We start from the raw sequence: 82,697 nt of genomic DNA, 5'->3' as shown, positions 1-82,697 counted from the left end.
TTGAATCAGCTCGTGAAAAACTTGAGAGGGCTTATGGTGCCCTCAACTAGTCAGAACTTGTGTGATGAAGTACTAGTACCTTAGCGCAAACCAGTGCTGGGTATTATGAATTAGGTAATTGCCCTAATTAATAGATGTGTGTCGCCCAAACGGGCGACACTTTTTTCTAAGCAGGGTTTAGAACTTATAGGTCAGAGTGAGGCTACCGTTTGTTGGCGCGCCATAATAACCCACGGTTTGTAAGCTATTGATGTACTGCTCATCAGTAATATTATTAACGTTTGCCTGTACTGCAACTTGGTCATTAATATTCCAACGTGCGAAGGCGTTTAGTAGGGCGTAGCTACCTTGTTTAACATTGTAATCAGTGCTTTCGATTTTAGATTGCCAACGGCCATTTAAACCAACCACCACTGCATCTGTTAGTGCATAATCCACTGTTACACCGACAACATCGCGAGGTGCCCATTTATTAGTGTCATCACCATTTTCATCAGTTACATCAATATGTGTATAAGATGCAACGATATTCATAGCGTCGGTGATTTTACCAGTGACTTCAAATTCATAGCCTTCTGACTCAATAGACACGCCTTCATAGTAATAAATACCATCTTCAGTGAGGCCCGCGTATTGCGCAAAGTTATCTTGCTCAGCAGTAAAGTAGGCAAATGTTGTCATAAGGGCATCATCAAACCAAGAAGCCTTAACACCGGTTTCAAAGTTAGTGCCTTTGGTCGGTGCTAAATATTGGCCGTTGTAATCAGCTTGTTCTTGTGGCTGATAAATATCTGAGTAGCTGGCATATAAGTTTAAATCGTCGTTTAACTTATAGGTAAAACCGATATATGGGCTTGTCTCGCTCTCATCATTATCGATAGATGCACCAGCATTCATGCCTGAGCGTTCAAACTCAATAGCGTTAAAACCAACCACGGTAAATAATTTATCAGTAATATTTAACTGAGCCGAGCCAAAGTAACGGGTTAGCTTTTGTTCAATATCTGAATACAGAACCGGTGTTAACCAATCAGGTTCTGGGATCGCATCTAAATCGTATGGGAACGCAGGCGTTGGTCCATAAGCCGGTGTATTTGCAAAATCAAACGGGTGTTGATACATCACATCATCACTTTTAGCGTGGCTTACCCCAAAGCTTGCTTGGTGCTCTTTTCCAAACAATTCAAAGGCACCAAATGCTTTGATTTCAAATAAATCAGCATCCACTTCGCTATCATAACGACCCGGCCAACCACTTAGGCCAAGATTGGTGTCTTTATCAATGCTGCCACTGGCATAAAATAGTTTGTCTTGCTCTTCAAAACCACGGAAGTTGTAGCTCGCTTGAAGCTGCCATGCGTTTGCAAAAACATAGTTGTATTCAACAAATGCAGAGGTGTTAATGGTGTCCCACATTGTCCACTCTTGGGTGGTTGTGTCGCTGACATCCCATTTAGCTTGCGTACCATCTGTGTAGTTATAAACAAGGCCGCCCCAAGTATTGCCATCGGTATCTGCGTCTTGATATGAGTAACCTAAAGTAACCGTTGAGTTATCAGTAAGCTGACCATCTACCACTGCAGAGAAAAACTCGCGATTGTTCTCAAGGCCATCCAGATATGATTCTTTACCTTCTGCGGCAGCAACAAAACGAGCAGCCCAACTACCTGATTCGGTTAATAAAAGTGAGTAGTCGGCTTGTAAACGTTTAAAATCCCATGAGCCAACAGAGACACCGATTTCGCCGCCGTTTTCGTTTTTAGGGCGTTTGCGTACATAGTTAAGCGTACCCGATGCATTACCTACACCAGTGAGTAAGCCATTGGCACCACGAATAACTTCAATTTTTTCGTAGCCATATGCTTCCATTGCGCCGGTAACGATCCCCCAGTCATTCGGTAAGCCAACTCCATCGATTTGTGTATTCTTAATTTCAAAACCACGCGATGTATAGTTGGTACGGTTCGTTTCCCATTCTTCAACATTGATACCCGGGGCTAAGCGTAAAGCATCATTAATGTTAAAAGCGGAATAATTTTTTAGCTGCTCAGCAGAGATCACACTGATTGATTGCGGCGTTTCATCAATTTCTAATGCTAAGCCTGTTGCGCCTTCACTAATACGGTTTTGACGTATGCCAACAATTTCGATTTTTTCGAGCTTTGCCTCTACGTCAGCTGTTTGCTCCGCAAAACTGATTTGAGGGTAAAGTGCACAAAGAATAGCGGTTGCAACAGGCAACTGAGTGAATTTCATTTTTATCTCCGCGTGTTATTTAGCTGGTTTTTAGGGTTTTTGTGTTTGATAAGGAAACTATTTGTGGGTAAGTTATCACAAATGATAATAACTATCATCACCATTTATCGCAAATGGTGATATGTTAATACAAATAAGTTTAAAAATTAGTTTTTTGAAATGCTTTTGAGGTGCTTATATTAATTCGGCTAATTAAGAGAAAGGTTTTTAGGTAATTAAACCTGAGTGATATTAGGCAAAAATTTGTTGCTTAGTTGCTCTTCTGCAATTGAACCTCGATTGCTTTAGCTGGGACGCCTATAAAGCTATAAATAAGCTAATTTTAAAGCTAGTAGTGAAAGGTGTTATTTTTAAAAATAATTAAGCTTTAATGCCAATTAATGAAATTCAAATGAAGTAAACACAAAAAAGGCGCCAGTTGGCGCCTTAAATTCGGGGTATTTTACTTTCTTCGCAGAGAATACGTATCATGACCTATTAGCGTTACAGTTTGGGCAAGACTTACCTCTTCAATATCCATTACAACCACACGCTCTCTAGAGTGAAGGACTTCTGAATCAAGAGATTGCTCTTCTTGAAGCATATAGAAGTGATTACCAATCTGGCCACCACTATGATCGATATTAGCTTCGTGAAGACTGTATTCTTTGTAGCCTGCAACAGTCTCTAACGTTCCAGATGTACCAGAGCCAGGTAAAATAGCAAGGTACGAAACACGCTCAGCAAAGTGTCCTTCATTCAAGCTTTCTTGCTCGTAAAATGCTGCATCAAATCCAGTGCTCGTTAGGTTAGCAGCGCGCGTATAAACGGTATGGCTTCCATTGAAAGTCTGTACTTGTAAAAACAAATATGGCTGTTTTGCAAATGAGTCTTTGAACTCAACAGCTTTATATTCTCTCGTGCCACTTAACATAAAGCTGCCAACCTCAACAATAGTGCCATCATTCATAGTGTAACGGCCTTCATCCATTGCTAGAAAGTCAAACGACTCAACATCTTTATGCGCATCTTTGATGTATTGCCATTTTTGAAATGAGACAGCATAGCTATTGTCGCTTACATTGGTTAATCTTAGCGCTCCACCATTAGGATCATTATTAGTAGGCGCCGATGTGAAGATAGCCGGTGCTGTAAAATATTGGTCAGCAAAGTCGAATGACTTCCATTTGGCACCCAGTTGGTCCATCACTTTTTCTGAATAATAAGCGATACCTTCGTTCTCGATTAAACAAGGCGCTTGGGTGTAACATTCCGTCGTATTTTGCGTATTAGTCGTTAAATCATTGATACGTACAGGCAAACTTGCAACAAAACATGATTTACCCGTGTATGGGCTTAATTTATAAAGTTTTGATTCGTTTTTGTCACCATGGTCATTGATAACTGAGCGACTGATGATAATGTCACCTTTTTGACTCAGTGTTGCACCACCAACATTTACTAAGTTGTGTTCAGCAAGCTTTGTGTATTGATAATTGCTTTGATCAACACTGTAAACCGATGTCGCAGTGATCAGGAAAAGTTCGCCATTTTTGATAACTAAATCAGCTCGGCTTAAGCCTTCAACATCACTAAAGTCTGCAAGCTCAGTTGTACTACCTGTATTTTTATCAATTTTTAGTAGCTTAGAATAACTAACTGCAATTAATGAGTCAGTTTGAGGATCATAGGTTAAACCAATAACAGAACTCGTTCTGCCAACAGAAACATGCTCACCTGTAGCATGGTCTAAATACGCTAAACGACTATATTTAAACTTTTCGCCTTGGATTGGCAACTGTGATGATTGCTCTTCACTAATATTAAGGTGAGAGGTATCAACTTTGTACTCTAGTGGAATAGGTGATGAAACATAATAAGTTCGGTTTGTTGTTTCATCATAAGCAATAGCCGATGAACTAAATTTAGCGATTGAATCGGCTTTAGCTGTTTTATTTTGTTCGTCTAGGCTAAACATAATGCCAAGTTCGCCTCGGCCTGAATTCATCGCAAACAACTCGCCCTGACAGCTATTTGCAGTTGCATTGCTTGCTGTCATAACACCAGCAACAACAAGGGTCGATAATAACAAGTTATTTTTCTTAGACATTCGTATATTCCACTAGTTAGTACATTAGGATACAAAGCAAAAAGGTGAGCCTTGTATTAATAATGAGCATTATAGTGAGAACAGTAACTTTACGAATGCCGAGAAAAGCTGTTTTTAAGTCTTGAAATTAATCCTTTACTATTAAAAACAGGCTCTTTTAGAGTCAATCAATCACATTTCTGACTTTTCTGATCCTGCTCCGATGAGTGAGACATTGAGCTGCCAACAGAAGCCGTGATAACCAATAAAATCGCTAACCACTGCCATACACTAAGCAACTCAGCTAAAATAATAAATCCAGCAAGTGCAGCAATGGCAGGTTCTAGGCTCATCATGATGCTAAAGCCTTGTGCTGGCATATTGCGCAGCGCAACCATCTCTAAAGTGTATGGCAGCGCACTTGACATGATGGCGACTAAAATACCAAGCGGCAGAACTTCCCAGCTCAAGAGTGCTGCGCCTTGTGAAGCTGCGCCATAAGGCACAAGTACAATCGCAGCAACGCTCATCCCCATAGCAACCGTCATCCCGCCAGAGCCTTGGTTACCTGTTTTTTTGCCGAACAAAATATAAAACGCCCAACAGGCACCAGCCGCAAGGGCTAGAATCACACCCACGGGGTCGAGGCTGTCTTCGCCTTTCATATCAGGTAATAATAAAATAATGCCTGCAATGGCACAGGCTACCCAGAATAAATCGCGCTTTTTACGTGACGAAAGTAAAGCAACTGCAAGGGGACCAGTAAACTCCAGCGCAACACCTATTCCTAAAGGGATACGCTCAATTGCGTAATAAAATAGAATGTTCATACCACCTAAGCTCAGGCCATAGATGATTATTGGCATGCGTTGACCCATTGGCGGAAGAGCGCGCCAAGGTTTAAACACAAGGCACAAAATGGCAGCTGAAAAACCCAAGCGTAGGGCAGTGGTTCCCTCAGGGCCTATTACAGGAAATAATTGCTTTGCAACAGAGGCTCCCGATTGAATGGTAACCATTGCAAGAAGTACGCAAATAACAGCAACAAAAAACGGTGGGATGGTGCGTTGCATCACTGTCCTTATGAATTATTAAGAGCTTAAGTTTGCGGCGATTTTACTGATGTTTTGTGGGATAAGAAATGTTTTTCGTTAAATGGACATGGATTATCGATAAAGCTGTTGTGTGCGTAACGGAACACGTCAAGTTGCGGAAAATGTAGTCTAAATTAGATTGGATTATGCTGCCTTTAAGTTAATTAAAGCCAGCATAATTTATCTTTTAATTAGCTCAATTTAAAACGATTTATCTGCTTGTTTAAATTATTTGCCAAGCTAGCCAGTTTACTCGATGAATCCGATATGCTTTGCGTTTGTTGCTGTGATTTTCGGCTGGTGTCTTGTACTTCGTTTAAGCGTTGGGCTATTTCTTCGGTCACTTGAGATTGCTGCTCAGATGCAGAAGCAATGGTCATATTAGCATCCGAAATAGCTTTTGCTTGCACGCTAATTTCATCTAGCATATGGCCCACTTTTTCTGAATTTACCACCGCCTCTTTTATTTGCGTATCACTTGCGCGGATCCTTTGCGTCACAGCATTGGTTGCCGTTTGTAACGAGTTAATTTTATCTTGGATCTCAAGAGTGGAGCTTTGCGTACGACTAGCCAAAGTTCTTACTTCGTCAGCAACAACTGCAAACCCTCGCCCTTGTTCACCGGCTCTTGCAGCTTCGATTGCGGCATTAAGTGCCAGTAAATTAGTTTGTTCAGCAATGTTACTTATAACACTTAAAATAGCAGTTACTTCATTCACTGAGACTTCCAGTTGGTTAAGGTCTGTTAGTGATTTGGTTAAGGTATCGGCCACTGATTCAACAGAGCTCACTCCTTGTTGTACAACTTGCAAACCTTCTTTGGTTTTTTGATTGGCAGAGGTCGCACTGTTTGCTGCTTCTGCACAGTTTTGTGAAACTTCTTTAACGGCCGTTGAGTTTTCATAGACAGAGCTTGAAATCACTTCAATTGCTTGGCTTTGAATATCATTCAACGTTTTGGCCTGTCGTGAAATTTCATCGAGGCTTTTTGCTGCTACTTGGGCCTGCTCTGAATGATCATGAATTTCTTTAAGAAGCTGGGAAAGCTTATCAACCATAACGTTAAAGGTGCTCGCAAGCTGACCTATTTCGTCATCAGCTTTATGGTCAATATAACAAGATAAATCACCTTCAGATATACGCTTAGCTTCATCAATTAAGGCATGGGTTGCTTTAATCACTTTTTTCTCTAATTGCCAGTAACACACTATCAAGGTAGCTATAATGGTCAGCACTAAAACGGTGCTAGTTAAACTTAAGGTGACCACACGGTCATGATTACTTTTTACTTCTGTGGCACTTTTTTTCTCAATTGAACTTAAAAATGCTTTCACGGGTTGCTGAATTTTCTCAACTTCTGCCATGTAAGCCGCGTTGGTTAAAAGCTCGATAGCTTGCACCCATCTTTCATGTTCGCTTACGGTTAAGTTATTTGTATCACGACCAAGCAAATCACTGACTAAGCTAAATGCTTGTTCTTCTGTTTCGACTAGTTTGAGTGATAAATCGTTGGATTTTTGCAAGAGAGCTAAATCATCAGCAGCCACATTAAAAGCTCTTAAGCGCTGTACATAACTTTTCTTTTCGCCATTAAGCCAAGCAGCTTTTCCTTGAATTTGATCAACAAGATTTTGGTATTCCACTTTATAGCGAGGGTCTAAGGTTACAACATGTTGACGAGCAAGTTCTGTAAGGTGAATCGAATTTGAAGATGAAAACTTAGCAAGGTGGCTTAGCTCATAACGCTGTTGCGCCGACTCCATACTTTCTTCTTGTCCTGATTGTAGAAATAAAATTATGAGGAGTAGGCCGGTTGCAAGGGTAATGGTAGCCGCAAAAACCGCTCTTAATAAAAATCGTATAGACAAGGCTAATTCTCACAAATTAAATAATGCATGATTTAAACATAGTGCAATAACCTTCAACCGCAAAAAATATTGTTACAAATGATTATTTATTAAAAAGGTTAATTTAAGGAAAGTTAAAAGTCTTAATTATTAATAAAATGGTATGAGTTTTGCTGTGTCTAGCCTTTTTGCCAAGGAAGACAAAATGTTGACGATCAATTCGCCACGACTACGAACGCCAAATTTACTGCAAAATACGCAATCTATCACCTCAACCTATGAGAAGTTAGCTTCTGGAAAGCGTATAAACTCTGCTAAAGATGACGCTGCAGGCCTACAAATAAGCCATAGATTAACAACGCAAATAGCAGTAAAGCAGCAAACGCTTAGAAATTTACAAGATGGGATCAGCTATGGGCAAGTGGCAGATGCTGGGTTATCCGAGCTAACAGACTCGCTTCAACGCATGCGAACTTTAGCCCTTCAAGCCGCAAATGGCTCAAATACAGATATCGATAGGGAAGCGTTAAATGAAGAGTTTTCACAGTTACGAGATCATATAAACAGCGTTGTAGCCAATACAGAAATTTTTGGTAAAAAACCATTAATGTCTAAGCCTGAGCAAGAGACGAATTTAGATAATGTACCTGTATTGAATGAGGTGTTTTCTAATAATGTTCAGCAAGGAATGAGATCAGGGGATGTTTCTTTAGGCCTAATACCTGCAGGTTCAACGAACGTTAGAATTCAAATAAATGATAATGGTGCGAATGATGATTTAAATCTATTTACCCAAACTGGCGAGCATTTAGTGGGGCAAGATTTATCGTCTGTGCAATCTAGAATTGAAGCAAATCTATTTACTCCAGCAAATGGTTACCAAGGAACAGAAACATATAGCAATGGCAATTTATTTACGGGGGGAGGTTTTAATTTCCCAGCTGTAAATAGTCAAACAATTAACGGAATGAACTTTACCTACTCGGGGAATGGTAACCCAAGCTCAGGAAGTTCAAATGAAGAAATATTCATTGATAATGTAACCGAGCCGCTGCTTCTTACTGTGATTGGCTCGGGGATGTTTCGAATTACTGCCAGTTGGGATTCTTTGGGGAGTTTAAATTCATCATCTGCTGAATCAAGTGATGGTCCAATGATGGTAACATCAACAGACCAAGCGGTCGGTGAAGATGGTTATATTATATTTGAAGATATCGATGCCAGTGCTGGCTCTTTAACGATTGACGGCATTACTATAAGCAGCGAAGACTTGGCTCAAAATGCAATTGCCAGAATTGACACTGCATTGTCGCGTATCGGTGGATTTAGAGCTGAAATCGGTGCAAAAATGAACGCTATTGAGTCAACTATGCGCAATCAATCTAATCAATCGTCGATGCTAAGCTCAGCAAATCAGCGAATTGAAGATACTGATTTTGCAAAAGTAATGGCAGAAAAAGTATCTCTAGATATTGTTCAGCAAGCGAGTGTTAGTGTTGCTATGCATGCAAGGGATATTACTAAGAATGGAATTTTGAGTTTGTTAGGGCAACTAGAATAGTTGCCCTTAAACGCTATTAGCTTTTATCTGCAGGATAGACAACACCAAGCTGACTTCGCGCTTCATCAAGCACTGCCATGACTTGCTTTGAAAGTGCATGGGTATTAACTGATGACTCAATTTGTCCTGCATTGGCCGCTTGAATAAAGTGGCTTACTTCATGGCGCATAAAGTGTTCATCAAATGGCTCAGAGAGTTCTTCGACCGTGCCATCGTTACCAATATATTGCATACGCTTTAATAAAGAGACAGCTTCGATACGAATACGGCCTTTTTCACCTTGAATTTCAGTAAAATTATCGCCTTGTGAGATTTTAGAGTAGCTTATTACTGCTTGTTTATCGGCATAATTTAATAATACATCGCCGGCGCCATCAACACCGGTTTCAAGTAACACACCACTGGCTTTCACACTCTGAGGCGCGCCCCATAAAGCGAGTAAAATATACAGCGGATAAATACCTAAATCGACTAATGCTCCGTTAGCAAGCTCCGGTAAAAAGGTATTTGGGCGCTCACCATTTTTATACTTATCGTAACGTGATGAGTACTGACTATATTGACCAATATATTTGCGAGGTACGCCAATTTTAGTAAGAGCATTTTTTAAGCGCGCAAAGTTTGGTAAATGCGTGGTCATCATCGCTTCCATGTATAAGCGTTGATTTTCTTTAGCTGCTTCGATAATCAGCTCAAGCTCTACGCTGTTTGCTGCCGAAGGCTTTTCACCTAAAACGTGTTTACCCGCTTTTAAACACATAACAGCATAGTCTTTGTGTAAGCTATTTGGTGCCGCAATGTAGACGGCATCGACCAGAGGGTCTTGGCATACTTGTTCAATATTGGTAAACACTTTAGCGTCTGTCATGTCGTGCTTTGCAAGGAAAGACTCACCTGTTTGCTGCTCTCGAGAGCAAACGCCATACAAGGAGAATTGTTCAATTTGTTTGGCTGCGCTCAAAAGCGTGTCGCTTATAAAATTGGTACCTACAATCACAAAGTTCATGGTTACTCCTCGTTGTTTTGTGCAAGCCATGCTTGCCAATCCTGTTCAAATTTTTCCATCTGTTTGTGCTTTTTGCTTAACAAATGTTTGTCTTCGTCTTCTTGAGCCATATAAGGGCCAACGCGACATAATGCACAGTGCTTATCACCTAAATAAGCGGGTAAAGTCAGCTTAGTAGTAATGTTGTTGTCAGTTTTTTCGCTAAATACATAGGTAATGCCACTGGTGTCTTTTACATGTTTATCACGGTCAACATTGCGAATTTTATAGCCTGGGAATAAATTAATATCGAATGGCATTTGGCCTAAATAATGGCAGTTTAGCCCCTTATTTAAGCTGCCTTCAATATTCCATTCGCGATACGGTTTTACATCTTTAGAGGTGATGTAACACAGCATCGGGCCGTTTTTATCTAATGCAAATTGGCTTGCGTAGTCTAGATAGCGATGCAACAAGGCACGGTTTAAAACATTCATACCACCTTGTTGGGTATTTGCTTTAAATGCTGCCTCACCTTTAAATGCGGGTATAAGTGGAAATTGAAAAATAACTACATCGAAACGTGCATCGACTAAGTGCAGCCACGAGTCTGGCTTTGTTACATCAAATTCAGTGAGTGTAGTTACATTTAGTTGTTGCAATGCGGTTAGTGCATTGTCGGCATATTTTTGCTCAATAGTGTTTGCATCATCATAAGTCGAAGCAACAAGCTTGGTTGGTTTTATATGACGAGCTATGGCGTGCGAAAATGACAAATCACCATCGCCTACCGTCAAAATGCGCCAACTTGGGTCTAAAAACATGTCGTTATTTGCCTTGTTCTGGCGCTGTTTCAACTGCATTTTTTGGGCAAAGCGCTAAACGAGTTTTTAGCCCTTCAATGGCAATTTGTTTAAAGATCAAGTTAAAGCTAATCAAAACGGCAATAACGATATGAATAGGACCGTGCGTAAACCCTGCGTCGGTGTCAAAGAGCATTAAACCGAAAAGCAAAAACATGGTGGCTAAAAATATTTCAATCAACTGATTAGAATATATCTTTAAAGTACCTTGGTTTTTGTGATCTTTTTTAATGTGGATAGCACAAAAAAAGGGAATCACTTTAATTTTAAAGTGAGCGCCTTTTTCAACGTAATTTTCGCCGAGTAGGTCTAGTTTGGCGCGCAATTGATCTATCATAGCAAGTCCTTAAGAAACTGAGCCGCGGATGTTACCGCAAACCGGGCTAAAGGGCTACTCAGGATAGATGCTGATGCCAATTACAAAGATGTGACAAACAAAAACGACTGAGGTTAAAACAAATCGCATTTTCTGGTAATCAACATGGTAATTTTGCCACTGCGGTGAAGTTTTCTCGAATAATAATACAAGCCAAAAACTTGCTGCTAACCAACCTAAAGCCCATGGTGTTGGCAGAAAACTTAAAAACCCAATAGGTAAGATAGGAATAATCGCTTTTATAGCATCAGCATGCGTTTGCTGGCCTGCATGCCATAAGTTACCAGCCATAAAGGCTAAAATAGCGATGCTATAAAAAGTGAAAAAGTCTAAGTTGACGGCATTACTTCCTGCAATAAGTGGCCAGCCTACGCAGCCTAAAAACGGTAGTAAACCTAAGTAACCAAGTTGAATGTGATTAATAAACTTTTCCATAATGACCTTAAAGCCGCCTAACTGGTATAAAATAACTCGTAGTTATTTTATACCAGTTAGGCGGCTAAAACGATCGCTTTATTATTGGCGTAATTCTCGACGTAGAATTTTGCCAACCGTCGATTTAGGCAATTGTTCCATAAAAATGATTGATTTAGGTACTTTATAAGCACTTAAGTTTTCGCGGCAATAGTCACTCACCTGTTGCTCATCAATCTGCTCTTTTAAAGTAATGTAGGCACAGACACGCTCACCGGTTTTTTCATCTTTTGCACCAATAACGGCCGCTTCGCAGATAGCAGGGTGCTGACAAAGTACATTTTCAACTTCGTTAGGGTAAACATTAAAGCCAGAGACAATAATCATGTCTTTTAAACGATCTACAATTTTGTAGTTACCGCTTGGCAGTTTTAGGCCTACATCTCCGGTTTTGAAAAAGCCGCGTTTCATGCATTTATCGGTTTCATCTTGGCGTTGCCAGTAACCCATCATCACCTGTGGGCCTTTAACAACTATCTCGCCAGACTCACCGTCAGCAACAGGTTCATCATTTTCATCCCAAATCTCAACTGTGGTGTTTGATAATGGGCGGCCAATACTGCCAATCTCTTCTTTTTTAAAGTCGTTTAACGTCGCAACTGGCGAGGTTTCTGATAAGCCATAGCCTTCTGTGATTGTGCAACCTGTGGTGCTCATCCATGCATCAGCAGCTGCGTGTGTTAGAGCTGCGCCCCCTGAGACTGTCATTTTTAGGTTTGAAAAATTCAGGGCTTTAAAACCAGGATGCATACACAAGCCAATAAATAAGGTGTTAATGCCTGAAAAGTAATTAATTTCAAATGGTTCTATTTGCTTTACTAAGGCATCTAAATCACGAGGATTTGGTATAAGCACATTAAATTGTCCCATTGCGAATAGGCCAACCATATTCACCGTAAAGGCGTAAATATGATAAAGCGGAAGTGGACAAATACCCGTTTCTTGGCCAGGGGTTAAAATTTCGTCAAAGCGTTCATTCATTTGCTCGGCATTAGCTAAGATATTGCCATGACTAAGCATTGCAGCTTTAGCAACTCCTGTTGTTCCCCCCGTATATTGCAAAACGGCAATATCATCACGGCTTGCTTGGTGTGGTTTAAGTGGAGCGAGTTTTTCCCCTTGGTGAATGAGTTCAGGTAATGACAATTGGCCCGGTTGCAGTGAAGGTTCACCCACCGCTGAAGTAACAATCACTTTTTCTATGGAGGTTTGACTAATGATAGTGGCTAGTTTATCGGTTAGTGCGTCCAGTATTACGATGGCATTTACGCCTGCGTCATTGAACTGATGAAGCATTTCACGAGCAGTATAAAGCGGATTGGTATTAACAACGATTAATCCGGCACGAAATGCAGCATAAGTAACGACAGGGTAGTCAACTATATTAGGCAATTGGATCGCGATTCGGTCGCCAACCTTAAGGTTACTTTGCTGTTGAAACCACTGAGCTAAGTAACGAGATTGCTGTTCGATTTGTGAATAAGTAAGTGTTTTACCCGCACTATTATAGGCTGGGAGTTCTGCATAGGTTTGACATGTTTGGTCTATCAATTGCGTGAGGTTATCATGTGTGTTCATGGTTGTTCCTTAGCGTGTTGTTCTTATTAGTTGTTGTTTGATGAGGCGATCCATTACAGAGTCCATAACCCAATTAGGTAAATAATGGCTCATGACATAAGTTAGTTTAGATTGTAAGCCAAGGATCACCATTCGTTTTTGTTTATCTAAGCTTTTTACTATTTGCTTAGCTGTGTCTGCAGCATTTTCTGAGGCGTTATGTGCTTTGTTGAAACACATCAAGCTGAGTTTAATTTTGTTTGGCTTAAACGTTTGGCGTAGTTCCTTTGCAAGTATCAATACACTTGGTTCTGGTGAAACTTGAGCTTTATTTGTAACAGGAATCATTAATGCAAGGTGGCTATTCATCGCTAGTTCTGGGCTTATAACTGTGGCAATGTTTCGTAGTGCAAGAGCGTGATCACAGTTGGTTACTTCATCCGAACGGTCACAATAAATTGCCAATTCAGGTTTACCAATAGCGGCAATTGCATTATTTACTTGGATTTGTAACCCTTCAATATCGCAGATATGGGTGGCAAAAAATTCTATATATTGATTGCTGTGTGCAAGGCTACACAAGGTTTGCTTTGTTATATCGCTAAATTGCTTGTCGAATAACGCAACATCATCACCACGACGAATATATTGCTTTGCTAATTCGAACCCAATACCACTATTACTACCGGTAATAAACACTCTTCTTAACATTACACGACCACTGATTAGCGAAACTAGCTAGTCAATATATATAAATTGTTAACCAATTAATTAACTTTATACGACCTGTTTTTAGCTTTTTGCGCCATTATAATCAATGTGACTTACGATAGTCTTTTGGTGGCATGCCATACCAGCGTTTGAATGCTCGGGTAAATTCGCTGTAATTAGAAAAGCTTAAGATATCTGAAATGTTTGATAAGCTTAGGCTTGATTCAGTTAAATATTGGTGAGCTAAATTGCAACGAACCTCATCAACGAGTTCGCGAAATGTTGTGTCATACTGGGCTAAATGTCGCTGTAGACTTCGCGCACTCATTGACAACTTTTCAGCGATTAAATTAACACCAAATTGTTCATGAAGTAGATATTGTTTTATAAGCACTTCAACATGTTCACAAATATTTTCGCGTTTAGACTCGTTCGGGTGTCCAAGTTGTTGACTAAGAATAGAAAACAACTGCTTATCTGAGTTCTTAATGGCCAACTTTAGGTATTTTTTCTCAAACACTAATGCGGTATGAGCACAGTTAAATACTGGTATTTGACCAAGGGCTTGGCGGTATACACTGGTGTTTGCATCACAGCTGTGAGGCAGTTCTAGGCGGTGAAGTTTTATTTGGTCATCGGTTAATTGTTTTAAAAGATTAACCCCAACACTCAGAGCTAGGTCTGCTCCGTGATATACACCGACTTTTAAACTACTGCGCACTAAAAAAGACAGTTTTACAAAGTCTTGGCCACTTTCGAGCAACAGATCAGCACTATTTTGATGAATATGATAGTACTTGGTTAAGTTTTTTAACGCCATTTCAAGAGTCTCGCAGTTACCCATCAAATAACCAACCGAACCTAAGATGTTGAGACTTTGCCAACGACCTAGCTCTAGGCCGAAATAGGGCAGGTTTAATTCTTTCGCTGTGATTTCTAGTAACTCAATGAGCTGCTGATATTGCACAAAATTATTGGGCTCAATGAGCTGTTTTCTGTCTAAGCCTACGCGCTCTAATAGTGCATCTGGGTTTACTAATTTACTTTCAATCAGTTCGACATAGCCATGTAAAGCAGATGCTCTAATTAGGTCGGGTGTGTGTGTTTTGCGAGGCATAGTTTGCTCTTTTTTAGTGCGCTGGCGTAAAAAGTAAAAAATTTTGCGTAAAAAGTAAAGTAATAAAGGTCATTAAAGTTTAACAATGTATTAACCAAATGGCCTGCTAAATGCAATTGAGGCTTTAACGTGCTTAGAGGAACACACAATGAACTACTCAAAAGTTTTTATAAGTGGTGGTAATGGCTTTATTGGCCGCACGCTGGCGCGCTACTTTGAAGCGAATGGAGTCGATGTATGCGGCGTTGATTTAACGCCCTCTAAAGAATTCAATATTGTTGCAGGTAACTTGAATGAGCCTGCTGGCTGGCGTTCATTATTGAATGACTGTGATTTGGTTATTCATACTGCGGCAATTGTTTCAAATGCGTTTAGTTACAAGCAAACATGGCAGGCGAATGTAGGCTGGACGAAAAACTTACTTGATGCAGCGGTCGCAGCAAACACAGTAAGGCGTTTTATTCATATTTCGTCGACTGCCATTTATGGCAGTAATTGGCAAACAGATATTAAAGAAGATGCGCCTTTGTTACCTGATGGGCGAGCCTATAACGACTCAAAAATGATGAGTGAACATTTAGCGCTAAGCTATCACGCCAGTAAAAAACTCAATGTAACAATAATTCGTCCTGGCGATGTTTATGGCCCTGGTTCAAAGCCTTGGATAGCTTACCCATTGCAAGAAATCGCCAAAGGCACGTTTATGGTGCCACAGGGCATGTTCGGCCCTGTTTATATTGATGATTTAGTGAGAGGCATTTATCAAAGTGCCATGAGCGAGGGGGCAAATGGTGAGATTTTTAATCTATCAGGCCCAGAGCAAGTAACTAATCAAACTTATTTTAATTATTTAGCGCAAGCACAAGGGAAAAAGCACGTCACAGTTGTGAACTTGTCCTTAGTGCTAAAACTAACGGGCTTTATAGAGTGGTGTTATCACCTTTTTGGTAAAACCACCGATATCAATCCATCAACTATGCGCATGCTAAGCCGAAAAAGTGCGGCATATAGTAGTGAAAAAGCGCACCGTGTTTTTGGCTATCAACCTGAATTTACCTTACAGCAAGGTATGCAACATGCGTTGCAGTGGGCGTATGAGCAAGGGCTTTGTAAAGAAGAGCTACGCACTAATACCGTAGAAGCAAATTAAAGACAACTAGTTAACTTATTGAAAGCAATTGAAAAGAGGGCACACATATGGCATTACCAGATATTATTAACCATCAAGATTTCTTACTGACAATTCATACCAATGATGAAAAGCTAATCAAAAACGCCTTACCGGGCGTGCATATCTACCCACTGATGCTGGATTCTGAAAATGGAGTATGGGTTTTGCGTGTTTTATTTGAACCAGGTACGGTTTTACCAAAACATTTTCATACTGGTGTTGTGCACTTATATACGTTAGCGGGAAGTTGGCACTACACTGAATATCCAGATGATTTACAAGTGGCGGGCAGCTATTTATTTGAGCCAGGCGGTTCGATTCATCAATTTCAAGTACCTGAAGACAACACTGAAGTGACAGATACCTTTATGGTGGTTATGGGTTCTAACATCAACTTTGACCCTGATGGCAACTATATGAACATTATGGATGCAGGTTGGATTGAGCAAGTGATGTTAGCAGCTGCAAAAGAGCAAGGAATTGAGCCTAACTACATTAAACCTAAGAGCTTATACGGCTTTAGTAAATAATTTTATTCCCTGAAGCAAAGCCCTTAATTGCAGTAAGCTATTGAGGGCTTTATATTTATTACGGGTTATTTGTAGTTCAATCTAAAAAACAAATCAATTTAATCTAAACAATCAATTTTATTTTAATCGCTCACACCTCTATTGTATTAATCAAGCAGACGCAAGGCTGCGTTAATTAAACTTTTTTAAATACATCAATGAGGAATACTATGAGCACTTCATTAATTAACACAAAACTACAACCATTCAATGCAACAGCTTACCACAATGGTGACTTTGTAGAACTAACAGAAAAAGACGTGCTAGGTAAGTGGTCAATCTTCTTCTTCTACCCAGCAGATTTTACTTTTGTATGTCCGACAGAGCTTGGTGATGTTGCAGACTACTACGAGCAACTACAAGAAATGGGTGTTGAAGTTTACTCAGTATCAACCGACACGCACTTCACTCACAAAGCATGGCACGATACGTCTGAGACAATTGGTAAAATCAAATTCCCAATGATTGGTGACCCAACAGGTCGTATTACACGTAACTTCGGTGTGATGATTGAAGATGAAGGTCTTGCACTTCGCGGTACATTCGTAATGAACCCTGAAGGCGAAATCAAAGTAATCGAAACTCACGACCTAGGTATCGGCCGTAGCGCGAAAGAGTTAGTTCGTAAAGTACAAGCTGCACAGTACATTGCTAACCACGACGGTGAAGTATGTCCTGCATCATGGCAGCCAGGTGAAGAGACACTTGCTCCTTCATTAGACCTAGTTGGCAAAATCTAATTTGCCACGGCATTAAATGATAGCAAAGCTTTGCTTTGCTGTCCCAATGCAACCTTAATTGCCCATCACAACTCACATTAAGCACATTAGCGGGTGGTGGGCAGTTATACCCAAAATTTTTCTAGATTATTTATTCTGAACTCAAGGGCTAAGCCATGTTAGATACGAATATCAAAAACCAATTAACAAGCCACTTTGCTTCTATTACCAGCCCTGTTGAGCTGCTTATCGCCTTGGATGACAGCAATAAATCAACAGAACTTAAAAACTTAGCAAACGATTTAGCATCGTTAAGCGACAAATTCTCGGTGCGAGATAACCCTAACCAAGACGTACGACGTCCGTCTATGGTGGTATCTTCACCTATTAACAACACGCAAATTACATTTGCGGGTGTGCCTATGGGCCACGAATTCACCAGCTTGATCCTTGCACTTCTTCACACAGGTGGTCATCCAAGTAAGGCATCACAGAGTGAAATTGAACAAATTAAATCATTACCTGGGCCACTTAACTTTGAAGTGTATATTTCATTAAGTTGTCAAACCTGTCCGCAAGTAGTGCAAGCACTCAACTTAATGGCAGCACACAACGAAAACATTACGGCCACTATGATTGATGGTGCTTTGTTCCAAGACGAAGTGAATGAGCGCAATATCCTAGCGGTGCCAGCGGTGTATTTAAATGGCGAGCTGTTTAGTCAAGGTGCAGTTAATCTGACTGATATCTTAAATAAAGTAGATACCAAAGCGGCTGCACGCCAAGCCGAAGCACTAAACGACAAAGAGTTATTTGACGTACTTGTTGTTGGTGGTGGTCCGGCAGGGGCTTCTGCGGCAATTTATTCAGCACGTAAAGGCTTAAATACAGGCGTGGTTGCAGAGCGTTTTGGTGGTCAGGTTTCAGACACGTTAGCAATTGAAAACTTTATATCAGTTAAAGCGACCGAAGGTCCTAAATTAGTTGCTCAACTAGAAGAGCACGTAAAAGAATACGACGTTGATGTTATGCAAAACCAACGTGCGGCATCACTTACTAAGCAAGGTAATTATCAAATCACGCTAGAAAATGGTGCGATTTTAAATGCTAAGTCAGTGGTATTAGCAACCGGTGCCCGCTGGCGCGAAATGAACGTACCGGGTGAGAAAGAGTATCGCGGTCATGGCGTTGCTTACTGTCCTCACTGTGATGGTCCGTTATTTAAAGGCAAAGCGGTAGCGGTTATCGGTGGTGGTAATTCAGGTATTGAAGCTGCAATCGACCTTGCTAACATTGTTGAGCATGTTACCGTGCTTGAGTTTGCTGATACCTTACGCGCTGATGAAGTCCTTATTCGTAAAGCAAATAGCTTAAACAACATTACGATTATCAAAAACGCGCAAACGACAGAAGTTGTTGGTGATGGTAAACGAGTAACAGGCTTAAACTATATTGATCGTATCTCTGGCGATGAAAAATCACTTGAGCTTGCAGGTATCTTTGTGCAAATCGGCTTGGTGCCAAACACTGAATGGTTAAAAGATTCTGGGTTATCACTAACTCGCTTTGGTGAAATCGAAATTGATAGCAAAGGTGCAACATCATTACCGGGTGTTTACGCGGCAGGTGATGCAACAACAACACCGTTCAAGCAAATCATTATTGCAATGGGCAGTGGTGCAACGGCCAGTTTAGGCGCATTTGATTACTTAATTCGCCACAGCGAAGAGGTACAAAGCACTGAAGATGCAGCTTAATTAGCGACTCTTGATTAGGCAGCTCACACCCATAGCTGCCGCTTTAAAGCCGCCCTCTCCAAAGGCGGCTTTGTTTTTATTAATCCAGCTATTGATACTGTGCTGCAGTAATAAATTCCTCAAAACTTTCACACCAAATAACCACTGTATTGTAATCGCTGACATCAATACCTTGTGGCACAACTAATTTAAAGCCATTGAATGAACGTACTCCTGCAACACGTTGCATGGTTCCTTTTTGTGCTAAAAAATCAGCTTCGTTATCAACAAAATTGCGCGATAAGTAAAGTTGATAGTCAGGTCCAGGTGATAAAGTACCTTGCATAGAAATAGCATCATTTGTTAGATAGACCATCCCATCACCATAATGAAGGCGATCTGAGCCTTTAAGGTCTGGCTTAAACGCGGCACTAAACTGAGCTCTATCTTGATGCTGCTTCAAAATAGCAACATCGGGCGCTGGTTGCTCCGTTAAAATAGGCAAACTGTAAACCCCTGCCATAAAACCCATGGCAAAAATAGCCAATGCCATGATGATAATTAGCACTGCTTTTAGCATGCTTACTCCTTGTTCTTTAGCGTTATGGTGTGGCGTTGATTTAAAGAGTATTGTTTTTCAACATCACCAAAATATTGCAAATAGAGCCGCTCAAGTTCACCTGATTGCTTTAGCTTTTGCATACCTTGTTCTAGCAAATCCCTAATGTGTTGATTCTCTTTGCTTAAGTAAAAGTAATAGTCGCTGGGATATTGCAGCATAATGTCTGGTGCAATGATAAAATTGAACTGTTTGAGTCTATTGAGTTCAGTGCCAATAGCCAGTACTGAGCGTGGAAAGTAATCGGCAAAACCTGTCTCTAGAGCTTTGATCATGCCAGGATAATCAAGCTCGCCATTAACAGTTAAGTCATTGTCTCTTAGCACCGTATAATCAGACCAACTTTGCTGCTGTAATGCAATTAATGGTTTTAATTGATCAAGGCTTTTTATTGCACTGAACTTTGCTTGGTCATCACCACGAATAATAAGCAAACGCTTACCGTGCAAACCCTTGTATAAAGGAATTGTGGTGTTAACTAATGAAGTGGGTTGCTTATAAGGGAAAGACAGCCAAGCTAAGGTAATTGTTTTATTATGACTAAGTTGTTCAATAATACGTTTATCATTCATTGGCTTGGCGTTGTACATTAATACAGCGTCTACGCCCATTGCGGCGAAGCTTTTAATGAGAATATCGTGGATGTATTGATTTTTTACCGCGTCGGTATAGCTCGGTTTTGCAAGTTGAATAACAATTTGCTCTTGACCAAAGCTCTGTTTAATGAATACCATCAATAAAATAAATATTGTTCTATTCATTTATTTGAGTCTCTGCATTTATACTTTGAAAACATGCACCTGCTGTTGTAAACGCGAAGCCAAAGAAGCCAATTCTTGGCTGGCTTGTGCATTTTGTTGTGAACTTTCGCTAACCAGTGAAATACTGCTACTAAATTCATTAATATTACAACTTAGCTCGTTTGCAACAGTCGTTTGCTCATCTGTTGCGGTGGATACTTGGTTGTTCATATCGGCAATAAGTGCCATTTCTTGAGTGATTTCAGTGAGTAATTGTGAAGAGCGCTCAGCGTACTCAACACTTTGTTTGGCACTGTCATCTGCATTACCCATGGCGGTGACTGCTTGCTGTGCCATTGCTTGTAGTTTAGTAATCATTTCATTGATATTAGCGGTCGCTTTTTGGGTGTTATGTGCAAGCTGTCTGACTTCATCAGCCACAACTGCAAAACCACGACCTGATTCTCCCGCACGAGCTGCTTCAATCGCCGCGTTAAGAGCTAATAAATTAGTTTGTTCAGCGACTCCTTGGATCATCATCACGACTTGGTTTATATCAGTTGTTTGTGTATTTAACTCATTGATAAGTTGTGTATTTGCATTAACTATTTGCGATAAGCGGTTTATTGCATCAATGTTTTCTTGTACTGATTGCTGGCCAAGTTTAGCTGTTTTATCTGTGTGGGTGGCTTTTTCTGAGGTTGAAAGCGCATTTGCGGCCACTTGCTCAATCGCGCTACTCATTTGCGTAATTGCGGTGGCAATCATTGCTGATTGATGCTCTTGCTCAGTGGCAGTGCTTGCTACTTGATCACTAATTGAGTTCATTTGCTCTGCTGCTGAAGATAAGGTTAATGTTGCATTAGTTACATCATTTACTAGGTCGTGTATTCGCTTCATCATCGCGTTGAAATGAGTGGCTGCTTGAGCTATTTCATCGTTGCCATAAGTTTCTGCTCTGAGCCGTAGGTCAGCACTTTTAGAGATAGAACCAATAGTTTTACTTAATGATAACAGAGGGTTATGAATAGAGCGATAAATGACAAATGCAATAAATAATAAGATGATTATCAAAATACTGATGGATGCGCTCATGGCTATAGTGACTTGTTTAAAATCTTTTTCAGATGCAAGTTTAAACTTATTAGCTTCATTGATTTGAAGGTTTATCAACCCTTGATAGCTTTCGCTGAGTGGGTCAAACACATCGTAAAGGCTTTTTACAAACACCTCATTAGGAATTGCTTTTAATTCATTGTTTTTAACTTGATTTAAAAGTTTGCTGAGTTCGCTTTCTACCACAGTGAGATTCTTTTCGACGATATTTACTAAGCGTTGCTCTTCATTGGTGAGCTTGGTGCCTAAATAGCTTTTCCATTTGTTGTCGGCAACACCCTTTGCGTTTTCAACCGCAGCAAGAAAATCATTTTTTGAAATTTGCTCAGCACGGTATTTATGAAATAAATCGACAATGCTAACGGCATAATTGTCCGATACTGTTTTTATTTGCTCAAGCGGGATGACTCTATCGTCGTAAAGACTGTCGATGCCTTTTACCATGCTCGACATAATGGACATCGTAAATATTGACGTAATCACAAAAACGCAGACCGGTAACAAAGCCAAAATGGCTAATCGCGTACGAACGGTATAGTTGTTTAACATGAGCATTAGAATGTTTGTAAGGACTTAGTATTAAAACTAATAGAGAATATTATTTAAGCAAGTTTTTGCAATAATTTGGGGTGTGTATTGCAAAAATTCGTTTCTATACGCGACTAGCTATTAAGCTAAATTGCTTAAAAACTGTTTTCCTGCCGCAATACCCATTTCATATCCTGCTGATAACTTAGCGTAAGACTTTGTTGTTCGACCTACAGCAAAATCAGGAGGAGGAGCGATGATGTTAACTTTACAGTCACTCGGTGGATTCATAACAAAGTCAATGCTTTGATTATAGTTTTCTGCTCGTAAGATGGATGCCTTAGCAAGCGCGGGTGTTTCTTTGTAAAGTCGTTTAACTAGCCAAGGTGCTTTCGATGGTTTTTTTCGATAGCCAATCGGCTGAGACAAAATAACTGTAATTTCCTTATTACCCATTTCGTAAGCTTTACGAATAGGAATAGAATCGGCTACACCACCATCTGTTAATTGCATACTGTTGATCTGTGGGTATTGGCGGTATGCAATTGGTAGTGCACATGAGGCTTTCAATTGCTCTTCTATAAGTTCAGCAGTTGCTTTTAAATACTCAGCATTACCTGTTTTAATATTGGTTGCAACGATATAAAACTCACTCGCTTGTTTTTCGAAGGTGTCTAAATCAAGGCGAATATCTCGAATGGTTTCTTGCCATAGCCAGTCTAAATCAAACAGGTGACCGCCTTTTAAAAAGCGAACATAATTAATGAACTCAGGTCGACACGAGTAATCTGTGATCACCGCATGGTTACGTTTATATTGAGCACATAAATAAGCTGCGATGTTGGTGGCTCCTGCTGAAACACCATAGCATTGCTTGAAAGGTTGGTAGCTTTCTTTAATAAACGTATCAAGCACACCTGTGGCGAAAATACCGCGCATAGCGCCGCCTTCTACAACGAGTGCCTTGTTATTATCCATTACTGCTACCTTGCTTATAACCGTGATTGCTACTAACCATAACAAACACGGTTACAAAATTAAATAGAGTTTTGACTCTAAGCGAGTTAAATAGCTTCAACCCAAAGTACACCGACTTGTTTGTCGGTGACTTTTACAGTGCTCCCAGCCGCAATGGGGGAGTGGCTTTTTAGTTGCCACTGAATGCCCGAATATTGGTGTGTGGTTAAACCTTGGTCATCAACATCTGCATTTACAACAAAGGTAAGTTCAGCAAAGTCACTGTGAACAGGCTGAGTCTCTGTTTTATCTTGCATGCGTTTTAGGGGACGCCACAGCACGACCGCAAAACCAAGAGTAAACACAATATTACTCCAAAGTGCCGTGGTGTAAGTACTTGCAAGTAGCTCTATATTCATAAGTAAGCCACTGGCAAATAAAGATAAGCCTAAAAACAATAATACGTAGGTGCTCATCCCCAGTACGGCAACCTCAACGATTAGCGCGATAACACCTAAAATCATTAATGCTTCGGCTAAATGGGTATCTAAAAACGCCATCGCTTCACCTAATTTTGTTGTTTCTTATTTAAAGAATTAATAATAGACATACCTTGAGCAACCAGTGAGCTTGCATCGGTACCGCTCTCAGGAAGTAATACCACAGATGATTCACGAGCAATCGCTTCTTTAGCGGCAATGGCTTTAGTGGCTAGGTCTAGTTGAATTGCTTTTTGGCCTTGTTCAGTGTCAGCGGCTTCACCGACTTTACGAAGTGCATCTGCCTGCGCTTCAGCAACGGCGATAATCGCTTTAGCTTCACCTTCAGCGCGTAAGATTTGCTCTGCTTTTTCAGCTTCTGCTGCAAGAACTTGCGCTTGCTTCTTACCTTCTGCCACGTTGATAGCAGACTGACGGTCGCCTTCAGACTCTAAAATTTGTGCACGTTTCACACGCTCAGCTTTCATTTGTGCTTCCATGGCTTCCATTACAGAATTAGGTGGCACAATGTCTTTAATCTCGTAACGTAAAACTTGAATACCCCATGGCTCAGAAGCTTGGTTAATAGCGCTAACTATGTTGGTGTTTAACATGTCACGTTCTTCAAAGGTTTTATCTAGCTCCATTTTACCAAGCTCTGAACGCATGGTTGTTTGCGATAGCTGAGTAACGGCAAATACATAATCATCAACACCATAGGTTGCTTTATAAGGATCAAGTACTCGGAAATACAGTACGCCATCGACGATAAGTGAGATATTATCTTTAGTGATAGCTGACTGAGAAGGCACATCTTGTGCTTGCTCTTTTAAACTTCGGTCTGCTGCAATACGGTCGATAAATGGCACAATAAAGTTTAAGCCCGCTTCTTTGGTTGAATGATATTTACCAAATCGCTCTATAAGCCAAGCGCGGTTTTGTGGCACGAATTTAACGCTGCTTTTTAGTAGCACTAATACAAAAATAAGAATAAAGGTTTCGACATTCAAAAGTAAGTCGAGAATTTGTGATACTGGATCCATGTACTTTCCTTAGATACGGTTAATGTTTTTACCAAATATTGAGATTATCACTACAGGATAAGTGCTGCCATCATTTTGCAATATAAAAAATACAGTTAATAGATCCCATTTTTTAAAAAGAAGTATGTAAAGCTTTGGTAAATTAACGTTTTTTCATTACAGCAAAATGCCGGTGTTGGCCTGGAGTCACAAACGGGTAAAAGCAAAACATGGCACTATGAAAAACTCTGTCATCTGGGCCTATAACTAGATAAAAATTAGCGAGTAACACCACCTTATTGTATTAATGAGGTGGTGTTTATGGTTTATGCTATTCATTACACATCTCTAGCTAAGCTCTTTTTGCTAATAGGCTAGCAATCAATCCGTTTGTTAAAAGAGTGTTTTATGAGATACATGCTTTGATCAGCTTGAGCAACGACTTCTTCAGCACTTTTGGTATTACCATAAAACATGGTAACCCCAACACTAGCCGAACCGTAATACGTAACATGAGGGTGTCTAAATTCGACCTCTATTGCTGATTGGATCTTATGGGCAACTCTACGCGCATTGTCTTTTGCATGTTGCTCTTCACGGCCAAGTCCTTCTAAAAGAATAACAAATTCATCTCCTCCTAGACGCGCTATACAGTCGTTATCACGCATAGTGGTTTTCATTCGCTTTGAAATTTCTATTAAGTAATCGTCGCCAACATTATGGCCATACATATCATTTAGCTTTTTAAATTTATTGAGGTCGATAAAGATAACAGCACCGTAAGTTTGCTTGCTTTTACTTAATTGTAGCGCGAGAGCGAGGCGAAGGAAGAAATAACGTCGGTTTAATAAATCGGTTAATGGGTCTGTGGAGGCATCGTATAGGAGTTGTTGTTCAAGTTCTTTTCGTTCGGTTATATCGGTTGAAATTCCCAATATGCCAATGACTTTATTAGGATCCGAATCGGAAAAGATGGGGGATTTTACCTCCCAGAAAATACTTTTCTCTCCTTTTGATAAAGTAAGTTCAATTTCTTCACGAGTGCGCTCTCCACTAAGAACACGCGCATCGATGTTTAATAGTTTTTCTGCAGTACTTTGCGGAAATAGATCCATATCGGTTTTAAAAAGCAGCTCTGATTCATTACATGCTAATAGGTTTAACGTTAATTTGTTTGCATAAACATATCGTGAGTAATCATCTTTGATGTACACATACGCAGGTAAGTTGTCGAGCGCTAGCTTTAACTCGGCGGTATGAATTGGTAATTGAGTATCGTTATATTTGGCCACACTATGTCCCTATAAAAACAGCCATACAGAGATATTGACCCAAAAAAAGCCGATGTACAAGAACGATTACAAATGTAAAAAGCGCCAAGTAAGTCCTTGGCATGCTTTAGTTTTAAGGTTGTTTTTTTTTGGTCGGAAATAGGTGTGATTGTTATGGCTTGTCTTTAATAAGTTGTAGCGCTTGTCTGTTATTTTGTAACTTGAATAGAGCACAAAAAGCATACCCCGTTACGAACATAAATAAGCTGTAAGTTGCCCCTGGAATAGCAATTGTAGGGTTATTCATTAAAGTGCTGGCAATTAAAATCGCCAGTGTGCCATTTTGCAAGCCAACCTCTACGGCAATACTCATTTGTTGTTTGTTTGATAACCCCGACATTTTAGCAATTAAGAGTCCAAGTAATAAGGTACTCACGTTTAGTGTGAATGTTGCGATACCGCTACTGGCGAAGAAGCCAATCATTTGCTCTGAATTTTTATGAATTATTGCAATGACAATAACGATTAAAAAAATACTAGAAAAACTGCGAGTAAGAGGCTCAAGTTTTTTACTTATGTGTGAGCGATAATGATTAAACAGCATTCCCAAACTCAATGGTAGTAGGGTGATGACTAACATTTGCACAATTGTTTTTACGATAGGTAACTGGAATTCGTGTCCTGGAACGCTAAACATTTCCATTGCAAAATGCATAATTATTGGCAGTGTAAATGGCGATATAAAGGTTGCTATTGTTGTTAAACTAATTGAAAGGGCAACATCACCCTTAAATAAGTATGTGTATAAATTAGAGGTCACTCCTCCAGGACAACAGGCTACTAAAATCAAGCCTATCGCCAGCTCTGCTGGTAAGTTAAAACTTACAGCTAGTAGAAACGCCACACAAGGCAGTAATAACAGTTGGCAGCTTAGACCGATACTGAGCGCTTTGGGGCTGATAAACAAAGCCCCAAAGTCTTTCTTTTTAAGCCCTAAGCCCATGCCAAACATGATGATAAATAGTGCTAAAGGCAGCACTACTTTAGTCATGATATCTACTTGCATAGGTAATCCTTATTGATCATATCCGGGGCTCTTATTGTCCAATAAACGCAGTAACGCAGGCCATGCGATTGCACCACCTAGCCCTTTAGTTGCTATTTCTGTTTGCCCTTTAATCCCATCAATGATAGCGCTTGGCACTTGCACGAGTTGCTCGGTGTTTTGTGACGTACGGGTTTGCACAGCACACGCTGCTTCAAATACGTACATAAATAAAAATGCATCAGCAACAGTTTTACCTACTGTTAATAGGCCATGATTGCGCAGCATTAAAAAGTTGTTACTACCTAAATCATTAACTAATCGGTCTTGCTCAGCGGGATTTAGCGCAATGCCTTCATAGTCGTGATAGCTTAACCCTGAATGCACCACGACAGCCTGTTGTGAAATTGGTAGTAAACCATCTTTATTAGCTGACACAGCTGTGCCATTCAGTGAATGAGTATGAATAACGCAATGGGCATCATTGCGCGCCATATGAATGCAACTGTGAATATTAAATCCCGCAGGATTGACCGGGTATTCACTGTCGTGCAGCTTATTACATTGTTGGTCTACCTTGATAAGACTAGATGCAGTGATTTCGTGAAACATCATGCCGTAAGGATTGATCAAAAATTCGTTTTCAGTGTCTGGTACACGCATAGAAATATGGGTAAAAATCAAATCATCCCAGCCATACAATGCAACCAATCGATATGCGGCAGCAAGCTCAACACGGGCTTGCCATTCTTGCTCTGATACTGTGTTTTTTATGGTCATGATAGCTTCCTAAAATGGCACTTTACGAATAATAATGTCTTTAAACATCACCCAATCGCCTATGAAGCTATAAAATGGGTGCGTAAAGGTCGCTGGGCGATTTTTCTCAAAAAAGAAATGCCCCACCCAAGCAAAGCCATAACCCACAAGTGGGCATAGAATTAGCCAGCTATATTGCTGTTGATAAATAGCGGCAAACAAAATTGCCAAAACTAACCAACTGCCAAAGAAATGTAAGCGACGACAGACTTTATTTTTGTGTTCTTGTAAGTAGTAGGGGTAAAACTCTTTAAAGCTCGCGAACTCGCGTTTACTTGCTACAGTGCCCATATTGTTGTCTCCTTTGTTAATTACAGGTAAACAATAGGCTTTTATTTATTATTTTACTTGATAATATGGGTCATTGAATTGTTTTTGCAGGACATGTATGCGCACCCTATCAAGCTGGTGGCTTAGGGCTATGGCTGAGTCATTTAAGTGGCAAGGTTTGCCGATTAATGAGTTATTTGCACAAGCTAATATTCCGTTAGCCGATTTGAGCAGTCAAACAGCACGGTATCCACAGGCTAATGTCAGTACACTATGGAAACAAGCACAGGCTTTATTGCCCGATACGCATTTGGGGTTGTATGTAGGCAGTAATATGAATGTGCGTGCTATTCCTGTCGTTGGTATGGCCATCATTCAAGCAACACATTTGCTGAGTGCATTTCGACTGATTTTACGCTATCAAAAACTGATGGGAGATACCCATAATGTGTCGTTAATTGATCATGGTAACGAGTATGAGTTGCGATTTAACTTTAACGATGGTGAACGCGATATGTCCTTACTTAGCTATGAAGCGCCAATGGCATTTTGTTTAAAAATAGCGCGAACAGTAAAGGGAAAGGACTGGTGTCCAAGTCGAGTTTATTTACAACGTAAAGAGCCTAATGCCGAAATTAATGAACATTTTAACTGCCCAATTGAATATGGCGCTAAAACCCATAGCTTATTTTTTAGTGAATTAGTAGAAAGCCAGTCAGTTGTGTCAGGTCAAATTAAAATCACAACACAAACCAATGTCACAGATATTTTGCGCATTTTACTGGAAGAGCATTTAACCCAAGGACAAGTTAGTTGCAGTGTAATGGCGCACGCACTAAATGTGAGCGAGAAAACGCTGCAAAGGCGCCTTGCAAAAGAAGGCACGACTTTTAGTCAAGAATTAACCAAACTTCGACAACAAAAAAGTACTTCGCTTATAAGCGAAACAGACTTATCACTAACAGAAATTGCTTTTTTGTGTGGCTATTCAGAGGTTAGTGCATTTCATCATGCATTTAATCGCTGGTACGGCATGTCACCTAAAGCATATAAACAAAAAATAACAATAATCACCGAACCTTAGAGTCAAAGTATTTACGACAATCAGCGTTAATTTAGTGAGACTTTTAGAGTAGGAGAGAAGCAGCGTGGAATCTGTTAATGGTGTGCTTGAGTTTGATAGTCATTTAACTTAAAACAATAATAAAAGCTTAAATTGCAATTGCTTAACATTGACTTGTTATCTAAAATTGCAAATAAGACGCAAGGATGGCCTCTAACCTAAAAATCCACCATTAAAGTATGAGGTTTGCCACATGCGAAATCTATCGCTGCGGACTATTTTTATTAGTTTTGTATTAATTGCACTATTTGTTGTCACTGTGGTTAGTGCTTTAATCAACACCAGCCAATTTTCAGGGCTTTATTATCAACAAACTGAACAACAGCTTCTGCCTGATGCTGTGGGTAAAGTTGCTGCTGAAATTGATGCACAGATGCGTTACCCCATCTCTGTTTCAAAATCATTGGCAGGAAACCAAATTCTGCATACGTGGATGACCGAAGGTGAGAAAAACTCGCCTATCCATCAACGCGTAATGGCTTACTTTGCTGATTTACAAAAAAAGAGTGGTGCATCATCGGTGTTTTGGGTGAGTAAAAACTCGATGAGTTATTACACACAAGATGGCTTTTTTAAATCAATCTCACAAAGTGAGCCAAGAGACAGTTGGTTTTTTGATTTCATCCGCTCAGATAAACGCCAAGCGCTCGCATTAGATGTCAGTGAACAAGGTGGACACCTGACTCTATATGTAAATACTTTGGTTGAAATAGCAGGGCAACGTCTTGGTGTTGCTGGGCTTGGATATGATATTTCAGATATTTCTAGTATTGTCACGTCGCGCAAAATAGGCGAGCAAGGTTACTTATTTTTAATTGACGATAGTAAGCGCATTATTGCCCATGCAAATGATGCCTACATTGGCAAACCAGTTTCAGATGTAAGTTCATTGAGCACATTGCAGCAGCTAATGAAAAACCAACATGATGGTTTTATATTATCGCAAGTAGAACTGAGTGGTGAAGATGTTTACGCTGGGGTTATGCCAATTGAGGGGACAGGTTTGACCTTAGTTGCGATACAGCCAAAGCAAGAGATTTCCAGTGCGATTAATAAGGTTGTTTGGATATCTATTGTTGTTAGCGTTGTGCTTGCTGTTATCTTTTTGGTACTGACTCTGTATTTTGCGAATTGGTTAAGTAAGAAAATACGCGGTGTGGGAGACGAACTGCTCGGTATGGCCGGCCACGGTGGTGACTTAACAAAGCGTTTGGACGATAGCGTTGATAACGAATTGGGTCATCTTGCTAAGGGATTTAACGCAATTATAGGCAAAGTCGCTGAGCTCGTTGATGAAATCAGTGTTACAGAGCAAGCCATGCGTGAAGGCATTGATGAGCTAGCAAGTTTTGCAAACAAGACATTTACCGCAACTGATGACCAACGAGCCCAGACCGATCAAGTTGCGACAGCTATCACAGAAATGGGACAAACGATCAATGAAGTGTCTGATATCGCCCATCGTACTGCTAACGACACCGAAGAGGCCGTAAAAGAAACCGTTGCAACGAATCAAAGCATGGCTGCGACCGCTCAAACTATGAATGAACTTAACGACATTCTGCTCACGGTTGATAAGAGTATCGGCGAATTTGCCAATCAGGCTGCAGAAATTAACTCAGTTGTTGAAGTGATCAATGCTATTTCGGAACAAACTAATCTGTTGGCGCTCAATGCTGCTATAGAAGCCGCCAGAGCAGGTGAACAGGGGCGTGGTTTTGCTGTTGTTGCAGATGAGGTGCGTTCACTTGCACAACGTACTCAAAAGTCGACATCAGAAATAAGAGAGCAGGTATCACGTTTACAAAGTTCTTCATTGCAATCACAAGAAGCGATAGCTGAAGGTACTCAAAGTAGTCAAAAGGTGACTGAGCTGACACATATTGCAGTGTCTGCGTTGCAATCTATTCAGCAAAAGTTTGAAGTTATTAGTCAAGGTAATCATCAAGTTGCTGCTGCGACTGAGGAGCAGGGCACAGTCGTTGAACATATCAATCAGTCGGCACATGATATTTCAGACAGTGCAACACAAATTCATGATAACGCAGAGCAACAACAACGTGGTACGCAAAGCTTATTATCGCGTGCACAGCACCTTAAAGATTTAGTGAGCCAATTTAAGGTGTGATTTGTCATTGTCATAAGTGTTAACCATTTCGTTGTTAACGCTTTACTCTCTTCTGTAGGTTGAACTCTTTTTAACTTATGAATTGCGCAAATAACTTTCAAAAAGGGCTAAGTACCTAAGTTTTTAGTGCGTTTAAGTGCTTCTCGTATTACAATTGCTACTTTATATCATTTCTTTATACAGCGAATAGGTTTTTCACTTCTTCATGACAGATATTACTACGCACCAAGCATCTAGACGCCGCTTGTTAATTGCCTTAGCAATAACATGCTCGTTTATGGTTATTCAAATCATCGGTGCCTACTTTTCAAACTCGCTTGCTGTACTTGCCGATGCTGGGCATTTATTTGTTCATAACAGCTCTTTATTTATTGCTTTGATCGCTTCAAGCATGGCGATTCATTTTGCAAAAAATTATAACGATGGTTACCAGCGTGCTGAACTGACAGGGGGCCTAATCAATGGCATTTTGTATCTGAGCATTAGTGTGATCATCTTATTTGAAGGGGGAGAGCGGTTTTTACACCATTCTGATGGACATGATTTACAGATTAATAGCTATTTAATGTCTGTGATTTCAGCGATTGGCTTCTTATTTCATGGTGCTGCTGCATGGGTTCTGTATAAAGGACGTAAAGCCAGTATTAATGTGTATGCGGTATTTTTGCACTCATTTTTTGACTTAATCTCTACAGTTTCTACTTTCTTTGCAGGTATTTTAATTCATTTAACTGGCTGGCCTGAAATCGATATCATCTCAAGTATGTTGATCGCTTCCTTTGTTTTGTTCACGGGAGTAAAAGTAATTACCCGCTGTATCAAAGGACTTATGGAAAACAAAAGTAAACTTCCAGATGTATCAGAGATAGAGCAAAGTATTGCCTCAGTTGAGCATGTACAAAATGTTCATAATGTTACAGTGGTACGCCATGACAAAGACATCGTGGTTGGTGCGCACGTGGTCTTAAAGCGCCATTGTACTGTTGAAAAGCATGATGAGGCGTGTCGCTTAAAAATTGAGACGCTCCTACGTGTGCGCTTTAATATCGAAAAAAGTGTTTTGCAGGTAGAAAGTCATGAATGTCACCATGTTAATTAAATTGGTAAAATGTTAATTTTTCTTTTAAGTTAAAGGTAGAACATATTAGTGGAATAGCGCCTTTGCTTAAAAATAAACCAGTATATTTTAACTTTATGACTGCGGTGCTTTTAGGATGCATCGCAGGTGTTGTTAATTTACTGCCTATTTGGTTTCTAGATAGCTCTGAATTTTTACTCGGTCAGCTTTTCGTTATCTTAAGCTTATTGCTTTTAGGCTGGCGATTTGCAGTTATCACCTTTATTTTGAGCACTGGATTTATCTTTTATCGATGGGGTCATGCATGGCCGTCCATTGTTTTTGCACTCGAATTAATTTATCTGCAGATAGTTTGTTTATCTAAAGCAAAGCCGGTTTTTCTCAGAGGGATGATGTTTTGGTTTGCTTTAGGGTTACCTGCATTGTGGGCCTTTGGGCACTTCTTCTTAGCTCTTCCTATTCTAACTATCGCAATTGCGTTGGCTAAATATTGCTTAAATGCCGCGATTTATCTTTCGGTTATCGACTTATTAAGTTTCTTTTTCAGCCGTTACTCTTGGCATAAACATTACTCGTCTCTTTATAAAATTTTAAATTACGTTGTTACCCTACTCGTTGTGTTAGTTGTTATTTTGACCTCAATAGTATTAACCAACAATCACTATGCACGGATTGAGTATGAGATAAATGCCCAATTAAAAGAAAAAGCTAAGGAGATCACACGTAATATTGATGCGCATCTTGATCATCACAAGAAGGGGGTTGTTCTAACTGCAAAAAGTATTGCTAGTGGTGTTCCTAAGCAAATTGCCCTCGAAAACATGGCGCATTTATACCCTGGTTTTAGGACACAAATCATCGTTGATGCGCTTGCTGATGTTACACATTTTTATCCTAAGTCATTAGCTGTCAGCCTACAGCAATCTAATATTCGCGCCAATGTTGCAGATAGAGACTATTTCATTAACGCCCCTAACAATCACAACGGCTACATATCAACAATCTTTAAAGGCCGGGGATTTGGCTCTTTACCTATAGTGGCTGTATCTGCGCCAATATACACCGATGGGATGTTTTCTGGTGTTGTAGAAGGTTCACTGATGTTTGATTATTTTGCTGGCTTGCGACCAAGTTTGTTTACGCACGAAGGTGAGTTATTAATACTTGATGCATCAAACAAGGTTGTTTATAGCACTTTAGATGATTTTACTGAGCTACAGCAACTGACAACTGATGAACTAACAACCTTTTCCGATGATACACGCTTTAAAATGTTTAATATTGAAAATGAGCAACAATTTTATGCTCGTGAGGCGCGTTCAAGTGAGCATAATTGGTTGGTTGTAACCATGCTTAATCGTCGTTATGCAAATGACGTTGCGGTCAGTGCATGGGGGCAATCTATTGTGATGATTATTTTTATTATCTTACTGACCAGTATTTTCATCACTCAACTTAGCCGCTGGCTTACTACGCCAATATTAAAGTTGGCAGAGCAAATAGATAAGTTTGATCCTGAAAATGCAATTACCAAAGCTCACTTACCCGAAACATGGTTAGAAGTAAGTCGATTGCAGGCTCAGTTTTCGAGTTTGGCAAATAAGCTTGCCTTGAGCTTTAGTCGCTTACATCACGCTAATCACGAAAATGAACAGCTTAATAATAAATTACAAGACTTTAACGCCAAACTCGAGCAGCAAGTAAATGATAAAACGAATGAGCTTGTTGAAGCGGTAAGGCTTGCCAATCAGGCTAATAGAACTAAGTCACAGTTTTTAGCAAATATGAGTCATGAAATACGTACCCCACTCAACGGCATTTTAGGGATGACGCAACTGTTGTTAGATAACCAAACCTTACCTGAGACTGAGCGTGAAGAGTTGGCGATGATACATCAAAGTGCTAGTAATTTACTGCTGATTTTAAATGACATTTTAGACTTTTCAAAAATTGAAGCTGGGGCGCTTAAATTAGAGTATCGGGCTGTTGAAATCAAAGCTTTGCTTAGTCAACTCGCCAAGGTGTTTAGCAATACAAGTGTTAAGCCGACAGTAAAGTTCAGCTTGTTTATTGCAGACGACATTCCAAATTATATTAGTTTAGATCCATTAAGGTTTAGCCAAGTCGTTAATAATATTTTGAGTAATGCGGGTAAGTTTACAGAAACTGGTGAAATTTCATTAAACTGTACTATTGAAGAGCCGTATTTAGTTATTCGAGTGCGTGATACCGGTATTGGTATTTCAGCTGAGCAGCAAGCTAAACTATTTAATGAATTTACCCAAGCAGATATTTCAACTACCCGTAAATACGGTGGAACGGGTTTAGGCTTAACAATCAGCCAGCGTATTGTGGAGTTGATGAGCGGTACGTTATCACTGGAAAGTCAACAAGGCCAAGGTAGTGAATTTACAATTAAAGTGCCTATTGTGCAAAGTGACGCAAAAGTAATGCAAAGCCAAAATGTACAAAAACCTGATTTAAAAGGGATCCAAGTTTTAATTGTTGAAGATAATCCTATAAATCAAATTGTCCTTAAAAAAATGATGTTAGATACCTCGTGTTCATTGCATCAAGCTAATGATGGTATTGAAGCGCTTGCGCACTTAGAAAAGTCTGATGTAGATATCATTCTAATGGATTGTCAGATGCCAAATATGGATGGTTACCAATGTACTCAAAAAATAAAACAAAACCCTGAACGTTATGGTGATGCAGTCATTATTGCTATCACTGCAAATGCGTTTGAAGAAGATCAAAAGCGTTGCTTGGTCGCGGGAATGGATGACTTTATATCTAAACCAATAAACAAAGATGAGCTTTATCAGTGTTTAAATAAGTGGCTTACAACTCGTTTAAACGATCTACAATAGCTTGAATGGTACTTTCTTTGATTAGATCTTCAGCTTCCATTGGCTTTGCAAAGTAATAGCCTTGTAAATCATCACAACCCATATTGCGTAAAAAGTTAATCTGCTCAAGTGTTTCAACACCTTCGGCGATACAATACAAGCCTAGGTTCACGGATAAGGCGTGAATGGTCTTAATGATTGATTCATTACTGTTATCAGAACCAATGTTACGTACGAAACTTTGGTCAATTTTTATGACATCTATCGGGAATTGGTTTAAATAGGTTAGTGACGAGTAACCAGTTCCGAAGTCATCAAGTAACAACTTAAAGCCTGCATTTTTGAGTTTTTGCAGTTGTTTTGATGCTTTGTCTTTGTCTTCGAGTAGCGTGTTTTCTGTGATTTCAAGACGCAGCTGAATAGGTTTAACTAGATGATTGTTGAGGATCATTAGCAAACGTTCAGTTAAGTTTGACTTTAGAATATGGGTGGGCGACAAGTTCAAAGACAAGTAAAATTTTGGGTTGGCACGCAGTATAGGTTTTAGCTCTGTCAGTGCTCGGTCAAGTGCTTGCTCGGTCATTAAATCAATCAAACCAATTTCTTCGGCAATAGGAATGAACTCTGCAGGAGACACATAACCTTGTACGGTCTTCCAGCGCATTAGAAGTTCTGCACCATTAATGGTTTTCGTGTTTGCATTGACAATAGGTTGATAATTGTTGAATAAAATATCGTCTTTGAATGCGTCTTTTAACGCATTTTCTAGCAATAACTTTTTAGTTAACTGGTTATTCATTTGCTCAGTAAAGTATTTAAAGTTATTTCTGCCAGATTGTTTGGCATGCATCATAGCAATATCTGAATTTCGAATGAGATCATCTGCTGTTTTTGCATCGAATGGGTAAAGTGCTACGCCGATACTTGCTGATATATTGATAGAAAAATCATCAATGATTACTTTATTGGCAAGCTCTTTGGTGAGCTTTTTAACTAGCTCACTCAATGCTTGAGGAGATTGTAAATCTTTAACAAGCACTAAAAATTCGTCACCACTTTGACGGCCAACGAGCGCACTTTGTGGCAGTATCTGTTTAACTCGTTGTGTTACATTACATAACAGTTGGTCGCCGACAGCATGACCAAATGAGTCATTTACAGGTTTAAATTTATCTAAATCAATGAATAACAAAGCGGCTAACTTATTGTGCTTTTTAGCGCGATTAATGCTGCTATTGATTTTTGCATACATTAAGGTACGGTTTGGTAGCCCAGTCAAAGAGTCGTAATTTGCTAAATATCTTAACTCATCCTCAGCGCGTTTTTGTTCCGTTAAGTCAGAAATCACGATGACGTAATAGTTAATCGTTTGACTGTCTTTAGCAACCGCTGTGACACTAATATGCACTGGATGCGAAGCATTTTTTAAGGTGCGAATAAAGGCTTCTGTTTTCCAGTTTTGCTTGGGTTTGAGTGTTTTTAAAATACTTACATATTCAAAGTATTTAGTTCGACCTATCGCGTTGATAAAGTCTCTCGTTGTTAAGTCAGCAATATTTGCTGGTGTTGCGAATGTTTCGCTAAAACTGGCGTTTGCAGAAAAAGGCATGAGTGTATTATCTAAAATAAGCAGCCAATCATTAATTTGACTAAAGGCTTCCCCAAGTACACTTGCTTGCTGGGCATTAGCTCTTTGTTCGGTGATATTAGTGTAAAAGCCCGCAACCTTTAAGGGGCCGCCTGTTTCATTCGTTTCTACTACCCGGCCAACATCTTCATACCAAAGCCAATCGCCATTATTATGTTTTAAACGATAGGTAATATTCCACTGTTGTTTGTTGGCTTCTTTTAAGAACAACTGCCATTTATTGATAACATAATTGCGATCGTGTGGGTGAATTAAGGCAATAAAGTCTTTAATCGCTATGCGGTCTTTGAACTCATTATAGCCAAGTTCAGCCGAAAAACGGTTGGTGTAGAGTATGTCATTGTCTAGATTAATCTCCCATACGCCACTTTTGTTACTGCTTAAGGCAAGCTCTGTTTGTTGTTGTGATTTTAAAACCTCAACATGAGCACGACTGATCGCTTGTTGGCGAGCTCGATATTGCCAAAAGATGATCAGTAATATTGTGAAAATAATTACGCCATATGAGGTCTTTGCTATGGGGGATGTCCAAGGGGCGTGAGCGACATTAAAGCGCAGTTGCCTTGTTGCTGAAATAGCCTCACTCATTTCTGATGAAGACGAAATCGATAAAACGTAATCACCGGGAGGTAATTTTGTGAAGAAAACTTCATTGGTCTTTAATTTATCGTATTGCAACGATGTTGGGCCATCCAGCGTAACCTTATACAGTGTCTTATCTTTATTAATGGTATCAAAATTAGAAAAACTCACACCTAAGCCCATATCTTCTGAGGTGATCTGCAATGGTGAGTTTACATACTTGTAAGGATGATAATTGAGCTCTCGCGATAGTAATGATACATCCGTTATTTCGGTCGTGATGTTACCTATTTCTACAGCAGATGATAAGAAGTCTTCGGGAGCTGCGATAAGTACACCACGGGTAGAGCCAAAAGCAATCTCACCGTTATCGAAAGTCGTATCTGCGTCGAAATTAAACTCATTAACAGCCAGACCATCTCTTATAAAATAGCTATCGAGCGCAAGTGAGCTCAAATCTAAACGATATAGACCATTTTGTGTACTCATCCATAAAAAGCCGAAACGATCAATTTGAAGACCGAATACTGATTTAGCTTTTAAACCTGATTGACGATTAATGCGGTGTTTTATTTCGTATGTATCTGCATCAATACCTATTAACCCTTCATCAGAAGAGGCGAGCCAAAGTATATTGTTATAATCAATCACCCAATCATGGATAGTCGCAAAAGCTAATGGGTTAAAGTTTGTAGCCTCGTAGACAAGCGTGAGCTTTTGCGTGCTTTCATTATACCTAAACAGCTTACTAGACATACTGATTAGGTACTCGTCAGGGTGAGTTGATAGAGGTTTTAAAAAAGTGTAAGTGTTCGCGGCCTCTAGCTGTTCTTTTAATCCTTTTATAGGGCTAAGTTCACCTGACTTACCATTGTATTTGTAAAAATTTTCTTCATCTACAAATGCAAACTGGTCTGGTCCCATGGTATGAAAACCCCAATTAGGCGTTTTGGTAAGCGCCTCGATTGTTTCTGGGTCACCGTTTAGTTGCACAAGCTTGCCTGTTTGTTTATCAAATAGGCCAAGCCCTATGTACTTCATTAACCATAAAAAGCGGTTATTGCCATTAAGTTCGGCTTTAGCTATTCCATAAATCCCATGTTCACCATGGAAAGCTTTTTCATCATTGCTTACTAAATAGGGCGTTAGCTCTTTGTTGTTTTGGTTATACTTTATAAGGCCATTATCAGTGCCTATCCACAACACATCATCTTCTTGTAATACGGTCCATACATTATTGTTATAGCTATATTGAGGTGTTTTTAACTCAATATGCTTAAACCGCCTTGCTAGTGTTGACCATGTAAACACCCCTTGCGAGCGCGAAGCAAGCCAAAGCAAGCCAGTTTTATCAACCATAACATCAGGTATGGTGTTATCAGTCATCAAAAACTTACTTTGGTCGAAGCTTAGGATAAAGTCGATAGCTAAAGATTCACGGTTGAACTCATACAATCCTTTTTCGGTGACAATATATTCACCAAATGAACTTGCAGAATAGTCCCAGATATTTAACTGAGGAATTAAGAGATTGACCTTTTCAAATGCAAGTAAACGATTAGCGTTAAAGGGAATATCATACATTCCTTCAACTGTACCAACGAGTAAGCCTAGTTGAGGGTCAACATGAAGAAGTTTGACGTTTCTATTATCTTCGGTGATATTTTTTTTCTCGGTGAGCGGGATATGAGATACATGGTCATCCGCTAAATTTTTAGAAAAGAGCCCCGTCGATGTCCCTATGTATAAAAAGCTATCGTAAATTGTTAGCGCACGAACAATATGTTCTTCTTTATTGATTGAAAACTCATGTAAAAACTTTTTCGACTGCTTATTGTAAGAGTAAACGTGCTGAGAGATTGCAAAATAATAAAAATTATCATCTTCTGTGATAGCTAAAATCGGTGAAAAGTAGGGATCTTCTGGATTGAGTTTGCCTGAATATATTTTTTCGACTTTTAGAGTCTTTGGATCAATAAAAAACGCCCCAGAAAACTCCGTACTCACAAATATTTTACCGTTTTGTGTTTTGGCTAGAAATGTAATTTGGCGTTGATCGAGAATATACTCACCAGCAAAAGAGCTTACTTTATAGCCATCATAACGGTTTAAACCTTGATAAGTACCAATCCATATAAAGCCCAGATCATCTTGAACAATTTTAGTTACGCTACCTTGTGTTAGGCCTTCATCGGTAGAAATGCGTTGGATTTGCAGTGCATAGTTTTGTGCCAACGCAGTGGGAATGAGCGCGGAAAAGAAAAATAAGAAAACAAAAAGAAAACGTTTAGGCACTGACTGATTAACCCTAAATTAGTGTTTGCGCATAATTTTTAACAAAATATAGCACAATTATGAACGTAATTTATGGTTCTGAAAAGATAATTTAGTAACAATGTCTGCTTAGTTCATATTTAGAAAGCTATGCTATAACTTTAATAATTATCATAGTTTGAGGAAGTAATGCGCCATTCATATATATGCCAACAAAGCCAAGCAATGCTGCTGATCATTGATGAGCAAGCTGGATTAGCCCCTGTTATTGACGATTTTACTAATGTTGTACAACACACAGCTACCTTGTTAAATAGTGCTAAGTTACTGGCGATCCCCTATTTATTTACAGAACAAAATCCTTCGAAATTAGGCCATACCAGTGAAGAACTCGTGCCGTTTATTACAGCAGAAAATTGTTACCATAAAATTCATTTTAGCGCCTGTTTAGAAAATGATTTTAACCACAAGTTAGCTGACTATAAACGAGCTCAGGTAGTAGTCACAGGAACTGAAGCACATGTGTGTGTGTTGCAAACATGTTTAGACTTGCTGGCTGCAGGCTTTCAAGTATTCGTTGTTGAAGATGCCATTGCTTCTCGAAATCAAAACCATAAAAAGCTAGCTATTAAGCAGCTATCTGCAGCGGGTGCTATTATTACTTGTACAGAGAGTGTGATATTTCAATGGCTAGAAAAAGCAGGGACCGATCAATTTAGAGCATTATTGCAATTAATAAAGTGAACCGTTATGCGTATCAAGCCGTATTGGCTCGATTAATTGTGTTTTTGTAAATTATTTAATAATTAAGGCTTTAACTATGACGAGTGTGCGCCGCCTTTTTACTTATTTGTTCCTGTTGTTGTTTATTGAATCTTTGGTTTTAGGTTTTGTTTATTCGACGCTAATAACGGGTGTGGTCACAGGCCTATTACTGCTGTCTTTACCACTTTGGATGCTCTATCAATATCCAACGAGCAAATTAACAGCTCATGTAGTCGCTGCCGGTTGCATGATGTTTTCGTTTTTACACATCCAACAAAGCTACGGCCTCATTGAAGTTCACTTTGAAATATTTATTTTAATGGCAGTATTGATCATGTTTGTTGAATGGCGCGTGTTTATTACAGCGCTTGTCTTTGTTGCCGTTCACCATTTGAGCTTTTACTTTTTACAGATAAACGAGTCTGGTTTTTATGTTTTCGATCCAGACAGGCTGTATTTTAGCACTGTACTTATTCATGCTGTGTATGCCATCGTTGAAGCATTTGTGGCAGGTTATATTGCCAAAACTTTGCATCTGGAGAGAAGCTCGGGTCTTTCTTTAAGCGATACAACAGAACAAATTATGGCTGATGAAAACCGTATAAATATTAGCCTAAGAGCAGATGAGCGCCATAGTAAAGCTGTGGCGGGTTTTAATCGCTTACTTGGCTTTTTATCTCGGGTTGTGGGGGATGTGAAAAGTCAAACTAATGTTCTTAAAAATCAATCTAAACAATTGCTTGAGGTTCATGATGAGCTGCATGAGCAAGCCGTGTTACGTGAGCAGTTGTCTATAGATATTGCACAATCAGGCGAGCGTGTTGCTGAAGGCTTTGCCCATGTTGAACACGAAAGTAATGAATTACAAATGCAATTTGAGCAGTTGCATGTTAGTGCCGCAGACGCATTAAATGAAGTTGCAAATACCGATACCAAAGCAGCAGAGTTGGCAAGCAACTTACAAGAAGCTGATCAGAATATTTCTCAGTTAGTGAATGCTTGTAGTCATATTTCTGAACTCCTTAATGAGATTTCATCAATTGCTGAGCAAACTAACTTACTTGCGCTAAATGCAGCTATTGAAGCTGCGCGTGCTGGTGAACAAGGCCGCGGCTTTGCTGTAGTGGCTGATGAAGTCAGAAACCTGGCAACGCGCAGTAAACATACCACCGATAAAATAACCAATACGCTCGAAAGCTTGATGCAAAACAGTGCTTCATCAACTAAATCAATGCAAGGCAGTGTGGCGTTAATTGAGCAATTGTCAGCGATAAGCTCACAGATGAAACTACAAATTACTGAAATGACAGAGCAAGTTAACCTTGCTGCAAACAGCTCTCAATCGGTTGCGCATGTAGTACAGAGCCAAGCGGGAAATACACGTGCCATTGCCGAGAATTCACAAGCATTAATTGCCAACCAAGCCAAAGACAACCTGATGATCGAAAAGCTTACCGAACGCGTGCAACTCATTGATGAAAGTATTGATGTGATGGAGCAGGGTATTGCCAAATTCAAGTAGCAAGAGAGTGATTGTGGCAATCCTAGTTTGGATTGCCTTGGTTGTAGCTGCTTTATCGATTGCCTACTCTCAACAAATCACACTTTTTGACCCAGATAGAAAACTAGCAAAGCCAAATTGGCTGTCATTATTTCAAACCTCCATGGGGCTTAGCTCAAAGAACAGCAATACCTTATATATTATTGATGATAATAGCTGTGTCTGTTCAGCTCGCTCCCAAGCCCATATTGCTAGCCTTACAGATTATGCTACTGAACAAGATGTTAAAGTTATAAAGCTTAAACCAACCTCAGCAGTGGCGGCACTATTACCCGCTTACCCGGCTGCTGTACTAATTTCGGAAAATCAACAACTTGTATACGCAGGTCCATTGTCAAAAGGACTAGCGTGTTCAAGCTTAGATGGCTTTGTCGAGTTAGTAATTGCAAACTTACGTGCTGGGTTTAATAGTCGGTTTATTAATTCAGATGCCGAGGGGTGTTATTGTGAGATTAGGTAGCAAGAAAATTACACATTCGCTATTTACAATAAAGTTGAAAGTATAATTTTAATTATAGGGTCTAATTTTCGCTTAATTAGATAAAGAGGCCAATTAACTATTGGCCTCTGTAACACGGGAATTATTGAATTTGGCCTCTTATCTCTCCATTTGGATTAGCAGGAGTATGTACATTTACATAATGACCTCCTGAAGCGAGAACAGAGAAAATTTCAGCATTAATCATTAAGCCTGTAGTGCTCATCCAGCGATTCATATCATCATTGTCTTGCTCAAGAGGAGCTAGCACAGGGCCATTTTCACCTGCAAAACCGGTATGAATGTGCGCAGCGCTCGCATCGCTTACTCCTGATGTAAGTACTTGCAATTCAACGCTGTAATCATTGGTGTTTACTAATGCATAGCCATCGCCAGAGGAATCTGTTGTCACCGCAGGAACTTGTTGTTCACCACTTAGTGGGAAGGTCACGAATACATAGTTATCGGTAAGGATTTGGCCTCGCAGTTCACCACTTGGGTTAGCAGGCGTATGCACATTAACGTAATGGCCACCTGATGCGAGTATTGCGAAAATGTCGGCATTGATCATGGTGTTTTCAGGTGTTTGCCACAGATTTGTATTCTCGCTTGACTGCTCTAGCGCAGCAAGTACATCACCATTCATACCGATACGGCCAGTGTGAATGTGTGCAGCAGTAGCATCACTAACACCTTCAGTTAATGCTCTTAATTCTAGATGGTAATTATCCATGTTCACTAATGCATAACCACTGCCTGATGCCATAGTGTCGACAGCAGGAACTTCTTGCATTCCACTGAGTGGGAAAGTAACAAGCTGATAGTTGTCTGTTAGGATCTGGCCTCTAATTTCGCCACCTGGGTTAGCTGGCGTATGAACATTAATATAATGGCCACCTGAAGCAAGTACTGCGAAAATATCAGCATTAATTTGCGTGTTTTCCGGTGTCATCCACATTCCTGTGTCAGTACTTGATTGCTCAAGCGCAACTAATACATCGCCATTTGTGCCAATCCGGCCTGTATGAATGTGAGCGCCTGTTGCATCATCAACGCCCATGCTGCTAACACGTAGTTCTAAGCCGTAATTATCCATGTTAATTAATGCATAAGCTTCGCCGCTAGCGTTACTCATAACGGCAGGTACCTCTTGCTTACCGCTAAGTTTAAAGGTTGTGAAGATATAATTGCTGGTAAGAATTTGTCCGCGAAGCTCGCCACCAGGGTTACCCGGAGTATGGACATTCACGTAATGGCCTCCAGAAGCCAGTACTGCAAAAATATCAGCATTGATTTGAGTATTGCTTGGCGTCATCCACACGTTGCTGTCGTCCATTGATTGTTCAAGAGCGACTAATACATCGCCATTTGTACCAATACGACCTGTATGAATGTGCGCAGCGCTGGCATCGTCTAGGCCTGAAGTTACAACAGTAAGCTCGACACTGTAGTCGGTAGTATCAACTAATGCATAGCCATCACCACTTGCCATTGTGTTAACCATTGGTACTTCTTGATTGCCACTTAAAGCGAATGTAGCAACAGCGTAGTTATCCGTTAGGATCTGGCCGCGGATTTCACCACCGGCATACTCCGGCGTATGAACGTTGACATAATGACCACCATCTAAAAGGATTGCTAGGGTATCACTATCGATTGTTGTACCTTCTGGGACTACCCAATCTGTCATTACTTCATCATCTTGCTCTAGAGCAACAAAAACATCACCATTTGAACCTAATTTTCCAGTGTGGATATGAGCCGCCGTTGCGTCATCAACACCCATAGTCACTGCACGAAGGCGCAATTCTGTTGTGGCACTGTCGTAAGACGCATAGCCATAACCCATTGCGTCGCTGTCGTTCATAGGTACTTGTTGTTCGCCATTTAAAACAAAGGTGATGATACTGGTTGTATCAGGCACAATTTGCGCACGTAATTCACCATTAGCATACTGCTCAGTGTGTAGATTTATATACCAATCGCCATCCATCAAATCAGCGATTAAGCTTTCATCAAGGTCGGTAATTGCGACTTCATACATACCATCGGTGGTGGCTTCAAATGTGAATGCAACATCGCCATTAGCACCTAAGTCGCCGTCATGTATATGTGCTGCGCTAAAGCCCTCGACTGAGCTTGCGTCAAGTGTTGCGCGAAATTGCATTAAACTTTCGTCAAGCTCTACTGTTGCAGTTGCTGTTTGCATTGAGTTATTCATCGGCACTTCTTGCTTGCCGCTCAATGTAACGGAGTAGGTCATACTTGGGCTGAATTCTTGAACTGGGGGTGGAGTAACCACTTCGGTTTTTTCGTCGTCATCATCGCTGCATGCTGTGATAAATAGCAAGCTTGTTGCCAAGAGTAAGTATTTCATCGTTCTGCCTTATATATTTGTATGTTCGGACGTTACGACGTGTCCATCACAACAAAGTGAACGAGGGAGATTTGAAAAGCGATCACAAAAGGTTATTAAAAAGTTATCAAATAGTAATTTATAACTAGTTTTTGCAATTAACTAAATTATGCTTTGGGGAAACAAGTACAAGGTGAGTGCTTGAGTATGCTTTAAGACTTTAAATAGAAAGATTTGGATGCTTAATAGGTACGTTTTGTGCATTAATTTCTTTTTAAACAGCACAGCTTAAAAGTGTCAAAAAAATAACCTTAGGAATATCATGCAAGTTACTCCATTTTCATCTTCTGTATTGTCAGACCCTGTGGGTCAGAAAAATAAAAATGATCTAAATCTAAACACCAATAATGCAACAAACAGCTATGCCAAAAATAATGAGCAAAATAACAATGTAGATTCTGACACAGAGACAAAACCAGATACCCCACTCACTCAGCAAGAGTTAGTTGCTAAGATTAAAGAACTGCAAAATAAAATTAATATTGTAGAGACAAATGAAGAGTTAACGCCTGAGCAGCGTGAAGTGCAACTAAAAGAATTAAATGAGCAGTTAGACGATGAGGTTAATGCTGTTCAGCGAGCAGTGAAAAGCAATGTTTCTTCGATGATCAATTCACTATTTTCAATGCCTAGCAATAATCACTCAGGTATGCTTTTCAATAACAAGGCATAAAGTGTAATTAGAGGGACTCTTTTGCGGTTTAAAGTTTGGGTAAGTAGTGCAAAATTGCCGCAGGCTTTAATAGCTAAATTATTAAGCCTGTTAATTTGGGGTTACTGAAAAATCATTAACTTTAGTTATGCTTTTGGTGCGGTCGTCTTAAGTAGCTACTTGCCCACATTACTGACAAACAACAACTAGCAAATTAGATCTTACAAAAAAATTTAAAAATTTTTCTTTCCCCGCCTTTGACTAACCGTCCATAACATAAGGGGAAATTTTTATGCGTGTGCCATTTAGACAGTTCTGGTTCAAAAGTTATGTAAATATTGTCTATAACACTATTGCGAACTATTACCGTTTAGATTAATATGCATTCCATCAACAGAAATGAGAGTGGTTTGCATTCATGTATATTTGCCTTTGCCATGGTGTAACTGACAAAAAAATTGAACAAACAATTGATGATGGCGCGATGACTATGCGTGAATTATCAAAAGAGCTGCAGGTGGGTACCCAGTGCGGCAAGTGTTGTGGTTGTTGTAAAAAAATTCTCAATCGTAAACTAATCGAAATTGCTGATATTACTGAGCAAGTAGCTTAATCTATTTGCTCTTAAAGCCGTTAAAACCTTTTTATTACTACTTTTTACTTCTTTATCCCTCCATATTAGTTTTTATTTGCTTTTAATCCGTTCATTTATTAGGGTAATAGTATAACGATCACGTGTATCTCACGTTAAATCAATGGTAGGAAGCCATGATACTAGACTCTTCAAAACTCCTTTTTTGTGTATTATTTTTGTATATTTCTGGTTGCGCACAATTACCTTCAAGAGAGTCTATTCAACCAAGTTATGCCATTGCAGCAGATACACCCAGTACTATAGGAGATGCGGTGGGTAATAATCATCCTGGATTATCTGGTTTTTATCCTCTAGCAGATGGGGTCGATGCCTTTGTAGCTAGATTGGCACTTATTGATTCTGCAGAGCACACCATTGATGTGCAGTACTATTTATACCACAGACAGCAAACCACTATATTATTTACGGCTTTTTTATTAAAAGCTGCGGAGCGTGGGGTAAGAGTACGTTTACTACTCGATGATTTATCGCAAGCAGATAGTGAATTAGACCTCGCTGCACTGGCTGTTCATCCTAATATTGAAGTTCGTTTATTTAATCCCTTTCCTAACCGTCGTTTTAAAGCGCTTGGCTTTCTAAGTAATTACAGTCAACTGTCAAGACGAATGCATAATAAGAGTTTTATTGTTGATAATCGGATTTTTATCACTGGTGGCCGAAATATTGGCAATGCTTATTTTTCGGCAGAAGATCATTCTGAATTTATTGATTTAGATGTCATGAGTGCTGGAGAGATTGTTCCAGAGGCATCAAAAGCCTTTGATTTGTATTGGAATCATCAACTTTCTTACCCTGTTGAAGAGTTACATGGTTCACGAGATGAGCAATCTTTGGTTGATATTACAAACACACTTTCAAGCTATGTTGAGCAAAACCAGCAAAGTAATTATGTTGAACAATTACGTGAAAGTGAGTTTGTAAAACGGCTTCAAAATGATGATATTAAGTTTGATTGGCAAAAATCTGTGCTGTTTTACGACCATCCCGATAAAGTGATGAATGATGTCAATGAGCGCTCTGCAAACATGTCACCACTATTATTTAAAGAAATGGGTGAGCCCAAGCACAGAGCAATTATAATTTCACCGTATTTTATTCCTCGCGATTCAGGTGTGAAACTGTTAACAAACTGGGCTCAAAAAGGTATTGATGTCACTATTTTAACGAATTCTTTAGCTGCTACGGATGTATCCGCGGTGCATGCCGGTTATAAAAAATACCGAGAAGATCTCATCAAGGCTGGGGTAAAGCTTTGGGAATTAAAACCCAGTGATCTAATGGCTATTAAGCGCAAAGCAGGGCGCAAAGTTACAGGGTCATCGCAAGCAAGCCTACACGCAAAAACCATGACCTTTGATGATGAAAGGATTTTTGTGGGCACCATGAACCTTGACCCTCGCTCACTTGATTTAAATACCGAGATGGGAGTGTTAATCGAAAGCGAAAAGCTTAGTCGCTTTTTAGCCCATTGGGTTGATACGCAAATGCCCGAATATGCCTGGAAAGTTGAACTTAAAGATGATGACTTAGTTTGGCTCGACACAGTAAGTAATGAGCAGTTTGATGAAGAACCACAAACATCATCTTGGCGGCGTTTTCAGGTTTGGTTTATTTCGCTATTCCCCATAGAAGATGAGCTCTAAATCATTCACTCAGTATTTGTATCTAAGCCCAACTTTTTAGTTGGGCTTTTTGTTCTCAGTCTTTAGTTGTTAACTATTTCGGGATAAAAAATTGCAATTGAGCGTACACGTGTAAACCCATTGTATTCAAGTGCTTAGCATACAAAGAAAAAATAAATATAAAAAAATGTTAAAAAAACTGGTTGGACCAATTGATCTATTGCTCATTTTGTGACGTAATGTAGGTATTACTATCTGGTCGGATGAGTTTATTATGAGCTTACGTACAAAATTAAAAAAAGTATTACCTAGTATTTCAATTACAGAACAAGAAGCGTTAGATGCGGGTGATGTTTGGTTAGAAGGTTCAATCTACCAAGGTAAACCTGACTTCGATGCACTTCGTGACGTGCCAGCAGCTAAGCTGAGCGCTGAAGAACAGGCATTCTTAGATGGCCCAGTTAAAGAATTATTATCAATGATTGATGATTCTGAAATTCAAAATGGTGTACATCTTCCTGACTACATTCTTGATTTCTTGAAAAAAGAGCGCTTTTTCTCGCTTATCATCCCTAAATCATTCGGCGGTTTAGAGTTCAGCCCTTATGCAAACTCTACTATTGTTGCGACTATTGCGACTAAGAGTTCTGCGGTTGCGGTAACCGTGATGGTTCCTAACTCTCTAGGCCCAGGTGAGCTATTACTACACTTCGGTACTAAAGAACAGCAAGATCACTACTTACCACGCCTTGCAAATGGTCGTGATATTCCATGTTTCGCGCTGACTAGCCCAGAAGCGGGTTCAGATGCGGGTGGTATTCCAGATATCGGTGTTGTTAAACGTGGTCAATTCAATGGCGAAGAAGTTTTAGGTTTAGAAATTACTTGGGACAAACGCTACATCACACTAGCACCTATTGCGACAGTATTAGGTTTAGCATTTAAAGTGGTTGACCCTGATGGTTTACTAGGTGGTAAAGAAAACCTAGGTATTACCTGTGCGCTTATTCCTAAAGATCACCCAGGTGTTCAGCTTGGTAATCGTCATGACCCTATGGGTATTCGTTTTTACAACGGTACGACACGCGGTGAAAAAGTATTTGTACCAATGGACTTCATCATTGGTGGTCAAAAGAACATCGGTCGTGGCTGGCAAATGCTGGTTAGCTGTTTAGGTGCAGGCCGTGGTATCTCGTTACCGGCACTAGGTGTTAGTTCATCACAAGTGGCATTTAAAGGTGCTTCTGAGTACGCAGCTGTGCGTGAGCAGTTTGGTTTGGCGATTGGTCAATTCGAAGGTATTCAAGAGAAGCTTGCTGATATCGCAGGTAAAACTTACCTTCAAGAAGCAATGCGTGTATTAACAACAGAAGGTTTAGGCATGGGCTTAAAACCATCTGTAGTCACTGCGATTGCTAAATACCACATGACAGAAATTGGCCGTAACGTGCTTGATTCAGCAATGGATATTCAAGCAGGTAAAGCGATTCAAAATGGTCCGCAAAATACATTAGCAAGTGGTTATGTTGCTCAACCTATCGCAATCACGGTTGAAGGTGCAAACATTCTTACTCGTAACCTAATGATTTTTGGTCAAGGTGTAATGCGTTGTCACCCTTACCTGCAATCTATGGTTGAGTCTATCCACAGCGAAGACAAAAATGCAGACAAAGAATTCAACAGTATCTTACGTAAAACAGTGGGCTACAGCGTAGCTAACAGCTTACGAGCTTTCCGTTTAGGTGTATTACCGTTTACTGCGGGTGCTAAATCGTCACTACCAGAAGTACGTGAATACGAAAAAGCAGCGCACAAACTATCTGCAAAACTTGCAGTTTACGCTGACTTCTCGTTATTGGTACTGGGCGGCAAACTTAAGCAAGCAGAAATGTTATCTGCACGTTTAGGTGACGTAATGAGCTTCTTGTATGCGGCGATGGCATCGATTAAATACTACGAGCAAAAAGTAGCAAGCAGTGAACGTGAGCAAGCTGCGCCTTACTTCCACTATGCGACTCGCTTTGCACTACAAAGCGCTGAAGAAGCACTGCATAAGTTCCTAGATAACTTCCCTGCAAGTGGTACTCGTAAGTTTATGCGTTTCATTACTATGAACTACTCAAAGAAAATGCCTAAGATCAGCGATGATTTAATCCGTGAACTTGCGACTCAAGCGCAAATGGATACGGCATTTAAAGCGCAAATCACTCACTTGGTTAATCCAATTGAAGGTGATGGTCATTACATCAATGAGCAAGCGTACAAAGCGAAAATGGCGTGTCTTGATTTACTTGCAAAAGTTAAAAAAGCACTGCGTGCTAAAACTATCAAGCCGGGCGTTCGTTTTGCAGAAACTCTTGATAATGCACTTGTTGCAAGTGTTATCAACGAAGAAGAGTATGCAAAACTGATTGACTACAACAAGAAACGTGAGAAAGCGATTCGTGTTGATGAGTTCGATTTTGATATGAACTTACTGGATGACAATGCAAAGCCAGTTAACCCACTTAAAAGTGTGGTAAACGAGTAATTCAACAATGCAAGTCCTTAGCAGTATTAGGACTTTATCTTCGAAAACCCGTGTTTAGCACGGGTTTTTTATTGCCTATAGGCCGTTGTGCCAGTAGCTAATTTCACCTACCATTGCCATTCGTTTTTTAAATCATAGAGCGTTATGGATCTTAGGCAATTTGTTACTTCTCACTTTTCAAACATTACAGAGCTACAGCAAGCGGCATCAGTATGGAGCGGATGCGGTGAGATTATTCGTTGCCAAATGAATGGTGCTGCTACGGTAATTAAAGCGATTGAAGTGCCTAGCCAGATTAATCATAGTCGTATAAAACAAAGTGATTTTGCACTTGCCAGAAAGCGCCAATCTTACTTAGTCGAATTTAACTGGTATCGGCATTATTCTAATCAATTACCCCATGAAGCTGCAACAATCCACTGTGTTGATGCAATACAAGAGGGCACTAAGCAAGCGTTATTATTTAGTGATTTCGTAGCACATGGTTACCAGCAAGCACATGCTACACACAGCCACATTCAAGCAATTATAAACTGGCTTGCACATTTTCATGCTTTTCATTTAGCAAGCTCATCCGAGGGACTTTGGCCTCGAGGTAGTTATTGGCATTTAGCAACACGGCCAGATGAGTTACAGCGTATGAGCGATTTAAGCTTAAAAGCGCAGGCGCAACCTATTGATACTGCGCTGAGTGAGTCACCTTACCAAACGTTAATTCATGGTGATGCTAAGCTTGCCAACTTTGCGATTGCGCCACAAAACCAACATGTTCTTGGCTATGATTTTCAATATGTTGGCAAGGGTGTTGGGGTGATTGATCTGATGTATTTTTTAGGCAGTTGTTTAGATGATACAGCATTAAAATCAGTTGCAGATGATTATTTAAATCGTTATTTTGACACTCTTACCCTAGCACTAAAACGCTTTCAACCGAGTATAAATCCTGTGCATGTTGTTAGTAGTTGGCGAGCGCTATGGTGTTACGCATGGAGTGATTTTTATCGTTTTTTAGCAGGTTGGAGCCCAACTCATGCAAAAATAAATGGCTACATGCAGCAGCAATTTGCAACGTACTTAACAAATACAAAGGAATAACAATGAATAAGCCAATGCGATTTGCCATTATTGGCTGTGGTGCTGTAACCGAAGTGAAAAGCGGCCCAGCTTATCAACAAGCAGAAGGTATTGCGCTTATTGGAGTGACACGCCGCGACCTAGAAAAAGCCCATGATTATGCTAAACGCCATAATGTAGCAAAGGTGTACACTTCGCCAAGTGAACTAATAAACGATAACAGTGTTGATGCAGTGTATATCGCCACGCCGCCAGATAGCCATAAAGCGTTTGCTCTTGAAGTGGCAGCGGCAGGTAAACCTTGTTGTATAGAAAAGCCACTTGCGCCAAGTTATCAAGATAGCCTTGACATTGTCGCAGCGTTTAAAGAAGCTAAACAGCCGCTGTTTGTGGCTTATTATCGTCGTTCGTTACCGCGCTTTAATCAAGTTAAACAGTTACTTGAACAAGGTGCCATTGGTAAGCCGCGTCATGTAAGTTGGCATTTAAGTAAGTCGCCGAATCCCCTAGATTTATCGGGAGAGTATAATTGGCGTACCGATCAAACAGTAGCACGAGGCGGTTACTTTGACGATTTAGCCAGCCATGGCCTTGATTTACTTGCCTACCTTTTAGGTGATTTTAATAAGGTGCATGGTTTATGTGCCAATCAACAAGGCTTATATTCTGCATTCGATGCCATAACCGCGCACTGGCAGCATCAATCTGGTGTTACAGGCACCGGAAGCTGGAACTTTGCCTCAGCAAATCGTTTTGATGATGTAATGATTTATGGCAGTGAAGGCGAGCTTAGCTTTAGTGTATTTGATGAAAAGCCCATTGTGCTTAACAACGCAAAGGGAACACAACAGTTTGTAATTGATAACCCAGCACACATTCAACAATATCATGTTGAAAACATGGCGAATTATTTTTATGCCCAGCAACCACACCCATCAACTGGTGAAACTGCACTACATACAAGCTGGGTTATGGAGCAGATTTTATCGGCTTAGTGCTCAAACGCTGCATTGAAGGCATTTACAATTTGTGTGTTTTCACCTTCGTGAAATAGCGCCATTAAACGCTGAGTAATTAATGTGCGTACCTTTTCGGTTTTAAGTGCTTTGTCGAACAGTGCTACGGCTTGTTTGCCGACCTCTGTCGGTGAACAGGCAATATAACCAAACAACGCGGCTTTTTCTGGCTTAAGGCTGATATAGCGAATGTGACTTAGACCCGGTGCTCGCTTATAGCGATTGTTAAATACAGTTTGGTATTCTAAAACTGCATCAATTTTATTTTGAAATAGCATCTGACCAAGCCGAGGTGCATTGGTTGCCCCTTCTAACATAAAAAAGTGCTCATCATCTAAGCGTATAAAGTTATCAATTTCTTCTGAATATGAGCGGCCCTTGATGATGCCTATTGTTAAATTGAAGTCATTAATAGCTTGTAGCAGGGTAATGGAATCAGGGATCTTTGGCTTGTTGAATACCACCAATTTGTTAGCAGGAAAAGCCATCAGAGGGTATTGACTAAATACGGCTTGGGCCTCACGGTCAGGGGTTTTTAATTTATTGTATAAGCAAACATTATTCATTTTGCTCAACTGCTGCCATTCTCTTAACCGACTTGCCGGTATAAAGTGCAGGCTGATTTCATCACCTAACTCAGCGGCAGCAGCAAGTAAAAACGTAGTGGCTTCATTTTCTGGATTGCCGCCATCTTGGGGGATAAAGTCAGCCATCATCTGAATATTGAGTGTTTCACTGTGGGTTGGTAAGGAAATGCAACAAAATAGTATTAAGGTAAATGTGAGTGTTTTCATTACAGCTTAACCCAAAAAATAATTAAATCTTAAATATTGACCGTACGTGTTGTTGCAAAAAAATTAAAATTTGCACACAGCTGTTTAATTTTAGACCAGTTGTTCGAATTAATGCAGTAAGTATGCAATTTTTGCAGTCGAGTAGACTATTTTGCGCTAAAATAGGCGTAATTTATTTCATTTAGGTTCTACTTATGTCTATCCATGTTATTACTCATCCGTTAGTTCAACACAAACTTGGCCTTATGCGCGCACAAGGTATTAGCACAAAAAGTTTCCGTGAGCTGGCGTCTGAAGTAGGTACTTTGCTTACATACGAAGCAACAAAAAACCTACCATTAGAAAGCGTGCAGATCACTGGATGGGATGGTTCAAACCTCAATGTAGAGCACATTAAAGGTAAAAAAATTACTGTTGTGCCGATTCTACGTGCCGGCCTTGGTATGATGGATGGCGTTATGCAATTATTACCTGCTGCAAAAGTAAGTGTTGTAGGTTTGCAGCGTAACGAAGAAACATTGGAGCCAGTGCCATACTTTGAAAAACTGGTTGGTAAAATTGATGAGCGTTTAAGCCTTGTTATTGACCCAATGCTGGCAACGGGTGGTTCAATGATCGCCACAATCGATATGCTGAAAAAAGCAGGCTGTAAAGATATTAAAGTGATTGTACTAGTGGCAGCACCTGAAGGTGTAGAAAAAACCCTTGAGGCGCACCCAGATGTTGAAATCTTCACGGCATCACTAGATAGTCACTTAAACGAAAAAGGCTATATCATCCCAGGCTTAGGAGATGCCGGTGACAAGATCTTTGGTACAGTGTAAGGCGTGCACGTGGAAAATCATCAAACATTTTCGTTAAAAACAATTCTAACCGGCGCGCAAATGCTGTTTGTTGCATTTGGCGCACTGGTACTTGTGCCGTTACTGACAGGCCTTGATCCCAATGTGGCTTTATTTACCGCAGGCCTAGGAACCTTGCTGTTTCATGTGGTTACCAAAGGCCAAGTTCCTATCTTTTTAGCATCGTCTTTTGCTTTTATTGCACCTATTATCGCCTCAGTACAAATGTGGGGTATTCCTGCAACTATGGGCGGTTTAATGGTGGCAGGCTTTTGCTATTTTGCACTTAGCTTGATTGTAAAATTTAAAGGCGTGAATGCACTGCATAAAGTGTTACCGCCTGTGGTTGTTGGCCCAGTCATTATGGTGATTGGTTTAGCCTTAGCGCCCGTTGCTGTGAATATGGCAATGGGTAAAGCAGGGGATGGCAGTGCGCAACTAGTTCCTTATGAACAAGCTATCTGGGTGTCTGGTTTATCATTATTGGTTACGCTGATTTTTGCGGTATGGGGTAAAGGTGTATTTAAACTTATTCCTATTCTTGCTGGTGTTGTAGCAGGTTACCTTGCTTCGTTATTTATAGGTATTGTGGAATTTAATGCGGTTACTGAAGCTCGCTGGTTTGCTGTACCTGCATTTACTTACCCTGAGTTTAAGTGGCAAGCTATTTTATTTATGGTGCCTGTGGCCATTGCGCCAGCTATAGAACATATTGGCGACATGATGGCAATTAGCCAAGTCACGGGTAAAGACTATTTAAAGAAACCGGGCTTACATCGCACTTTATTGGGTGATGGTTTAGCAACCTCAGCGGCATCGGTTTTTGGTGGTCCACCTAATACAACCTACTCTGAAGTAACGGGGGCGGTCATGCTTACGCGTAACTTCAACCCTCGAGTGATGCTTTGGACTGCTATCATCGCGATTGTGCTCGCATTTGTGGCAAAAATGGGTGCGGGTTTACAAACTATTCCGGTTCCTGTGATGGGCGGCATCATGATTTTACTATTTGGCTCAATTGCCGTTGTAGGCTTAAATACTTTAGTAAAATCAGGTGAAGACCTTACCGCGCCTCGCAACTTGACTATCATCGCACTGATTTTAGTGTTTGGTATTGGTGGCATGCACCTCGGCGGTGACGAGTTTAGTTTGCAAGGTGTGAGCTTATGCGCAATTTTAGGGATTATCTTAAATGCTGTCCTCCCCAAAGCAGTGCAACAAGTTGATTAGAACTTAAAAACTGCTTAAATATTGCACCAAAAAAGCGCGTTAAATACGCGCTTTTTTTGTAACTATATAAAAAATAACGAGTTATAAAACTGGTCTACTAACTGCATTTATCTCTATGTCATACTGGTAGGAGCGATTATGCAAGAGGCAAATGTTGTGGATATTACCCCGTTTTTAGCGAAACATCAGTTACCACTCAAGTATCAATACTTAAGTGAGCAGTTTTTTATACCCCTCGCGCAAGATATTTTGAGCGCAAAAATGACCGGTCAATCTATGCTGGTGGCTATCAACGGCTGCCAAGGCTCAGGAAAAACAACCCTCGCTGATTTTTTAGTGACTTGGGTTAATAGCAATACTGAATTTAACAGTGTGTCATTATCAATCGATGACTTTTATTTAAGTCGTGATGCACGCACTGAGCTTGCTAAAGATGTTCATCCCTTGTTTGCCAGTCGTGGTGTACCAGGTACGCATGATACGCAATTAATGGAGCAAACCTTATCGGCCTTGTTGGCAGGTAAAGTGGATGTGCCATTACCTCAATTTGATAAGCTAACCGATGATCCAGTGCCACAAGCCCAGTGGCCGAGCAACCAAAAGCCCGTAGATATCGTGTTTTTTGAAGGTTGGTGTGTAGCCAGTACACCTCAGCAACCTTATCAACTGCAAACTCCAGTTAATGAATTAGAACAACTAGAAGATGCCGACGGCATTTGGCGTCGCTGTGTAAATAGCTGCTTAGCAAATGAATATCAAAATGTATTCGCAATGGCCGATTACACCATTATGTTAAAAGCGCCATCATTTGAAGATGTGTATGCTTGGCGCTTAGAGCAAGAGCATAAGTTAATTGCCAAAAAAGGCCAAGGGCAGGGCACGTTTGATGAAGTGAGTTTAAAGCGTTTTATCTCTCATTTTGAACGTATTACGCGTGAAAACTTAGCCACTCTTGCGCACAGTGTTGATGCTTTATTGTTGCTTGATACTGAGCGTGATATTACCAAAATGGAACTACTCGCTGACCAAATTGCTCAACCACTTATTTTTACTGATTTAGACGGCACATTGCTTGATCACGATAGTTACGAATGTGAGGTGATCAAACCATTTTTGGCTAAGTTGAATGATACCGGTGTCAATGTCATTTTTAATACCAGCAAAACATTTGCAGAAGTCACTGATATTCAAAAAGCTTTAAATCATCACCAACCCTTTATTGTGGAAAATGGCGCGGCCGTTTATATCCCGAAAGATTATTTTAAAGTAAAGCCGATTGGCTGTGATGAGTATCAAGGTTATTGGCGTTTTGCGATGACACAAAGCACCGATAAATTGCATGAAGATCTTAAACAATATGCCAGTCAATTTAGCCATTGTGTGCGCTTATTTAGTCAATTTAGTGCACAAGAAATAGCCGAACTAACAGGGCTACCCGTTGATAAAAGCGAACTGGCTTTAAAGCGTCAATATTCAGACCCAATTTGCTTTTCTGGCAGTGATGAAGAGAAACAAGGTCTGATAGAGGCAATGAGTCAAGCAGGATACGAAGTGCTTGTTGGTGGTCGCTTCATTCATCTAACTAAAGGTAACAACAAAGGCCTTGCACAAAAATGGTTGTTAAATCAGTTCAAAAAAGCTTATCGCAATCCATTCACTGTAATAGCGCTCGGTGACAGTCAAAACGATGTCGCCATGCTAAAAGCGGCCGACACCGCCATTTTAATCAATAACCCTGGCAGCCAAGTACAATCGCAAATATTACAAAAAGCTTGGCAGCTAAGCGAAAAACCAGCCCCAGCAGGTTGGGTTCAAGAAGTTTCTGCGTTAACTATCATCAAAGCGCGTTTTGCAGCAAAACAGGAGCAATCTCATGGCTGATTTCTATCAAAATGGCATTATCACGACTTTACACAATATTGCTGACCGTCCAGTCGAAGAACTAGAAAAAGAGTTATTGGATTTTTCAAAACAGCGTCCTATGGGTTTGATTTTACCCTCACTTTACAGTGAGTTAGAAGGACCCGCTTTGCAAAATATTATAGCTGAGCTTAAACATGTGCCTTACTTATCACAAATTACCATTGGCCTAGATCGCGCTGATGAAAGCCAATATCGCCATGCACTGCAGTTTTTTGCGGAGCTTGATCAGCCTCATAAGGTACTTTGGAATGATGGCCCGCGTTTACAAGCGCTTGATAAAGAACTACAAAAATTGGGCGTTGCGCCACGAGAGCTAGGTAAAGGTCGCAATGTTTGGTATTGCATGGGCTATAAGTTGGCAACCTCAAAAGTAGAGTCAATTGCACTGCATGACTGCGATATTTTGACTTACGACAGAGCGCTATTAGCACGTTTAATTTACCCCGTTGCTCACCCTCGTTTTAACTATGAATTTTGTAAAGGGTTTTATCCGCGCACCGCTGAGGGCAAAATTAATGGCCGTGTGTCGCGTTTGCTGGTAACACCGCTATTACGCTCATTTAAAACAATTTTAGGTAGCAACGATTATTTAGAATACATGGACTCGTTTCGTTATCCGCTAGCGGGTGAGTTCTCATTCCGTCGCGATGTACTTAATGATATTCGTATTCCAAGTGACTGGGGTCTCGAAATTGGCGTGTTATCAGAGATGTATCGTAACTATTCGCATAACCGGTTATGTCAGGTCGATATTGCTGATAACTATGATCATAAACACCAAGACCTATCGCTTGAAAACCAAGCAGCGGGCTTGTCGAAAATGTCGATTGATATTACTAAAGCTTTATTCAGAAAGCTGGCTACCCAAGGGGTGACCTTTACCAGCGAAACAATTCGTTCATTAAAAGCTACTTACTACCGTATCGCACTCGATTTTATCGAAACTTATCACAACGATGCGCTGATGAATGGTTTAACACTTGATATTCACCATGAAGAAAAAGCCGTTGAAATGTTTGCGCAAAACATTATGAATGCGGGTCAGCACTTCTTAGAAAACCCAATGGAGGCACCATTTGTGCCGAGTTGGAACCGAGTAGCTTCGGCAATGCCAGATGTATTTGCTCGCTTAAAAGAAGCCGTAGAGCTTGATAACAAAGAATTTATTTAACGGAGAAGACACGTGACTTTAGAGCTACTCCAACAACGGGTTATACAGCATTTAACCTGTATCTACGCCGAGGTTGAGTTATCAACCTCGATTGAACAACTTGCAGACAGGCTTATCAATACCATGTTAGGTGATGATCCTGTACGTGACCCAACGCCGCATAAAAACCGTTGGGATGAGCAAGACATGATTTTAATTGCTTATGGTGATTCAATCATTCGCCATGCGAATACGGATGATGCCGTGGCAAAGCCTGAAGAGCCACCTTTGCATACTTTACATCGGTTTGTAAAAAGCCAATGCTTGCCTGAGCTTAATGCACTGCACATTTTGCCATTTTACCCATATAGCTCAGATGAAGGCTTTGCGGTAATGAATTATGTGCAAGTGAATGAAGCGTTAGGCAGTTGGCAGCATATTCGTGATATTTCAGCAGATGTTAGATTGATGGCTGATTTGGTGATCAATCATTGTTCAAGCCGAAGTGTCTGGTTTGAAAACTTTATTCAAGGCAAAGAGCCGGGTAAAGGGTATTTTAAAACGGCAAGCCCGAGTGACGACCTGGTGCAGGTTGTTCGTCCGCGTACATCGCCTCTTTTACAAGCGGTCGAAACAAAAGATGGTTTGCAACATGTGTGGTGTACGTTTAGTCATGACCAAGTCGATTTTGATTTTGCCAACCCAGATGTACTGAACGAGTTTGTGAGTATTATTCGTCATTATTTAGATAATGGTGTGCGTATATTCCGCCTTGATGCGGTGGCTTTTTTATGGAAAAAGCTCAATACCCGTTGCATTAATTTACCTGAAACTCACGAAGTGATCAGGCTACTTCGCACCCTTATTGAGCACTTTGAGCCTAATGTGATTATTATCACTGAAACCAATATTCCAAATCGCGAAAACCTATCGTACTTTGGTAATGCCAACGAAGCGCATTGTATTTACAACTTCTCATTGCCACCGTTGTTGTTACACACTTTACTCAGTGGCGACAGCACGGCATTAAAGCATTGGATGATGAGTATGCCACCTCCCCAAGAAGGGACCGCATACTTTAACTTTATAGCTTCACATGATGGTATTGGTTTAAGGCCTGTCGAAGGGTTATTGGAGCAAAGTGAAATTGCCGAAATGGTCAGTACGACTGCAAAGTATGGCGGTAAAGTCTCACTTCGTACCGCACCAGATGGAACTAACACCCCTTATGAATTAAACATTGCTTTATTTGATGCATTGCAAGGTACCCATAAAGGCCCTGATAAGTGGGGAGTTGCTCGCTTTTTATGTGCACATGCCATTATGTTTGCGCTTGAAGGCATTCCTGGTTTGTATATTCATAGCTTACTCGGTACTACCAACGATTATGAGCGCTTTGAAAATAGTCAACATAATCGGGCTATTAACCGTCACCGTTGGCAAGAATCAGATTTACTAGCAAAACTGAGTAATGAAAATGCCCATCATCGTACTGTGTTTAAAGCGATGAAAAACTTGATGGCTATTCGTAAGGCGCAAAGCGCATTTCACCCTAATGCGACGCAATATACGTTACATTTAAGTGAGGGGTTATTTGGTTTTTGGCGACAAAGTATTAACCGTTCACAAAGCATGTTTTGTGTTTATAACATTAGTGATGAGACGCAAACTCTCACTCTTGCAGACTTAAATTTGATTGGTACCGAGCAGTGGCGAGATTTAATAAGCGGGGAGCAAATTACTGAGCAAACACAAACATTGTCGCTGACTCCATATCAAGCAGTTTGGCTCAGCAATAAATAATCCTATCATCAAGATAATACAAGTCTTATCGTTAACAAGTAAGCCTATCAGGTGGGTTTGCTTGTTAACAAGTAACTTACAGTTATCGTAAATTGCTCCCTTATTGCACACCAAATTATCATTCCAGCTTAATTTTCAATGAAATAGTCTTAGATATTAAATCTTATTTAATCTAATTTACCGTTTTTGATAAAATGTAAAGTTAACAATATTTACAATGCAAAAGATAACTATTATCATTTGGTTTTATTTTTAGGTGCACTTTACGATGAACAAAGCAGTACTTTCTCTCGCGGTGTCATTGGCTTTGACTCCACTTTATAGTGTTGCGAATGATGACATGCAAGCCCAACTCGAAAAACTTCAACAACAACTCCTTGAACAACAAAAAGCGATTGATTACTTAAAAAGTCAATTAGATGCGAAAAACACCCAGCAAGTTGCAGTGCAGCAAAAAGCCCCAGTTGTTACTGAGCAAGCAACCCCAATTGCTTCAGTCGCAAGCAAAAAAGACTCAAAACTTACTTTTAAAAGCTATGGTACTTTGCTTTACAAAAGTGACGAAGTGTTTGCCAACGTTCAAGATATTTCACCAGAACGCCGCGCCACTACAGACTTAGAGCGAGTTGTCACTGAGTTTGAATATGAAATTGATGATAAGTGGAAAGTCGAATTTGAACTTGAGTATGAGCATGGCGGTACAGGTACCACGCTTGAATACGATGGCTTTGAAGAATTTGGCGAATTTGAATCAGAAGTTGAAGCGGGTGGTGAAGTCATTGTCGAAAAGCTGCAACTAGAATATGAATATAACCCTAACTTTACTGTCAAGTTTGGTCATATATATGTTCCGGTAGGCTTAGGCACAGACTTAAACAAGCCTGATCAATACTTTACCACGACTCGCCACTGGGGTGAGGCAACCATGATCCCGCAAGTTTGGCACGAAACTGGAGTTAACTTAATTTCTCGTTGGTCTGACTTTACACTGCAAACATTGGTGACGACAGGTCTTAACTCTGAATACTTCCGTTCGACTAATTGGGTCGCGGGTGGTGCACAGCAACGCTTTGAAGAAAATACCGCAGATGATTTAGCGCTCACATTACGCCTTGATTATGGCAATGTTAAAGCTGGTAAAGGTTTTGGTGTTAGTTACTATACGGCAAACACATCAGATAACCGTCGCAATCAGGGCAAACTCGATGAGGATGGAAACGTATCTATCCTCGGGTTACATGGTGCATGGACGTTAGATGATCTTGTGTTTCGTGGTCAGTACTTATATGGCGAGTTAGAAGACTCAGTTGCTATCACTGCAGCGAATAAAACAACACCGGGCCTGCGTCCGGGAAGCTTTGCACAGCTTGGTAGTAAAGCAGAATCTGCATTTGTAGAAGCCGCTTATAATATGCAGGGGCTGTTTGATTTATCTTCGCCGCTGTATGTATTTACCTCGTTTGATTATGCCAACCCAATGCTTGAAGTGGCCAGTGGTGCGGCTATCCATCGTTACGACATTCGTGAGCTTAACTTTGGTTTAAATTACCTTCCAAACAAAAACTTAATTCTAAAACTTCAGGGCGGTCAACGTTATTACGCACAAGACGATATCGATGACACGACTCACTTTAGCGCCTCTCTTGGCTATAAATTTTCTACAGAACTATAAAGGAATCTTGGGATGAAAACTGTATTAAACAGCATTACAGCTGTCATTTTAGCGTCAACACTTGTTGCATGTGGTTCGTCTTCTTCGGACGATTCTTCAGATACAAGCACACCTGTTACTGAAGTAACAGGCTTTAGCTATGACGCAACAGATTTAATTGAAAACGTAACTGAGCAAGTAATTGTTGATGGTTATGAAATGCTAAACAGCAAGGCGGCTGTTTTACATAACGCGACACTGACATTATTAGAAAACAAAAACGAAGCTGCGCTGGCTGCTGCTCAACAAGCATGGAAAGATGCACGTGTATTCTGGGAGCAAGGTGAGTCACATATCTTTGGTCCTGTTGATAGTTTATCAATTGATCCACATCTTGATACTTGGCCACTGAATACCGCTGATTTAGAAGCACTACTTGCAAGTAACACAACGTTCTCGGCTGATAATGTAAAGAACTTTGACGATGGTGTACAAGGTTTCCACACCATGGAGTTCTTATTATTCGGTAATGGCGTTGAAGATAACGATAAGTCAATTGATGAAATGACTGTGCGTGAAATGGAATACTTAATTGCATGTGCTGAAGTATTTAATATTCATACACAAAGCCTTGTTGATGCATGGGTTATCTCTGCAAATGCGGATGATGAACCTGCTTATAAAGATTATTTATTAACTCCGGGCAATGATAAATACTCATCTGAGTTAGGTGTTATTGAAGAGTTAGTCAATGGTGTTATCGGTATTGTTGATGAGGTAGGTAACGGTAAAATTGCAGAACCATTCGGTACTAGCATAGACACAGCTGATACATCATTGGTTGAATCACAATATAGCTGGAACTCATTAACTGACTTTAGCAACAACATTGTTGGTGTACAAAATGTGTTTTTAGGCACATTCAGCGATGAAAACGACAGCCCAGGTCTTAAAGCATTTATCTATGCCGGTGACGCTGAACTAGCAGCGAAAGTTGAAACTCAAATTTCAGCAGCGATTGCAGCGATTGATGCCATTGCAGGTGCAGATGATATGCCATTTAGACAAGCGATTAAGGATGATGCTGGTCGCGTTCGAATTCAAACAGCGATTGATGCGCTAGGTGAATTACAAGCGACCCTTGAAGAAGAAGTTGTGCCACTTATCAAAGAGTGGAATTTATAATCGCTGGGGAAGCATCTGCTTCCCCTCTTTACAAGATACCGTCATGAATGTAAAAGCAATTAAACCAATTCTATTTGCTTTCACAGCCATATCTTTAGTGGCATGTGGAAGTAAAACCAGCGATAAAAGCGCGACCGAAACGACAACACCACCACCAACAAGCAGCGAAACGGATCCAAATTATATTGATGTCGTTACGTTGGCAGGTGATGCGACAGCCCTCGATACCAATAATTCAGGCCATGGTTTCTCTACACCTATGCCTAATTTAAGTGATTCAGAACTCGATATTCACTTAACTGGCGATGCTAATTTTGAAACATCTTTTACGACAGCCCCGAATGATGCACACCCGGAACTCGATGGTTTAGGGCCTGTTTTTAATAACAATAACTGTAATGCTTGTCACCAACGAGATGGTCGCCCAAGTACTATTGTTCCAACCGCTGAACAGCAAACTGTGAAGTTAGCGAATGATGCTGGGATCTTTTTACGCGTTAGCTTAGCCGATGGCGTGTGTGAAATGCCAAGTAGTATCAATGATTTTTGTCAGGTTACAGGCGTTGAAGGGTTTGGGGATCAACTCTTTCACAGGGGGATTTTACAAGCCCGTGAAGACTGGCAAACACATAATTTTGGTGGCCAAGCTGATGTATATCTAAGCTATGATTACACAGAGTTTAGCTACCCAGATGGCAGTACTGTCACGTTGAAAAAGCCGGTATTTACTATCGATAATGCATGGGACTCACCTGAAAACTTCAGTTTAAGTGCCCTTGCCAATGAAGATGTACGTTTTAGTGCCCGTAATGGTATGCCTGTCTTTGGTCTTGGATTGCTTGAAGCGATTGAAGAGCAAGATATTCTAGCGCTTGAAGATGTCGATGATGCCGACAACGATGGAATTTCTGGTAAAGCAAACTGGGTATTTGATGCTGTTAAGGCTCAAGCGGGTGATGAAAACCCTGTTTCACTTGGACGATTTGGTTGGAAAGCCAGTACACCGTCAGTCAGACAGCAATCACTAGGTGCACTACGTGGTGACATGGGGGTAACGAACTCATTGTTCCCTGAAGAAAGCATTGCCAATACATTAATGCACGAAAGTTATTTATCTCGTACTAACTATCAAGATACTGGTTCTGATGAGCAGGGATTGCCAGAAGCCAGTGATGAGTTTGCTGATACGGTCGTGTTTTACGCAGAAACGCTTGCTGTGCCAGCACGTCGTAATGTTGCCGACGAAGATGTTAAAGCCGGTGCACGTTTATTCGATGATTTAAACTGTACTGGTTGCCATACGCCTCGTTTTGTAACCGCAAATGGTGCCGCTTTATTACTGGGCGGTGTTGCAGCGCCTGCGGCAGTAAAAGGGCAAGAAATTTGGCCATTTACCGACATGTTGTTGCATGACATGGGTGAAGGGCTCGCAGACAACCGCCGTGATTTTATGGCAACAGGCCGTGAGTGGAAAACGCGTCCGCTTTGGGGGATTGGTTTAACGAAAACAGTTAACCCTGCCGCTGGTTTCTTACATGATGGGCGTGCAGCAACACTTGAAGAAGCGATTTTATGGCATGGTGGTGAAGCTGAAAAAAGTAAGCGTGAATTTACAGAGCTTAGCAGTGAAAAAAGAGCACATTTAATCAGCTTTTTACAATCACTATAGCTTTAAACCCTTTTAAAAGCGCACTGTCAACGCCCTTTACAGTGCGCTTTTTGTTGCCTCTAAGAGAAGTGATTCAACACTAAAGGGAAGAGGGTTTATATGTGCCTTGCTGAAAACGCGAAAGTTAATTGCTAAGTTATCACTGTGAATTTGTTCAACTAGCTTGAGCGTTTGTTCGTTATGTTGGCTGAAAATGGCTACTTCTTGATGCATTGCTCCAGTTGAGTAATTATTGAGTAGATCATGAACATTTACTATAGCTAAAGCTCCGAGCGTAACATGACCACCGATTGTGACATCTATTTTTTCGGCCACCGCCCTAAGCGGCCAATTAATTGCTCCAACCACTACGTTTTTGCGTTTGTTTAACTCATCAAGCGCAGCAATTGCCCCTAACGCCATCGCATCATTTGCCGCCCAAACAATATTAATAGTTGGTTGATGCCTAAAAAAACCAAGGCTTTGACGGTAGGCTTGTTTAGTTGACCAATTGGCAACTGTATTAGCAGTAATGTTTGCACTAGTATTAGATGCCACACTTTGCTTTAAACCTTGCTCCCGATCAAGGGCTGCATGGGTTGTGTAGTCTCCATTAATTGCGAAAATGTTGGCAGCTTGCTGGCTCTTTTCAATTAGTTTGTTGGCTAATAATTGGCCTGCTTGTTTGTTATCGGGTACTACACTACCAGCGACATTAATACCATGATCACCCATAAGTTTTAGCTCTTGCTTAGATGGGCGGTTGAGTAAAAAATAGATGGGTGTAGGTACAGGAGACAAGCTTAAAAGCTGTTGCGTAAGCACACTTTTCTCATCAACTAAAATGAGCATATCTGGCTTAGCTTTGATTGCTTTAGCCACTAAAGATTTCATTTCAATATGATTTCGATTGGCATAATGAATAGTTAAATCGAGATCAAAGTCTTTTGCAGCGTTTTGCATCAACTGCGACACTTCAAACCAAAACGGGCCTGTTACATTGGTATCTGCATGACCTGGATTAATAAAAATAATACTTTGCTTGGCAAAAACACCAGGCAGGTAAAATAGACAGATAGTGATAAATACTGTTTTAAGCATGGCTTTATTAGGTTAAAAGACCGGTAGGGTAGAGTATAGCGCGAATTGGTAGATTTTAAGTAAATGATTGGAATAGGGTATTTTTTTAATATCTGATAGAAAAAGGGCTGCACAAATGTGCAGCCCTAAGAGAATCAAAGTTTTTAACGATTAGAAATCGTAAGATAGTCTTAAGTAGCCGAAACGACCGATGTTATCGTAACTTGCACTACCAGAACCTGTACCTCGAGTACCGAATGGAAGCTCTCGGTTAAAGATGTTATCAACACCTACTTTAACGCCAAAGCCGCTTTCGAAGTTATAACCAACTGTTGCGTCAGAAATAACATAGCTACCAAACTTCATTAAGCTATTTGGATTCGGGTTATCTTCTAACTCTTGGTCTGTGTAAAGGCTTACTTCATCTAGGTAACGTGTATCAAACGTTGCAAAGAAACCATCACGCTTATAAGAGATAGTTAAGTTAGCTTGCCATTTCGCTTCACCAGTTGTACCAGCATACTCGATGTAATCTTCAGGTTGATCTTGGAACGGGAAGTCTTTACGTTCAATTAGGTATGTACCAATTAAACGTGTAGAGAAGTTGCCTTCTAGTGTGTCAAAATCATAACCTAACTCAAAGTCAACACCCGATGCTTCTTGACCAGAAACGTTTAATACTGAGTTTTGAATCAGTGTAATTTCATGTGATGTGCTATCACGTGTAATTAGATTACAATATTGGTTATTGATACCGCCTTCAGCGTCAACACAGCGGTCAAGAATTTCTTGAGAGGCAATTGTTGAGATTGCGTCTTCTAATTCAATTTTCCAATAGTCGATTGTAATAACAGAGTTTTCTAGGAATGACGGTTGGTAAACTAAACCAATAGTTGTACTAGTTGACTCTTCACCTTTAACGTCTCTGTTACCACTTACTAAACCTTCAAGGGTTTGTGAGTCGTAATCTGATTCAAAGCCTGCAGGAACACCTAAAGCAGCACAGTTTGCACGACGAACCTCTGAATTTTGTAAATCATCTAGGTTATCAGCTAAACAAGGGTCATCAACGTTGTAGAATGTTTGGCTCGGTGCACCGAAGATCTCACCAATGTTAGGTGCGCGAAGTGCTTCAGATTGTGTTGCACGAACACGTAGTTGATCGTTTACTGTCCAATCTAAACCAACTTTCCAGCTTGTTGCATCGCCAATTGTGCTGTAGTCAGCGTAACGTACTGCTGTATCAAGTACTAGGTCTTGAACAAGTGGTAAGTCAGCTAGTAATGGGATAGATGCTTCGAAGTAAATCTCGTTTACATCAAAATCACCTTTATCTTCACCCAGTGCGTTGAAGAATGTACCTACAGCATTATCTGGCTCTTTAGTTTCACTTTCTTCTTTACGGTATTCTACACCAGCAGCAAAGCCAACATAACCCGCTGGTAATTCATAGATTGCTGAGTTTGCAAGTGATGCAGTTACTACTGTTTGAGTAATCTCAGAAGTACCTGTTGATACCGTATTAATGTAATTAATTGCTTCTTGGCTTGGTGCGCCAAAGCCCATGATGTTTACCGGTACACAGCCTTCAGCGCGTGCTTCTTCACTACGACAAACAATATTACCTTCGCCATCATCAATAGCGTCAAGAGCATTGTAGTAGTTTGCCATAATCATGTTAGCGCCATTAATGCGCTCTAAGTCTGTTTGGCCATGAACAACTGATGCATCTAATTCCCAATCAGTGAATACTGTGCCTCTCAAACCAGCAACAAAACGGGTTGTTTCACGAGTATTGTTTTCGATACGACGACCTAAATCTGTCATCATACGGTTAACCATGATTGAGCTAACACCCTCTTGTTCCATTAGATCTTTAACACTCGAGTCAAGATATGGGTTGTCAATCTTGATGCTGTTATTTGGGTTAAAGAAGAAAAATGCTGGCTGGCCAATGCTTTCGCCTTCGCTGTTTACATATTTTGCTTCGAAATAAGCATTCATGTCTTCAGCAACGTCATAGTTAACTTTGAAGTTTACGTTGTAGCGTTCAAATTCAGGCTGAATTTCATTGAATTGTGCAAGGTTGAATGAATCACAGTCAGCACATGCAAGACCATCTACTCGGTCACCTATATAAATGTCACGAAGGCTGCCATCTGGGTTGAATGAGTTAACATAGCCATTGCTTGATGCAAAAACACCTGCATTATTAATCGCATAATAGCCAGCGTTTGGTGTGTAAATTCTATCAGGGAAATTTGGATCGTCTTTGTTTTCTTCGTTTTGAGCTGGGTTACGCAAGCTAAAGAAAGAGCCATCAGTCCATGGGTGATCAAGCGCATTTAATGTATTTTGGCCTGAATATTCAACAGCAAAGGCTACGTTACCACGGTCATTATCGAAATTCGTGCCGTATGAAAACGTTGCTTTTTCGTTTTTGTAGTCACTTAGTTCAGAGGCGCCTTTAGTAACACTAACACTTAAGCCTTCGATGTTCTTTTTAAGAATAAAGTTAACTACACCTGTTACAGCGTCGGCACCGTATACAGCTGATGCACCACCTGTGATGATCTCAACACGCTCTACCCATGTGCTTGGAATTGTATTGGTATCAACAGATTGAGAACCTGCAGAGCTAGAAACATGGCGTTTACCATTAACAAGTACAAGTGTGCGGTCTGTACCCATATTGCGTAAATCAAGAATGTTTAGACCAGCAGTACCGATAAAACGACCTGAGTTTGCTAGTGAATAAGTGTTACCAAGGGCTGGTAATTTATTTAGTGCTTCACCAATATTTACAGCACCTGTGTTAACTAAGTCTTCACCACTGATAACAGTTACTGGAGCAGGGGCAATAGCACCTTCACGTAAAATACGTGAACCAGTTACTTCTATACGGTCGATTGATTTTACTTCTTCATCAGCAGCAAATGACTGACCTGAAATAGCAAGCGCCGATGAGCATAGAGCAAGCTTGATGCTAGCACCTAAAAGATTATTTTTTATCATTATTTCACCTGTTACTTTATTGTTCTATCCCTGGGTGGGGTGTTAACTATGTTTTCCAAATGTTAACGAGATCACTCTAGCATTGTCCCTATTGTTCCCAAATCAAAAGTTCGTAGCAAAATGTAGCCACTTAAAACTTTTTTATAACAATGGTTTATTGTTGAGTTGGTTTTTTAGATTGATAATGTGGCTATTGATAGTTGGCTTTTATGCAATGATAACGATTATCAATTGATGTAATTTTTGATATAGTAATATTATTTTATAAACTGATGCTAACTTTTTGAATTAGGCTGATGATGTGTTTCGACATATAATGCGGCCAAGTTTTTCCACATGAGTACTTTATGAAATTTTTTCTAGTTACCTTATTGGTATTTTTCTCGGCAGTCTGTGTAGCAGAAGAGCTCGATCTTGAAGCAAATATGAAGAATATGGGGCTGGCTTATAAAAACTCGGTTCGTGCAACGAGTCTTGAAGTGTTTAATACATCAATTGATGAGTTTATTCACTTGTTAGAAAAAGCACGGACAGCCGACTTTAAACAGCATAAAACAGCATCTCTTGAAGGACTTGATAAAGTAATAAAACAGGCAAATCTGGCTAAAGAACTAGCCAGCAAGCAGGGACTTGATGCAGCGAAAGTACCTCTTAAATCAATAGATGATTTACGAAAAAAATACCATGAACTCCATGAACCGCCAGGTTTTTGGCAGCTGTTATTTGGAAAATAATATTATTTAATTTTCGAAATTAGACTTAAAAAAGGTGCTGAAGCACCTTTTTTAACGCTTATTCTTTTTACCTTGAACTGCTTTAAAGCGCGGATTGTCTTTATTAATTACATAAACGCGGCCTTTGCGCTTGACAATTTGGCAACCCGGACGGGATTTTGCACTTTTAAGAGAGCTTAATACTTTCATTTTAACTCCTAAACGCGATTTACTTGCTCGCTAAGTTTTTAAAACGACGATTAAATGCAGCTACACGACCATCGCTTGCTACTGCTTTTTGCTTGCCGGTATAAAATGGGTGTGAATCACTCGATACATCAATTGGTACGTAAGGGTATGTTTTACCATCAAGCTCTATAGTACGAGATGTTTTAATCGTCGAACCGATAATAAAGTAGCTGTCGGCAGCAGTATCGTGAAACGCTACTTGATGGTATTCAGGGTGTATATTAGGCTTCATTATTTACCTTTTGTGTTATGTGATAATATATCAAATATAAAGCAAAAATAGACAGGCTTCAAGGTAAAAATAATTCTTATTTGTAGGTTGGTTGGCTTAAAATTAGTCATTATGAACAATCAGTGAGCAGTTGAATTTAAAAAACTGGCTATTGTTAATAAGGCTGTTATAACTAGGTATGCGTGCTTATTTAAGAGAGGGATATGGAAGTGAATGATATAGCTGGCCGCGAAGAACTAGATCAAAATGTAATGAACACGCTTCGCGATAAAGATCACTCTACATTAGCAAACCAAGTTGATACTTTGCTGTGTTCACATAACGACATAATAGAGCTTTTGGCTCAGTATCTAGCACTTAGTGAGCAGGATGATGATGAGCGTTTTGATCATTGGTTTGATAATCTAAGTAAAGAGCAACATACCGTGGTTAAAACCTTTGAAGTCTATCGTGGACACTATGAGCATTTAGATTAGCTGATAGCTGAATTACCAAAACAAATTAACTGTTTTGTTGTTTTTTTGAACTAAAAAAGCCACCCAAAGGCGGCTTTTAGTTTATAGCATTAACTTATTAGTCAAGCATGTATGCTCGCATAGTAATTTGTTCGGCAGAACTTGAACCATAGTCAGAAACGATAGTACGAATATGTACAAAGTCTCCTTTAACGCCGGTATTTGGAATAGTAGCAACCCATTCACCGTCTATTTGTTCTACTTTAGCATCAAGCCAATTTTCGGTTGAAAACTGAGTCGATACTGGACAATAAATATAAGCAGGGACTGTTTCGATACCGCATTCTTGACCGTAAGCGTATTGGAACTCTACGTTTGCAAGCGGTACTTCACCAACTCCATCGAGTAAACCTGTTAGTTTAATATGCGCCACTTCACCCACTTGCATGCTGTTATTAATATCAACAGGTAAGTCGATCATAGGCACCAAGATAGGTTGTGCACCCTGCTGTTGTTCGTTAGCAGTAAAGGTGTAGAAGCCTTGATAGAGTGACCCTAAATGATCTTTAACAGGTGAACGCTCACCAACACCACGAGCATAAGAGCGCATTTCAAGGGTTACTTGGTGGTCGCCTGGCTCGAGTGTTAAGGTTCCTTGATATGGAAATACTGGCTCGCCATCTAAACGTAAACCAAATGCAGAGCTGCCCATATAACCAAAAATACCGTCATGGTTTGACGCATCGCCAAACGAGGCAAGATTAAAGTAAAGTACATTAGTATCTCGACGAATAATCGGTGAACCACCGCTGCCCAAGCTACCTGCTCGAGGGCCTTTAAACCATGTTGTTGTTTCTTCAGCCCCTTCGGTCATAGCACGAGGACCGTCAAAATAAGCGCCCGCACTTTGAATTTGGTAATTAGGCATAACAACGTTAGTCCAGGCATTTTTAGCTGTCGCGGTGTAATACTCGTCTCGTACCTGAGGCAACATGATAAGTTGTGAGCTACCCGTCGAATAAAATTCACCGGTACTATTGGTCATTGCCATTACATCAGTCCAAGCTGGACGTTCATCATTTTGTGAATGGTACGAGGCAGTGATCTTATGCATTCTATGGTCAGCGATATTGATTTGCCCTGACTCAATCCTGCCATCAGTAATGTGATTAATTGAATAAGCGTATGGCGAGCGTTCAGCCGCTATACCTGACCAACTAACAAGATTGTTGCCGGCTTCAATCTCGGCCATTAATCTTTCACCTTGTTCAGTGCTGATACCGATAACTGGTACCTTTGGTGTGCCTGTAATCGCACCTTTATAGCGACCACCACGGTCTGGACGATAGAAAATCACGCCTATGGCGCCATGTTTCATAGCATTACCAACCATGTAAGAGGTGAGATAATTTGGATTTGCAATAAGTGCAATTTTACCATCCAGATCAAACTGGCTCCAATCAGTGCTATAACCAGCATCACCGACAGGGAGAACTTCAGCAGACCCTTCACCATGGAATGACAATGCTAAACCTTGCTTGATGTAATCAAGCTTTTCGCCATTTTGCATCATGACCGTTGTCTCAGGTGCAACGGCACGAGTGGTAATGAATGAGCGAAAACGATCATCATGGCCCTGTGACCAAGCATACATCTCATTGACGTAATCTGGTGCCATCTCAATCGCTGCGAGTTTAGCTACTTTTTCATCGTCAATTGCATAGGTAAAACCAAAAGAATAGCCTTGTGGATCGAGTGGCTGATCTGCTTTAAAGGTAACTTTTTGAGCGCTGCGGGCATCAAAATCGATATGCGTTTGGCCATCAATTTTACGGCTTAAAACAGCCATCTGTGCTGCTGATTCAACTAAACCTGAGCTTGTTTGCGGGTTGTCGAATGTCATGATGTTTGCAATCAGTGTGTAGTAACCTGCAGGAACATCAATACTCGCTTTGCCGCCAGATAATCTGACCAAGCTACCCCAATCATCTTCTTCGTTGATTAGATAAAGCTTTGATGGTGAAGTGGCTGGATTGCCCCAGCGGTCGGTTAAGTTAACAGATAATTGCACGGTAGGTTGAGCAACCCAAAAAGAGACAGGAACTGTAACTTGATGATCGCTTGTTCCAACAGTCGTGCCTGTAACTCGACCTGTGATAGCACCATATGCACCGTTATTAAGTGCAACGCGTGGGTCAATCCACATAGGCACATTTGCTTCACCTTGAGCTGGTATGGTGATTGTTTTGGTATCTAAACCTGCCAGCGTAGCAGGTAATTGCGTTTTGCCATCCTCACCAATTAAATCTAGCTTCAGTTTAAGGGTAATATCTGAATCAGACGTATTAGTCAGTGTGATGTGTGTTTGTGTAAACTCATCGCTATTACTGTTTTCAAAAAAGCCTAGTTCACGGTTGGCAGGGGCAACTATAGCTTGGTTAATGGCACGGTCGATATTCATCGCGCCAGCTCCTTGCTCAAGAACGTGAGAATCACCGCTAAATACTGACGAAGTTAGAACGTCTTTAATTTCTTGTGGACTAAGCTCTGCACGAGCCTGCATAACAAGCGCAGCACCACCAGCAACATGAGGCGCAGCCATTGAGGTACCCGAATAGACGCGGTATGCAGTATCGCCTAGACCACCTGAAGCAGCAGCTACAACAGACACACCTTGTGAGGCAATATCAGGCTTTGCTGAATGACCATCTGGCGATGGGCCTCGTGATGAAAATGAAGCTGTATTACCTTCTCTATCAATTGCACCAACAGTCAGTGCGCTTGGCGCGCAGCCTGGTAGACCAATTGTCTCGCGGGTAAAGCTATTACCTGCAGAAATAACAAACAGGGCTTTGTCGCTCAGCGCTTCCACCATCTCTACAAGTGGGCCACCACAGCTAGTGCCCGAGCCACCTAAAGACATATTTACGATATCAGCTTGCTCGGAAAGCACAGCCCATTGCATACCATTTAATATACCGAAGGTTGAACCAGAGCCAGTATTACTCAGTACTTTACCAATGATGAGATCAGCTGCTGGGGCAACACCTACCCATTTCCCATCTGACTCATGACCATTACCTGCAACAGTTGAAGCTGTGTGCGTACCGTGCCCGTTTAAGTCATCTACACCATTGCTTGAATAGGTAAAGTCACGAGATGCAATAACACGACCTTGTAAGTCTGGGTGTTCAGTATCATAACCTGTATCAAGTACGGCTACTTTAATGCCTGCACCATTGAAGTTAATTGCAGATTCACCATAGGCACCTGTTAATGGCACAGTAGGTGTTAAGGCTGCTGATTGAGTTACTTTGTGCGCATGCACAACAGCATCCAGCCAAATACCTTCTACATCAGCTTGTGAAGCCAAAGTTTGCCAGGTTTGTGCCGCTTTTTCTTTGCTAATAGCAAACGCTGCACTATCGATTAGCTCGATTTCGCCAGTCAGAGACATGCCAGCTAAGGCTGATGGAACGGCCGCACCAGCTAGAGTTCCGTCTTTGTACTCAACAATCACAGGTAAAGCATCTGTTGACGCATCATCATAGCCAGATTCATACAACTTATTAATGTTAAATAGTTCTAAATCGATTGCTTGAGAGTCAACAAGCGCTTGTGCATGATTAGGTACAACGTATGTGCTCTTACCGCGTTTAAAAATACTGGTAATTGCATCGGAGCCATCAGCATTGAGCAAACGAATGCCGCTTAGTTCGCCATCTTTGTTTACGACAGCAGAGACTTTATCACCGGTGATCAGGGTAAATGTAAGCGCATCTGCTTTAGTTTGATTAGTTACTACATTAGTTTGCGCTAAAGTTGGCTGAGCAAAGGTTAAACCGAGCATAGCCAAGTAGGTCGCTTTGACGCGACCAAGCCTTGGGAAAGGTTTCATCTATTCATCCTTCGTTTTAATATAATTTATTGGGAAGAAAGGAGTTATCGAGAGGCTGTCATGTTTTTAATGACCCAAAGATAACTCTTCGAGATGAATTTAACGGCTATCTAGCTGAAAACCTACAAAACAAAAGTAGCAAAATGTACTAACCAAAAGTTAACAAGTGATACATTGTTGTAACTTTGTGCATGGGTTCATGGTATGTTCACTTTCAAGAAAAAACGGATTTTATAGCCGTTATTTTACTGATAAATCATATTTTGCCACCACATCATCAATGTAACGATGGCGAAGGGTATTTTTACCTTCGTGCCCGGTACCGTGACTCAATGCGCGATTCATGAGTTTGAGTGCTTTATGCAGGGTTTGGCGCTCTTCCACGCTCAAACCAGTCTTTGTCCGAAGCTCAGTAATATCATCAATAAGCAGTTTAGCAACATCAAGTTGCACAGCTTCTTCAACGAGACCATTTTGTGTTAGCACGCCATACTTGCTGCATAGAAATTGCTGCCATACTTGTTGTAAATGCTCATCTATGTCGCTACCAAACAATTCTTCGTCAATGGCAAACCCTTGTTCAGCAAGTTTAGCAAGTTGTGTTGAGTAATGTTGAGCAAAATAATTAAAGGCTTGGCATGATGAGCTTATGTCATGTTTTATGATTAATTGCCCCCAACTTGCTGCACCTCGCGGGTAATAGTCTTGATACTCTTCACACTGATAAATACCTGAATATGAACTGCACTCTAATTGACTCTGCAAACAATAACTAGGTTTGGGAAATAAGCTACTTTGTTGCCAGTTTGCAAGCGTATCCTCATCAATTGAGAGGGTTTGACATAGCTCTTCAGTAGTATAAAAGTAGGTTGCCAAAAATTTGGAAAGTTGCATTATCAATTACTCACAATAAATACTGTTAATTTATACAGTATTTGATTTTGGCTTAAGTTTGATTTTTTCTCAAGTTTTTTTATTTATTGCATCAGACTACTCGGAAAATGGCTGGGTTTATGATACAACTAGCGCAAATTTTCCAAACATTAAAAAAGTTATGCGCAGCCTAGAAACAATTAAACAAGCAAGCTTGATCACAGCTATTAAAACACCTTATTTAACCAATGGTGAAATTGATCTTGCTTGTTATGACGACCTTGTTGAACAGCAAATTGCAGCTGGAGTTGATGGCATTATTGTCGGTGGGACGACCGGTGAAGGTCAACTAATGAATTGGGAAGAGCACTTAATGCTAATCGCACACAGTGTGAGCAAATTCTCTGACCGCTTATTAATTGTTGGTAACACAGGAAGTAACAATACGCGTGAAGCTATAAAAGCAACTGAATATGGTTTTGCAACAGGTATGGATGCGGCGCTGCAAATTAATCCATATTATGGCCGTACGTCAATGGCTGGTGTAAAAGAGCACTTTAATCGTTTACTCGATATTGGCCCGGCGTTTATCTACAATGTTGCGGGTCGCACAGGTCAAGATTTAACACCTGATATCATTGAACCTTTGGCAAAACACAAGCATTTTATCGGTGTAAAAGAGTGCGGTGGTAATGAGCGTATCGCACATTATGAACAGCAAGGCATAGCTTGTTGGTCAGGTAATGACGATGAAGCGCATGATGCAAGGCATATTCATAATGCCCATGGTGTGATCTCAGTTACATCTAACTTAATTCCCGGCCTTTTCCGTCAATTGATGGATGAAAAAAATGAGGCACTAAATACAAAACTACAGCCACTTATGAACTGGTTATTCTGCGAGCCTAATCCGATTGCGATCAATACGGCGCTGATGATGACTGGTGCGGTGAACCCTGTGTTCCGTTTACCTTATGTGCCACTAACAAATGCGCAGCAAGAAATTGGCTTAGGTTATATTAACGAACTTAATGTTGCTGATATTGTGGGTAGTGAGGCAAATATTTTAGCTGAGCAAGACGTTATTTTGCTTTAAGTGCAGATTAAGTCATTTAGCGCATATTTAGTTAAGTTATAACTAACTAAAATCATTTTTTTTCTGTATAATTTGCGACCCTTGATATAATGGCCGCAGGTTATACAGCATGAATTTTAAATCATTTAGTTTTTCTTCTGAGCTTTTACAGGCATTAGATGAGCTTAATTTCGAAACGCTTACTCCCGTTCAACGTAGTGCAATTCCTGCGGTAAGAAAAGGCAAAGACGTACTTGTTAGTGCGCAAACTGGTACGGGTAAAACCGCGGCATTTGCATTACCAATAATCCAAAAGTTATCAGAATTAGCAGTTAGTGATAATAATGCCCCGAGTGCATTAGTGCTTGCGCCGACTCGTGAACTTGCTGAACAAATTGCTAATAATTTCAAATCGTTTGCTAAGTATACCGAACTTAAAACAGTGTGCTTATTTGGTGGTATAAATTTAGCTGGCCAAGCAAATGATCTTAAAGCGGGTGTCGATATTGTTGTAGCAACACCTGGGCGCTTACTTGATCATATTCGTTTAGGTAATATCAGCTTAGCAAGTGTAAAACATTTAGTGCTTGATGAAGCTGACCGCATGCTAGATATGGGCTTTATCAATGATATGCAAACAGTCATCAACGGCTGTAATGAAGCGCGTCAGATTTTATTATTCTCTGCCACTTTTCCTGCGGCAATTAAACAGTTTGCAAGTAAAGTTCTAAAACAACCAGAAATCATTCATGTAGACCAAACAAACAGTACCGCAGAAACAGTGCAACACGTTGTTTATCCAGTCGAAGAGCGCCGTAAACAAGAGCTTTTATCTGAATTAATTGGTAAGAAAAACTGGCAGCAAGTACTGGTTTTTGTGAACATGAAAGAAACAGCTGATGAGCTTGTTAAAGAGCTTAATCTTGATGGTATCCCTGCTGTTGTTTGTCATGGTGATAAGACGCAAGGTAACCGTCGCCGCGCATTACGTGAATTTAAAGAAGGCAAAGTTCGCGTACTAGTAGCAACCGAAGTGGCTGCGCGTGGTATTGATATTGAAGGCTTGCCGCGTGTTATTAATATCGATTTACCATGGCTTGCAGAAGACTATGTTCACCGGATTGGCCGCACTGGTCGTGCAGGAAAACCAGGTGAGGCTATCTCATTTGTTAGTCGTGAAGAAGAAAATACTTTATTCGATATTGAAAAGCTAATTGGCCAACGCATTAAACGAATCGTATTGCCTGGTTACGAAGTAAGTAACCGTGATGTATTAATTGAGAAAATAGGTAAAAAGCCATCGCATTTACGCCGTAGTCGTACAAACAAGCCATCAGGCCAAGCTACAGGTGAGGCCCGCGCAAAGAACCGTTCGCGTATTGCAAATGTGCGTAAATCATTAAAAGGCAATAAGTTAAGTCTTAAAAAATAATTTAGTTGTAAAAAAAGCCCCATCACTTTGAAAGGTGATGGGGCTTTTTTTTACTCTGAAATTAATACAAAAGGCGTGTTTTGTTAATTTTTAGCTGTCGAAATGTAGAATTAGGTTAACAAATGTACCTCACTGAATTACAATCGCTTTGAAATCAGTTAAATAGCGTTTTTAACGCATCAGTCTCTAAATGGATGTTTATGCAGTACTTAAAAAGAATAATAAATCAAATCATCGCCCCTACCTGTTTATTTAGCGTTATCAGCATGCCTTTTTACACACATGCATTTGATAAAGCAGAATTTTCGCTTGCCCATATTAAAGAGTCTATTAGTGTTGATGGTGTGATGGATGAGCCTCACTGGAAATATGCGACAAAAGTGCCTTTGAAATATCAAAATGAACCGACCGAAAAAGGCACACCACTTGTTCAAACTGATGCGTTTATATACGAAGATGGTAAATACTTATATGTTGGGTTTATTGCAAAAGACAATGACCCTTCACAAATTCGCGCCGCTCTTCGTGATCGCGATACTCTTTGGCAAGACGATAATGTTGCCTTGATGATAGATACTTTCAATGATGAACGTACCGGCTATGAGTTTTACGTAAACCCCCTTGGTGCGCAAGGCGATATGCGCATGACTGATATTGATGATTGGGTGGAAGACCCATCATGGGATGCTATTTGGGATAGTGCAGGGCAAATAACTGACGATGGGTATGTGGTTGAGATGCGTATTCCATTCACAGCACTTCGGTTTCCAAAAGACCAAACGGAGTTAACGTGGAGCTTTGCAGTTTGGCGAAACTACCCGCGTGATGTGTATTATCAGATGTCGAATGTTGGCTTTGACCGAGATGTAAAATGTAGTTTTTGTCAGTTTGATAAACTTACTGGTTTTGCCAACATGACTGAAAGCCAAAACATTCAGCTTACACCAACTTTAACGGCGCTTCGTCATGATACCAAAGACACAGTGCCAGGTGATTGGCAAAATGGTGATATTGATACTGAAGCGGGGTTAGATTTACGTTGGGGGGTGACTCAAGATGCGGTAATTAACGCCACTATTAACCCTGATTTTTCTCAAGTAGAAGCAGACTCTTTAGAGCTTGATGTAAATACAACTTACTCGATTTATTATGCTGAAAAGCGTCCATTCTTTTTAGATGGTGCCTCTTATTTTAACACAAGCCAACTAGAGCTTTTATATACGCGAATGATTGCTGAACCTGATGTCGGTTTGAAGTTAACAGGTAAAACCGGCGCACACAGTTATGGCTTTATGTACGCTGACGATCAGAATACCAGTGTATTGTTACCGACTAATCAAGGTTCAGGTTTTGCGAATTTGGCGGATAAAACGCAAGCTGTGGCAGGGCGTTATCAATTTGATATAGGCCAAAAAGGGACGATTGGCGTAATGAGCACCCACCGCGAAAATGATGATTACCATAATACGGTATTATCGATAGATGGGAGTTATTGGTTTAACCAGTCAGATAGTTTGCAGTATCAAGTAGCAACGACAGACACTACGAATGCAGACTTTTTAGTAGACTATTACGGGGTCGATAAAAATCAATCGGATCAAGCTTATGCCATTGAGTTTACAAGAACTAAACGTGACTATGAGCTGTATGCGAGCTACGAAAATATCGGCGAAGAGTATCGTTCAGATCTTGGTTATCAGGCGAAAGTCGATTATGAAAAAATTGAACTAGGCGGTGGGCAAACTTGGTATCGCAATGCTGATGATGCTATTACTGAGTATAGCTATAACGCCGAGTGGGATAAAACGTGGGCACAAAATGGTGACCTACTTGAAGAAGAATATGATGGCTATTTTACTTTTAAAGGTAAGATGCAGTCGCAAACCGAAATTGGTTTTATTCATCGTAATGAGTTTTATGCCGGTGAGTTCTTTAATCAGAACATAGGTTATATTTACGGCGGTTTTAGGCCCATTCGGGATGTTCGTTTCTTATTGTATGCTCAATATGGCAGCAAAATTGACTACAGTAATGCAGCTCTAGGTACTATGGTGCGAATTGAACCTGAAATGACATGGGATATTAACGATCATTGGCAAGTGCAACTTGAGCATAGTTATAGCTACCTAGATAACGAACAAAATGAACGTGTTTATACGGCGAACTTAACCGATTTACGTGTTTATTATAAATTTAATATGCGCTCAATGTTAAAGCTTGTTTTGCAGTTTGAAGATGTTGATCGAAATAATGAAGCTTATCGGTTTGATGTAAGCCAAACTAACCGTGATTATGGCAGTCAGTTAGTGTATTCATACAAAATTAACTCGCAGACGCTGTTTTACTTAGGTTATTCAGACAAAGGTTATCAAGACGATTCGTTGCAAGGTGTTGAGCGCGATCAACGTACATTTTTTACAAAGCTAAGCTATGCATGGCAGCTTTGATAAATTTAAAATTGGTCAGCTTAGTGCTGACCAATTTCTTCTTTTATTTTGTTTCTTACCACAGGCTCTAAACTCTTTAGTCCCCATTGTTTTCCAATTTCAACAGCATCATCTATTGGCTTTTTCAAAGTGACACCATGATAGAGCGCAACTAGCGCGCCTACACGATTACTACTGGCGCAATGAACTAAGGTAGTATGCTGAGATTGCTGATCCAACAAGTTGTGTAATTTGGTCGCATTTTCTAGTGTGATGTCGGCTTTTGATTGCACTGGAATAGGGTAGTAGTTTAACCCTAATCCTTTAACTACCTCTTGCTCTGACCAACTCGTTTCATTTTCACCGCGTAAATTGATAATGGTATCAACCCCCAGCGCTTTTAATTTTGCAAAGTCTGATTGGCTCGGTTGACCTGATGTATAAACGTGTTCAGATTGGGCATGTAAATTTAAAATATCGAGTTGTATGCTGGTTGCTTGCTCAGCTAGTGCTGTAAATGATAATAAGACTATGAACATTGTTTTTATGAGTTTATTGATCATCTTTCTATTCCATTATTGTTTTGTGTAAACGGTTTTACCGCGACTGATAGTGTATAAAATTTGCAGTTTATGTAGGTTTTCTGGCTCAATTTTAAGTGGGTTTTTATCCAAAATGATTAAATCAGCTTGCATCCCCTGTTTTAATTGCCCTTTTGATGCTTCTTCAAAATGTTGATACGCAGGCCAAGTGGTCATTGCTTGTAGTGCAGTATACACAGAGACGCGTTGGTCTGGGCCAAGTACTTGGTTAGTGCGTGTTGTGCGATTAACTGTCGCATCGAGAACGCGCATCGCATTTGGCAATGCTACTGGTGCATCGTGATGGGTACTAAACATCAACCCTTGCTCTTTGACCGCATTGGTTGGTGAAATAAAATCAGCACGCGGATGGCCAAGTACCGAATCTACATGCCAATCGCCCCAATAAAAGGTATGCATTGGGAAGAGCGACGGAAAAATACCTAATTCTTTAAGGCGATTTACCTGCTCTTGACGAATTGTTTGACCATGAATCAGCACCGGGCGGCGGTCTTTTTTTCCTAATTTATTGTTGGCATTTTCAACAGCATTTAAAAATTGTTCAATTGCGGCATCTCCATTGGCATGGGTCATAACCTGCCAGCCATTAGCAAAGGCAGTCTCAACATATTCAAATGCTTGTTCATCATTAAAGGTAGGATAACCTAAATAGCCAGCTTCTTGACCTTCAGGTGCTTTAAGGTAGGGGGCTGATAACCAGGCTGTTTTACCCTGTGGAGAGCCATCAAAATTAAGTTTTACACCACCAATCCGAAACTGATTCGTGTAGTTTTTACTATTATAGGCTGAGTCCATAAAGCTGCTGCTGGTGGCCATATCGGCATATGCAACCACATCAATCACAAATTTATTCGCTTTTGAAGCTCTTACCATTGAATCATAGGCTTCTTGAGTTGCTCGGCCCTCTTGTGCTGTGGTGTAGCCGTATTTTGTATAGAGTTTTTGTCCTTCTTGTAGCATTAAATCTTGTAACTCAGGATCAAAAGACTGCATGAGTTTAAACAGTAAACCAAAGTGCGCATTTTCTTCGAGCACCCCATTGGGTTCTTGTGAGTTCGCCATACGACGAATTAGCCCGCCGTTAGGGTTTTCTGAGTTTTCGTCGATGCCCGCCATGGCTAAGGCTTTACTGTTTGCGACACTTAAGTGACCCGAGGTATGAATGATAATGACCGGCTTTTCGGTGCTAACGCGGTCTAAGTCCATTTTAGTCGGGTATCTATCAAGCTCAGCATCATCGTAACCAAATCCTAATATAGCACCGGTTTTTTCGATAAATGTTGTGTAATCAGGGTTAAGCTGTGCGGCTGTAAGAATATTAACGATTTGCTCAACACTGTTGGCATCACCATCAGGGCTCGGTAATAAATTGGCTACCATAGCCTGTAACCCAACATCATAGACATGGCTATGACCATCGACAAAGCCCGGCATTAAGGTTTTACCTTGTAGATCAACTAGCTTTGTTTTGCCAAACTTATGCTCAAGTGCTTTACTTATATCACCAACAAAGATGATTTTGTCGCCTTGCGTTGCAATTGCTTGTGCGTACTTTGGTTCATCACTTGTCATGGTGAGAATATCGCCACCGTAATAAATAGCATCTGCTACGCTAACTTGGAGTGGTAGTGTTTTAGCTGTTTGTTCTGGGGCTTTATCACAGGCCGTTAAAGCGAGTAATGAACAGGCAAGTGCGAGGTGATGTTTCATATATCTTCCATGTATATTAGCTAATAATTATGTCGTTGAGTAATATAAGAATATAGTCTGTTTAAAAATTTTTTCTTTTAAAAATGGACTTAAATTTCATTAAAGTATAAGACAATTGCAGCACCATCTAGGCTGCTACCGTTATGGATGTTGATGCCAATACCAAAATTGTTGAACCAAGACGTCCAGCGCTGTGCATCCCATAAAAAGTGATCTGGTCAAGCTAGGCCGCACACTTTTTCCTTACACTTTCAAACTCAATTGGCGACATATCATTTAATGAAGTA

At 40.4% G+C, this 82,697-nt stretch carries 63 protein-coding genes and 1 pseudogene; 31 read left to right on the top strand and 33 right to left on the bottom strand.

Translation table 11 applies throughout. The features are described 5' to 3' along the window. Window positions 1-177 precede the first annotated feature (177 nt). From ACSFVZ_RS15880 to ACSFVZ_RS15865, 4 genes are all read right to left on the bottom strand, one after another. Window positions 178-2,256 (bottom strand): TonB-dependent siderophore receptor, encoded by a 2,079-nt coding sequence (locus tag ACSFVZ_RS15880; RefSeq protein ID WP_435559211.1) that lies wholly within the window; start codon window positions 2,254-2,256, stop codon window positions 178-180. 442 nt (window positions 2,257-2,698) lie between these two features. Next, complete coding sequence (locus ACSFVZ_RS15875) at window positions 2,699-4,345, bottom strand: hypothetical protein (protein WP_435559210.1); 1,647 nt, start codon at window positions 4,343-4,345, stop codon at window positions 2,699-2,701. Between the two features lie 167 nt (window positions 4,346-4,512). Further along, window positions 4,513-5,397 carry an EamA family transporter gene (locus ACSFVZ_RS15870; RefSeq protein WP_138557788.1) on the bottom strand — a complete coding sequence of 295 codons (885 nt, stop codon included), beginning with the start codon at window positions 5,395-5,397 and terminating at the stop codon, window positions 4,513-4,515. Between the two features lie 212 nt (window positions 5,398-5,609). Then, window positions 5,610-7,181: a methyl-accepting chemotaxis protein gene (locus ACSFVZ_RS15865; RefSeq protein ID WP_435559209.1), complete on the bottom strand. Its 1,572-nt coding sequence runs from the start codon at window positions 7,179-7,181 to the stop codon at window positions 5,610-5,612. Between the two features lie 289 nt (window positions 7,182-7,470). On the opposite strand from ACSFVZ_RS15865, the gene ACSFVZ_RS15860 reads away from it, so the two are divergent. Further along, the gene (locus ACSFVZ_RS15860; protein ID WP_435559208.1) at window positions 7,471-8,826 is read left to right on the top strand and encodes a flagellin N-terminal helical domain-containing protein; all 1,356 of its coding nucleotides are present in this window, start codon (window positions 7,471-7,473) and stop codon (window positions 8,824-8,826) included. Window positions 8,827-8,842: 16 nt separating this feature from the next. On the opposite strand, the gene ACSFVZ_RS15855 is transcribed toward ACSFVZ_RS15860, so the two are convergent. The 7 genes from ACSFVZ_RS15855 to ACSFVZ_RS15825 all read right to left on the bottom strand — a co-directional run bounded on the left by ACSFVZ_RS15855 (window position 8,843) and on the right by ACSFVZ_RS15825 (window position 14,909). After that, window positions 8,843-9,832 (bottom strand): Gfo/Idh/MocA family protein, encoded by a 990-nt coding sequence (locus tag ACSFVZ_RS15855; protein WP_435559207.1) that lies wholly within the window; start codon window positions 9,830-9,832, stop codon window positions 8,843-8,845. A 2-nt stretch (window positions 9,833-9,834) separates the two neighbouring features. Then, window positions 9,835-10,635 (bottom strand): class I SAM-dependent methyltransferase, encoded by an 801-nt coding sequence (locus tag ACSFVZ_RS15850; protein ID WP_435559206.1) that lies wholly within the window; start codon window positions 10,633-10,635, stop codon window positions 9,835-9,837. A 4-nt stretch (window positions 10,636-10,639) separates the two neighbouring features. Further along, the gene (locus tag ACSFVZ_RS15845; protein WP_435559205.1) at window positions 10,640-11,011 is read right to left on the bottom strand and encodes a hypothetical protein; all 372 of its coding nucleotides are present in this window, start codon (window positions 11,009-11,011) and stop codon (window positions 10,640-10,642) included. 54 nt (window positions 11,012-11,065) lie between these two features. Beyond that, on the bottom strand, window positions 11,066-11,485 hold the full coding sequence (locus ACSFVZ_RS15840) for a DUF3429 domain-containing protein (protein ID WP_235382662.1): 420 nt from the start codon (window positions 11,483-11,485) through the stop codon (window positions 11,066-11,068). A gap of 81 nt (window positions 11,486-11,566) precedes the next feature. Continuing rightward, window positions 11,567-13,102: an AMP-binding protein gene (locus tag ACSFVZ_RS15835; protein WP_435559204.1), complete on the bottom strand. Its 1,536-nt coding sequence runs from the start codon at window positions 13,100-13,102 to the stop codon at window positions 11,567-11,569. A gap of 9 nt (window positions 13,103-13,111) precedes the next feature. Beyond that, complete coding sequence (locus ACSFVZ_RS15830; RefSeq protein WP_235383709.1) at window positions 13,112-13,792, bottom strand: SDR family oxidoreductase; 681 nt, start codon at window positions 13,790-13,792, stop codon at window positions 13,112-13,114. A 103-nt stretch (window positions 13,793-13,895) separates the two neighbouring features. Continuing rightward, complete coding sequence (locus tag ACSFVZ_RS15825; protein ID WP_135926907.1) at window positions 13,896-14,909, bottom strand: AraC family transcriptional regulator; 1,014 nt, start codon at window positions 14,907-14,909, stop codon at window positions 13,896-13,898. 148 nt (window positions 14,910-15,057) lie between these two features. Between ACSFVZ_RS15825 and ACSFVZ_RS15820 the strand changes: the two genes are divergently transcribed. From ACSFVZ_RS15820 to ahpF, 4 genes are all read left to right on the top strand, one after another. Beyond that, window positions 15,058-16,059: an NAD-dependent epimerase/dehydratase family protein gene (locus ACSFVZ_RS15820; RefSeq protein WP_435559203.1), complete on the top strand. Its 1,002-nt coding sequence runs from the start codon at window positions 15,058-15,060 to the stop codon at window positions 16,057-16,059. 47 nt (window positions 16,060-16,106) lie between these two features. Then, window positions 16,107-16,610: a 2,4'-dihydroxyacetophenone dioxygenase family protein gene (locus ACSFVZ_RS15815; RefSeq protein ID WP_138557779.1), complete on the top strand. Its 504-nt coding sequence runs from the start codon at window positions 16,107-16,109 to the stop codon at window positions 16,608-16,610. Window positions 16,611-16,819: 209 nt separating this feature from the next. Next, window positions 16,820-17,389, top strand: a complete 570-nt coding sequence (gene ahpC, locus ACSFVZ_RS15810) for an alkyl hydroperoxide reductase subunit C (protein WP_135926910.1) — start codon at window positions 16,820-16,822, stop codon at window positions 17,387-17,389. A 155-nt stretch (window positions 17,390-17,544) separates the two neighbouring features. Beyond that, window positions 17,545-19,125, top strand: coding sequence for an alkyl hydroperoxide reductase subunit F (gene ahpF / locus ACSFVZ_RS15805; RefSeq protein ID WP_235383707.1), 1,581 nt, complete (start codon window positions 17,545-17,547; stop codon window positions 19,123-19,125). A gap of 88 nt (window positions 19,126-19,213) precedes the next feature. On the opposite strand, the gene ACSFVZ_RS15800 is transcribed toward ahpF, so the two are convergent. The 10 genes from ACSFVZ_RS15800 to ACSFVZ_RS15755 all read right to left on the bottom strand — a co-directional run bounded on the left by ACSFVZ_RS15800 (window position 19,214) and on the right by ACSFVZ_RS15755 (window position 27,991). Further along, window positions 19,214-19,684 carry a DM13 domain-containing protein gene (locus ACSFVZ_RS15800; RefSeq protein ID WP_138557777.1) on the bottom strand — a complete coding sequence of 157 codons (471 nt, stop codon included), beginning with the start codon at window positions 19,682-19,684 and terminating at the stop codon, window positions 19,214-19,216. A 2-nt stretch (window positions 19,685-19,686) separates the two neighbouring features. Beyond that, window positions 19,687-20,484, bottom strand: a complete 798-nt coding sequence (locus tag ACSFVZ_RS15795; protein WP_435559202.1) for a substrate-binding periplasmic protein — start codon at window positions 20,482-20,484, stop codon at window positions 19,687-19,689. Between the two features lie 18 nt (window positions 20,485-20,502). Beyond that, window positions 20,503-22,128 (bottom strand): methyl-accepting chemotaxis protein, encoded by a 1,626-nt coding sequence (locus ACSFVZ_RS15790; protein ID WP_138557808.1) that lies wholly within the window; start codon window positions 22,126-22,128, stop codon window positions 20,503-20,505. Between the two features lie 120 nt (window positions 22,129-22,248). Next, a complete protein-coding gene (locus ACSFVZ_RS15785; RefSeq protein WP_235383705.1) occupies window positions 22,249-23,085 on the bottom strand; it encodes a patatin-like phospholipase family protein in 837 nt (278 codons plus the stop codon). Between the two features lie 86 nt (window positions 23,086-23,171). Further along, window positions 23,172-23,624, bottom strand: coding sequence for an NfeD family protein (locus ACSFVZ_RS15780; RefSeq protein WP_138557774.1), 453 nt, complete (start codon window positions 23,622-23,624; stop codon window positions 23,172-23,174). An 8-nt stretch (window positions 23,625-23,632) separates the two neighbouring features. Further along, complete coding sequence (locus tag ACSFVZ_RS15775) at window positions 23,633-24,586, bottom strand: SPFH domain-containing protein (RefSeq protein ID WP_135926916.1); 954 nt, start codon at window positions 24,584-24,586, stop codon at window positions 23,633-23,635. A 353-nt stretch (window positions 24,587-24,939) separates the two neighbouring features. Continuing rightward, on the bottom strand, window positions 24,940-25,857 hold the full coding sequence (locus tag ACSFVZ_RS15770; RefSeq protein ID WP_199527800.1) for a diguanylate cyclase domain-containing protein: 918 nt from the start codon (window positions 25,855-25,857) through the stop codon (window positions 24,940-24,942). A 151-nt stretch (window positions 25,858-26,008) separates the two neighbouring features. Then, window positions 26,009-26,902 carry a bile acid:sodium symporter family protein gene (locus tag ACSFVZ_RS15765; protein WP_435559201.1) on the bottom strand — a complete coding sequence of 298 codons (894 nt, stop codon included), beginning with the start codon at window positions 26,900-26,902 and terminating at the stop codon, window positions 26,009-26,011. Window positions 26,903-26,911: 9 nt separating this feature from the next. Next, on the bottom strand, window positions 26,912-27,661 hold the full coding sequence (locus ACSFVZ_RS15760) for a class II aldolase/adducin family protein (RefSeq protein ID WP_135926919.1): 750 nt from the start codon (window positions 27,659-27,661) through the stop codon (window positions 26,912-26,914). 9 nt (window positions 27,662-27,670) lie between these two features. Then, a complete protein-coding gene (locus tag ACSFVZ_RS15755) occupies window positions 27,671-27,991 on the bottom strand; it encodes an Mpo1-like protein (RefSeq protein WP_135926920.1) in 321 nt (106 codons plus the stop codon). 97 nt (window positions 27,992-28,088) lie between these two features. Here ACSFVZ_RS15755 and ACSFVZ_RS15750 point away from each other — a divergent pair, with 97 nt between their 5' ends. The 4 genes from ACSFVZ_RS15750 to ACSFVZ_RS15735 all read left to right on the top strand — a co-directional run bounded on the left by ACSFVZ_RS15750 (window position 28,089) and on the right by ACSFVZ_RS15735 (window position 35,172). Beyond that, window positions 28,089-29,054, top strand: a complete 966-nt coding sequence (locus ACSFVZ_RS15750) for an AraC family transcriptional regulator (RefSeq protein ID WP_138557771.1) — start codon at window positions 28,089-28,091, stop codon at window positions 29,052-29,054. A gap of 232 nt (window positions 29,055-29,286) precedes the next feature. Further along, a complete protein-coding gene (locus ACSFVZ_RS15745; protein ID WP_138557770.1) occupies window positions 29,287-31,221 on the top strand; it encodes a methyl-accepting chemotaxis protein in 1,935 nt (644 codons plus the stop codon). Window positions 31,222-31,426: 205 nt separating this feature from the next. Next, window positions 31,427-32,320: a cation diffusion facilitator family transporter gene (locus ACSFVZ_RS15740; protein WP_135926923.1), complete on the top strand. Its 894-nt coding sequence runs from the start codon at window positions 31,427-31,429 to the stop codon at window positions 32,318-32,320. A gap of 62 nt (window positions 32,321-32,382) precedes the next feature. Beyond that, window positions 32,383-35,172 (top strand): response regulator, encoded by a 2,790-nt coding sequence (locus ACSFVZ_RS15735; RefSeq protein WP_435559200.1) that lies wholly within the window; start codon window positions 32,383-32,385, stop codon window positions 35,170-35,172. On the opposite strand, the gene ACSFVZ_RS15730 is transcribed toward ACSFVZ_RS15735, so the two are convergent. Then, entirely contained in the window at window positions 35,144-39,676 is a 4,533-nt protein-coding gene (locus tag ACSFVZ_RS15730; protein WP_435559199.1) for an EAL domain-containing protein, read from the bottom strand. The two genes, ACSFVZ_RS15735 and ACSFVZ_RS15730, sit on opposite strands and share 29 nt — an antisense overlap. Window positions 39,677-39,844: 168 nt before the next feature. Here ACSFVZ_RS15730 and ACSFVZ_RS15725 point away from each other — a divergent pair, with 168 nt between their 5' ends. The 3 genes from ACSFVZ_RS15725 (at window position 39,845) to ACSFVZ_RS15715 (ending at window position 42,441) form a co-directional block, all read left to right on the top strand. Then, the gene (locus tag ACSFVZ_RS15725; protein ID WP_235383700.1) at window positions 39,845-40,399 is read left to right on the top strand and encodes an isochorismatase family protein; all 555 of its coding nucleotides are present in this window, start codon (window positions 39,845-39,847) and stop codon (window positions 40,397-40,399) included. Window positions 40,400-40,475: 76 nt separating this feature from the next. Next, window positions 40,476-41,942, top strand: a complete 1,467-nt coding sequence (locus ACSFVZ_RS15720) for a methyl-accepting chemotaxis protein (RefSeq protein WP_135926925.1) — start codon at window positions 40,476-40,478, stop codon at window positions 41,940-41,942. Window positions 41,943-41,955: 13 nt separating this feature from the next. Further along, window positions 41,956-42,441, top strand: a complete 486-nt coding sequence (locus ACSFVZ_RS15715; RefSeq protein ID WP_235383699.1) for a DUF6436 domain-containing protein — start codon at window positions 41,956-41,958, stop codon at window positions 42,439-42,441. Window positions 42,442-42,562: 121 nt separating this feature from the next. On the opposite strand, the gene ACSFVZ_RS15710 is transcribed toward ACSFVZ_RS15715, so the two are convergent. After that, window positions 42,563-44,836, bottom strand: a complete 2,274-nt coding sequence (locus ACSFVZ_RS15710) for a CHRD domain-containing protein (protein ID WP_435559198.1) — start codon at window positions 44,834-44,836, stop codon at window positions 42,563-42,565. 301 nt (window positions 44,837-45,137) lie between these two features. Here ACSFVZ_RS15710 and ACSFVZ_RS15705 point away from each other — a divergent pair, with 301 nt between their 5' ends. The 6 genes from ACSFVZ_RS15705 to ACSFVZ_RS15680 all read left to right on the top strand — a co-directional run bounded on the left by ACSFVZ_RS15705 (window position 45,138) and on the right by ACSFVZ_RS15680 (window position 52,403). Next, window positions 45,138-45,548 (top strand): hypothetical protein, encoded by a 411-nt coding sequence (locus tag ACSFVZ_RS15705; RefSeq protein ID WP_235383697.1) that lies wholly within the window; start codon window positions 45,138-45,140, stop codon window positions 45,546-45,548. Between the two features lie 397 nt (window positions 45,549-45,945). Next, the gene (locus ACSFVZ_RS15700; RefSeq protein ID WP_135926929.1) at window positions 45,946-46,140 is read left to right on the top strand and encodes a (2Fe-2S)-binding protein; all 195 of its coding nucleotides are present in this window, start codon (window positions 45,946-45,948) and stop codon (window positions 46,138-46,140) included. Window positions 46,141-46,295: 155 nt separating this feature from the next. Next, the gene (locus ACSFVZ_RS15695; RefSeq protein ID WP_135926930.1) at window positions 46,296-47,825 is read left to right on the top strand and encodes a phospholipase D family protein; all 1,530 of its coding nucleotides are present in this window, start codon (window positions 46,296-46,298) and stop codon (window positions 47,823-47,825) included. Between the two features lie 253 nt (window positions 47,826-48,078). Next, complete coding sequence (locus ACSFVZ_RS15690; RefSeq protein ID WP_135926931.1) at window positions 48,079-50,334, top strand: acyl-CoA dehydrogenase; 2,256 nt, start codon at window positions 48,079-48,081, stop codon at window positions 50,332-50,334. A gap of 144 nt (window positions 50,335-50,478) precedes the next feature. Beyond that, the gene (locus ACSFVZ_RS15685) at window positions 50,479-51,429 is read left to right on the top strand and encodes a phosphotransferase (RefSeq protein WP_235383695.1); all 951 of its coding nucleotides are present in this window, start codon (window positions 50,479-50,481) and stop codon (window positions 51,427-51,429) included. A 2-nt stretch (window positions 51,430-51,431) separates the two neighbouring features. After that, a complete protein-coding gene (locus ACSFVZ_RS15680) occupies window positions 51,432-52,403 on the top strand; it encodes a Gfo/Idh/MocA family protein (protein WP_235383694.1) in 972 nt (323 codons plus the stop codon). Here the strand turns inward: ACSFVZ_RS15680 and ACSFVZ_RS15675 are convergent. Then, window positions 52,400-53,218, bottom strand: coding sequence for an ABC transporter substrate-binding protein (locus tag ACSFVZ_RS15675; protein ID WP_235383693.1), 819 nt, complete (start codon window positions 53,216-53,218; stop codon window positions 52,400-52,402). The genes ACSFVZ_RS15680 and ACSFVZ_RS15675 overlap by 4 nt on opposite strands. A 194-nt stretch (window positions 53,219-53,412) precedes the next feature. Between ACSFVZ_RS15675 and upp the strand changes: the two genes are divergently transcribed. The 8 genes from upp to ACSFVZ_RS15635 all read left to right on the top strand — a co-directional run bounded on the left by upp (window position 53,413) and on the right by ACSFVZ_RS15635 (window position 64,671). Further along, window positions 53,413-54,042, top strand: coding sequence for a uracil phosphoribosyltransferase (upp, locus tag ACSFVZ_RS15670; RefSeq protein ID WP_135926935.1), 630 nt, complete (start codon window positions 53,413-53,415; stop codon window positions 54,040-54,042). A 9-nt stretch (window positions 54,043-54,051) separates the two neighbouring features. Further along, the gene (locus ACSFVZ_RS15665; RefSeq protein WP_435559197.1) at window positions 54,052-55,290 is read left to right on the top strand and encodes a uracil-xanthine permease family protein; all 1,239 of its coding nucleotides are present in this window, start codon (window positions 54,052-54,054) and stop codon (window positions 55,288-55,290) included. Between the two features lie 138 nt (window positions 55,291-55,428). After that, window positions 55,429-57,171: an HAD-IIB family hydrolase gene (locus ACSFVZ_RS15660; protein WP_435559196.1), complete on the top strand. Its 1,743-nt coding sequence runs from the start codon at window positions 55,429-55,431 to the stop codon at window positions 57,169-57,171. Beyond that, window positions 57,164-58,384: a glycosyltransferase family protein gene (locus tag ACSFVZ_RS15655; RefSeq protein WP_235383826.1), complete on the top strand. Its 1,221-nt coding sequence runs from the start codon at window positions 57,164-57,166 to the stop codon at window positions 58,382-58,384. The genes ACSFVZ_RS15660 and ACSFVZ_RS15655 overlap by 8 nt, the downstream gene beginning before the upstream one ends. Window positions 58,385-58,396: 12 nt before the next feature. Further along, complete coding sequence (locus ACSFVZ_RS15650) at window positions 58,397-60,166, top strand: sugar phosphorylase (protein WP_235383827.1); 1,770 nt, start codon at window positions 58,397-58,399, stop codon at window positions 60,164-60,166. A gap of 268 nt (window positions 60,167-60,434) precedes the next feature. Further along, entirely contained in the window at window positions 60,435-61,838 is a 1,404-nt protein-coding gene (locus ACSFVZ_RS15645; protein WP_235383828.1) for a hypothetical protein, read from the top strand. Between the two features lie 12 nt (window positions 61,839-61,850). Beyond that, window positions 61,851-63,002: an imelysin family protein gene (locus ACSFVZ_RS15640; protein WP_235383829.1), complete on the top strand. Its 1,152-nt coding sequence runs from the start codon at window positions 61,851-61,853 to the stop codon at window positions 63,000-63,002. 43 nt (window positions 63,003-63,045) lie between these two features. Continuing rightward, window positions 63,046-64,671: a di-heme oxidoredictase family protein gene (locus ACSFVZ_RS15635; protein WP_435559195.1), complete on the top strand. Its 1,626-nt coding sequence runs from the start codon at window positions 63,046-63,048 to the stop codon at window positions 64,669-64,671. 36 nt (window positions 64,672-64,707) lie between these two features. Here the strand turns inward: ACSFVZ_RS15635 and ACSFVZ_RS15630 are convergent, their stop codons facing one another. After that, window positions 64,708-65,751: an ABC transporter substrate-binding protein gene (locus tag ACSFVZ_RS15630; protein ID WP_435559194.1), complete on the bottom strand. Its 1,044-nt coding sequence runs from the start codon at window positions 65,749-65,751 to the stop codon at window positions 64,708-64,710. Window positions 65,752-65,901: 150 nt separating this feature from the next. After that, window positions 65,902-68,745 carry a TonB-dependent receptor domain-containing protein gene (locus ACSFVZ_RS15625; protein WP_435559193.1) on the bottom strand — a complete coding sequence of 948 codons (2,844 nt, stop codon included), beginning with the start codon at window positions 68,743-68,745 and terminating at the stop codon, window positions 65,902-65,904. Window positions 68,746-69,092: 347 nt separating this feature from the next. On the opposite strand from ACSFVZ_RS15625, the gene ACSFVZ_RS15620 reads away from it, so the two are divergent. Then, on the top strand, window positions 69,093-69,479 hold the full coding sequence (locus tag ACSFVZ_RS15620) for a cytochrome b562 (RefSeq protein ID WP_135926329.1): 387 nt from the start codon (window positions 69,093-69,095) through the stop codon (window positions 69,477-69,479). 51 nt (window positions 69,480-69,530) lie between these two features. Here the strand turns inward: ACSFVZ_RS15620 and ykgO are convergent, their stop codons facing one another. Continuing rightward, window positions 69,531-69,668, bottom strand: a complete 138-nt coding sequence (gene ykgO, locus ACSFVZ_RS15615) for a type B 50S ribosomal protein L36 (protein ID WP_135926330.1) — start codon at window positions 69,666-69,668, stop codon at window positions 69,531-69,533. A gap of 19 nt (window positions 69,669-69,687) precedes the next feature. Then, window positions 69,688-69,939 (bottom strand): type B 50S ribosomal protein L31, encoded by a 252-nt coding sequence (locus ACSFVZ_RS15610; RefSeq protein ID WP_135926331.1) that lies wholly within the window; start codon window positions 69,937-69,939, stop codon window positions 69,688-69,690. 203 nt (window positions 69,940-70,142) lie between these two features. Here ACSFVZ_RS15610 and ACSFVZ_RS15605 point away from each other — a divergent pair, with 203 nt between their 5' ends. After that, window positions 70,143-70,415 carry a hypothetical protein gene (locus ACSFVZ_RS15605; RefSeq protein ID WP_135926332.1) on the top strand — a complete coding sequence of 91 codons (273 nt, stop codon included), beginning with the start codon at window positions 70,143-70,145 and terminating at the stop codon, window positions 70,413-70,415. 97 nt (window positions 70,416-70,512) lie between these two features. Here the strand turns inward: ACSFVZ_RS15605 and ACSFVZ_RS15600 are convergent, their stop codons facing one another. Together ACSFVZ_RS15600 and ACSFVZ_RS15595 are read right to left on the bottom strand one after the other, a co-directional pair. Beyond that, entirely contained in the window at window positions 70,513-74,292 is a 3,780-nt protein-coding gene (locus ACSFVZ_RS15600; RefSeq protein WP_235383833.1) for a S8 family serine peptidase, read from the bottom strand. Between the two features lie 240 nt (window positions 74,293-74,532). Next, window positions 74,533-75,186: a DUF6058 family natural product biosynthesis protein gene (locus tag ACSFVZ_RS15595; RefSeq protein WP_135926334.1), complete on the bottom strand. Its 654-nt coding sequence runs from the start codon at window positions 75,184-75,186 to the stop codon at window positions 74,533-74,535. Window positions 75,187-75,346: 160 nt separating this feature from the next. Between ACSFVZ_RS15595 and dapA the strand changes: the two genes are divergently transcribed. From dapA to ACSFVZ_RS15580, 3 genes are all read left to right on the top strand, one after another. After that, window positions 75,347-76,261 carry a 4-hydroxy-tetrahydrodipicolinate synthase gene (dapA, locus tag ACSFVZ_RS15590; protein WP_135926939.1) on the top strand — a complete coding sequence of 305 codons (915 nt, stop codon included), beginning with the start codon at window positions 75,347-75,349 and terminating at the stop codon, window positions 76,259-76,261. Window positions 76,262-76,370: 109 nt separating this feature from the next. Then, window positions 76,371-77,672: a DEAD/DEAH box helicase gene (locus tag ACSFVZ_RS15585; protein WP_235383835.1), complete on the top strand. Its 1,302-nt coding sequence runs from the start codon at window positions 76,371-76,373 to the stop codon at window positions 77,670-77,672. 200 nt (window positions 77,673-77,872) lie between these two features. Next, window positions 77,873-80,119 (top strand): carbohydrate binding family 9 domain-containing protein, encoded by a 2,247-nt coding sequence (locus tag ACSFVZ_RS15580; RefSeq protein ID WP_425343210.1) that lies wholly within the window; start codon window positions 77,873-77,875, stop codon window positions 80,117-80,119. Window positions 80,120-80,139: 20 nt separating this feature from the next. Here the strand turns inward: ACSFVZ_RS15580 and ACSFVZ_RS15575 are convergent, their stop codons facing one another. The 3 genes and pseudogenes from ACSFVZ_RS15575 to ACSFVZ_RS15565 all read right to left on the bottom strand — a co-directional run. Further along, the gene (locus ACSFVZ_RS15575; protein ID WP_235383836.1) at window positions 80,140-80,661 is read right to left on the bottom strand and encodes a protein tyrosine phosphatase family protein; all 522 of its coding nucleotides are present in this window, start codon (window positions 80,659-80,661) and stop codon (window positions 80,140-80,142) included. 12 nt (window positions 80,662-80,673) lie between these two features. Then, window positions 80,674-82,410: an amidohydrolase gene (locus tag ACSFVZ_RS15570; protein WP_435559192.1), complete on the bottom strand. Its 1,737-nt coding sequence runs from the start codon at window positions 82,408-82,410 to the stop codon at window positions 80,674-80,676. A gap of 89 nt (window positions 82,411-82,499) precedes the next feature. Beyond that, window positions 82,500-82,607: pseudogene (locus ACSFVZ_RS15565) on the bottom strand (Solitary outer membrane autotransporter beta-barrel domain); the annotation flags it as partial. Window positions 82,608-82,697 lie beyond the last annotated feature (90 nt).

This window comes from Pseudoalteromonas nanhaiensis (assembly GCF_051235485.1).
In the GTDB taxonomy this organism is placed as follows: Bacteria; Pseudomonadota; Gammaproteobacteria; order Enterobacterales; family Alteromonadaceae; genus Pseudoalteromonas; species Pseudoalteromonas lipolytica_C.
This window is presented reverse-complemented; position numbering and strand designations above follow the sequence as displayed.

What these genes read in the sequence shown, in the direction of transcription:
- ACSFVZ_RS15690 (WP_135926931.1), top strand. Translation starts at nt 48,079, where the DNA reads ATGAGCTTACGTACAAAATTAAAAAAAGTATTACCTAGTATTTCAATT.
- ACSFVZ_RS15880 (WP_435559211.1), bottom strand. Translation starts at nt 2,256, where the DNA reads ATGAAATTCACTCAGTTGCCTGTTGCAACCGCTATTCTTTGTGCACTT.
- ACSFVZ_RS15585 (WP_235383835.1), top strand. Translation starts at nt 76,371, where the DNA reads ATGAATTTTAAATCATTTAGTTTTTCTTCTGAGCTTTTACAGGCATTA.
- ACSFVZ_RS15865 (WP_435559209.1), bottom strand. Translation starts at nt 7,181, where the DNA reads ATGGAGTCGGCGCAACAGCGTTATGAGCTAAGCCACCTTGCTAAGTTT.
- ACSFVZ_RS15595 (WP_135926334.1), bottom strand. Translation starts at nt 75,186, where the DNA reads ATGCAACTTTCCAAATTTTTGGCAACCTACTTTTATACTACTGAAGAG.
- ACSFVZ_RS15845 (WP_435559205.1), bottom strand. Translation starts at nt 11,011, where the DNA reads ATGATAGATCAATTGCGCGCCAAACTAGACCTACTCGGCGAAAATTAC.
- ACSFVZ_RS15705 (WP_235383697.1), top strand. Translation starts at nt 45,138, where the DNA reads ATGCAAGTTACTCCATTTTCATCTTCTGTATTGTCAGACCCTGTGGGT.
- ACSFVZ_RS15645 (WP_235383828.1), top strand. Translation starts at nt 60,435, where the DNA reads ATGAACAAAGCAGTACTTTCTCTCGCGGTGTCATTGGCTTTGACTCCA.
- dapA (WP_135926939.1), top strand. Translation starts at nt 75,347, where the DNA reads ATGCGCAGCCTAGAAACAATTAAACAAGCAAGCTTGATCACAGCTATT.
- ACSFVZ_RS15775 (WP_135926916.1), bottom strand. Translation starts at nt 24,586, where the DNA reads ATGGATCCAGTATCACAAATTCTCGACTTACTTTTGAATGTCGAAACC.
- ACSFVZ_RS15675 (WP_235383693.1), bottom strand. Translation starts at nt 53,218, where the DNA reads ATGAAAACACTCACATTTACCTTAATACTATTTTGTTGCATTTCCTTA.
- ACSFVZ_RS15620 (WP_135926329.1), top strand. Translation starts at nt 69,093, where the DNA reads ATGAAATTTTTTCTAGTTACCTTATTGGTATTTTTCTCGGCAGTCTGT.
- ACSFVZ_RS15745 (WP_138557770.1), top strand. Translation starts at nt 29,287, where the DNA reads ATGCGAAATCTATCGCTGCGGACTATTTTTATTAGTTTTGTATTAATT.
- ACSFVZ_RS15695 (WP_135926930.1), top strand. Translation starts at nt 46,296, where the DNA reads ATGATACTAGACTCTTCAAAACTCCTTTTTTGTGTATTATTTTTGTAT.
- ACSFVZ_RS15800 (WP_138557777.1), bottom strand. Translation starts at nt 19,684, where the DNA reads ATGCTAAAAGCAGTGCTAATTATCATCATGGCATTGGCTATTTTTGCC.
- ACSFVZ_RS15740 (WP_135926923.1), top strand. Translation starts at nt 31,427, where the DNA reads ATGACAGATATTACTACGCACCAAGCATCTAGACGCCGCTTGTTAATT.
- ACSFVZ_RS15640 (WP_235383829.1), top strand. Translation starts at nt 61,851, where the DNA reads ATGAAAACTGTATTAAACAGCATTACAGCTGTCATTTTAGCGTCAACA.
- upp (WP_135926935.1), top strand. Translation starts at nt 53,413, where the DNA reads ATGTCTATCCATGTTATTACTCATCCGTTAGTTCAACACAAACTTGGC.
- ahpC (WP_135926910.1), top strand. Translation starts at nt 16,820, where the DNA reads ATGAGCACTTCATTAATTAACACAAAACTACAACCATTCAATGCAACA.
- ACSFVZ_RS15625 (WP_435559193.1), bottom strand. Translation starts at nt 68,745, where the DNA reads ATGATAAAAAATAATCTTTTAGGTGCTAGCATCAAGCTTGCTCTATGC.
- ACSFVZ_RS15830 (WP_235383709.1), bottom strand. Translation starts at nt 13,792, where the DNA reads ATGTTAAGAAGAGTGTTTATTACCGGTAGTAATAGTGGTATTGGGTTC.
- ACSFVZ_RS15680 (WP_235383694.1), top strand. Translation starts at nt 51,432, where the DNA reads ATGAATAAGCCAATGCGATTTGCCATTATTGGCTGTGGTGCTGTAACC.
- ACSFVZ_RS15635 (WP_435559195.1), top strand. Translation starts at nt 63,046, where the DNA reads ATGAATGTAAAAGCAATTAAACCAATTCTATTTGCTTTCACAGCCATA.
- ACSFVZ_RS15850 (WP_435559206.1), bottom strand. Translation starts at nt 10,635, where the DNA reads ATGTTTTTAGACCCAAGTTGGCGCATTTTGACGGTAGGCGATGGTGAT.
- ACSFVZ_RS15755 (WP_135926920.1), bottom strand. Translation starts at nt 27,991, where the DNA reads ATGGGCACTGTAGCAAGTAAACGCGAGTTCGCGAGCTTTAAAGAGTTT.
- ACSFVZ_RS15815 (WP_138557779.1), top strand. Translation starts at nt 16,107, where the DNA reads ATGGCATTACCAGATATTATTAACCATCAAGATTTCTTACTGACAATT.
- ACSFVZ_RS15860 (WP_435559208.1), top strand. Translation starts at nt 7,471, where the DNA reads ATGTTGACGATCAATTCGCCACGACTACGAACGCCAAATTTACTGCAA.
- ACSFVZ_RS15710 (WP_435559198.1), bottom strand. Translation starts at nt 44,836, where the DNA reads ATGAAATACTTACTCTTGGCAACAAGCTTGCTATTTATCACAGCATGC.
- ACSFVZ_RS15795 (WP_435559202.1), bottom strand. Translation starts at nt 20,484, where the DNA reads ATGAATAGAACAATATTTATTTTATTGATGGTATTCATTAAACAGAGC.
- ACSFVZ_RS15875 (WP_435559210.1), bottom strand. Translation starts at nt 4,345, where the DNA reads ATGTCTAAGAAAAATAACTTGTTATTATCGACCCTTGTTGTTGCTGGT.
- ACSFVZ_RS15835 (WP_435559204.1), bottom strand. Translation starts at nt 13,102, where the DNA reads ATGAACACACATGATAACCTCACGCAATTGATAGACCAAACATGTCAA.
- ACSFVZ_RS15855 (WP_435559207.1), bottom strand. Translation starts at nt 9,832, where the DNA reads ATGAACTTTGTGATTGTAGGTACCAATTTTATAAGCGACACGCTTTTG.
- ykgO (WP_135926330.1), bottom strand. Translation starts at nt 69,668, where the DNA reads ATGAAAGTATTAAGCTCTCTTAAAAGTGCAAAATCCCGTCCGGGTTGC.
- ACSFVZ_RS15580 (WP_425343210.1), top strand. Translation starts at nt 77,873, where the DNA reads ATGCAGTACTTAAAAAGAATAATAAATCAAATCATCGCCCCTACCTGT.
- ACSFVZ_RS15820 (WP_435559203.1), top strand. Translation starts at nt 15,058, where the DNA reads ATGAACTACTCAAAAGTTTTTATAAGTGGTGGTAATGGCTTTATTGGC.
- ACSFVZ_RS15610 (WP_135926331.1), bottom strand. Translation starts at nt 69,939, where the DNA reads ATGAAGCCTAATATACACCCTGAATACCATCAAGTAGCGTTTCACGAT.
- ACSFVZ_RS15780 (WP_138557774.1), bottom strand. Translation starts at nt 23,624, where the DNA reads ATGGCGTTTTTAGATACCCATTTAGCCGAAGCATTAATGATTTTAGGT.
- ACSFVZ_RS15630 (WP_435559194.1), bottom strand. Translation starts at nt 65,751, where the DNA reads ATGCTTAAAACAGTATTTATCACTATCTGTCTATTTTACCTGCCTGGT.
- ACSFVZ_RS15720 (WP_135926925.1), top strand. Translation starts at nt 40,476, where the DNA reads ATGACGAGTGTGCGCCGCCTTTTTACTTATTTGTTCCTGTTGTTGTTT.
- ACSFVZ_RS15825 (WP_135926907.1), bottom strand. Translation starts at nt 14,909, where the DNA reads ATGCCTCGCAAAACACACACACCCGACCTAATTAGAGCATCTGCTTTA.
- ACSFVZ_RS15785 (WP_235383705.1), bottom strand. Translation starts at nt 23,085, where the DNA reads ATGGATAATAACAAGGCACTCGTTGTAGAAGGCGGCGCTATGCGCGGT.
- ahpF (WP_235383707.1), top strand. Translation starts at nt 17,545, where the DNA reads ATGTTAGATACGAATATCAAAAACCAATTAACAAGCCACTTTGCTTCT.
- ACSFVZ_RS15765 (WP_435559201.1), bottom strand. Translation starts at nt 26,902, where the DNA reads ATGCAAGTAGATATCATGACTAAAGTAGTGCTGCCTTTAGCACTATTT.
- ACSFVZ_RS15685 (WP_235383695.1), top strand. Translation starts at nt 50,479, where the DNA reads ATGGATCTTAGGCAATTTGTTACTTCTCACTTTTCAAACATTACAGAG.
- ACSFVZ_RS15870 (WP_138557788.1), bottom strand. Translation starts at nt 5,397, where the DNA reads ATGCAACGCACCATCCCACCGTTTTTTGTTGCTGTTATTTGCGTACTT.
- ACSFVZ_RS15655 (WP_235383826.1), top strand. Translation starts at nt 57,164, where the DNA reads ATGGCTGATTTCTATCAAAATGGCATTATCACGACTTTACACAATATT.
- ACSFVZ_RS15750 (WP_138557771.1), top strand. Translation starts at nt 28,089, where the DNA reads ATGCGCACCCTATCAAGCTGGTGGCTTAGGGCTATGGCTGAGTCATTT.
- ACSFVZ_RS15605 (WP_135926332.1), top strand. Translation starts at nt 70,143, where the DNA reads ATGGAAGTGAATGATATAGCTGGCCGCGAAGAACTAGATCAAAATGTA.
- ACSFVZ_RS15840 (WP_235382662.1), bottom strand. Translation starts at nt 11,485, where the DNA reads ATGGAAAAGTTTATTAATCACATTCAACTTGGTTACTTAGGTTTACTA.
- ACSFVZ_RS15660 (WP_435559196.1), top strand. Translation starts at nt 55,429, where the DNA reads ATGCAAGAGGCAAATGTTGTGGATATTACCCCGTTTTTAGCGAAACAT.
- ACSFVZ_RS15570 (WP_435559192.1), bottom strand. Translation starts at nt 82,410, where the DNA reads ATGAAACATCACCTCGCACTTGCCTGTTCATTACTCGCTTTAACGGCC.
- ACSFVZ_RS15760 (WP_135926919.1), bottom strand. Translation starts at nt 27,661, where the DNA reads ATGACCATAAAAAACACAGTATCAGAGCAAGAATGGCAAGCCCGTGTT.
- ACSFVZ_RS15575 (WP_235383836.1), bottom strand. Translation starts at nt 80,661, where the DNA reads ATGATCAATAAACTCATAAAAACAATGTTCATAGTCTTATTATCATTT.
- ACSFVZ_RS15600 (WP_235383833.1), bottom strand. Translation starts at nt 74,292, where the DNA reads ATGAAACCTTTCCCAAGGCTTGGTCGCGTCAAAGCGACCTACTTGGCT.
- ACSFVZ_RS15700 (WP_135926929.1), top strand. Translation starts at nt 45,946, where the DNA reads ATGTATATTTGCCTTTGCCATGGTGTAACTGACAAAAAAATTGAACAA.
- ACSFVZ_RS15790 (WP_138557808.1), bottom strand. Translation starts at nt 22,128, where the DNA reads ATGTTAAACAACTATACCGTTCGTACGCGATTAGCCATTTTGGCTTTG.
- ACSFVZ_RS15725 (WP_235383700.1), top strand. Translation starts at nt 39,845, where the DNA reads ATGCGCCATTCATATATATGCCAACAAAGCCAAGCAATGCTGCTGATC.